At 54.7% G+C, this 114,822-nt stretch carries 105 protein-coding genes, 1 tRNA gene and 1 pseudogene; 44 read left to right on the forward strand and 63 right to left on the reverse strand.

Features of this window, described 5'->3' with window-relative positions; all coding sequences use genetic code 11:
• Positions 1–6: 6 nt before the first annotated feature.
• Complete coding sequence (locus AC2FAP_RS17750; protein ID WP_032679308.1) at positions 7–786, forward strand: MBL fold metallo-hydrolase; 780 nt, start codon at positions 7–9, stop codon at positions 784–786.
• 26 nt (positions 787–812) lie between these two features.
• Positions 813–1,766 (forward strand): GlxA family transcriptional regulator, encoded by a 954-nt coding sequence (locus AC2FAP_RS17755; protein WP_047366254.1) that lies wholly within the window; start codon positions 813–815, stop codon positions 1,764–1,766.
• A 106-nt stretch (positions 1,767–1,872) separates the two neighbouring features.
• On the opposite strand, the gene AC2FAP_RS17760 is transcribed toward AC2FAP_RS17755, so the two are convergent.
• The 4 genes from AC2FAP_RS17760 to AC2FAP_RS17775 form a co-directional block, all read right to left on the reverse strand.
• Entirely contained in the window at positions 1,873–2,961 is a 1,089-nt protein-coding gene (locus AC2FAP_RS17760) for an AAA family ATPase (RefSeq protein WP_044867713.1), read from the reverse strand.
• A 148-nt stretch (positions 2,962–3,109) separates the two neighbouring features.
• A complete protein-coding gene (locus AC2FAP_RS17765; RefSeq protein ID WP_047954867.1) occupies positions 3,110–4,069 on the reverse strand; it encodes a YbgA family protein in 960 nt (319 codons plus the stop codon).
• A gap of 102 nt (positions 4,070–4,171) precedes the next feature.
• Entirely contained in the window at positions 4,172–4,582 is a 411-nt protein-coding gene (gene uraH / locus AC2FAP_RS17770) for a hydroxyisourate hydrolase (protein ID WP_014168029.1), read from the reverse strand.
• 99 nt (positions 4,583–4,681) lie between these two features.
• On the reverse strand, positions 4,682–5,407 hold the full coding sequence (locus tag AC2FAP_RS17775) for a MerR family transcriptional regulator (protein ID WP_014168030.1): 726 nt from the start codon (positions 5,405–5,407) through the stop codon (positions 4,682–4,684).
• Positions 5,408–5,524: 117 nt separating this feature from the next.
• Between AC2FAP_RS17775 and AC2FAP_RS17780 the strand changes: the two genes are divergently transcribed.
• Together AC2FAP_RS17780 and AC2FAP_RS17785 are read left to right on the forward strand one after the other, a co-directional pair.
• Entirely contained in the window at positions 5,525–6,049 is a 525-nt protein-coding gene (locus AC2FAP_RS17780) for a lipocalin family protein (RefSeq protein WP_020882704.1), read from the forward strand.
• A 77-nt stretch (positions 6,050–6,126) separates the two neighbouring features.
• A complete protein-coding gene (locus AC2FAP_RS17785) occupies positions 6,127–7,173 on the forward strand; it encodes a class I SAM-dependent methyltransferase (RefSeq protein ID WP_040018368.1) in 1,047 nt (348 codons plus the stop codon).
• 75 nt (positions 7,174–7,248) lie between these two features.
• Here AC2FAP_RS17785 and AC2FAP_RS17790 read toward each other — a convergent pair whose 3' ends face one another.
• Complete coding sequence (locus AC2FAP_RS17790; RefSeq protein ID WP_154815906.1) at positions 7,249–7,404, reverse strand: hypothetical protein; 156 nt, start codon at positions 7,402–7,404, stop codon at positions 7,249–7,251.
• 62 nt (positions 7,405–7,466) lie between these two features.
• Here AC2FAP_RS17790 and AC2FAP_RS17795 point away from each other — a divergent pair, with 62 nt between their 5' ends.
• Positions 7,467–7,904, forward strand: coding sequence for a GNAT family N-acetyltransferase (locus AC2FAP_RS17795; protein WP_449541930.1), 438 nt, complete (start codon positions 7,467–7,469; stop codon positions 7,902–7,904).
• Positions 7,905–8,226: 322 nt separating this feature from the next.
• On the opposite strand, the gene AC2FAP_RS17800 is transcribed toward AC2FAP_RS17795, so the two are convergent.
• Positions 8,227–8,321 (reverse strand) — tRNA-Sec (locus AC2FAP_RS17800).
• Positions 8,322–8,608: 287 nt separating this feature from the next.
• On the opposite strand from AC2FAP_RS17800, the gene AC2FAP_RS17805 reads away from it, so the two are divergent.
• Entirely contained in the window at positions 8,609–10,000 is a 1,392-nt protein-coding gene (locus AC2FAP_RS17805; RefSeq protein ID WP_449541929.1) for a glycoside-pentoside-hexuronide family transporter, read from the forward strand.
• 12 nt (positions 10,001–10,012) lie between these two features.
• Positions 10,013–12,331, forward strand: coding sequence for an alpha-xylosidase (gene yicI / locus AC2FAP_RS17810; protein ID WP_449541928.1), 2,319 nt, complete (start codon positions 10,013–10,015; stop codon positions 12,329–12,331).
• A 60-nt stretch (positions 12,332–12,391) separates the two neighbouring features.
• Here the strand turns inward: yicI and AC2FAP_RS17815 are convergent, their stop codons facing one another.
• Together AC2FAP_RS17815 and xanP are read right to left on the reverse strand one after the other, a co-directional pair.
• A complete protein-coding gene (locus AC2FAP_RS17815) occupies positions 12,392–14,095 on the reverse strand; it encodes an AsmA family protein (protein ID WP_020882698.1) in 1,704 nt (567 codons plus the stop codon).
• 119 nt (positions 14,096–14,214) lie between these two features.
• On the reverse strand, positions 14,215–15,606 hold the full coding sequence (xanP, locus tag AC2FAP_RS17820) for a xanthine/proton symporter XanP (RefSeq protein WP_032679316.1): 1,392 nt from the start codon (positions 15,604–15,606) through the stop codon (positions 14,215–14,217).
• 225 nt (positions 15,607–15,831) lie between these two features.
• Here xanP and gltS point away from each other — a divergent pair, with 225 nt between their 5' ends.
• The gene (gene gltS, locus AC2FAP_RS17825) at positions 15,832–17,034 is read left to right on the forward strand and encodes a sodium/glutamate symporter (protein WP_014168040.1); all 1,203 of its coding nucleotides are present in this window, start codon (positions 15,832–15,834) and stop codon (positions 17,032–17,034) included.
• A gap of 2 nt (positions 17,035–17,036) precedes the next feature.
• Here gltS and recG read toward each other — a convergent pair whose 3' ends face one another.
• The 5 genes from recG to gmk are packed head-to-tail and all read right to left on the reverse strand — an operon-like array spanning position 17,037 to position 22,903.
• The gene (gene recG, locus AC2FAP_RS17830) at positions 17,037–19,118 is read right to left on the reverse strand and encodes an ATP-dependent DNA helicase RecG (protein ID WP_479435871.1); all 2,082 of its coding nucleotides are present in this window, start codon (positions 19,116–19,118) and stop codon (positions 17,037–17,039) included.
• A 3-nt stretch (positions 19,119–19,121) separates the two neighbouring features.
• Positions 19,122–19,811, reverse strand: coding sequence for a tRNA (guanosine(18)-2'-O)-methyltransferase TrmH (trmH, locus tag AC2FAP_RS17835; protein ID WP_014168042.1), 690 nt, complete (start codon positions 19,809–19,811; stop codon positions 19,122–19,124).
• 4 nt (positions 19,812–19,815) lie between these two features.
• Positions 19,816–21,930, reverse strand: coding sequence for a bifunctional GTP diphosphokinase/guanosine-3',5'-bis pyrophosphate 3'-pyrophosphohydrolase (gene spoT, locus AC2FAP_RS17840; protein WP_014168043.1), 2,115 nt, complete (start codon positions 21,928–21,930; stop codon positions 19,816–19,818).
• A 19-nt stretch (positions 21,931–21,949) separates the two neighbouring features.
• Positions 21,950–22,225, reverse strand: coding sequence for a DNA-directed RNA polymerase subunit omega (gene rpoZ / locus AC2FAP_RS17845; protein ID WP_000135058.1), 276 nt, complete (start codon positions 22,223–22,225; stop codon positions 21,950–21,952).
• 54 nt (positions 22,226–22,279) lie between these two features.
• The gene (gmk, locus tag AC2FAP_RS17850) at positions 22,280–22,903 is read right to left on the reverse strand and encodes a guanylate kinase (RefSeq protein ID WP_014168044.1); all 624 of its coding nucleotides are present in this window, start codon (positions 22,901–22,903) and stop codon (positions 22,280–22,282) included.
• A 251-nt stretch (positions 22,904–23,154) separates the two neighbouring features.
• Between gmk and ligB the strand changes: the two genes are divergently transcribed.
• A complete protein-coding gene (ligB, locus tag AC2FAP_RS17855) occupies positions 23,155–24,825 on the forward strand; it encodes an NAD-dependent DNA ligase LigB (RefSeq protein WP_151887209.1) in 1,671 nt (556 codons plus the stop codon).
• A 68-nt stretch (positions 24,826–24,893) separates the two neighbouring features.
• On the opposite strand, the gene AC2FAP_RS17860 is transcribed toward ligB, so the two are convergent.
• Both AC2FAP_RS17860 and AC2FAP_RS17865 read right to left on the reverse strand, forming a co-directional pair.
• Positions 24,894–25,511 carry a trimeric intracellular cation channel family protein gene (locus tag AC2FAP_RS17860; protein ID WP_020882694.1) on the reverse strand — a complete coding sequence of 206 codons (618 nt, stop codon included), beginning with the start codon at positions 25,509–25,511 and terminating at the stop codon, positions 24,894–24,896.
• Between the two features lie 251 nt (positions 25,512–25,762).
• A complete protein-coding gene (locus tag AC2FAP_RS17865; RefSeq protein ID WP_020882693.1) occupies positions 25,763–26,626 on the reverse strand; it encodes a YicC/YloC family endoribonuclease in 864 nt (287 codons plus the stop codon).
• Between the two features lie 125 nt (positions 26,627–26,751).
• Between AC2FAP_RS17865 and rph the strand changes: the two genes are divergently transcribed.
• Together rph and pyrE are read left to right on the forward strand one after the other, a co-directional pair.
• A complete protein-coding gene (rph, locus tag AC2FAP_RS17870; RefSeq protein WP_013094888.1) occupies positions 26,752–27,468 on the forward strand; it encodes a ribonuclease PH in 717 nt (238 codons plus the stop codon).
• A 68-nt stretch (positions 27,469–27,536) separates the two neighbouring features.
• The gene (pyrE, locus tag AC2FAP_RS17875; RefSeq protein WP_014168048.1) at positions 27,537–28,178 is read left to right on the forward strand and encodes an orotate phosphoribosyltransferase; all 642 of its coding nucleotides are present in this window, start codon (positions 27,537–27,539) and stop codon (positions 28,176–28,178) included.
• Between the two features lie 39 nt (positions 28,179–28,217).
• Here pyrE and slmA read toward each other — a convergent pair whose 3' ends face one another.
• The 3 genes from slmA to coaBC all read right to left on the reverse strand — a co-directional run bounded on the left by slmA (position 28,218) and on the right by coaBC (position 30,582).
• Positions 28,218–28,814 (reverse strand): nucleoid occlusion factor SlmA, encoded by a 597-nt coding sequence (gene slmA, locus AC2FAP_RS17880; protein ID WP_020882692.1) that lies wholly within the window; start codon positions 28,812–28,814, stop codon positions 28,218–28,220.
• 120 nt (positions 28,815–28,934) lie between these two features.
• Positions 28,935–29,393: a dUTP diphosphatase gene (gene dut / locus AC2FAP_RS17885; protein ID WP_014168052.1), complete on the reverse strand. Its 459-nt coding sequence runs from the start codon at positions 29,391–29,393 to the stop codon at positions 28,935–28,937.
• Positions 29,371–30,582, reverse strand: coding sequence for a bifunctional phosphopantothenoylcysteine decarboxylase/phosphopantothenate--cysteine ligase CoaBC (coaBC, locus tag AC2FAP_RS17890; protein WP_025206464.1), 1,212 nt, complete (start codon positions 30,580–30,582; stop codon positions 29,371–29,373). The genes dut and coaBC overlap by 23 nt, the downstream gene beginning before the upstream one ends.
• Positions 30,583–30,754: 172 nt before the next feature.
• Here coaBC and radC point away from each other — a divergent pair.
• The 4 genes and pseudogenes from radC (at position 30,755) to mutM (ending at position 32,947) form a co-directional block, all read left to right on the forward strand.
• Positions 30,755–31,419 (forward strand): annotated as a pseudogene (gene radC, locus AC2FAP_RS17895) (RadC family protein).
• Between the two features lie 217 nt (positions 31,420–31,636).
• Positions 31,637–31,873 (forward strand): 50S ribosomal protein L28, encoded by a 237-nt coding sequence (gene rpmB, locus AC2FAP_RS17900; RefSeq protein WP_002436699.1) that lies wholly within the window; start codon positions 31,637–31,639, stop codon positions 31,871–31,873.
• Between the two features lie 22 nt (positions 31,874–31,895).
• Positions 31,896–32,063 carry a 50S ribosomal protein L33 gene (gene rpmG, locus AC2FAP_RS17905; protein WP_003024094.1) on the forward strand — a complete coding sequence of 56 codons (168 nt, stop codon included), beginning with the start codon at positions 31,896–31,898 and terminating at the stop codon, positions 32,061–32,063.
• 74 nt (positions 32,064–32,137) lie between these two features.
• Complete coding sequence (gene mutM / locus AC2FAP_RS17910; protein WP_032679319.1) at positions 32,138–32,947, forward strand: bifunctional DNA-formamidopyrimidine glycosylase/DNA-(apurinic or apyrimidinic site) lyase; 810 nt, start codon at positions 32,138–32,140, stop codon at positions 32,945–32,947.
• Positions 32,948–32,949: 2 nt separating this feature from the next.
• Here the strand turns inward: mutM and coaD are convergent, their stop codons facing one another.
• The 7 genes from coaD to rfaQ all read right to left on the reverse strand — a co-directional run bounded on the left by coaD (position 32,950) and on the right by rfaQ (position 39,841).
• Positions 32,950–33,429, reverse strand: a complete 480-nt coding sequence (gene coaD, locus AC2FAP_RS17915; RefSeq protein ID WP_014168056.1) for a pantetheine-phosphate adenylyltransferase — start codon at positions 33,427–33,429, stop codon at positions 32,950–32,952.
• 3 nt (positions 33,430–33,432) lie between these two features.
• Entirely contained in the window at positions 33,433–34,203 is a 771-nt protein-coding gene (locus tag AC2FAP_RS17920) for a glycosyltransferase family 2 protein (RefSeq protein ID WP_153852761.1), read from the reverse strand.
• Positions 34,203–35,477 carry a lipid IV(A) 3-deoxy-D-manno-octulosonic acid transferase gene (gene waaA / locus AC2FAP_RS17925; protein WP_014168058.1) on the reverse strand — a complete coding sequence of 425 codons (1,275 nt, stop codon included), beginning with the start codon at positions 35,475–35,477 and terminating at the stop codon, positions 34,203–34,205. The genes AC2FAP_RS17920 and waaA overlap by 1 nt, the downstream gene beginning before the upstream one ends.
• Before the next feature lie 65 nt (positions 35,478–35,542).
• Positions 35,543–36,532 (reverse strand): glycosyltransferase, encoded by a 990-nt coding sequence (locus AC2FAP_RS17930; RefSeq protein ID WP_044858677.1) that lies wholly within the window; start codon positions 36,530–36,532, stop codon positions 35,543–35,545.
• A gap of 14 nt (positions 36,533–36,546) precedes the next feature.
• Positions 36,547–37,644: a glycosyltransferase gene (locus tag AC2FAP_RS17935; RefSeq protein WP_032679322.1), complete on the reverse strand. Its 1,098-nt coding sequence runs from the start codon at positions 37,642–37,644 to the stop codon at positions 36,547–36,549.
• Positions 37,645–37,646: 2 nt separating this feature from the next.
• Complete coding sequence (locus tag AC2FAP_RS17940; protein WP_449541926.1) at positions 37,647–38,774, reverse strand: glycosyltransferase family 4 protein; 1,128 nt, start codon at positions 38,772–38,774, stop codon at positions 37,647–37,649.
• Positions 38,774–39,841: a putative lipopolysaccharide heptosyltransferase III gene (rfaQ, locus tag AC2FAP_RS17945; protein WP_449541925.1), complete on the reverse strand. Its 1,068-nt coding sequence runs from the start codon at positions 39,839–39,841 to the stop codon at positions 38,774–38,776. Before rfaQ ends, AC2FAP_RS17940 begins: the two co-directional genes overlap by 1 nt.
• A 150-nt stretch (positions 39,842–39,991) precedes the next feature.
• Here rfaQ and AC2FAP_RS17950 point away from each other — a divergent pair, with 150 nt between their 5' ends.
• Entirely contained in the window at positions 39,992–40,954 is a 963-nt protein-coding gene (locus tag AC2FAP_RS17950; RefSeq protein ID WP_047742760.1) for a polysaccharide deacetylase family protein, read from the forward strand.
• A 14-nt stretch (positions 40,955–40,968) separates the two neighbouring features.
• Here the strand turns inward: AC2FAP_RS17950 and AC2FAP_RS17955 are convergent, their stop codons facing one another.
• Genes AC2FAP_RS17955 through rfaD form a run of 6 tightly spaced genes read right to left on the reverse strand, consistent with a single transcriptional unit; the run spans position 40,969 to position 47,092 of the window.
• Complete coding sequence (locus AC2FAP_RS17955) at positions 40,969–42,132, reverse strand: O-antigen ligase family protein (protein ID WP_025206457.1); 1,164 nt, start codon at positions 42,130–42,132, stop codon at positions 40,969–40,971.
• On the reverse strand, positions 42,119–43,024 hold the full coding sequence (locus tag AC2FAP_RS17960) for a sugar glycosyltransferase (RefSeq protein WP_449541924.1): 906 nt from the start codon (positions 43,022–43,024) through the stop codon (positions 42,119–42,121). Before AC2FAP_RS17960 ends, AC2FAP_RS17955 begins: the two co-directional genes overlap by 14 nt.
• A 1-nt stretch (position 43,025) precedes the next feature.
• Positions 43,026–44,120 (reverse strand): glycosyltransferase family 9 protein, encoded by a 1,095-nt coding sequence (locus tag AC2FAP_RS17965; RefSeq protein ID WP_047742767.1) that lies wholly within the window; start codon positions 44,118–44,120, stop codon positions 43,026–43,028.
• A 3-nt stretch (positions 44,121–44,123) separates the two neighbouring features.
• Positions 44,124–45,107: a lipopolysaccharide heptosyltransferase RfaC gene (gene rfaC, locus AC2FAP_RS17970; protein WP_032679328.1), complete on the reverse strand. Its 984-nt coding sequence runs from the start codon at positions 45,105–45,107 to the stop codon at positions 44,124–44,126.
• A 3-nt stretch (positions 45,108–45,110) separates the two neighbouring features.
• Complete coding sequence (rfaF, locus tag AC2FAP_RS17975; RefSeq protein WP_014168068.1) at positions 45,111–46,157, reverse strand: ADP-heptose--LPS heptosyltransferase RfaF; 1,047 nt, start codon at positions 46,155–46,157, stop codon at positions 45,111–45,113.
• Between the two features lie 2 nt (positions 46,158–46,159).
• The gene (gene rfaD, locus AC2FAP_RS17980) at positions 46,160–47,092 is read right to left on the reverse strand and encodes an ADP-glyceromanno-heptose 6-epimerase (protein WP_008502707.1); all 933 of its coding nucleotides are present in this window, start codon (positions 47,090–47,092) and stop codon (positions 46,160–46,162) included.
• A 215-nt stretch (positions 47,093–47,307) separates the two neighbouring features.
• On the opposite strand from rfaD, the gene kbl reads away from it, so the two are divergent.
• Both kbl and tdh read left to right on the forward strand, forming a co-directional pair.
• Entirely contained in the window at positions 47,308–48,504 is a 1,197-nt protein-coding gene (kbl, locus tag AC2FAP_RS17985) for a glycine C-acetyltransferase (RefSeq protein WP_020882676.1), read from the forward strand.
• Between the two features lie 9 nt (positions 48,505–48,513).
• Complete coding sequence (gene tdh, locus AC2FAP_RS17990) at positions 48,514–49,539, forward strand: L-threonine 3-dehydrogenase (RefSeq protein WP_020882675.1); 1,026 nt, start codon at positions 48,514–48,516, stop codon at positions 49,537–49,539.
• Positions 49,540–49,578: 39 nt separating this feature from the next.
• Here tdh and AC2FAP_RS17995 read toward each other — a convergent pair whose 3' ends face one another.
• Positions 49,579–50,712, reverse strand: coding sequence for a glycosyltransferase family 9 protein (locus tag AC2FAP_RS17995; RefSeq protein ID WP_249361571.1), 1,134 nt, complete (start codon positions 50,710–50,712; stop codon positions 49,579–49,581).
• 324 nt (positions 50,713–51,036) lie between these two features.
• Here AC2FAP_RS17995 and AC2FAP_RS18000 point away from each other — a divergent pair, with 324 nt between their 5' ends.
• Positions 51,037–51,795 (forward strand): glycosyltransferase family 2 protein, encoded by a 759-nt coding sequence (locus AC2FAP_RS18000; RefSeq protein ID WP_063214984.1) that lies wholly within the window; start codon positions 51,037–51,039, stop codon positions 51,793–51,795.
• 69 nt (positions 51,796–51,864) lie between these two features.
• Here AC2FAP_RS18000 and AC2FAP_RS18005 read toward each other — a convergent pair whose 3' ends face one another.
• Genes AC2FAP_RS18005 through gpmM form a run of 3 tightly spaced genes read right to left on the reverse strand, consistent with a single transcriptional unit; the run spans position 51,865 to position 55,638 of the window.
• Positions 51,865–52,797 carry a divergent polysaccharide deacetylase family protein gene (locus AC2FAP_RS18005; RefSeq protein WP_044866024.1) on the reverse strand — a complete coding sequence of 311 codons (933 nt, stop codon included), beginning with the start codon at positions 52,795–52,797 and terminating at the stop codon, positions 51,865–51,867.
• 3 nt (positions 52,798–52,800) lie between these two features.
• Complete coding sequence (gene envC, locus AC2FAP_RS18010; protein ID WP_410377728.1) at positions 52,801–54,060, reverse strand: murein hydrolase activator EnvC; 1,260 nt, start codon at positions 54,058–54,060, stop codon at positions 52,801–52,803.
• A gap of 33 nt (positions 54,061–54,093) precedes the next feature.
• The gene (gene gpmM / locus AC2FAP_RS18015; RefSeq protein ID WP_020882671.1) at positions 54,094–55,638 is read right to left on the reverse strand and encodes a 2,3-bisphosphoglycerate-independent phosphoglycerate mutase; all 1,545 of its coding nucleotides are present in this window, start codon (positions 55,636–55,638) and stop codon (positions 54,094–54,096) included.
• Between the two features lie 246 nt (positions 55,639–55,884).
• Here gpmM and AC2FAP_RS18020 point away from each other — a divergent pair, with 246 nt between their 5' ends.
• From AC2FAP_RS18020 to cysE, 5 genes are all read left to right on the forward strand, one after another.
• A complete protein-coding gene (locus tag AC2FAP_RS18020) occupies positions 55,885–56,316 on the forward strand; it encodes a rhodanese-like domain-containing protein (RefSeq protein WP_014168077.1) in 432 nt (143 codons plus the stop codon).
• An 11-nt stretch (positions 56,317–56,327) separates the two neighbouring features.
• Positions 56,328–56,579, forward strand: coding sequence for a glutaredoxin 3 (grxC, locus tag AC2FAP_RS18025; RefSeq protein ID WP_014168078.1), 252 nt, complete (start codon positions 56,328–56,330; stop codon positions 56,577–56,579).
• A gap of 32 nt (positions 56,580–56,611) precedes the next feature.
• A complete protein-coding gene (gene secB / locus AC2FAP_RS18030; RefSeq protein ID WP_014168079.1) occupies positions 56,612–57,079 on the forward strand; it encodes a protein-export chaperone SecB in 468 nt (155 codons plus the stop codon).
• Positions 57,079–58,098: an NAD(P)H-dependent glycerol-3-phosphate dehydrogenase gene (gene gpsA, locus AC2FAP_RS18035; RefSeq protein WP_014168080.1), complete on the forward strand. Its 1,020-nt coding sequence runs from the start codon at positions 57,079–57,081 to the stop codon at positions 58,096–58,098. Before secB ends, gpsA begins: the two co-directional genes overlap by 1 nt.
• 78 nt (positions 58,099–58,176) lie before the next feature.
• Entirely contained in the window at positions 58,177–58,998 is an 822-nt protein-coding gene (cysE, locus tag AC2FAP_RS18040) for a serine O-acetyltransferase (RefSeq protein ID WP_008502718.1), read from the forward strand.
• Here cysE and trmL read toward each other — a convergent pair.
• The 9 genes from trmL to AC2FAP_RS18085 form a co-directional block, all read right to left on the reverse strand.
• A complete protein-coding gene (trmL, locus tag AC2FAP_RS18045; RefSeq protein ID WP_014168081.1) occupies positions 58,995–59,468 on the reverse strand; it encodes a tRNA (uridine(34)/cytosine(34)/5-carboxymethylaminomethyluridine(34)-2'-O)-methyltransferase TrmL in 474 nt (157 codons plus the stop codon). The genes cysE and trmL overlap by 4 nt on opposite strands.
• Positions 59,469–59,513: 45 nt before the next feature.
• Positions 59,514–60,854, reverse strand: coding sequence for an MFS transporter (locus tag AC2FAP_RS18050; protein ID WP_047954885.1), 1,341 nt, complete (start codon positions 60,852–60,854; stop codon positions 59,514–59,516).
• 182 nt (positions 60,855–61,036) lie between these two features.
• Positions 61,037–62,224 carry an FMN-dependent L-lactate dehydrogenase LldD gene (gene lldD / locus AC2FAP_RS18055; RefSeq protein WP_025206447.1) on the reverse strand — a complete coding sequence of 396 codons (1,188 nt, stop codon included), beginning with the start codon at positions 62,222–62,224 and terminating at the stop codon, positions 61,037–61,039.
• Positions 62,221–62,994 (reverse strand): transcriptional regulator LldR, encoded by a 774-nt coding sequence (lldR, locus tag AC2FAP_RS18060; RefSeq protein WP_149376833.1) that lies wholly within the window; start codon positions 62,992–62,994, stop codon positions 62,221–62,223. Before lldR ends, lldD begins: the two co-directional genes overlap by 4 nt.
• Entirely contained in the window at positions 62,991–64,646 is a 1,656-nt protein-coding gene (gene lldP, locus AC2FAP_RS18065; RefSeq protein WP_032680001.1) for an L-lactate permease, read from the reverse strand. The genes lldR and lldP overlap by 4 nt, the downstream gene beginning before the upstream one ends.
• A gap of 284 nt (positions 64,647–64,930) precedes the next feature.
• A complete protein-coding gene (locus AC2FAP_RS18070) occupies positions 64,931–65,293 on the reverse strand; it encodes a YibL family ribosome-associated protein (protein ID WP_014168086.1) in 363 nt (120 codons plus the stop codon).
• Positions 65,294–65,351: 58 nt separating this feature from the next.
• Complete coding sequence (mtlR, locus tag AC2FAP_RS18075) at positions 65,352–65,939, reverse strand: mannitol operon repressor MtlR (RefSeq protein ID WP_192879999.1); 588 nt, start codon at positions 65,937–65,939, stop codon at positions 65,352–65,354.
• Positions 65,939–67,087, reverse strand: coding sequence for a mannitol-1-phosphate 5-dehydrogenase (mtlD, locus tag AC2FAP_RS18080; protein WP_025206445.1), 1,149 nt, complete (start codon positions 67,085–67,087; stop codon positions 65,939–65,941). Before mtlD ends, mtlR begins: the two co-directional genes overlap by 1 nt.
• A gap of 99 nt (positions 67,088–67,186) precedes the next feature.
• The gene (locus AC2FAP_RS18085) at positions 67,187–69,094 is read right to left on the reverse strand and encodes a PTS mannitol transporter subunit IICBA (RefSeq protein ID WP_485453001.1); all 1,908 of its coding nucleotides are present in this window, start codon (positions 69,092–69,094) and stop codon (positions 67,187–67,189) included.
• A 655-nt stretch (positions 69,095–69,749) separates the two neighbouring features.
• On the opposite strand from AC2FAP_RS18085, the gene AC2FAP_RS18090 reads away from it, so the two are divergent.
• From AC2FAP_RS18090 to exaC, 6 genes are all read left to right on the forward strand, one after another.
• Positions 69,750–70,106 (forward strand): DUF3302 domain-containing protein, encoded by a 357-nt coding sequence (locus AC2FAP_RS18090; RefSeq protein WP_014168090.1) that lies wholly within the window; start codon positions 69,750–69,752, stop codon positions 70,104–70,106.
• Positions 70,107–70,108: 2 nt separating this feature from the next.
• On the forward strand, positions 70,109–71,245 hold the full coding sequence (locus tag AC2FAP_RS18095; protein WP_014168091.1) for an HlyD family secretion protein: 1,137 nt from the start codon (positions 70,109–70,111) through the stop codon (positions 71,243–71,245).
• Between the two features lie 89 nt (positions 71,246–71,334).
• Positions 71,335–71,943 (forward strand): glutathione S-transferase, encoded by a 609-nt coding sequence (locus AC2FAP_RS18100; RefSeq protein ID WP_485453002.1) that lies wholly within the window; start codon positions 71,335–71,337, stop codon positions 71,941–71,943.
• Positions 71,944–72,046: 103 nt separating this feature from the next.
• Entirely contained in the window at positions 72,047–73,432 is a 1,386-nt protein-coding gene (selA, locus tag AC2FAP_RS18105; RefSeq protein ID WP_032679999.1) for an L-seryl-tRNA(Sec) selenium transferase, read from the forward strand.
• Positions 73,429–75,276: a selenocysteine-specific translation elongation factor gene (selB, locus tag AC2FAP_RS18110; RefSeq protein WP_449541922.1), complete on the forward strand. Its 1,848-nt coding sequence runs from the start codon at positions 73,429–73,431 to the stop codon at positions 75,274–75,276. The genes selA and selB overlap by 4 nt, the downstream gene beginning before the upstream one ends.
• A gap of 86 nt (positions 75,277–75,362) precedes the next feature.
• A complete protein-coding gene (exaC, locus tag AC2FAP_RS18115) occupies positions 75,363–76,901 on the forward strand; it encodes an acetaldehyde dehydrogenase ExaC (protein ID WP_020882663.1) in 1,539 nt (512 codons plus the stop codon).
• On the opposite strand, the gene AC2FAP_RS18120 is transcribed toward exaC, so the two are convergent.
• Entirely contained in the window at positions 76,898–77,863 is a 966-nt protein-coding gene (locus AC2FAP_RS18120; RefSeq protein WP_062777982.1) for a LysR family transcriptional regulator, read from the reverse strand. The genes exaC and AC2FAP_RS18120 overlap by 4 nt on opposite strands.
• Before the next feature lie 117 nt (positions 77,864–77,980).
• On the opposite strand from AC2FAP_RS18120, the gene AC2FAP_RS18125 reads away from it, so the two are divergent.
• A complete protein-coding gene (locus tag AC2FAP_RS18125) occupies positions 77,981–78,721 on the forward strand; it encodes a MipA/OmpV family protein (RefSeq protein ID WP_014168097.1) in 741 nt (246 codons plus the stop codon).
• A gap of 94 nt (positions 78,722–78,815) precedes the next feature.
• Here the strand turns inward: AC2FAP_RS18125 and AC2FAP_RS18130 are convergent, their stop codons facing one another.
• Positions 78,816–80,771: a glycoside hydrolase family 127 protein gene (locus AC2FAP_RS18130; RefSeq protein WP_068795317.1), complete on the reverse strand. Its 1,956-nt coding sequence runs from the start codon at positions 80,769–80,771 to the stop codon at positions 78,816–78,818.
• Between the two features lie 10 nt (positions 80,772–80,781).
• A complete protein-coding gene (locus tag AC2FAP_RS18135; protein WP_020882660.1) occupies positions 80,782–82,182 on the reverse strand; it encodes an MFS transporter in 1,401 nt (466 codons plus the stop codon).
• Between the two features lie 224 nt (positions 82,183–82,406).
• Here AC2FAP_RS18135 and AC2FAP_RS18140 point away from each other — a divergent pair, with 224 nt between their 5' ends.
• Positions 82,407–83,225: a helix-turn-helix domain-containing protein gene (locus AC2FAP_RS18140; protein ID WP_025206441.1), complete on the forward strand. Its 819-nt coding sequence runs from the start codon at positions 82,407–82,409 to the stop codon at positions 83,223–83,225.
• Here the strand turns inward: AC2FAP_RS18140 and araD are convergent, their stop codons facing one another.
• The 8 genes from araD to yiaK are packed head-to-tail and all read right to left on the reverse strand — an operon-like array spanning position 83,226 to position 90,775.
• Positions 83,226–83,921 carry an L-ribulose-5-phosphate 4-epimerase gene (gene araD / locus AC2FAP_RS18145; protein WP_449541921.1) on the reverse strand — a complete coding sequence of 232 codons (696 nt, stop codon included), beginning with the start codon at positions 83,919–83,921 and terminating at the stop codon, positions 83,226–83,228.
• Positions 83,915–84,775 (reverse strand): L-ribulose-5-phosphate 3-epimerase, encoded by an 861-nt coding sequence (locus AC2FAP_RS18150; RefSeq protein WP_014168102.1) that lies wholly within the window; start codon positions 84,773–84,775, stop codon positions 83,915–83,917. The genes araD and AC2FAP_RS18150 overlap by 7 nt, the downstream gene beginning before the upstream one ends.
• Positions 84,757–85,431 (reverse strand): 3-keto-L-gulonate-6-phosphate decarboxylase UlaD, encoded by a 675-nt coding sequence (gene ulaD / locus AC2FAP_RS18155; protein ID WP_279261820.1) that lies wholly within the window; start codon positions 85,429–85,431, stop codon positions 84,757–84,759. The genes AC2FAP_RS18150 and ulaD overlap by 19 nt, the downstream gene beginning before the upstream one ends.
• Positions 85,428–86,933, reverse strand: a complete 1,506-nt coding sequence (locus AC2FAP_RS18160) for an FGGY-family carbohydrate kinase (RefSeq protein ID WP_449541920.1) — start codon at positions 86,931–86,933, stop codon at positions 85,428–85,430. Before AC2FAP_RS18160 ends, ulaD begins: the two co-directional genes overlap by 4 nt.
• A gap of 48 nt (positions 86,934–86,981) precedes the next feature.
• A complete protein-coding gene (locus tag AC2FAP_RS18165; RefSeq protein WP_014168105.1) occupies positions 86,982–88,301 on the reverse strand; it encodes an MFS transporter in 1,320 nt (439 codons plus the stop codon).
• Positions 88,302–88,344: 43 nt separating this feature from the next.
• Positions 88,345–89,271, reverse strand: a complete 927-nt coding sequence (locus AC2FAP_RS18170) for a DUF4862 family protein (protein WP_223398571.1) — start codon at positions 89,269–89,271, stop codon at positions 88,345–88,347.
• A 27-nt stretch (positions 89,272–89,298) separates the two neighbouring features.
• The gene (locus tag AC2FAP_RS18175) at positions 89,299–89,766 is read right to left on the reverse strand and encodes a YhcH/YjgK/YiaL family protein (RefSeq protein ID WP_041162365.1); all 468 of its coding nucleotides are present in this window, start codon (positions 89,764–89,766) and stop codon (positions 89,299–89,301) included.
• 10 nt (positions 89,767–89,776) lie between these two features.
• A complete protein-coding gene (gene yiaK / locus AC2FAP_RS18180) occupies positions 89,777–90,775 on the reverse strand; it encodes a 3-dehydro-L-gulonate 2-dehydrogenase (RefSeq protein ID WP_014168108.1) in 999 nt (332 codons plus the stop codon).
• Between the two features lie 224 nt (positions 90,776–90,999).
• Between yiaK and yiaJ the strand changes: the two genes are divergently transcribed.
• Positions 91,000–91,818 (forward strand): IclR family transcriptional regulator YiaJ, encoded by an 819-nt coding sequence (gene yiaJ, locus AC2FAP_RS18185; protein ID WP_020882654.1) that lies wholly within the window; start codon positions 91,000–91,002, stop codon positions 91,816–91,818.
• 3 nt (positions 91,819–91,821) lie between these two features.
• Positions 91,822–92,277 (forward strand): 4Fe-4S binding protein, encoded by a 456-nt coding sequence (locus AC2FAP_RS18190; protein ID WP_032679988.1) that lies wholly within the window; start codon positions 91,822–91,824, stop codon positions 92,275–92,277.
• A 4-nt stretch (positions 92,278–92,281) separates the two neighbouring features.
• Here the strand turns inward: AC2FAP_RS18190 and avtA are convergent, their stop codons facing one another.
• Entirely contained in the window at positions 92,282–93,538 is a 1,257-nt protein-coding gene (avtA, locus tag AC2FAP_RS18195) for a valine--pyruvate transaminase (RefSeq protein WP_020882652.1), read from the reverse strand.
• Positions 93,539–93,718: 180 nt separating this feature from the next.
• Positions 93,719–95,749, reverse strand: a complete 2,031-nt coding sequence (locus tag AC2FAP_RS18200; protein WP_044866230.1) for an alpha-amylase — start codon at positions 95,747–95,749, stop codon at positions 93,719–93,721.
• Between the two features lie 314 nt (positions 95,750–96,063).
• Here AC2FAP_RS18200 and AC2FAP_RS18205 point away from each other — a divergent pair, with 314 nt between their 5' ends.
• Positions 96,064–96,888 (forward strand): protein bax, encoded by an 825-nt coding sequence (locus AC2FAP_RS18205; RefSeq protein ID WP_020882650.1) that lies wholly within the window; start codon positions 96,064–96,066, stop codon positions 96,886–96,888.
• A gap of 48 nt (positions 96,889–96,936) precedes the next feature.
• On the opposite strand, the gene xylR is transcribed toward AC2FAP_RS18205, so the two are convergent.
• The 4 genes from xylR to xylF form a co-directional block, all read right to left on the reverse strand.
• Positions 96,937–98,115, reverse strand: coding sequence for a D-xylose utilization transcriptional activator XylR (gene xylR / locus AC2FAP_RS18210; RefSeq protein WP_020882649.1), 1,179 nt, complete (start codon positions 98,113–98,115; stop codon positions 96,937–96,939).
• 33 nt (positions 98,116–98,148) lie between these two features.
• On the reverse strand, positions 98,149–99,330 hold the full coding sequence (gene xylH / locus AC2FAP_RS18215; protein ID WP_014168116.1) for a xylose ABC transporter permease XylH: 1,182 nt from the start codon (positions 99,328–99,330) through the stop codon (positions 98,149–98,151).
• A complete protein-coding gene (locus tag AC2FAP_RS18220; protein ID WP_086533114.1) occupies positions 99,308–100,849 on the reverse strand; it encodes a xylose ABC transporter ATP-binding protein in 1,542 nt (513 codons plus the stop codon). The genes xylH and AC2FAP_RS18220 overlap by 23 nt, the downstream gene beginning before the upstream one ends.
• Positions 100,850–100,920: 71 nt before the next feature.
• The gene (xylF, locus tag AC2FAP_RS18225) at positions 100,921–101,913 is read right to left on the reverse strand and encodes a D-xylose ABC transporter substrate-binding protein (protein ID WP_020882647.1); all 993 of its coding nucleotides are present in this window, start codon (positions 101,911–101,913) and stop codon (positions 100,921–100,923) included.
• A 371-nt stretch (positions 101,914–102,284) separates the two neighbouring features.
• Between xylF and xylA the strand changes: the two genes are divergently transcribed.
• The 4 genes from xylA (at position 102,285) to AC2FAP_RS18245 (ending at position 106,696) form a co-directional block, all read left to right on the forward strand.
• Complete coding sequence (gene xylA / locus AC2FAP_RS18230) at positions 102,285–103,607, forward strand: xylose isomerase (RefSeq protein WP_449541948.1); 1,323 nt, start codon at positions 102,285–102,287, stop codon at positions 103,605–103,607.
• A 71-nt stretch (positions 103,608–103,678) separates the two neighbouring features.
• Positions 103,679–105,133, forward strand: a complete 1,455-nt coding sequence (gene xylB, locus AC2FAP_RS18235) for a xylulokinase (protein ID WP_059305623.1) — start codon at positions 103,679–103,681, stop codon at positions 105,131–105,133.
• A 103-nt stretch (positions 105,134–105,236) separates the two neighbouring features.
• Entirely contained in the window at positions 105,237–105,776 is a 540-nt protein-coding gene (locus AC2FAP_RS18240) for an isochorismatase family protein (RefSeq protein WP_020882645.1), read from the forward strand.
• Positions 105,776–106,696, forward strand: a complete 921-nt coding sequence (locus AC2FAP_RS18245) for a GlxA family transcriptional regulator (RefSeq protein ID WP_020882644.1) — start codon at positions 105,776–105,778, stop codon at positions 106,694–106,696. The genes AC2FAP_RS18240 and AC2FAP_RS18245 overlap by 1 nt, the downstream gene beginning before the upstream one ends.
• Here AC2FAP_RS18245 and AC2FAP_RS18250 read toward each other — a convergent pair.
• Positions 106,689–107,684 (reverse strand): acyltransferase, encoded by a 996-nt coding sequence (locus AC2FAP_RS18250; protein WP_014168123.1) that lies wholly within the window; start codon positions 107,682–107,684, stop codon positions 106,689–106,691. The two genes, AC2FAP_RS18245 and AC2FAP_RS18250, sit on opposite strands and share 8 nt — an antisense overlap.
• 184 nt (positions 107,685–107,868) lie before the next feature.
• Between AC2FAP_RS18250 and AC2FAP_RS18255 the strand changes: the two genes are divergently transcribed.
• The 4 genes from AC2FAP_RS18255 to AC2FAP_RS18270 all read left to right on the forward strand — a co-directional run bounded on the left by AC2FAP_RS18255 (position 107,869) and on the right by AC2FAP_RS18270 (position 113,218).
• Positions 107,869–108,174 (forward strand): YsaB family lipoprotein, encoded by a 306-nt coding sequence (locus tag AC2FAP_RS18255; RefSeq protein WP_014168124.1) that lies wholly within the window; start codon positions 107,869–107,871, stop codon positions 108,172–108,174.
• A 161-nt stretch (positions 108,175–108,335) separates the two neighbouring features.
• A complete protein-coding gene (glyQ, locus tag AC2FAP_RS18260) occupies positions 108,336–109,247 on the forward strand; it encodes a glycine--tRNA ligase subunit alpha (RefSeq protein ID WP_014168125.1) in 912 nt (303 codons plus the stop codon).
• 9 nt (positions 109,248–109,256) lie between these two features.
• Positions 109,257–111,326 carry a glycine--tRNA ligase subunit beta gene (glyS, locus tag AC2FAP_RS18265; protein WP_014168126.1) on the forward strand — a complete coding sequence of 690 codons (2,070 nt, stop codon included), beginning with the start codon at positions 109,257–109,259 and terminating at the stop codon, positions 111,324–111,326.
• A 272-nt stretch (positions 111,327–111,598) separates the two neighbouring features.
• A complete protein-coding gene (locus tag AC2FAP_RS18270) occupies positions 111,599–113,218 on the forward strand; it encodes an ABC-F family ATP-binding cassette domain-containing protein (RefSeq protein WP_449541919.1) in 1,620 nt (539 codons plus the stop codon).
• 46 nt (positions 113,219–113,264) lie between these two features.
• Here AC2FAP_RS18270 and AC2FAP_RS18275 read toward each other — a convergent pair whose 3' ends face one another.
• Complete coding sequence (locus AC2FAP_RS18275) at positions 113,265–113,552, reverse strand: HTH-type transcriptional regulator (protein WP_014168128.1); 288 nt, start codon at positions 113,550–113,552, stop codon at positions 113,265–113,267.
• A gap of 331 nt (positions 113,553–113,883) precedes the next feature.
• Here AC2FAP_RS18275 and AC2FAP_RS18280 point away from each other — a divergent pair, with 331 nt between their 5' ends.
• Entirely contained in the window at positions 113,884–114,594 is a 711-nt protein-coding gene (locus AC2FAP_RS18280; protein ID WP_020882641.1) for a DUF3053 domain-containing protein, read from the forward strand.
• Positions 114,595–114,822: the final 228 nt, after the last annotated feature.

Consider the following 114,822-nt stretch of genomic DNA (forward strand, 5'->3'; position numbering starts at 1 on the left):
ATACCCATGAACATCACCCAGATTCGTAATGCCACTCAGCTGATTACCTACGCCGGGAAACGCTTTTTAATCGACCCAATGCTGGCCCCGAAGGGCGCTTATCCGGGCTTCCCCGGCACGGCGCACGCGGAGATCCGCAACCCGATGGTCGAGCTACCCGTTGACGTCAACACGCTGCTGGAGGCGGATGCCGTGATCGTCACCCATACCCATGACGATCACTGGGATCGCGCCGCAGTCGAACTGATCGGCAAAGATAAACCTGTCTTTGTGCAGAACGACAGCGACGCCGCGCTGCTACGCAGCCAGGGATTTACCCACCTGACGGTAATGACCGAGGAGACGGCGTTTGGCGATATCCGGATCGCGAAAACCCGCGGCGGCCAGCACGGTACCGATCGTGCTTACGCCGTGCCGGAGCTGGCGGAACGGCTGGGTGAAGCCTGTGGCGTGGTTTTACGTCATCCTGATGAGAAGACGCTCTACATTGTCGGGGATACCATCTGGCGTGATGAAGTGGCAGCCGATCTGCAAAAGCATCAGCCGGATGTGGTGGTGCTTAACGCGGGCTATGCGCACGTCATCGGGTTTGGGCCGATTATCATGGGCCAGGAAGATGTGCTCAACGTCCACTTCCTGCTGCCGCAGGCGAAAATTGTGGCGACCCATATGGAGGCCATCAACCACTGCCTGTTGACCCGCCATGCGCTGCGTGAGTACGTTGACGCGAACCTGATTGGAGATGCGGTGAGCATTCCCGAGGATGGTGAAACCGTTATATTCTGAGCATCACCAGGGGAAAGGAGAGATACATGGCGCTAATCAATGTCGCGATTGTTGCGGTAGACGGGTTCAGCCCGTTCCACTACTCCGTTCCCTGCATTTTGTTTGGTGATACGGTATCCGGCGAAAAGCGCTTTAGTGTGTTGATCTGCGCCGAAAAACCCGGATTACTGACATCCAAAGACGGGTTTGCGCTTAACGCGACTCACGATTTCTCCGCCATCGGCCAGGCAGATATCGTCGTGGTGCCTTACTGGCAGCATGTCCAGCAACGCCCGCCCCAGACGCTTCTCGACAGCCTGGTCCAGGCCAGAGACAACGGGGCGGAGATCGTCGGGCTTTGTCTGGGGTCGTTTGTGCTGGGTTATGCGGGCATTCTCGACGGTAAACGCGCGGCCACGCACTGGGAGTTTGAACATCAGTTTCAGACGCTTTTCCCGGATGTAAAGCTGGATATCAATGCGCTCTACGTCGATGACGGCAATATTATCACCTCTGCGGGTACTGCTGCCGCGCTTGACTGCTGCCTGTACATCATCCGCCAGCGCTTTGGCAGCGTGGTCGCTAACCAGATTGCCCGCCGTATGATCGTGCCGCCACACCGCGAGGGGGGGCAGGCACAGTTTATTGCCCAGCCGGTACCGAAAGATACCCGTGACGGACGAATCAACTCCCTGATTGACTATCTCCAGCAGCACATTGCCGAACCGCATAATCTGGACTCGCTGGCAGAGGTGGTATCGATGAGCCGCCGCACGCTTACCCGCCATTTTGTAAAAGCCACCGGGATGAGCGTGGCCGACTGGCTGACCACCGAGCGCCTGCGGCGCAGCCAGATATTGTTAGAAGCCGGGAATATGCCCATTGAAAGCGTGGCAGAGCTGGTAGGGTTTAACTCTGCGGTGACCTGGCGCCAGCAATTTAAGGCGCGTTTTGGCGTGAGTCCGGCTGAGTGGCGTAAGACTTTTCGGCTTCGTCATTAATTTATTACGGCTAACTCAAGAGTTAAGAGGCAAATAAAGGCCTTTATATTTTATCTTAACGGAAGGTATCACGCAGGCGGTGGCAGCGCATGCTTTCGCACCGGGCTTACCCCAGCCTCTCCACCCTCGTCTCTCCCTCCGCCATCGACAGCTCATACAATGAAAACGACCGCTGCTTCTCAATCAACTTCGCCAGCTCCGGCGAGTGGCTGGTGAGCCAGATCTGGGAGTAGCGGCTGGCCTCGGCGATTAAGCTCGCCAGCGCGGGCAGCATCTGCGGGTGCAGGCTGTTTTCCGGTTCGTTCAACGCGATAAAGGCCGGTGGGCGCGGGCTTAACAGCGCTACCGCCAGGCACAGGAAGCGCAGGGTGCCGTCGGAAAACTCCGCCGGTTCTAGCGGCCTGCTCAGCCCCTCGCGCTGCATCATCATGCGAAAGCGGCCGCCGGTGTTGTCGCTGTAAAACTCGCAGCCGGGGAAGGCCTGGTCGAGAATGCGCATCAGCAACATTTCATCGCCAATCTCGACAATGGTCTGAAATGCGGCCGCCAGGTTGGCGCCGTCGCTGGCCAGTACCGGGGAGCGGAAACCGACCTGCGGGGCACGCATCGCCGAGCCGGACGAGACGGAAAATTCATGATAAAAGCGCCAGTTACGCAGGGACTCGCGCATTTGCGACACTTCCGGGTAGAGATGCGGTTCACCGAGCTGCCCGAACACCGATTCGTTTTCATACAGCGTGCCGCTGTGAGTCACTTTTTCGTGGTGCACGTTGTTGAGAAATACCGCCTGATTCCTGCGCTTCATCAGCTGTGATGAAGGGCGACGGCGCTGACCGGTAAGCCAGATGGACTCTTCTTTAATGACCGGATCGAGCTGAAACTGGGAGGGATAGGGCAGTTGCTCGACAAAGCCCACCTGCAGCTCGTACTCGTAAGTGTCCGTTTCCACCGCGAGGTTCATCCGCCGGAGCTGGTCGCTACGGGTCTTACCTGCCCAGAACACCTTCAGAATACCGCCTTCATTTGCCAGCGCCTGGGAGAACTGCCCCTGCGCCGCGCTGTGCATCAGGTGTATCGCCTTGTAGATATTCGATTTCCCGGTACCGTTCGGGCCGAAGACGATATTGAGCGCTTCCAGCTCCAGCGACATGTCGCGAATTGAGCGGTAGTTTTGGATATGCAGGCTTTTGATCACAGGCAGGCTCCTTTTTTGCACTGTAGGCCTGTATATAATTACAGTCTTTAAGGTTAAATGCAAAAAAAGAGACGACAGTGAGGGTGTCGTCTAAACGGGGTACTGCTTTGGGCCTCTGAGGGTCAATGGGGCCTTCGCATTTTTATGATCACTTGACTGCCAGACGCAGACCCAAATCATCAGGATAGGGATCAAAGTAGTTTTGCGTCATCAGATACCGGTCAGGGTATTCGGCCAGGTAGTGCTTCAGCAGCGTGATCGGCGCGAGGATGGGCAACTGCCCGTTACGGTAGTGCAGGATCACGTCGCGAAGTTCGCCGCGCTGGCGGCTGTTTAGCTGGTTACGGAAATACCCCTGAATATGCATCAACACGTTGGTGTGATTTTTCCGCGAGGCAGGTTTCTTCAGGATGGTCATCAGCTTTTCGCGGTACGCCACAAAGAAGGCGTCCAAATCTTCCCACTCGTGCAGCGTGGCAACGAACGGGCCGATTTCACGATAACCCGCCTGATGGTGCGCCAGCAGCTGAAGTTTGTAGCGGCTGTGGAAATCTAATAGCGCACGGCGCGTCAGACCCTGGGCGCGCAGTGTGTTCAGTTCATGAAGCGCGAAAACACGCTCAACAAAGTTTTCCCGCAACACCGGATCGTGCAGGCGGCCATCTTCTTCCACGGGTAACCATGGCAGGGTTTCAAGGAGGGTGGCAGTGAACAGCCCGACACCCTCCTTGCGGCCCCGGTTGCCGTTTTCATCATACAGCCGCACGCGTTCCATGCCGCAGCTGGGGGATTTTGCACAGACGATAAAACCTGCCAGATCGCCGATTTTAGGCAGATAATTTGCCGTAAAGTCAGCCATCTTTTGCGTAACGTCTTCGTGCGGGGCGTGGCTAAAACGCATCTGGGTTTCACCGCTGTCCGTCACGATAAGACGCAGTGCAGGGCGTGGCGTTGGCAAGCCGATGGCCATCTCAGGACAGACGGGCCTGAAATTCACCCACTGGGCCAGTTCGTCCATGACAAAGCCCATACGCTTATGTCCGCCGTCGAAGCGAACGGCGGAACCGGTCAAACATCCGCTAATACCGATTACAGGTTTCATTGTCATGGTGTGTGTCTCCAGTTCGTATATCTAAAACTTACACAACATGAGTAATTTGTCCAAGTATTGGCGGAGTTATTTTTTATTATCCTTTAAAATCAATGCGGCTTAACTGCCCTTGTAGGTCGAGTAGCCGTACTGGCTCAGCAGAAGCGGGATGTGAAGTTTCTCGTTGGTTCGGGTCACGGTAAATAGCACTGGGATCTCCGGGAAGAAGGTGTCCAGCTTTTTGCCGTGGAAGTAATCAGCGGTTTTAAAGGTCACTTTATACACGCCTGGCTGCATGTCCTGATCCTGCGGATAAAGTGATTTGATACGTCCGTCGTGGTCGGTTTTGCCGCTGGCAATCTGGGTCCATGTGTTCTGCTGCTGCTTCTCCAGCGTGACGGTAACGTCAGATGGCGGCATCCCGGTTTGCTGGTCGAGAATATGTACGCTCAGGGTGCCGGCAGGGGCGCTAAACGCGGCAGGGGTAAAGGCCATGGCGGCCAGCATCAGCAGAGGGGTTGTTTTTTTCATTGTGTTTTCCTGTGGGGTTGTCAGTCACAGGAAAACGTTAGCATTTGCGGGACGGAAAAATATTCAACTTTTCGTGAAGTTTACCGCAGGAGAAAATAATCAGAGGATAATCACTTCAAGGGATACCTGCTGCTGCCACTGTGCCACCTGCTTTTTCCGTGCGGCGGTCAGTTTACCGCTGGTCACCAGAAGCCATTTGCGCTCGGGGAAAATTTCAGGCGCCAGTGACGTGGAGGGGGTAGGCAAAATATCGATACGGTGTCCTTGTCCGGTACGCGTCAGGGCCTCGAGCCAGATTTCACATGGGTCATTCAGGTACCAGCCACTAAGCAGGATGTTATCACCCGGCGCTTTTTTGTCGCCTTCAAGGCAGAACGAGGCGTAGGCGATGATAATACCGTCGAGGATCTCGCGCAGGGTCATGGCGGCAGGGATGTTGGCTGACATCTGGCTGCGCAACGGACGCAGCACATTTGCAACCAGCTCTGGCCTGGGGTATTCGCGGCCAGCGTCGTAAATCATCTGGCGCAGGGACTCAATTTTCCCGTCCTGCAGGCGTTGCAGCATGGTCTCAAGCAACGTTTGCCAGTTGTTGGTCCGGCGCGGGACGGGGCGTTCCAGTAGCGGTTTGACCTGGCCGATGGGCACGCCTTTTTTCACCCAGTCGAGGATTTTAAGTGCCTGCTGGACGTCCTCATCACTGTACTGGCGATGGCCGCCCTCCGTGCGCTGTGGCTTGAGTAAACCATAGCGACGCTGCCATGCCCGCAGCGTCGTGGCGGTGATCCCGCTGAGTCTGGCGAATTCGCCGATGGAGTAAGCCATGTCCGTGTCCAGAGTGGAGGAATACTCTCAATATACTACGAATTTTCCCTCACGGGATGAAGCGCCGTAACGGTGCACTACACTTTACTTCCAACCGTGCAAATGAAAGGAATTCTCATGAAACTATGGCCTGTTGTGACGGGTGTCGCCATTGCCCTGACTCTGGTGGCCTGCAAATCCCCTACGCCACCGAAAGGCGTAAAGCCCATTTCAAATTTTGAAGCCAGCCGCTATCTCGGCAAGTGGTATGAAGTTGCCCGCCTGGAAAACCGCTTTGAACGCGGGCTGGAGCAGGTGACCGCCACCTACGGCGAGCGCAGCGACGGTGGCATCAGCGTGCTTAACCGGGGTTTCGACCCGGTCAAAAACAAGTGGAATGAGAGTGAAGGCAAAGCGTACTTTACCGGCGAACCGACGACGGCAGCGCTGAAGGTGTCGTTCTTCGGCCCCTTCTACGGCGGCTATAACGTGATCAAGCTGGACGATAAGTACCAGTATGCGCTGGTGAGCGGCCCGAACCGGGATTATCTGTGGATTTTGTCACGCACACCGACCATCCCAGATGCGGTGAAGCAGGATTACCTGAACACCGCGCGCAGTCTGGGCTTCAAGGTTGATCAGCTGGTGTGGGTTAAGCAGTAAAGATCGTGCTTTCTTCGTAGGGTTTTACTGGCTCGCCTGGATAGACTTCCGTTAAAAGCTCAACGGGAGACGACGACATGAACTGGCAGCCTTTTCGCGGCGACGCACCGGAAAATATGACCATTTTCAGTGCGTCATTTCCGGATATTAGCGACCAGTGGCCGATGAAGGACGACACTGCCCGTGAGATCAATTCGATTAACCGGGCGCTGAAAGCCGACCCGGCGCTTCGTCCTCCGCTGATTGAATACGAAGAGGGGGGACAGGCCGTGCTTGTCCCACAGAACCGTTATTCCGGGCAAGCCTACCGCAATCGTCCGGCGCTCACCGCGTGGCGTACCCGGCTGGTTCCCTCTGCGCTGGCGCTTTTTGTGGTGCAAAACCCGCTGGAGGAGCGCCTACCAGACGGAACCCGAATGGACAGCGACAGCCGCCAGTGGTTTATCCATGCGAACGATGCCATTGGTGTGCGCTCCCGTGCAAAAGTACTGGCTGCGATGGTGGATAAATACATCCGCAACGGGAACGATAACAATTGGGTGAGCCTGGCGAGCGGTGCTGCAATCCCCGTGCTGGAGGCGCTGCGCGAGGCGAAGCTCGACGGCCAGCAGGTGTATCTGACGCTGGTGGATAAAGACCCTGTGGCGCTCAGTTGGGCCGAAACCATGGCGGCGCAGGAAGGCATTATCGTGGGTGAACAGCTGACCCTGCTCAGGCGCAACTTGCTCCATACGCTGGTGCGTAACGAAGATTTATTGCATGAGCTGGGCGAGCATCAGGCCGAACTGGTGGATGCGCTGGGGATTTTCGACTATTTCAACGATGCCGATGCGGTGATTTTTCTCCAGCGTGCGCTGCGGCTGATAAAGCCCGGCGGGGCGGTGATTGTCTCGAATATGCTGGCCAGCAGCCCACAAATCGATTTTATTTTGCGCTGTATCGGCTGGGAGGATATTTACCCGCGGACGCTCCGGCAGCTGCAGGATATTCATATCGCGGCAGGCGTGCCGGTGGAAAATGTCACCGTGGTGGTCCCGAAAGACGGGGTATATGCGGTGATGGAGATTAAGGTGGGGGATGACAAACCGCACGGTCAGTTCCCCCTCCCTGAAGGAGAGGGCTAGGTGAGGGGGGACAGGGCGCTAGAATATTTACCGTTCCTCAGTTGTTCGGTTTACCCGAACAACTACCATGAAGGATTAGCTGGTTTCTTTATTCTCAATGTCTGTTGGGGATTCTTGCTTTTCATGCTCTATCTGCTGACCAGTCTCCTGCACCAACTTCCGGGCCATTTCCTTGATACGCTCTCGACTTTCACAGTTTCGAGAGTTTATTACTTCATTTAAGGTCTTCATTTTATTGCCTCTATGCTTCTGGATACTTGATTTAATCGCTGCGCTCTATAATGATCCCCCTCATGAAAATCGAAACCGCACACCCCTCACACTTCGAACGCCTCGTCACAGTCTGGGAGTCTTCCGTTCGTGCCACCCACCACTTTTTGCAGGAAAGTGATATTGCGGCGCTGCGCCCGTTATTGCTCAACGCGTATCTGCCCAATCTCAAGGTTATGATTGCCCGCGATGAAGCGGGTGTTATTCATGGCTTTTTAGGCGTCGATGAAAACCGCATTGAAATGCTGTTTGTGGATGATGCGAGCCGGGGAAAAGGCGTAGGGAAATTGCTGCTGAACTATGCCATTACGCATTTTGGTGCGAATGAAGTGGATGTAAACGAGCAAAACCCGCAGGGCGTTGCGTTTTATCAGCATATGGGGTTTGTGCAGGTGGGGCGCTCAGAACGGGACGGACAAGGGAATGCGTTTCCGTTGTTGCATATGCGGTTGGGTGAGTGAATGCTAACTTAACGCAGATATCCTACTCGTTAGATATGAAATGAAACGCGTTTTGCCGTTCAGGAATTATACCTTACGATTAAAGTTTGGCTATTATGATATCCGTAATATAACCGAACAAATCAATATCAACGTAATTAATTAGTTAAAACACATGGGTAAAGTTTAATGCCTGAATATTTGTGGGTGAGAAAACTAAAAAGGATGACTTAAGAATTACTGAAAAGCAGAAGAGTCACATAAAAAATTTTAGTGAATAGATTTGATTATTATTTGGGTTTAATGGTGGAACAAATATGAGAATAATCTCTTCAAAGAATTTTGGCGGAAGATCACAGGAGTCGAACCTGCCCGGGAACGCTGGCGTCCCCAACTGGATTTGAAGTCCAGCCACCTCACCGGAGATGACGATCTTCCGCGCCTGCATTGCTACATGGAGGCGGGGCGCATTATAGCTACTTTCAGGCATTTACCACATACCCCGGCACACTTTTTTCACCTCTCTTTTGACCTTAACACCCCTGTTTCAGTTAATTCCTAAGAAAATCCTCAGGTTAGCATTTCGTGCTCGTCAATATTTACCGCGATCACAAAAAACAAGAAACGTAACCAGCTAACCAGAAAACGCAATACCCGCTCCTGAAACAATGGTTTAAAAATCTGTAACCGGTCTCAGCGCCCCCTACAGCGTGAAGGATAAAAAAATGAGCGACGTATTGTCAGTAAAAGAGAAGATTGGCTACGGTATGGGTGACGCCGCCAGCCACATCATCTTCGATAACGTTATGTTGTACATGATGTTTTTCTATACCGATATCTTCGGTATTCCTGCCGGGTTTGTCGGCACGATGTTCCTGCTGGCACGTGCGCTGGATGCGATTTCGGACCCGTGCATGGGCCTGATCGCTGACCGTACCCGCAGCCGCTGGGGTAAATTCCGGCCGTGGATATTGTTCGGTGCTATCCCGTTCGGCATTGTCTGCGTGCTGGCCTACACCACGCCGGACCTCAGCCTCAACGGCAAAATGATCTATGCCGTCATTACCTACACGCTGCTGACGCTGCTCTATACCGTGGTTAACATCCCTTATTGCGCGCTGGGCGGTGTGATCACCAACGACCCGACGCAGCGTATCTCCCTGCAGTCCTGGCGCTTTGTGCTGGCGACCGCGGGCGGCATGCTCTCGACGGTACTGATGATGCCGCTGGTTAACCTGATTGGTGGCGATGACAAAGCGTTCGGTTTCCAGGGCGGGATCGCCGTGCTGTCGGTGGTCGCGTTCCTGATGCTGGCGTTCTGCTTCTTCACCACCAAAGAGCGCATCCAGGTGCCGCCCAGCACCACTTCCATGCGCGAAGACCTGCGAGATATCTGGCACAACGACCAGTGGCGTATTGTTGGTGTGCTGACCATTCTTAATATCCTCGCCGTCTGCGTGCGTGGCGGCGCGATGATGTACTACTGCACCTGGATCATGGGCTCGCCGGAAATCTTTGTCGCGTTCCTCACCACCTACTGTGTCGGCAACCTGATTGGCTCTGCGCTGGCGAAACCGCTCACCGACTGGAAATGCAAGGTCAGCATCTTCTGGTGGACCAACGCCGCCCTGGCGGTGGTCAGCGTGGCGATGTTCTTCGTTCCCATGCATGCCACGGTGGTGATGTTCACCTTCATCTTTGTGATTGGGGTGCTGCATCAGCTGGTGACGCCGATCCAGTGGGTCATGATGTCCGATACCGTCGACTACGGCGAATGGACCAACGGCAAACGTCTTACCGGCATCAGCTTCGCGGGCACGCTGTTTGTGCTGAAACTTGGCCTGGCGCTGGGCGGGGCAATGATCGGCTGGATGCTGGCAGGGGGGGGTTATGACGCCGCAGCTAAAACCCAGAACAGCGCGACCATCAGCATCATTATCGGCCTGTTCACCCTGGCCCCGGCGGTCTGCTACGTGCTGAGCGCCATCATCGCCAAACGCTACTACACCCTGAAAACGCCTTTCCTGACAAAAATCATGAGCGAACTGGCACACGGCGCGCGCCGCAATCAGCAGGAGTTTGACAACCTGCCGGTGAGTAAAGAATTACAGAACTAAGAGGACGAGAGTATGAAAATCAGTGATGGAAACTGGCTCATTCAACCGGGTCTGAACGTGACGTATCCGGTACAGGTGTTCGACGTGGAGCAGCAGGGCAATGACCTGGTGGTGTACGTGGCACCGCGTGATGTACGAGAACGTACCTGGCAGCTTGATACCCTGATGTTCACCGTCCGTCTTTTCTCCCCGCAGGAAGGGATTGTCGGCGTGCGTATCGAGCACTTCCAGGGCGCGCTGAACAACGGTCCGCACTATCCTCTGAATGTCATCAAAGAGATGAACGTTGAGATTGAAAACAATGCCGAATTTGCTGAGCTGAAAAGCGGTCACCTCAGCGTGCGCGTCACCAAAGGCGAGTGCTGGGCGCTGGATTTTCTGCGCAACGGACAGCGTATTACCGGCAGTCAGCTGAAAAACAACGGTTACGTGCAGGATACCCGTACCGATCGTCATTATGTTTTTGAGCGTCTGGATCTGGGCGTAGGTGAAACGGTCTACGGCCTCGGCGAGCGCTTTACCGCGCTGGTGCGTAACGGCCAGACGGTCGAGACCTGGAACCGCGACGGCGGCACCAGTACCGAGCAGTCATACAAAAATATCCCGTTCTATCTGACCAACCGCGGCTACGGGGTACTGGTGAACCATCCGGAAAACGTGTCGTTTGAAATTGGCTCCGAGAAGGTCTCCAAAGTGCAGTTCAGCGTGGAAGGTGAATATCTCGAGTACTTTGTGATAGACGGCCCGACGCCAAAAGAGGTCCTGAACCGTTATACGCGCTTCACCGGGCGTCCGGCACTGCCCCCGGCGTGGTCCTTCGGCCTGTGGCTCACCACTTCGTTTACCACTAACTACGATGAAGCCACGGTGAACAGCTTTATCGACGGCATGGCCGAGCGCGATCTGCCGCTGCATGTATTCCACTTCGACTGCTTCTGGATGAAGGCCTTCCAGTGGTGTGATTTTGAGTGGGACCCGGTGACCTTCCCGGATCCGGAGGGGATGATCCGCCGCCTGAAGGAGAAAGGGCTGAAGGTTTGCGTGTGGATTAACCCGTACATCGGCCAGAAGTCGCCGGTATTTCGCGAACTGAAAGAGAAGGGCTACCTGCTCAAGCGCCCGGACGGTTCCCTGTGGCAGTGGGACAAATGGCAGCCCGGCCTGGCGATTTATGACTTCACTAACCCGGACGCGTGCCGGTGGTATGCCGACAAGCTGAAGGGCCTGGTGGATATTGGCGTCGACTGCTTTAAGACCGACTTTGGCGAGCGTATCCCGACGGACGTCCAGTGGTTTGACGGTTCCGATCCGCAGAAGATGCACAACCACTACGCATACCTATATAACGAACTGGTGTGGAACGTACTGAAAGAAACGGTGGGCGCGGATGAGGCGGTGCTGTTTGCCCGCTCGGCGTCGGTAGGTGCACAACAGTTCCCGGTGCACTGGGGTGGCGACTGTTACGCCAACTACGAATCGATGGCGGAAAGCCTGCGCGGCGGGCTGTCGATTGGTCTGTCCGGCTTTGGCTTCTGGAGCCATGACATCGGTGGATTTGAGAACACCGCGCCGGCACACGTCTACAAACGCTGGTGCGCGTTTGGGCTGTTATCCAGCCACAGCCGCCTGCATGGCAGCAAATCTTACCGCGTACCGTGGGCATACGATGATGAGTCCTGTGATGTGGTGCGTCACTTCACTCAGCTGAAATGTCAGATGATGCCGTATCTCTATCGCCAGGCTGCCCTGGCTCGCGAGTATGGCACACCGATGCTGCGGGCGATGATGCTGGAGTTCCCGGACGATCCGGCATGCGATTACCTCGACCGTCAGTACATGCTGGGGGAGTCGGTGATGGTAGCCCCGGTGTTTTCTGAGGCCGGTGACGTGCAGTTTTACCTGCCGGAAGGGCGCTGGACCCATCTCTGGCATAACGATGAAATCGAGGGCAGTCGCTGGCATAAACAGCAGCATGATTTCCGTAGCCTGCCGGTCTATGTGCGCGATAACACCCTGCTGGCGTTGGGCAACAATCAACAGAAACCGGACTACGCCTGGAACGAGGGGACAGCTTTCCAGCTGTTTAACCTGGGCGATGGCGCGATGGCGGTGAGCGAAGTGCCTGCGGCGGACGGTTCTGTGGCATTTACGCTGAAAGCCACCCGCAGTGGCGACACCGTGACCATTACCGGCACAGGTGACGCGCGAAACTGGTCGGTCTGCTTGCGCAACGTGCGGAAACTGAGTGGCGTAAAAGGCGGCTCAGAGGCCGGGAGTGAGTGGGGCGTGGTGGTGAAAGCGGAGGGTAATGAGGTGGTGGTACACCTTTAATTTTCCTCACCCTAACCCTCTCCCCAACGGGGGGAGGGAAGGGTTTGCTTCTTCTTCCTTTCAGGGAGAGGGCTGGGGCGAGGATAGTGTCGACACCTCTCCCCCCGTCATCGTCTGTTGCACCTGCTGTTTATCCATATTTACCGCATTCAGTTTACCGTTAACCGTCGGCTTCAGCGGTGCGTTGGCCTGCACGCTGCCGCTGGCGGTTAGCTGGATATTGCCATCACCGCCAATGGGCAGCGCCGGCCAGCCCCACGCCTGCAGCACGTTGAGCGGCACGCCGCGTCCGTTCAGGCTGATTGTGGTCTGCCGTGGCGGAAGCTGTGATACCGTCGCCGTGGCTTCCAGAATGCCTTTTTCGGTGAAAGCGCTCAGGTCGGTAATGTTTACCGTTGAGGCGTTAGCGTTCAGCGCCAGCGACGGACGACGCACGTCCACGCGGTTAAAGGTCGCCGCCGCGCCGTTCAGCGTTGCGCTGCCACCCCATACGCCCCACTGGCGATCTTTCGCCAGCTGCAGGTTCGCACCATAGCCATCAAGAGAGGTGATTTGCCACGGGAAGGCCGGGTCGATATCGATAACCAGGTTGCGGCTCAGGCCGAATTTTTTCAGCGTCAGGCTGTTCAGCCATTCCGGTAACGGCTCCATCCACAGCGTTTTCCAGTTCTGCGGCAGGGTGTATTCCAGCCCGGCGATAGCGACATCGTCCAGCACCAGCGCGTTACCTTCGCGCAGCCAGTTGCCGGAAGCGCGAACCATGCCGCCTTCCCAGCGGGAGGTAAACTGGCGCAGCGCCACGCCTTGCGGGGAGAACTCCGCATTCATGATCGGGTCGAACAGATGCAGAGAGCCATAAATAAACTCGCTGGCGTTCATGGACAAACGCCCCTCCTGACTTTGCCAGTCGCCTTTGCTGAGTGTCAGGTTGCGCAGGCTTAAATCGAGATCGGTCACCGCCCAGTCCGGCCCCTGCAGGCGTGCGTCAGTCACTTCCAGACGGCCAATCTGCAGCGAGGGAATGGTGGTCAGAGGCGCGAAGAAATCCACCAGTGACTTATCGCTTTGCAGGCGGATCTCATTCAGACGCATGGTGTCGATAATCCAGCTGCCGTCAGCGTTGCGCAGGGCGGACCCGGTGAGCGAACCGCGCGCCATATCGGCACCAATGGTGTTCAGCACCACCTCTTTGCCGTTGAGTTGTCCCTGGATCAGCACGTTGGTGGCCGGCACGCCGTTCAGGGTAAGCGAGCCTGCGCTCACCTGGATCTGTGCGTTTTTACCCAACACATTGCCTGCTTCTGGCTGCCACGGGCTGACGCCGCCCGTCACTTTCTGTGCGCTGAGATCCCATTCCGTATTGGGGCTGTTAAAGGCCATGTTGTTCAACTGCAAACGGTCCGCCTGGAACGGGAGCGGTGCCGTCTGAGGAGAAAGATTAAGCGTGCCATCGAACAGGGTAATGGTGTCCATGTGCAGCGGATCGGTGACCTGTCGGCTACTCAGACCAATATCGACTTTCCTGGCTACCAGCGTGGCGGGTTTACCGTCGCGGCCAAACGTGACGTTTTCCAGAATGATGTGGGAAGGTGACGAAAAGCGGTGATCCATCAGGTCGAAATTGAGTTCGTAATCGGTATTCACCGTTATCCAGTTGCTGGCCTGAGATGCTCCCCAGCGGGTCTGGAGCAGAATATAGAGCGCCAGCACCACAATGAGCAGGGCCACCAGAAGATAGACGAGTACCTTTCCAATAAATTTCATGGTCTTCCATCCCGCGAAACGCACATAAGGGAGTTATGCACGATTTATGCGCAATGCTCAAGGCGGGAATGGTGTAAAGAGATGTCACGGCAGGCGTTGACAGCCTGCCGTGAGGGCGATCAATTTTTCTCAGGCGGGAAAACGAGGTTCAGAACAATCGCAGTGATACCGCCTGCCGCAATGCCGGAAGAGAGCAGGTTTTTCACCCAGTCCGGGGCAAACTGCAGGATCAGCGGTTGCTGTGAAACACCCAGACCCACGGCCAGCGACAGGGCAATGATCATGATGGCGCGGCGGTTCAGCGGTTCGCGGGAGACGATACGTACACCGGAAGCCGCGATGGTCCCGAACATCACCAGCGTTGCGCCGCCCAGCACCGGTTCAGGTATATGCTGCACAAAACCGCTTACCGCCGGGAACAGGCCGAGGACGATCAGCATCAGCGCCACCACAAAACCGACGTAGCGGCTGGCAACGCCAGTCAGCTGGATCACGCCGTTGTTCTGGCCGAAGCAGGAGTTCGGGAAGGTGTTGAAGACCGCAGAGACAAACGAGTTCAGGCCGTTCGCCAGCACGCCGCCTTTCAGGCGTTTCATATACAGCGGGCCGGAGACCGGCTGCTCGGAGACATCAGACGTGGCGGTGATATCGCCAATCGTCTCCAGCGAGGTGATCATAAAGACCAGCATCAGCGGCAGCAGCAGACCCCAGTCAATGCCCAGGCCGTAGTACAGCGGTGTTGGAATGGTGATCAGCGCACTGTTGGTCTGCGGGGTATTCTCCGGTAGCATACCCAGCGCCCAGGCCAGCAGATAACCGGCCGCCATGGCGATCACCAGCGATGCCACACGCAGATACGGGTTACGCTGACGGTTAAGCAGAATAATGATTGCCAGTACCACGCCGGCCAGCAGCAGGTTTTTCGGTGCACCAAAAGTGTGGTCGCTCATTGCCGCATAACCGCCACCGATGGAGGTCAGGCCAACCTGAATCAGCGACAGGCCAATGATCATCACCACCACGCCGGATACCAGCGGCGTGATCACGCGACGCGCCAGGTGCAGTACCCGGGAGATCACCATCTCGGTGCAACTGGCCAGCATCAGCGTGCCAAACAGCGCCGCCATCATGGTCGGAACATCCGCGCCGCCGGTTTTGAGGGCTGTACCGCCCATGATCAGCGGTGCGACGAAGTTAAAACTGGTGCCCTGGATCGACAACAATCCAGACCCCACCGGGCCCCACGCTTTAATTTGAATAATGGACGCCACGCCGGAGGCAAAGAGGGACATACTGATGATGTGCTGTGTATCCTGAGCCGGTAAACCAAGCGCCTGGCAGATCAGCAGCGCCGGGGTGATCACCGCAACGAACATAGCCAGCAGGTGTTGGCAGGCGGCAAAGAGCGTCTGAGGAAGAGGCGGACGGTCTTCAAGGCGGTAAATCAGTTCGCTATTTTGCTTCTGCGCAATCGGTTGCGCATCGGGAGACTCAAGGGTGTTAACGGACATCGGCGGCAATCCCACGGTGGAAAAGCGGGCATTTTATCTGACCACCTGGTAAAAGCAAACGATTGCCAACAAAAAAAGACAAGAAAATCTGCCGCTGTGAGCAGGTTTTCTACAACCCATGGGGAAAAAAAATTACACTTTTTGCGCCGGCGGCTCATGACGAGCGCAAGCCGGCCCAGGATAACGCCGCGTGTGTATGGAACACGCGCATAACAGGAGCCTTTTATGATTCATCTCGATACGTTGTCGACCCTTGTTGCCGCAACGCTGGTCTTACTGCTTGGCCGTAAGCTCGTACACAGCGTTTCCCTTCTGAAGAAATACACCATTCCTGAACCTGTTGCCGGCGGACTGCTGGTGGCGCTGGCCCTGCTGGTGCTGAAGAAAAGCATGGGCTGGGAAATTGATTTTGATATGTCCCTGAAAGATCCGCTGATGCTGGCCTTCTTTGCCACCATTGGCCTGAATGCCAACCTGGCGAGCCTACGGACGGGTGGCAAAGTGCTCGGCGTATTTCTGATCGTGGTGGTAGGGCTGCTAGTGATGCAAAACGCCATTGGTATCGGGATGGCTACGCTGCTGGGGCTGGATCCGCTGATGGGGCTGCTGGCCGGATCAATCACCCTCTCTGGTGGCCACGGTACCGGGGCGGCGTGGAGCAAGCTGTTTACTGAGCGCTACGGCTTTGAAAACGCCACCGAAGTGGCGATGGCCTGCGCCACCTTCGGTCTGGTGCTGGGCGGCCTGATCGGCGGGCCGGTGGCGCGGTATCTGGTGAAGCACTCTGGTACGCCAGACGGAAGACCGGACGATGAGCTGGTACCCACTGCCTTTGAAAAACCCGACGTCGGGCGCACCATCACTTCGCTGGTGTTGATTGAAACTATCGCGATGATTGCCATCTGCCTGACGGTGGGCAAAGTGGTTGCGCAATGGCTGGCAGGTTCAGCGTTCGAGCTCCCGACGTTTGTGTGCGTGCTGTTTGTTGGGGTGCTGCTGAGTAACGGTCTGGCGCTGATGGGCTTCTACCGCGTATTTGAACGTGCCGTATCGGTGCTTGGCAACGTCTGCCTGTCGCTGTTCCTGGCGATGGCCCTGATGAGCCTCAAGCTCTGGGAGCTGGCCTCACTGGCGCTGCCGATGGTGGCTATTCTGGCCGTTCAGGCACTGTTTATGGCGTTCTATGCCATGTTTGTAACCTGGCGCATGATGGGTAAAAACTACGATGCAGCAGTGCTGGCGGCCGGGCATTGTGGGTTTGGTCTGGGGGCAACGCCGACGGCTATCGCCAACATGCAGGCGATCACCGAACGTTTTGGGCCTTCGCATATGGCGTTTCTGGTGGTCCCGATGGTCGGGGCGTTCTTCATTGATATCGTCAACGCGCTGGTGATCAAGCTTTACCTGATGCTGCCGATGTTTGCCTGAGATCAGGCGTTGGAATAGCGTTCAGTTTCCGGCATCCAGCGCTCAATTAACGCTGCCGCCTGTTCGGGGTAGCGCTCATGAATATGGCGTGCGAGGCGCTGAACTTCGGGGATCATGGCCTGATCGCGCAGTAAATCTGCCACTTTGAATTCGGCATTACCCGTCTGACGCGTGCCCAGCAGTTCGCCTGGGCCGCGGATCTCCAGGTCTTTTTGTGCAATCACAAAACCGTCGTTACTGTCGCGCAGCACCTGCAAACGCATCTGTGCGGTTTTCGAGAGCGGTGCTTTGTAGAGCAGCACGCAGTGAGAGGCGACAGCACCGCGGCCAACGCGGCCGCGCAGCTGATGGAGTTGCGCAAGGCCAAGACGTTCCGGGTTTTCGATGATCATCAGGCTGGAATTGGGCACGTCTACGCCGACTTCAATCACCGTTGTGGCAACCAGCAAATGCAGTTCACCCTGTTTGAACGACTGCATCACCGCCTGTTTCTCAGTAGGCTTCATCCGCCCGTGAACCAGACCCACGTTCAGCTCGGGCAGCGCCAGCTTCAGCTCTTCCCACGTCGCTTCCGCGGCCTGCGCTTCAAGCAGTTCAGACTCTTCAATTAACGTGCAGACCCAGTAGGCCTGACGGCCTTCGTGAGTGCAGGCGTTGCGCACGCGGTCGATGATATCGCTCCGGCGTGTGTCCGGAATGGCGACCGTGGTGACCGGTGTACGGCCCGGCGGCAGTTCGTCGATGGTCGATGTATCGAGATCGGCGTAGGCGGTCATTGCCAGGGTGCGCGGGATAGGTGTGGCAGTCATGATCAGCTGATGCGGGTGGAAGCCCTGCTGCAGCCCTTTCTCCCACAGCGCCAGACGCTGGTGTACACCGAAGCGGTGTTGTTCGTCGATAATCACCAGGGCAAGACCATTAAACTGTACCTGCTCCTGGAAAATCGCGTGCGTGCCGACAATCATCTGTACCTGACCGCTGGCAATGGCGTCCTGTTGTGCCTGACGCGCTTTACCTTTTTGCTTCCCGGCAAGCCAGCCCACTTCAATCCCAAGCGGGGCAAACCACGCGCGGAAGTTATTAGCGTGCTGTTCAGCCAGCAGTTCGGTGGGGGCCATTAGCGCCACCTGCCTGCCGTGGGCAATTGCGCGCAGGGCAGCCAGGGCTGCAACCAGCGTTTTACCGGAACCCACATCCCCCTGAACCAGGCGCATCATGGGCACATCGAGCGCCATATCGCGTTCGATCTCGGCCGTGACGCGTGCCTGTGCACCGGTGGGTTTAAACGGCAGGGAGGCCAGCAGCTTATCTTTGAGTTCATCTCGCGGGCTTAAGGGCTGGGCATGAAAACGCTGCGCGCCCGCCCTTACCGCCAGCATGCTCAGGTTATGAGCCAGTAATTCCTCAAGGATAAGACGCCGTTGAGCGGGGTGTTTGCCGCTTTCCAGGTCGCTAAGCTGCAGGGTTGGCGGCGGGCGGTGCAGGGTGCGCAGCGCCTCGGGCAGACTCATCATGCCCTGAGCCAGCTCAGGCGGCAGTAGCTCGGTAATGGCGCAGGTATCCAGCAGTTCCAGCACCTGTTCAGTGAGCTTACGCAGCGTTGCCTGCTTGATGCCTTCGGTCGTCGGATAAACCGGGGTCAGAGTCTCCTGCAGCTCCGGCGTGCTCAGATCTCCCTGGACGCGATACTCCGGGTGGATCATCTCTGCGCCGTATTTCCCGCGTTTGGCTTCACCATAGGCCAGCACCCTGCGACCGGTCGCAAGGCTGTTTTTCATGGCCGCATTGAAGTTGAAAAAGCGCAGGGTGAGAATGCCGGTGCCGTCGCTGATCTGACAGGTCATCATCCGGCGTCCGCCAAAGGTGATATTGCAGTTCAGTACTTCGCCTTCAACGGTGGCGTAAATGGCAGGCAGCAGATCGCCAATCTTATAGAGTTGGGTGCGGTCTTCATAACGCAGGGGGAGATGGAGCAGGAGATCCTGCACGGTATGCAGGCCAATTTTTGCCAGTTTACTGCTTTGCGCCGCACCTACGCCCGTCAGGCTATTGAGCGGTATGGCATCCAGCAGACGGCCTTTCATCGGTTATCCTGCGTACTGCATGGTGGCCCACCACTCGGCATCGGCTTCAATTTCGCCCTGCGCGTTGACGTGGGGGTAAGGCAGTTTTTTCTGTTTCGCGACGCGAGCCAGCACCGGGTAACCACCTTCGAACAGCAGGCGCTGCTGCTCCTCTTCCGGCAGCATGCTGTTGCTGCGCTTGTACATGCCCGCGTTCTGACGCTGGCGCTGCGCTTCATAGAGAATGAGCGCAGAGGCCACGGAGACATTGAGAGACTGCACCATGCCGATCATGGGGATGATGATATCCTGATCCGCCAGATCCAGCGCTTCCTGGGTGATCCCGGTTTTCTCCTGACCCATCAAAATACAGGTCGGGCGGGTGTAGTCGATCTCACGAAAATCGACGGCTTTTGCGGACAGGTTAGTGGCCAGGACCTGCATACCGCGACCTTTCAGGTGCGATACGGCTTCGCCAATAGTCTGGTGGGTTTTGACGGACACCCAGCTGTTACTGCCTGCGGCAGTTGAAGCCATGGTTCGCATGCGGGCACCCGGCCAGACGGCGTGCACTTCATGCACGCCTACGGCGTCTGCGGTACGGACAATTGCAGAGACGTTATGAGGTTTGTGGACCTGCTCCATGCAGACCGTCAGGTCAGGCTGACGCCTGGCGAGCATTTCGCAGATACGCTCGTAACGTTTTGAATTCATAAGTCTAGTTTCGGTTACGGGTGACTTTAATCACGTCCGGCATCACGCGGATCTTGCGCATAATGTTCGCCAGATGCACGCGGTCACGGGCGGTCAGACGAATAAAGGCGCTGTAGACGCGGCCATCTTTCTCTTCCGTGTTCAGGCTCTGAATGTTGGAAGAGGCCGTATTGATTGCTGCCGTCAGGTTCGCCAGGGCACCCTGGTGGTTGAACATATCCACCTTAATTTCGGTGATAAATTCCTGTGCCGTCTCTTTATCCCACTCGACTGCCATGAACTTCTCCGCCTCTTTTTGATAGCCGCGGATGTTACGACAGGATTCGTGGTGGATAACCAGACCTTTACCCGGACTGACGTGCGCAATAATCGGGTCACCCGGGATAGGACGGCAACATTTCGCGAAGGTGATAAGTACGCCGTCCGCGCCTTTGATCGGCAGATGACCGTGGCTTTGCGTCGTCGTCGGGATCGCCGTGGTATCACCCTGCTGCAGGTTCTTCGCCACGACCACGCTCATGGCGTTGCCGAGGCCGATTTCTGCCAGCAGGTCATCAAGCGAGGCGAGCTTCATGCGCTCCAGCTCACGCTGAATGTTCTCTTTCGGGATCTCAGCCAGCTTACGGCTACCACCCAACGCATGGTTGAGCAGACGACGCCCCAGGCTGACAGAATCATCGCGCTTGAGGTTTTTCAGCAACTGGCGGATTTTGGCGCGAGCTTTGGAACTCACGACAAAGTTCAGCCAGGCCGCGTTCGGGCGTGCGCCCGGTGCGGTAATAATTTCCACCGTCTGGCCGCTGGAAAGCGGCTGAGAGAGCGGATAAGGCTGCCTGTCGACGCGCGCGCCCACGCAGGCGTGGCCGATATCGGTATGCACGGCGTAAGCAAAGTCGACCGGCGTAGCGCCTGCAGGTAGTTCGACAATGCGGCCTTCTGGGGTGAAAACGTAAATCTCATCCGGGAAGAGATCGGATTTAACGCTCTCGATAAATTCAAACGAGCTACCCGCACTCTGCTGCAGCTCCAGCAGGCTTTGCATCCAGCGCTGGGCGCGGATTTGTGCGGTTGTACTGCTTTCACCACCGTGCTCTTTATAAGCCCAGTGTGCAGCCACACCCATCTCCGCCATCTGGTCCATGTCTTCGGTGCGGATCTGCACTTCAACAGGCACGCCGTGTGGACCGATCATCGAGGTGTGCAAAGATTGATAGCCGTTCGCTTTTGGAATGGCGATGTAATCTTTCATGCGCCCTGGACGCGGTTTGTACAGGCTGTGCATCTGGCCCAGCACGCGATAGCAGGTATCAGAGTCGTGGACGATCACGCGGAACGCGTAGATATCCATGATCGAATGAAAACGCTGCTCTTTGAGCACCATTTTGCAGTAGATGGAGTACAGATGTTTTTCGCGACCGCTGACGCGGCACGGAATTCCCGCTTCCTGTAAACGACCTTCAATTTCAGAGAGGATCTTTTGAATCATCTCTTTACGGTTGCCGCGTGCGGCTTTCACCACCTCTTTAATCACGCGATAGCGGTTCGGGTACAACGCTTCAAAACCCAGCTCTTCCAGCTCGGTTTTAATGTGGTGGATACCTAAACGGTGCGCCAGCGGACTGTAGATTTCGAGGGTTTCACGGGCAATGCGGCGACGTTTGTCCGGGCGAAGTGAGCCCAGCGTGCGCATATTGTGGGTACGGTCAGCAAGTTTGATAAGAATGACGCGGATATCCTGCACCATCGCCATAATCATCTTGCGAAAGTTTTCGGCTTGCGCCTCTTTCTTGTCGCGGAATTTCAGCTTATCAAGCTTAGAGACCCCTTCCACCAGCTCGGCAACGCTTTTGCCAAACAGCTGTTCCATATCCTGGTAGGTGGCAGGGGTATCTTCGATCACATCATGCAGCAGGGCGGCCATCAGCGTTTCGTAGTCGAGTTTCATCTCGGCCAGAATACAGGCCACCGCTACCGGGTGCGTGATATAGGGTTCACCGCTTGAACGTGCCTGGCCCTCGTGAGCGTCACGTGCAACGAGATACGCCTGCTGAAGACGCTTAATCTGGTCTTCAGGCAGGTAAGTTTGAATCAGTTGATTCAGGCTTTCAAACAGATACAAGGGCGACCCGCAGGTTTAATTAACGACGACCTTCAGCAATGGCGGTTACGGCCTGCAGTTCTGCGGCTTCCTGCTCTTGCTGCTCCTGGCGCTCACGTACGTCGAGGATCTGATTGTTGATCAGACCTTCTTCGATTTCGCGAAGTGCAATAACGGTAGTTTTATCGTTTTCTTCCGGTACCAGCGGATCTTTACCGCCTACCTGCATCTGACGAGCGCGACGCGCGGCGACCAGCACCAGGTCAAAACGGTTACCAATTTTCTCTACAGCGTCCTGAACAGTTACGCGTGCCATACTTAAAATGCTCCACAGGTGAAGAAATGACTGGGCATGATACTGAAAGTGGGTTCAGTCTGCCAACAGTTTGGTGATTAATGCGTCATGTCGCTGCTTCTGGCGGCTCATACGCAAGCGTTCTGCGCGAAGAATGGTTTTGAGATCGCTCAGCGCGGCATCAAAATCATCATTCACAATAAGGTAATCATATTCCGCGTAATGGCTCATTTCTGCAACTGCCTGCTCCATACGCCGGGCGATCACTTCCTCGCTGTCCTGACCGCGGCCACGCAGTCGGCGATCCAGCTCATCTTTCGATGGCGGTAAAATAAAGATACTGCGTGAATCAGGCATTTTCTTGCGAATCTGCTGTGCGCCCTGCCAGTCGATATCCAGGAACACATTTACGCCCGTGGCCAGAACCTGCTCAATGGTTTCACGCGAAGTGCCGTAGTAGTTACCGAAAACTTCTGCGTGTTCAAGAAACGCGTCTCTGCCAATCATCGCTCTGAATTCATCGTGATCAACAAAGAAATAGTGTTCACCGTGCACTTCACCCGGACGCGGTTTACGCGTGGTGTGAGAAACAGAAACCTGTGTGTCGTACAACGGTTGGGTTTTTAACAGTGCCTGAATAAGGCTGGATTTACCCGCGCCACTAGGGGCAGAAACAATATAAAGCGTGCCTTGAGCCATGAGAGTCTTTTGTATGTGTTAACGAAGAAGTCCTACATACGGGCTTATTATACACGTCGCCGCTGTGTGACGTAGCCTTTGTCACACTTTTTCCCCTGCATTATTGAATTTTGCGCGCCGTTTTCAGGTTTTACAGCTGTTTTGCAGCAATAAAAATAAACGTCTGACAACGCCTCGCAGAGTGAAAGATGGCCATTAGCACGGTTTTCCGTGTCGGGTTATACCTCCACCAAAGTAAAGGAGGGGTGGCGATGTGGCGATGGATGAGCGGATTAATGCTGTTGTGGTGCGGCTACGGTGCGGCGGTGTGTCCCGTGTGGTCTCAGGCAAAAGCAGAGAAAGAGATTGCGACATTGAGTGCGCAAGTCAAACGCTGGGATGATGCCTACTGGAAGCAGGGCGTGAGCGAGGTGAATGACGACGTCTATGACCAGCTTAATGGCCGTTTAAAGCAGTGGCAGCGCTGCTTCGGCGATATACCTTCTGAGGAGGCCTTACCGGTTCTAACGGGGAGCGTAAGACATCCTGTTGCCCATACGGGAGTGCATAAAGCGGCCAGTAAAGAAGAGCTACGCCAGTGGATGCGTGGTCGTGACACTCTCTGGATGCAGCCAAAAGTCGACGGGGTGGCAGTGACGCTGGTGTATCGCGACGGAAAGTTAACCCAGGCTATCAGTCGTGGTGATGGGCTTAAAGGTGAAGACTGGACTGCACAAGTGTATTTAATTCCCGCAGTGCCCAAAAAAGTGACCGGAGCGCTGGCCAACAGCGTCTTACAGGGAGAGCTTTTTTGGTTACGCGACAACCATCTTCAGCGACAGATGGGGGGAATGAACGCACGGGCAAAAGTGGCGGGCGCGATGATGCGGCAAAAGGACAGTCCACTTCTGAGCCAGACAGGGATATTTATCTGGGCCTGGCCGGATGGGCCGAAAGTGATGTCGAATGCGCTGTCTGAGTTATCTAAAGCCGGCTTTTCCCTGACGGCGCGTTATACCCTGCCTGTACAGACTGTTGATGCTGTCGAGAAACAGCGCTCGACGTGGCACAACACGGCATTACCCTTTGCCACGGACGGCATTGTGGTGCGGTCCGCGGATGCTCCTCCCGGCGAAAACTGGTTGCCCGGAGAAGGCAGCTGGGTCGTCGCATGGAAATACCCCCCAGTCGCACAGATCGCCGAAGTAAGAGATATTCATTTTGCCGTGGGGCGCACGGGAAAAATCTCGGTCGTGGCGGCGCTGGTCCCTGTCCTGCTGGATGATAAGCAGGTACAGCGGGTCAGTCTTGGGTCCGTTGAACGCTGGCAAAGGCTGGATATTGCGACGGGTGATCAGATACAGGTCAGTCTGGCCGGGCAGGGTATCCCGCGGTTCGATAAGGTGGTCTGGCGGGGGGAAGAGAGACAAAAGCCCACACCTCCGGCCTCGCATTATCATGCGCAGAGCTGTTTTTACGCCTCGCCGGTGTGTATGGAGCAGTTCTTTGCCCGCCTGACGTGGCTTGGTTCAAAGCACGTGCTGGATATTGAAGGAGTCGGTGAGTCAGGCTGGCGGGCGCTGTATCAGGCGCATCATTTTGAACATATCTTCTCATGGCTGACATTAACGCAGGCGCAGCTGGAGTCTACCCCGGGGTTTTCCGCAGCACGCGGGCTGGCGCTCTGGCATCGCTTTAATCTGGTACGTGAGCGACCCTTTATTCGTTGGATCATGGCATTGGGTGTTCCGCTGACGCAGGCCTCGCTAAACGCTATGGGAGACCTGACGTGGCAGAAAATGCGTGAGCGTAACGCAGCAGACTGGCAGGCACTTCCCGGCACAGGAAAGGAGAAAGCCCGGCAGCTCGTTGCGTTTATTCATGATCCTGGCATTGCCGGCCTGGTTGCCTGGCTCGGCAAGCAGGGAGTGCAAGGATTCTGACATGAGCTTGCTGTCGCTTATCGCGAATAAACGCCGCTATCTTATCGGGGAGAATAGATAGCGGCCAGTCAGTGGGTGTCCTGAGTGTAATGAAACACGGGCAGTCCCAGTTTCAAGCGCAGCGCAAGCAAGCGAGCCGTGAAGCCGAATAACAAGGTGGCGATGACCACGACGTCATGGCTGGAAACATAATGCTGTAAAGCGATATACAGAACGGCTGATGCAAAGGATATCCCAGCGTAGAGCTCTTTTTGAAAGACCAGAGGAATGCGTTTGCAGAACATATCGCGCAGTACGCCGCCAAATACGCCCGTCACGACTGCGGCAATAGTGGCAATCACCGGGCTTTCGCCCATATCCAGCGCAATTTGTGCCCCGATGATGGAGAACACGACCAGGCCCAGAGCATCAAGCACTAAAAACAGACGTCGAAGATGGGGCATTACAGGAGCAAGGATAGTGGTCAGCACTGCGGCGACAGCCACAATGATGATGTACTCGGGGTGCTTAACCCAGCCGAGAGGGTAATGCCCCAGCAGGATATCACGTACCGATCCGCCTCCTAGCGCGGTGGCGGTAGCAATAATGATGACCCCAAACGTATCCATACGACGGCGTCCGGCAGCGAGTGCACCGGTCATGGCTTCGGCAGTGATCCCGACGAGATAAAGGATATGTAGCAGCATGTGTTCCCCCGATAGTGAGGGCAACAGGGTAGCGTTTTGTGCGGTCTGTCACGATTTAGTTTTTCTTGTGTGAGGGCGTTAGCCTTATTTTTGATAATGACTGAACGTTGTTTGGCTGGGTGTAATGGCGTTAAACGGTAATTTTCACATTACAATTATTCATGTTATAGGCGTTTGCCGCCGATAGCCTGTTCCGATAAAAAAATGGCCCCTGAACGGGGCCATGATGAGAAAGCGGCTTGAATAAAGCGTTACTCGATATTCTGGATCTGCTCGCGCATCTGCTCAATCAGCACTTTCAGTTCAATGGCGGAGTTGGTCACTTCAGCATTGATCGATTTCGAGGCCAGGGTGTTCGACTCGCGGTTGAACTCCTGCATCATAAAGTCGAGACGACGCCCTACGGCTTCTTTCTTCTTCAGGATGTTGTAAGTCTCTTTAACGTGCGCTTCCAGACGATCCAGCTCTTCGGCGACGTCAATGCGCTGTGCCATCAGCACCAGTTCTTGTTCCAGACGGGTATTTTCCAGCTGAACTTCCGCTTCTTCCAGTTTGGCCACCAGGCGCTCACGCTGCCATTGCAGGACCGCAGGCATATGGGTACGGACTTTAGCCACTTCGGTGGTCACGCCTTCCAGACGCTGCTCAATCATCGCTTTGAGGGCCTGGCCTTCAGTTTCGCGGGCAATGATAAAGTCATCCAGCGTGCTGTCGAGGGCACTGAGAATTTCTGCGGCAATCGTGTCCAGATCCTGCTCACCGGCGGCCATGACGCCAGGCCAGCGCAGAATATCGACCGGGTTGATTTCCCCTTCATCGCTTTGCATCTTGACCCAGTTCGCTGCAGTGACGAGCTGTTTCGCCAGTTTTTCGTTGAGGATCAGCTCACCCTGGGCGCTGGCATCAGGCTCAAAACGCAGGTTACATTCCACTTTACCGCGCGTCAGACGAGCACGGATACGCTCGCGCACAACAGGTTCAAGGCTGCGGAACTGCTCCGGCATACGGAAATACGTTTCCAGGTAGCGCTGGTTTACCGAGCGCATTTCCCATGTAGCGCTACCCCAGCTACCCTTGATTTCACGCCGGGCGTAGGCGGTCATACTGCGGATCATAGACATTCCCGTTTTTAAAGGAGAGATGGGGGGATTATAGCTTTCGGGGGCTTCTCAGGATAGGAATAAGCGTCCTTTATCCGTATAATGCGCAGCCACATTCGTTTCAAGCCGGAGATTTCATTATGCGTCCAGCAGGTCGTAGCGCCAATCAGGTGCGTCCCGTCACCCTGACCCGTAACTATACAAAACACGCAGAAGGCTCCGTACTGGTTGAGTTTGGTGACACCAAAGTGCTGTGCACCGCGTCCATCGAAGAGGGCGTTCCACGCTTCCTGAAAGGTCAGGGCCAGGGCTGGATCACTGCGGAATATGGCATGTTGCCGCGTGCAACCCATACCCGTAACGCCCGCGAAGCGGCAAAAGGCAAGCAGGGCGGTCGTACCATGGAAATCCAGCGTCTGATCGCACGTGCGCTGCGCGCCGCCGTTGATCTGAAAACACTGGGTGAATTTACCATTACTCTGGACTGCGACGTCATTCAGGCAGACGGTGGTACGCGTACGGCGTCGATTACCGGTGCATGTGTGGCGCTGGCTGATGCCCTGAATAAGCTGGTTGCAGCCGGTAAGCTGAAAACGAATCCGATGAAAGGGATGGTCGCGGCTGTTTCCGTGGGTATCGTTAACGGTGAAGCGCTTTGCGATCTGGAATACGTCGAAGATTCCGCTGCCGAGACTGACATGAACGTGGTGATGACTGAAGACGGTCGCATCATTGAGGTGCAGGGCACGGCAGAAGGTGAGCCGTTCACCCATGAAGAACTTCTTACCTTGCTGGCGTTGGCCCGAGGGGGAATTGAATCTATCGTAACGACGCAGAAGGCGGCGTTAGAAAATTGATTTTAAAGGCGACTGATGAGTCGCCTTTTTTTTGTTCGTACAAAAGCAAAAGTCGGAGGAGTAAGCCCATGAAATCCTGGCAGCGTGAGTTTATTGAGTTTGCGCTTAACAAGCAGGTCCTGAAATTTGGCGAGTTTACGCTGAAATCCGGGCGTAAGAGCCCCTATTTCTTCAACGCCGGACTGTTTAATACCGGGCGCGATCTGGCATTGTTAGGCCGTTTCTATGCCGAAGCGCTGGTGGACTCCGGCATTGATTTTGACCTGCTGTTTGGCCCAGCCTATAAAGGCATTCCGATTGCCACTACCACTGCGGTTGCGCTGGCGGAACACCACGACCGCGACGTACCGTACTGCTTTAACCGTAAAGAGGCTAAAACCCACGGTGAAGGCGGTAATCTGGTAGGCAGCGCGCTGCAGGGTCGCGTTATGCTGGTGGATGATGTGATCACCGCTGGTACCGCTATTCGCGAATCGATGGAGATTATTCAGGCCAACGGCGCTACGCTTGCTGGCGTGCTGATCTCTTTGGATCGTCAGGAACGCGGGCGTGGCGAAATCTCTGCGATTCAGGAAGTTGAGCGCGATTACGGCTGTAAAGTGACCTCGATCATCACCCTGAAAGACCTGATTGCGTATCTGGAAGAGAAGCCTGAGATGGCGGATCATCTGGCTGCGGTACGTGGGTATCGCGAAGCTTTCGGCGTGTAATATCAAGCCCGGTGGCGTTCTGCTTACCGGGCCTGAAGATTATTGCAGTTGTGCCGCCACTAACGGCCAACGGGCGTCAAAATCGTCCGTTGGACGGTATTTAAACTCGCTGCGTACAAAGCGGGAGAGCATGCCTTCGCAAAACGACAGGATTTGACTTGCCAGCAGCGTTTCATCGGTGCTGTAACCTTCACCCTCACGCATTTTTTTCTCGCGCAGTACCTGGCGCAGTTGTGCTTCAATACGTTCGAAGAGCTGGTTAATACGGCCCTGCAATCGGTCCTGCTCGAACATCAGCGCGTGGCCAGTCAGGATACGGGTTAAGCCCGGATTGCGCTCACCAAAGCCCAGAATGAGCTGCACAATCAGACGCAAACGCGCAGTCGTGTCTTTTTCGTCTTTCAGAATCAGGTTGATGCGAGTGATCAGACTGTCTTCGATAAATTCGATCAGACTGTCAAACATCCGGGTTTTGCTCGGAAAATGACGATACAACGCCGCTTCAGACACGCCCACGGAGGCGGCCAGTTTTGCGGTGGTGATGCGTTGACTACCATCGCTGGATTCAAGCATCAGCGCCAGAGATTGAAGTATTTCTTCGCGACGGTTCCTTTTCGCGGTTTGTTTTTCTGCCATGTTACAAAATACCCCTGAAAATAAGCACTTGCCAGGCTGGCATCCACACAGCGACCGCAAACTGACGTTTGCGGTTTGTTATTGCATTATGGCGCTGTGAGATACGTGTCGGTCGGGCGGTTATTTGCGCCCGGAATGGCCGAAGCCGCCTTCGCCACGGTCGGTGGCGTCAAAGTCTTCCACCAGATTAAATTCTGCCTGAACCACCGGTACAAAGACCATCTGTGCGATACGCTCGCCCGGTTCAATGGTGAAGCTGTCCTGACCACGGTTCCAGACGGAAACCATCAGTTGACCCTGGTAGTCAGAGTCGATCAGGCCGACCAGGTTACCCAGTACCACTCCATGCTTATGACCCAGACCAGAACGCGGCAGGATCACCGCTGCCAGCGACGGGTCAGCAATGTGGATTGCCAGGCCGGTTGGGATCAGGGTGGTTGCACCCGGAGCCAGCTCTACGGCGTCATCGAGACAGGCGCGCAGGTCAAGACCGGCAGAGCCGGAGGTGGCATAGGTTGGCAGCGCAAATTGCTTACCAACACGCGGGTCCAGAATCTTAACGTCGATTTTTTTCATCATAACGGGTAACGATCTCGTCCAGTAATTGTTGGCCCAGGAGTTCCTTGCGCTCAAGCGGTAAGACTTTATCTCCATCCTGCCAGAAAAGGTGCAGTGCGTTGCTGTCGCTGTTAAATCCTTGCGTGGCCAGCGATACGTCGTTCGCGCAAATCAAATCGAGGTTTTTGCGGGTACGTTTTTGCCGGGCATATTCTTCCACATTATTTGTTTCTGCGGCAAACCCAACAACGTAAGGACGATGGCTTTTCAGTGCGGCGACACCCGCAACAATGTCCGGATTTTTCACCATTTTTAGTGTTAATTCATCGCCTTGCTTTTTAATTTTTGACCCGGAAATGGTTTCGGCACGGTAATCTGCAACAGCCGCACAGCCGATAAAAATCTGCTGGTTCTGCGCATGCGCCTGTACGGCGGCGTCCATCTCCAGGGCGGTGGTGACATCAATACGCTGCACAAATGGCGGTGTCGGTAACGAGACCGGGCCGCTCACCAGCGTGACCTTTGCACCGCGTTTTGCCGCCGCGGCAGCAATGGCAAAGCCCATTTTACCGGAGCTATGGTTGGTAATGTAACGCACCGGGTCCAGCGGCTCGCGCGTTGGACCCGCGGTAATCATGATGTTGAGATGTTGCAGATCGTTGACAGGCGAAAAATGGCCGGCGGCCAGCTCAACGATGGTCAGCGGGTCAAGCATACGACCAGGACCCACATCACCACACGCCTGGCTACCGCTGTCCGGCCCCCAGATGAGCAGGCCGCGTGAGGCCAGCGTCGTCAGATTATGCTGGGTGGCGGCGTTGCGGTACATCTGCTGGTTCATCGCGGGGACGACGGCAACAGGTGCGGGCGTGGCCAGGCAAATGGTCGAGACCAGATCGTTTGCCATGCCGGCTGCTACGCGGGCAATTAAATCTGCTGTGGCGGGGGCAAGGATAACCAGGTCTGCCCATTTTCCCAGCTCAATATGGCCCATCGCGGCTTCGGCGGCCGGATCAAGGAGGCTGTCAGAGACGGGGTACCCTGAAACGGCCTGCAGGCTCAGAGGCGTGATAAAGGCTTTGCCGCCTTCCGTTATCGCGACCCGCACATCCGCCCCGCGCTCGCGCAAACGACGCACCAGCTCCGGCGCTTTATAGGCAGCGATACCGCCGCTCACGCCAAGAACGATTTTTTTACCGGCCAGGCTCATCATGATTCTTTCCTGTTGGGTTTCACCAGAGAGCGGGCATTTTATCACAATCCCAAAAAGGGGGTGATTTTGTCCTTCGGCCAGTTTGCGAGGCGTTACGCAGGAATGAAAAGTGGGCGTCGAGCGCCGGGGGTGGCTGTGGCAGCATGATGGCAAATCGAAGGAGACAGGCATGGAAGAGACTGAACTGCTGCTACCGCGTGAAAAAATGCTGCGCTATGGCGTCACGTTGTTAAAGGACGACGAGTTGCTGGCACTCTTTTTACGCACCGGAACGCCCGGCAAAACGGTATTTACGCTGGCAAAAGAGCTCATCGACCATTTTGGTTCGCTGTATGGCTTATTGACGGCGGATCTGACGGAATTCAGGCATGTCGAAGGAATTGGCGTGGCGAAGTTCGCCCAACTGAGGGGGATTGCTGAGCTGGCCCGCCGTTTTTACGACGTCCGTATGGAAGAGGAAGATCCCATACTCACCCCGGATATGACACGCGTATTTCTCCAGAGCCAGCTATCAGATTTGGAGCGCGAGATCTTTATGGTGATCTTTCTTGATAACAGGAACCGGGTACTAAAACATAGCCGCCTTTTTCCGGAACCCTGAGCCACGTTGAGGTTCATCCGCGAGAAATTGTGCGGGAAGCGATAAAAGTGAATGCAGCCGGCGTGATACTCGCGCATAATCACCCTTCTGGCTGTGCAGAACCAAGCAGAGCTGACAAAGAGATGACCGAACGCATTATCAAATGCTGTCAATTCATGGACATTCGTGTGCTCGACCATCTGATAATTGGTCGCGGCGAGTACATTTCTTTTGCAGAACATGGCTGGATTTAGGCTATTTCTCGCGATCCATCGGGATCTTTGTCTGTTCGGGACTTGAGCACACCGCCGAGTCAGCGTATACTACGCCACCTTTGAGAATCTCGGGTTTGGCATTTGGGCCTGGCAATCGAGAGTTCAATAGAACTATGCGATGACCGGGCTGTAAAGCCTGACGAGGCGCCGATACCCCATACGAAGCTCGAGCTAATTTGATTTTTGGAGAATAGACATGTCCCGAGTCTGCCAAGTTACTGGCAAGCGTCCGGTGACCGGTAACAACCGTTCCCACGCACTGAACGCGACTAAACGCCGTTTCCTGCCGAACCTGCACTCTCACCGTTTCTGGGTTGAGAGCGAGAAGCGTTTTGTCACCCTGCGCGTATCTGCTAAAGGTATGCGTGTAATCGATAAGAAAGGCATTGATACAGTTCTGTCCGAACTGCGTGCCCGTGGCGAAAAGTACTAAGTACTTAAAGAGGAAATAAATCATGGCTAAAGGTATTCGCGAGAAAATCAAGCTGGTTTCTTCTGCTGGTACAGGTCACTTCTACACCACCACGAAGAACAAACGTACTAAGCCGGAAAAACTGGAACTGAAAAAATTCGATCCAGTTGTACGCCAGCACGTACTGTACAAAGAAGCTAAAATCAAATAATTTTAGCCTCCTTGTATTGAAAAACCCCGCAACTGCGGGGTTTTTTGCATTCTGCATCTTACTCCGGAGGAACCATGCCTGAATTACCTGAGGTAGAGACCAGCCGCCGCGGTATTGAGCCGCATCTGGTCGGCGCGACTATTCTTCATGCTATCGTTCGCAACGGTCGCCTGCGTTGGCCGGTGTCCGATGAAATCCATGCGTTAAGCGATAAACCGATTCTCAGCGTCCAGCGTCGCGCCAAATATCTGCTGCTGGAGCTGCCCGACGGCTGGATTATCATCCATCTCGGTATGTCTGGTAGTCTGCGCATCCTTACCGAAGAACTGCCCGCGGAAAAGCATGACCATGTCGATCTGGTGATGAGCAACGGTAAAGTGCTGCGTTACACCGACCCACGACGCTTTGGCGCATGGCTGTGGACCAAAGAGCTTGAAGGACACAGCGTTCTGGCGCATCTGGGGCCAGAGCCGCTCTCAGAGGCATTTAACGCGGAATACCTGAAAGCGAAGTGTGCAAAGAAGAAAACCCCGATCAAACCGTGGCTGATGGACAATAAGCTGGTGGTGGGAGTAGGGAATATTTATGCCAGCGAATCGCTGTTTGCCGCCGGGATCCATCCCGATCGGCTGGCCTCATCGCTGTCATCCCAGGAGTGTGAACTGCTGGTCCGGGTGATTAAAGCGGTGCTGCTGCGTTCGATTGAGCAAGGGGGGACCACCCTGAAGGACTTCCTGCAGAGCGACGGTAAACCCGGCTATTTTGCTCAGGAGCTGCAGGTATATGGCCGTAAGGGTGAGCCGTGCAGAGTCTGTGGGACACCGATTATTGCAACGAAGCACGCCCAGCGCGCCACGTTCTATTGCCGTCAGTGCCAGAAATAGGGCTACTTTAATTTTTCCATCAACGCCTGATGGACGTTAGCCGGCAGGAAATGGGTCACGTCACCGTGATGACGCGCCACCTCTTTGACCAGCGAGGAAGAGATAAACGACCACTCTTTTGAGGGCATCAGGAACACGCTCTCCAGCTCTGGCATCAGGTGGCGGTTCATGTGCGCCAGCTGCATTTCGTATTCGAAGTCAGCCACCGCGCGTAACCCGCGGATCAAAATGTTAGCCTGCCGGGCACGGGCGAAGTTGGCCATCAGATCGCTGAAGCCCACCACCTCAACGTTTGGCAGATGTGAGATAGCGTCAGTGGCAAGTGCAACGCGCTCATTGAGATCGAACATGGGTTTCTTACTGGGGCTGGCGGCGATCGCCAGAATCACCTTATCAAACATGCATGCCGCACGGGTGATGATGTCAAGATGACCGTTGGTGATGGGATCAAAGGTACCCGGATAAATCGCTTTTGTGCTCATGGCTCACGTTTTCTCTGAGTAGCCGCGGCAAAGCGCCCACAGCTCGGTGTATTTGTTGAAAGTATACTGGGCATTCACCACCGCCAGTAACCACCCCTGTTTACCGTCCAGCACGCCGCCTCGCAGCAGCAGTGTTTTCAGAAATGCCCCCAGCGTGTGGGTGAAAATACCGGTCAGCGTGGCCTTCTTGCCGCGCAGGTGACGCTCATGCGCCCATGCGGTGGCATAGTTAAGCTGTTTGCGCTGGAAGCTGGCGAAATCCCGGCAGGTCAGATGCAGCAGATCGCCCGTCAGAGGAATGACGGGGGCACTGTCGCATGCCAGGGATTCATGGACCAGATTATCGTTGTACTGATATCGCTCACGCTCGTAGAGGCGCATTACGCGGTCTGGATACCAGCCGCTGTGGCGCATAAAACGGCCAAGGAAATAGTTGCGACGTGCAATGCTGTATACCGCGCCAGGCTGAGGTGCTGCCAGCACCGCCTGAATGGCCTGGCGGAGCTCTGGTGTAATGCGCTCGTCAGTGTCCAGCATCAGCACGTAATCGCCAGTAGCATAGCGCTGCGCGCGCTGGCGCTGGATGCCGTAGCCTTGCCAGTCGGTATCGATAAAGATCTTTGCACCCGCGGCACGGGCGACATCCACCGTGTTGTCCTCGCTGCCGGAGTCGAGAAGGACAATTTCGTCAGCCCAGGCGACGGAGGCCAGGCAGTCCGGAAGCAGGTCGGCGGCGTTTTTGGCGATCATCACGACCGACAGACGCGTTGACATTAGTGGCTCCGCTGAGGCAGATAAGGTTGCAGAAGTTGCAGCAGACGAGTGAGTGCGCCCTGGTTCTGATGCAGCACTTCGACAGCATGGCGACCATACCAGAGGCGGTAGTCTTCGTCGGTCAGAAGGGTTGAGACCTCTTTGACCACCGAGTCCGCGTCGGTCACGGTAATTAACCCGTCGGCTTGCTGCAATTTAGCGCAGATATCTTTGAAGTTAAACGTGTGTGGACCCATCAGCACCGGAATGGCGTGTGCGGCCGGCTCAAGCGGATTATGGCCGCCGCGCTCCACAAGGCTGCCGCCGACAAAAGCCAGATCGGCAATGCCGTAAAGCAGCATCAGCTCGCCCATTGTATCGCCAATCACCACCTGAGTGCTGCCGGAGGGGATCTCACCGCTGCTGCGCAGGGTAAAGCTGAAGCCGCCTTTCTGCACCATCTCACGCGCATCTTTAAAACGTTCGGGGTGACGGGGGACCAGAATCAGCAGCAAATCGGGGAATTTTTCCAGCAGCTTACGATGGGCCTGCAGGATAATGGCTTCTTCGCCGTCATGGGTACTGGTTGCAATCCACACCTGGCGACGCGGTGCCCACTGGCGACGTAGCGTAATCGCACGGGCGGCGAGTTCAGGCGTGACGGAGATATCGAACTTCAGGCTACCCGTCACCGCAAGCTGGTTGCGCTTCAGGCCCAGAGCGAGAAAGCGCGCCGCGTCTTCTTCATTCTGTGCGGCAATCAGCGTAATTCGGCTGAGCAGGCGGCGCATAAATTTACCTAGCTTGCCGTAACCTTTCGCCGAGCGCTCTGAAAGGCGCGCGTTGGCAATCACCAGCGGAATTTTACGGGCATGCAGGGCGGAAATCATATTTGGCCACAGCTCGGTTTCCATGACGATCACCAGTTTCGGGCGAACGGTATTCAGGAAGCGATTCATGGCGCAAGGCAGGTCATAAGGCAAATAGACGTGTTGAACGTCTTTACCGAACGCCGATAATGCGCGTTCAGACCCCGTCGGCGTCATGGTCGTGACCGTGATCGGCAGTGACGGATAGCGGTGACGAAGGGCGCGAACCAGCGGGATCGCCGCCAGCGTTTCGCCCACAGAAACGGAATGCAGCAAAATACCGTCCGGCACGACTTTATTGCGGCAGTAACCATAGCGTTCAGCCCAGCGTTTACGATACGCAGGCGCTTTACGGCTACGAAGCAACAGTCGCAGCCACACCAGTGGCTGGATGATGTAGAGCAGGGCGGTATACAACAATTCCAAGCGATTATCCGTTTTTTAGTTTCGGCGGGGAAATTCTAAGCATTTAAGCCGGGTAAAGCTATCTCTTATGCCAGATACCGTTTTAAACGGAAGTAGCGTCGGCCCAGGCGCCAGCGCAAACGGGGGCTTTTGGCACTTTTCCAGATAAGCCTCCAGATACCCGTGTCGAAGAACTCTTTTATTATCATCGACTTCTTCTGCACATCCTTCATATTGTCGAAGGTATGAATGATCCCAAGCCCCTCTTTGGCGATTTGCCAGTGGCAGGCGGGGATATCTTTCACTTTTTCCGGGTAACGCTGGTTGATGGCATCCAGCATCTGCAGAATTTTCATGTAATGGCGCGCCGAGCGAATCAGCGTGTCATCATTGTCCGGCATATGGGAAACCGATGCGGAGTGAATGTAATAGTCGTAAAAACGTTCACTGGTGTATTGCACGCGGTCAGCTGCGAGCAAGACTTCGGTAGTCCACGGGATATCCTGATGGCGCAGGCCGGGCTCAAAACGAAAACCGTTCTGACGAATAAAGTCGTGGCGATAGATATTCAGCCAGGTCACATGCAGAAACTTGCGTGAGTCGAGCGCTTTTTTTAACCAGGCCGCACCGGTCATGACGTCTGTCGAGGCCAGCTTGTCTTCCGGGAAAATCGGCCGTGAAGGCTTCTTATTGTTTTCCCAGACGTAGTTTCCGTTGCAGGTGGCGACATCCAGATTCTGCGTGACGGCCATATCAAGCAAGCGCTGATACATGCCCGGCTTAAAGACATCATCAATATCCGGGAAAGAGAGATATTGACCGGTAGCGACGGCCAGACCGGTATTGCGCGCAATGGATACACCCTGATTTTCCTGTTCGATAACCTGCATTTGCGGCAGTTTTTCACGCCAGGTTTCGACTATCTGCATCGAACTGTCCGTGGAGCCATCATTGACGATGATGACTTCCATACTGTCGATCTGTTGATTCGCAAGGCAGGTAAAGAACTGATCCAGGAAAGCTTCGCCGTTATAAACGGCAACCACTACGCTTAATAATGGCGCTGAATTTTGCATAAGAAACCTGATTATTATTGATTGTCTACCAACGCAACATATTGCTGGCAAATGGCATTTATCCCGAACGACGCGATCGTTGCGCTATCAACGACAGGCGGGGAGGTATAGAGATCGGCCAGTGTTTTCGCCAGTGATTCGTCATTCATCTCCGACAGCCCGCGCGCCAGCGTACCCGTGAGGATTTCAGCGGGCCCGCCAGGACAGTTCGTACTGACAGGCGGCGTCTGGCAGATGATGGATTCTACCAGTACGTTACCAAAACCTTCACAGTCAGAACTTAACACTAAAAGCCGTGCGCCTTTAATCCACGGATAAGGGTTGGACTCGAAGGGGCGGAAAATAACCTTGTCTTCGATCCCGAGTTCTTTCGCTAACTGTTTAAGCTGTTGAATTTTGGTGTCAGAACCGTTGCCCATCATCACCAGCGATGCGTCTATTTTGCTCTGCGCATAGGCACGCAGAAGGCGGTCGTGGCGTTTATGTTCATGAAAACGACCCACGTGAATAATATAATCCTGCCCCTGCATCTCAAAAGGCGCATCCGCCAGACGCTGGATTTCAGGAATATCAAAGGGATTATGGATAACCGCTTTGCGACGAAGGTCGATGGACAGCGTCTCTGAGAGATCTTTCAGCACGGCGGCGGAGACGGCGACAACGTTTCGGTTTTCGTAGGTATGACGAATTTTGTAATGCTTAAACCAGCGTGAAAGGCCGTGGCGATGACGCAGGTAGGAGAATGAGAACATGCCATGCACGCAGAACCAGACCTTATCGCGATCCAGCGCACGACTGTGCGCCACAATACGATCGGTTTTATGCAGGTGCGAGAATATGACGTCGAACTTCCCGCTGCGCTCAGCCTGTTCAATGGCATTGTCCAGCAGCTGCGCCCGGCGCGGGATCTCGGTGAGCTTTCTCCAGGGCTTTTTACACGTATCCTGAATGACCTGATAATCAATGCCTGCCGGGATGGCGTAGTCGCACACCTTTCGCAGGGAGAAAAGGGAGACCTGATGCCCCATTTCTATCAATCCGCTGGAGAGGGTGAGAACCGTTTTTTCGGCTCCTCCACCGGGCAAACCATCAATAATCATTAGGATGCGCATTTTTAATCCAGTAATTTTTGATAAAGCGAAATAAGCTGACTTGATAATTTTTCTGGGGTCGCTTCTTTTACGCGCTCACGCGCTGCCCGCCCCATATCGTTATTCTTATCCAAAGATGGAAGGGTCATGACTGCCTCCTTCAATCTGCTGATATCAAGTGCATCACAGTAAAAGCCATTCTGACCTTGCTCAATAAATTCTGCACCACCGCAACTCACTGAAGTAATGACGGGCAAACCGCAGGCCATCGCTTCAAGAATGACGTTTGGAAAAGGATCATACAGCGTTGGCAGCAGTAATCCATCGGATACCTGGTAAAATGGCAGTGTCTCTTTTTGCATCCCCAGGAAGCGAATTTGCCCCTCACAGCCCAATGAACGGGCGAGGTCACGGTAACGACTTTCTGCTTTATCCTGTCCAACCACAATCAGCCACGCGGGTGTGCCCGTAATAGCGCGGATAGCGCTGGCGAGTCCTTTACGTTCAAAACCTGACCCGACGAAACACAACACCACGGCATCGACAGGCAATCCGAGCTGCTGACGCAGTACAGCGCGCTGTCCTTCGGTTGCCGGAACGAAGCGGCTGGAATCAATTGAATTATAAATCACATGTATCTTTTTTGCGTCAATATCAAAGTCTTCGATGATTTCGCGTTTGATCATCTCCGCATTGCAGATAACGGCTTTCAATTCAGGAGCCTGATACATTTCACGTTCGGCGTGCATGACGTAGCGATGGTAGCGATCGTGCATCAGAAGTTGTGCACGCCAGGCAGGCAGAATGCGCGCACGCTGCAGCAGCCAACGCCGATGCACGCCATCCCCTGCGCGGTAAATATCGCAGCCAGGAATACGCTCGTGGCTCTGCACAATGTCAAACTGCTGCTGTTCCCACAGTGCACGCGCAGCATGTGCAAACCCACGTTCGCGACTGATTCGGCCCCATTTACGTGGGTCGCAAATATGGATATGCCAGTCGTCCTGCTTCTCCCCCTGCCACTCACGCGTGATGACGTTGAGCTCAAGGTTTTGGTTGCTCAGTGCAGTAAGTGCCCGGGAAACGAAGCGTTCCGCCCCGCCATCAGGACGGTATTTTTGGCGAACAATCGCCAGACGATGGTGTTTCATTACAGGTATCTCCTGGCGGCGGAGACCACGACATTAACGGGAATGGCGTCGAGATAGCGTTCAGTTGTTTTGGTATCAATGGCGTCCGGGTCGGGGAGTGGGCCAAAATCGCCAGCCCAGATGACTTCACCGTTGACCTGCCATGGCGACCAGAACACCCGTTTTGACGGGCCGAAGAGAGCAATGCACGGCGTCTGAAGCGCGGCGGCCATGTGCATCGGAACGGAATCGACGCCAATAAAGAGGCGCGCATGATCGATAAGTGATGCCAGCTGGCGCAACGTGAGTTGGCCAGCCAGTGAGACTACGCCCGTTTTTGGCGCCGCGGCGAGAATGCGGTCTATCATCGCCAGCTCTTTTTTATCCGGGCCTGCGGTGAGAACCACAGTGTGGCCATCCTGCTGGAGTGCCGTGATGGTTTGCGCCATCTTGCCTTCGTCCCAGCACTTAAAGAACCAGCGTGACGTTGGCTGGATCACCACGTAGTTATCAGCCACACCCTGTTGTGTCAGTAGCTGGCGCGCGCGATCCCAGTCCTCTGCGCGATAGGCCATAGTGACGGCTGGCTGAGCCGGGACGGGCAACGGTGAAAGAATAGAAAGATTTTGCTCAACGGTATGGAGAGACGGGTGATTGGCGACGGAAACCAAATCGGTATGACAAAAACGCCAGAACGCGTTTTTTCGCTTGTTAAACGCGAACCCGAGGCGTACTGGCGCGCCGGTGAAACGGGTGACAATGGCGCTGCGCCACTGATCGGCAAGGTTTATCACCAGATGATAACGCTGCGCTCTTAAGGCACAGAGTAACTGCCACTCTTTTTGCAGATGTTTCAGGGTGCCGAGCTGCTTCCATTTACGATCTATACCGTAGATGGTGCCGATCGCCGGATGCGCGGCGAGCATATCGCGTGTCTCTTCATAAAGAAGAACATCGATTTGCGCCGTGGGCCATTTTTGACGTAACGAATTAATGACCGGAGTTGTGAGTAACATGTCGCCATGATGTCGAAGTTTGATAAGTAAAATACGTAAATCAGGCGTGTCGAGTAGGTTAATCATCATCATCTTATCAGCGGTATACTGTCAGCAATTCTAATAGACCTGATGGCGACTTGCACTCTTTCTCCATAATGTCAGGAATTTCCCTGGAAGGGTTTACTCCTGCTTCGCAGAGTGCGTAACATAGCCCTCACTCTTACGTCTTACGGACTCATTATGAAAAAACCAGCGTTTATCATCACCATTGATACAGAAGGCGATAATCTCTGGCAAAACCACCGTGTTATCAAAACGGAAAACGCACGTTACCTGGCACGATTTCAGGCGCTATGCGAGCGTTTTGGTTTTAAGCCGGTCTGGCTGACCAACTATGAGATGGCGATCGAACCGGTTTTCATTGAGTTCGCAAAAGATGTGATTGCCCGCGGCCAGGGCGAGGTTGGCATGCATCTTCATGCGTGGAACAGCCCACCTGAACATGACCTCACCGGTGATGACTGGCGTTGGCAACCTTATCTGATTGAGTTTTCAGATGAAATTATGCGCGAGAAAGTGCTTTTTATGACGCACTTACTGGAAGAGACCTTCCAGACCAAAATGCTGAGCCACCGTGCCGGGCGTTGGGCGTTTGATCGTCGCTACGCAAACTTGCTGATAGAGCTGGGTTATCAGGTTGACTGTTCCGTCACCCCACGGGTGAACTGGCGAAATGCCAAAGGGGCACCGCAGGGTCACGGAGGAACGAATTATCAGCATTTCCCTGACCATGCCTACTTTATTGATACAGAGGATATTTCCCGCCCGGGAAAGAGCCCTTTACTCGAAGTGCCGATGAGTATTCAGTATAAACACCCGGCCTGGCTGAACACCGTTAAACAGGGCTACGATCGGCTGCGTGGGAAATACCGTTCCCCGTCAGTTAACTGGCTGCGTCCGTCCGGTGGAAACGCGTCTGAGATGATTAAGGTCGCACAACAGTGCTTGTCGCAGGGCAATGATTATGTGGAGTTTATGCTCCATTCTTCAGAATTTATGCCCGGCGGAAGTCCTACGTTCAAAGATGATGCGGCCATTGAAGGGTTGTACCAGGATTTGGACCAGTTGTTTACATGGCTGTCGGACAAGACGGTGGGGATGACGCTGGCGGAGTTTTATCGGAGTAAAAGAAGCGCCGGTTAACCGGCGCCTAAAGATTATCTCTGAACGGTTTTTTTCACGGGTGTACTAAATATGATGGCTAATGGTATCCAGAATAACACCCAGTATTCTCGAGGATTACTGATAACGAACATCCCCTGAGTGGAATAAAATACGAGCGCGAAAATCAGTACCGCAACCTCGGCTTTGTGGTCTACAGCAAGGTGTCTCAGGCATTGCCTGAATGCGTAGGCAATCATCGCTAAAAACAGCGTTAGCCCTACAATTCCGCCCTTAAGAAAGGCACCGAAGTAGAGGCTGTGTGTAGTCGTCACATGCTGTTCATAACCATTAATGAATGACAGTTCTTTATTAAATCCCCAGCCAAATACTAATCTTTCTTTTGTTACTTCAAAAGCATGCTGCCAGATGCCAAAACGAACGGAGCCAGCCTGGTTAGAATCTTCAAACCGCTTTATTAGCAGGTCGTAAAAACCGCTGTAATAAAGTGTAATGCCCAGTATAAGCAGAGAGGCCAGGGACAAGAACACAAATTTGTTGTTCCATTTTGGTTTAATACAGAATATGACAGCTGTTGCTATTATTAACGCCAATAATGGTCCGCGGCTTTGCGTCAGTAATAAGCCACTCAACAACAACGGAACCGGAACATAATACCAAAGGCTGCGGGTTTCTCGAACGAGAATTGCACTTAAAATAATCCCCAATGCCATATAGCCACCCAGATCAATGACGTTGTCGGGTGCATAAGGAAAAGCGTTCATTAAACGCCCAACGAACAGGTGAGGCTTGTTAACATAAATAAATGTCATCAACGTGAGTACGATAATGCCAAAATAGGCCGCGCCAACAAGATATGTCTTCTTGTTTTCAAGCTCACATTGCCGGTACAGGCAGAAGAAAATAAGGATGTAAAATGAATGGGTAAGAGCAGAACTTAAGTGTGATGTCTCGGCCCAAAGGTTCGAGAGGGAAAAATAAAGGACAAAGAGAGTTAGCAGCCCAAGTGCAGGAAGAAATTCTTTATCATGTATAAACCGCTCTCTGGCGCTTTTTACCAGCATTATAGTGATAAGAAAAAGGGCCAGGGAAACGTGGAAAAGAATATTTACCTTAGATACCCCACAGAATATCATGCTTAAAAACATAAATGCTACAAAAGGGTAAAATGTAATACGCGGCAGTCTATTTAAATACATCCGTAAAATCCTTTCTGACAAAAACAGAAGAAGGTATAGCACTTTGAGGGGAAAGATTAATCACCTCTTTGTTTGCAGAAGCAAAAATCTTACTTGCAAGAGAGAGTGCAGGAAGAACAATATCCTGTACTTTATCTTCCAGAAACGAAGGCAGCATGGTTTCGGCTTTCTCATAAAATCGCGGTTGAGAGAAGTGTGTCATATCCAGTCCAGCAATATAGATTTTTGAGAACCCCATGTAATATGAGACCTGCAATGCCCAGTAAACCACTGTACCGGCATCAACGATACCCTGACAAATATCGAGGCTAAAAGCGCTATTTGGTGTATTTTCAGAAAAAACGATCCCAGGACGATCCTTGAGGGTATCAAAAAGCGCTTCGCGTTTGATTGAGGGTTTATACGTTTCGTAGCAAATATCTTCGATTATGGCTATCTGGCAGTGGATATTTTCGTATGAAAAACGGTCAATAAGCTTAACCACCCCCATAGCCGTTGTAAACAGAAGCAAATTTTTATTGGCCACGATACGCTTTAGCAACGCTGTTTGCCGGTCAATAAAAGTCATGTCGACGATAAAGTAATGGCTAAAACTAAGCTGGTTATGAAGGTGCCATGCCCCATTTACCCCCGTACGAATGACATCTACGGGTAATGTTGAAAAATCTATTTTTTTGACTGAGGGGCCAGTGGCGGTAATTAACACTTCTCCGCTGAATGCATTTTTGAGAGAAGTGAGGGAGGTAAGTAGAACGGGCTGACCACGATAGACAAAATCAGAAATCTCGCCGCTTTCATTACGCGCAATCTTCACATACGGCCACAAATTTTCATTGTGACGCATGTTTCGTTTATGAGTATAACGATAAAACTGCTTAGTCAGAGAGCCCATCTTAAGCCTTCTCGATTTCACTATTTTTATGCGCAACAGTAGACAACAAATGACTGATTTTTGCCAAATCTTCGTCTGTTACCTCAAAGAGCTCTTCTTTCGACTGACTGAAGTAGTAACGCGTTTCAAAGACGTAAGAGTTTATATTTTCATCATTCCCAATCAGCAATACCTTACCAAGCGGACGTTGTTCATAATGGCAGCATGGACCAAACAGCAACACCACCGGGACGCCCACCGCATCGGCAATGTAGATATTCCCTGAATCTGACGCAATATAACAATCCATTTTGGATATCGCCCACGGCAGTTCTTCGAGCGATATTTTGCCAATGAGGTTGATAAAATTGGGAATTTCACCGTAAGCGCGGGTGATGTCATCCATCCACGGCTGTTCGTTCGGTGCGCCAAAAACATAAAACTCGCAGGGCAGGTCGGCAAGATGATCGACAATACGTTTCCAGATTGCCGGGGGAACCGTCTTTGCTTTGTTACCGGCAGAAATGCTGATACCAATTCGGATAACCCCGGGTTTATCGAGAATTTGCGGGTAAACCGCAGGCTTGAACAGGGGCTTTGTGGCGTGCTTGGGTGAATCCTGCCAGGTGAGCGCGCGATCGGCGAGCTTGAGATAGTTAGTGACGGACAGCGTCTTTTTGCCATGCTCAACGGTACCATCAGCCGTGGCATAAAAAATTCCGTGATACCACCTGCGCGTATAAGTGCTTAAAAATTGTTTGTTTTTTGCATTACAGGCTGAGGCGAAAAAGAGATTCACACTGTTGGGCTGCAGCAGATAGACATTGTCGTAGCGATTCATGATCCGGCAGGCGAAGCAGAGCTTACGCCACAGGTTACGCTTTTGCTGCTCCACAAAAAAGATCTCTTCGATACTGTCGTCATGCTGAGCCAATGCGTTAACGCTGCGGCTGATCAGCACATCGCTTTTTTGCAGATACGCCAGTAGAGGCGTTGCATTGATAAAGTCACCGATTTTGGCTGTCTGAATGACAAGGTTTCTGCCCGTGTCTTTGCGAAACAGCTTCCGGATGAGTTTCACCGGAAAAAGTAAAATCAGCAGAAATACATAACTCATGGGTTAAATATCCCTGTTAGAAAGCCGATGGCTGCCCTGTAAAAACGAAAAAATCGCATCTGCGGTAATGTCTCTCATCTGCTGCGTCGGACTCACCATTTGATGCTGGTTTTTACCGTACCCACCGATCAGTCCCGGGTCGGTCGGACCGAAAAGGGTGATATTGGGGCGGTCCAGCGCTGCGGTTAAATGGCTTAATCCGGTATCCACGGATACGACGGCGTTGGCGCCTGCCAGTTGCGCGGCAACCTGAGCCAGCGTGAGTTTAGGTAACACTTCCACATTTGAAAAACCCGCGGCCAAACGCTCTGCGCGTTGCCTTTCGTGTTCTGCGCCCCACGGGAGTTTAATATGGATGCCGGTCGGTTGCATTAGCTCAATGAGTCTTCGCCAGTGTGATTCCGGCCAGTGCTTATCATCGCGCGTTGTGGCATGCAGAAAGACCAGATAGGGCGGCGTGTGCGTCTTGGCATCGCGCAAAAAATGCTGCGCAATAGCGTAATCACCCTGCGTGTCTGGTTTTGCATAGCCGAGGCTTTTCGCAAACAGCTCACGGGTGCGCTCCACGGCGTGCTGCTGTTTCGCGATATGGTGGCGGCGATTATAGAACAGGCTCGCCAGCGGCTCGCGGGCGGTTTGCCAGTCCATACCGTGCTTTACGCCGTGCGCCAGACGCGTGACCAGCGCGGCGCTTTTGACCAGACCCTGTGCGTCAATGATGGCATCGTAACGCTGCGCTTGCACCGCATCACGGAAGGCTTGACGTTCAGCCTTAATCGGTGCTGAGAACCACGCTTTACGCCAGCGGCGGATAGCAACCGGGATCACGCGGTCTACTGCTTCATGCCAGGTGGGGATCTGTGCGAAGCCCTCCTCCACCACCCAGTCAAAACGAATGCCGGGAATGGCCTGCATGGCGTCGGTGAGCGACGGCAGAGTATGCAGGACATCGCCCATGGAAGAGGTTTTAACGATCAATACCCGCATCCGTTATCCTTCTTCACTCAACAGCAGCTCGTTGAGCTCTTCAAGGACACACTCGGGCGTGATGTCGATCAGGCTCTGGTGATAGCCTTCAGCCGCATCGCCTTTTCGCACCTTGTGATAACCGCTGATCAGACGTATGACGCGCGCTTTATGAGAAAGCGGTGGCGTAAAGTCAGGGCTGCTGGGGCCATACAGAGCAACCAGCGGCCGGTTGAGCGCAGCGGCGACGTGCATCAGGCCTGAGTCGTTGGTGACGACGGCTTTACAGGCGGCAAGTAAAACTACCGCCTGTTCCAGCTGGGTTTCCCCTGCCAGATTACGGCACCATGCCTGCTGTTCTGTATTCAGCGAAGCCAGAATTTCGTTACCCGCCTCGTGGTCTTTCGCCGAGCCAAACAACACGACCTGATTACCTTCATCGATCAGCTGTTTTGCCAGCTCAGCGTAATGATAATGCGGCCAGCGTTTTGCCGGGCCGAACTCTGCTCCCGGGCAGAAACCGATCATAGGGCGTTCTGATGAAATTCCAAACGCGTTGCAGGTGTGGGATTTCTCACCGTCGTTGACCTGGAGCTGGGGCCAGAGCAGCGGTTGCGGCAGATCTTTTGCGCTGCGCATCACGCCTTTGTCATAGGCCAGCGCGACGTAGCGCTCGACCATGAGTGGCCAGGCGTCTTTATCAAGCACGCGCGCGTCGTTCAGCAGACCGTAGCGCATTTCTCCACGCCAGCCGGTGCGATGGGGGACGCCCGCAAAGAAGGGTACCAGGGCGGATTTAAAGGAGTTAGGCAGGACATAGGCGCGGTCATAGCGCTTTTCGCGCAGGCTATGGCCGAGCTTGCGACGCTCACCAATTTCCAGCGCGCCGTGGCCGAGCGGCATTGGGATCGCCTCGTTAACTTCCGGCATACGCGATAACAACGGACGGCACCAGGCAGGTGCCATCACATCAATTATCGCCTGGGGATAACGCGCCTTGAGCGTGCGATAGAGACTTTGCGACATCATCATGTCGCCCACCCATGACGGGCCGATCACCAGAATTTTCATACTTACGCGTCGCGGTTCAGCCAGGCCATGTATTCCGTTACGCCTTCGGCAACGGTCTTGAACGGTTTGTCGTAACCCGCCGCACGCAGGTTGGTCAAATCCGCCTGCGTGAAGGCCTGGTAACGACCTTTCAGTTTGTCCGGGAACGGAATGTATTCAATGCTGCCTTTTTTGTGGTACGCCAGGGTGGCGTCCGCCACGGCCTGGAAGGATTCCGCACGGCCTGTCCCCAGGTTAAAGATACCGGAGACGCCGTTTTCCCAGAACCACAGGTTCACTGCCGCCACGTCGCCTACGTAGACGAAGTCACGCTTGAAGCCGTCACTGCCTTCAAACAGTTTCGGGCTTTCGCCATTGTTCAGCTGCGTGTTCAGGTGGAACGCGACGCTCGCCATGCTCCCTTTGTGGCCTTCGCGCGGTCCGTACACGTTGAAGTAACGGAAACCCACAATCTGGGAATTGGCTTCAGGCAGAACCTGACGCACGTATTCGTCGAACAGGAATTTGGAGTAGCCATAGACGTTCAGCGGCTGCTCATATTCGCGGGATTCGATGAAGTCTGACGTACGGCCACCGTAGGTTGCTGCAGAAGAGGCGTACAGGAACGGAATTTCACGCTCCAGGCAGTAATGCAGGATCTCTTTGGAGTACTGATAGTTATTGTCCATCATGTACTTGCCATCCCACTCGGTGGTGGAAGAGCATGCGCCTTCGTGGAAGATGGCTTCGATCTCGCCGAACTCTTCACCTGCCATAATCTGGATAAGGAAGTCTTCTTTATCCATATAGTCAGCGATGTTCAGATCCACCAGGTTTACAAACTTGGTGCCGTCTTTCAGGTTGTCCACCACCAGAATGTCGGTGATGCCTTTGTCATTGAGGGCCTTAACAATGTTGCTGCCGATAAAGCCCGCGCCGCCGGTAACGATGATCATAACTGTAACCTTTGAAGTGTGGAGTCCGGGGACAATCCCGGACGCTAATGTTCTTATCATATCATTAGTATGGCTGCCCTTCAGCCATTCACCGACATAGCGCAAGGGTACACGTGATTTATGCTGCAAAAACGAGAAGAGATAATGTGTCATCTCGTCATGGCGGCCAGGGTTGGGTAATATGTGCCAAAATTTGCCGAGTCTGGAGAATTGCAATGCGTGGTGATTTTTACAAACAGTTAAACAGCGACCTCGACACCGCACGTGCGGAAGGGTTGTTCAAAGAAGAGCGTATTATCACGTCTGCTCAGCAGGCGGACATCACCGTTGCCGATGGCAGCCATGTGATCAACTTTTGTGCGAACAACTACTTAGGTCTTGCGAATCACCCTGAGCTGATTGCCGCGGCAAAACAAGGCATGGACACCCACGGTTTCGGTATGGCCTCCGTACGCTTTATCTGCGGTACGCAGGACAGCCATAAGCAGCTTGAGAAAAAGCTGGCGGACTTCCTGGGGATGGAAGATGCGATCCTGTACTCCTCGTGCTTCGACGCCAACGGTGGTCTGTTTGAGACGCTGCTCGGCGCAGAAGATGCCATTATCTCCGACGCCCTGAACCACGCTTCTATCATTGACGGTGTGCGCCTGTGTAAAGCGAAGCGCTTCCGCTACGCCAACAACGACATGGTGGAACTGGAAGCGCGCCTGAAAGAAGCGCGTGAAGCAGGTGCCCGCCATGTGCTGATCGCCACCGACGGCGTGTTCTCTATGGATGGCGTGATTGCCAACCTGAAGGGCGTGTGCGACCTGGCAGACAAATACGATGCGCTGGTGATGGTTGATGATTCACACGCCGTCGGTTTTGTTGGTGAGAACGGCCGTGGATCTCACGAATACTGTGACGTAATGGGTCGCGTGGACATTATCACCGGTACGCTGGGTAAAGCGCTCGGCGGCGCGTCAGGGGGTTATACTGCTGCGCGTAAAGAGGTGGTTGAGTGGCTGCGCCAGCGTTCCCGTCCATACCTGTTCTCCAACTCGCTGGCACCGGCGATCGTTGCCGCATCCATTAAAGTCCTGGAAATGGTGGAGTCTGGCGCTGAGCTGCGCGACCGTCTGTGGTCAAACGCCCGCCTGTTCCGTGAAAAAATGGGTGCCGCAGGGTTTACGCTCGCCGGTGCCGATCACGCCATTATCCCGGTGATGCTGGGCGATGCGGTTGTGGCGCAGAATTTTGCCCGTGAGCTGCAGAAAGAAGGAATTTACGTTACCGGGTTCTTCTTCCCGGTGGTACCAAAAGGCCAGGCGCGTATCCGCACCCAGATGTCTGCGGCGCATTCGCCTGAACAAATTGAACGTGCGGTGGAAGCCTTTACCCGCATCGGCAAACAGCTGGGCGTAATTGCCTGAGGACGTGTGATGAAAGCGTTATCCAAACTGAAAGCGGAAGAAGGGATTTGGATGACCGACGTGCCGGAGCCGGAAGTCGGTCATAACGATCTGCTGATCAAAATTCGTAAAACCGCCATTTGCGGCACTGACGTTCATATCTACAACTGGGACCAGTGGTCGCAGAAAACCATTCCGGTACCGATGGTCGTGGGCCACGAATATGTCGGCGAAGTGGTGGGCATGGGTCAGGAAGTAAAAGGCTTCAACATTGGCGACCGCGTCTCGGGTGAAGGCCATATTACCTGTGGTCACTGCCGTAACTGCCGCGGTGGACGCACGCACCTGTGCCGTAACACAATCGGCGTGGGCGTGAACCGTCCGGGCTGCTTCGCAGAATACCTGGTGATCCCGGCATTTAACGCGTTCAAAATCCCGGACAACATTTCTGACGATCTGGCCTCTATCTTTGATCCCTTCGGCAACGCGGTACACACGGCGCTCTCTTTCGACCTGGTCGGCGAAGATGTGCTGGTTTCCGGCGCGGGTCCCATCGGGATTATGGCGGCCGCGGTGGCGAAGCACGTTGGTGCCCGCAATGTGGTGATTACCGATGTGAACGAGTATCGCCTGTCGCTGGCGCGCAAAATGGGCGTGACCCGCGCGGTGGATGTCTCTAAAGAGAGCCTGAGCGACGTGATGGAAGAGCTGGGCATGACCGAAGGTTTTGACGTGGGTCTTGAGATGTCCGGCGCACCACCGGCGTTTCGCACCATGCTGGACACCATGAACCACGGCGGGCGTATTGCGATGCTGGGCATTCCACCGTCTGATATGTCTATCGACTGGAACAAGGTTATCTTCAAGGGGCTGTTCATCAAAGGTATCTACGGCCGCGAGATGTTCGAAACCTGGTACAAGATGGCGGCACTGATCCAGTCTGGTCTGGACCTGTCTCCGATTATCACCCATCGCTTCTCCATCGATGAGTTCCAGGAAGGCTTTGACGCGATGCGCTCTGGCCAGTCCGGAAAGGTTATCCTGAGCTGGGATTGAGAGTAAAAGCCGGCCGGATTTAAATCCGGCCGGCTTTCATCACAGGTATTTATCTTTTTCTTCTATAACGCATTTACCATCTAAAATATTCTTGGCTTCAGTGGCAATTAAATTTATGTCGATTTTTCTATCGTATTTATTGAAAATAAGTTGTTTTGCATTTTCGCCTATCGGGCCGAATATTTTATTGCCTTCGTAATTCTTATTATGATCAAGAAGCATTGAGTAATATATAGCTACGAGCTTTTTATCTAAAGCGCAGGCAATATGGACAATAGCGGTATCCACTGAAATGACAAGGTCTGCCTGCTTGATTAGCGCAACGGTGTCCCATAATGACGGGAAAATAGATACGGAAACTGCAGGATCCTGAATGTTTAATTTTTCAGTCTTTTTTCTTTCACCAACAATGAAAATATGATTATCTTTTGGTTCTGAAATTTTTGAAATCAGGCTTACTAATTGCTCGCGACTAAGACTTCGCTCATCTACACTGGCAAAGGGGTTGATTACGATCCACTTTTTTCCTTTAAAAGGAAGAAGATACTCATTAATAGTCTCTTCGTGGCTCGGTAAAGCTGGTAAAGAGTAAGATAAGTGTTTCGTTTGAATATTTAATGCAGTAAGCATCTTTTTCTGTGGATCAGTAATGTGAAAGTCTCCCTCCGCTGGCAGTTGTAAATTGTAGGGCTTATTAAGCCAGCCACCAAAACTCATCGCATATTTATATTGCGTTTTCTGCAGCAGTTGTACACTAAAGAGCTCTTTTCTTTTCATCCATGCATAAGGATTAATGATCAGGTCAGTCTCTATTTGTGGGGTGGAGTTTAACTCATTGATATTAATGATAAAAATCTCATCAATATCAACGATTTTTTCAAATAAAGCCCTGTTTCTTTCTTCTGCCGCGATCTGGACAATATACCCAGCCTTTTTCAGTTCTCTCCACATTCCGGTATGACAAACGGCATCACCAATCCCTAAATCTAAAAAAGGAAAGAGGATCCGCTTTACTGAGGAACTATCGAAAGGTTTGCCTCTTTTATCGGGAATGTTTTTAGATAATTTATAGAGTTTAAGCCGACGTTTTAATTCATGAGTCTTATGATTTCGTTGACGATTAAGTGCTTTAAAATAAAGGATGATTTTTTTCATTTGTTTGACAAACCACATTTTAAACATTCTGCTAACAGTATAAGCATAATGATAAGTAATGTGAACATCTATTTTAATGAGGAATTAATTTTTTGTTTAATAATTTCAACGGGTTAGAATGCTTGGCGCGCTGTGCAGGTCACTCTCTACTGGTCAAACAGTACTTTTTAGTGCCTGGATAAAGGCAAAAGTATGTTTACAGGCCTACTTTAAGGAATGAAGAGTATGGAATGGATGTCACAAAAGACGATTTTATTTATTATTTGCTGATTGTTTCGAGATTCACTTAAATACACTTTCCCTGCTACAATTGTGTAGGTCATTTTCGAAAAGAGTAAGGGAATGTTCAAGTTAACTGTTTGTTTACTCACCTGCAATTCAGCCAGGGTTCTTAACCATGTTCTGCCTCCTCTTCTTAAAATTGCAGATGAAATGATTGTTGTTGATTCCGGAAGTAAAGATAACACGCTATCCATTTGTGAAAGTTATAATTTAAGCCCTATCTATAGACAATATACGATGCATGGGGACCAAATGAACTATGCGGTGAGTCTTGCATCTCATGATTGGGTGTTATGCATGGATAGCGATGAAATCCTGGATGACCTGACTGTATCCTTTATTCTGAATCTGAAGAGTGGGGCTGAGCCTCCACCGGATCATGCCTGGCGTATTGCTCGACACTGGTACGTACTCGGAAAAGAAGTTCGTACTATCTATCCAGTATCGTCGCCAGATTTCCCTGTACGTCTTTTTAATCGCACCTGTGCAAAATTTAATCTCCGACCAGTAGATGACAAGGTGGAAGGTGAACTTAATGCTTTCATCATGGCTGGGCATGTACGCCATGATACCTTTTATGACCTGAATGAAGTGTTTAATAAGCTCAATAGCTATACAACAAGGCTGGTCAAATATCAGAAGATCCGCCCTTCAATTGGACGAGGCCTTATTAGTGCCATTGGGGCGTTTTTTAAATGGTATCTTTTCAGTGGTGCCTGGCGGCAGGGGAAAGTGGGCGTCGTGACGGGACTCTATGCAACGCTATACAGTTTTCTCAAATATTTCAAAGCCTGGTATCAGTTTGAGGATAAAAAATAGCCCGCATGCAGGAAGTATACGGGCGCTCATCTCGTTGCCATGCTCTGCCCGCCTGCGTTGACGGGCCAATTATGCTTTTTTACCCCAGCCTTGCCATTGATGCTGCATATATTTCACTAAGGAACTTTGGCTGATACTTTCCCCTATCACGGTAAAGAATCGAGTAGCATATACAGGCTCTGGTGACTGCTTAGGCTTGCAAATTTTCACACCCCTGAATGGATTGCGTGGCTGCGTTACCGGTGGCTGTGCATTGCCAGGACGCGACGTATCAACCTGTGGCTCATTCAGCAGATCGCCTGGACGAACCAGCGTAATATCAGAGGGCAATGTCGGCAGCATCTGCTGCAGAACGCGAACGGTAGACGGGTGCGGATGGCCGATAGCAATAGCCGAGCCATTGCGTCGGGCTAGCTGTACGGCGCGATTGAACTGCCCGCGGATATCCGCGTCGTTCTGGGTGTCATCGAGGAACACCTTGCGCTTTATTACCTTCACGCCTGTACCCTGCGCGGCACGCATCGCCTGGCTGTTGCCGATGGTCATGCTGTCGAGGAAATAGAGGTTATAGCGCTCCAGCGACTGCATCACTTTGAGCATCCCGTACAGGCTGGAGGTCATCGCGCTGCCCATGTGGTTGTTCAGCCCGACGGCGTACGGCACTTTATTGTAAGCATCGCGAATGATGCGATCGATCTCATCGCTGCTCATATCAGGACGCAAAGTATCTTTTTCCAGCGGCTGCTTGCTGAGCGGTGCCATCGGCAGATGGATGAGAACCTGATGGCCGCTGTTATGCGCTTTGATCGCCATTTCACGCGCGTGCGGCGCATTCGGGAGGACGGCGACAGAGATGGCGGCCGGCATCGCCAGTACCTGATTCTCGGTGTGCGGACGATAACCGAAGTCATCAATCACTATCGCGAGTTTGCCAGCGTAGACCGGTGCTGCCAGCGCCAGTGCACTGGCGAAGGAGAGAACAATTCGACGAAATTGAAGCAAAACTTATCTTCCCAACCACGGCTGTGGATTGACCGCCTGACCCTGGCGACGAATTTCGAAATAGAGTGACGGGCGGCCCTGACCGCCACTGCTGCCCACGAGGGCGATGGGTTGGCCGGCGCGCACCTGAGTACCAACGCTGACCAGTGCGCTCTGGTTGTAGCCGTAAAGGCTCATATCGCCTTTACCGTGTTCCACCACTACCACAAGCCCGTAACCCTGCAGCCAGTCGGCCAGAATCACACGGCCATCGGCGATGGCTTTTACTTCGCTACCTTCAGACGCACCGATAACTATCCCTTTCCAACGTAGTTCACCCTGCAGCTGTTCGCCATAGCGATGCAGAATTGTACCGCGCACGGGCCAGTAAGCCTGACCACGAGGGGAGCCTAAACCGCCGGTACGTGACATCAGGGAGCGTTCGCTTTCGCTTGGCTTGTAGGTCGTACCTTTGCGTGAGGCTTCCTGCTGCTTGTCGCGTACGGCCTGCGCTTCGCGGGCCTCTTTTTCGGCGCGCGCTTTCGCCGCCGCTTCCGCGCGGGCGATACTGTTACGCAGTTTCGATTCGTTGGCGCGCATTTCGCTCAGCTGGCTTTGGCCTTGCTGAATAGAGGACTCGAGACCGGAAAGGGTTTTCTTGCGCTCGTTGCGGGCCTGCTCGAGCTTCGCTTGTTGCGCCTGCTGTTCGTAGAGCAGCGTCTGTTGCTGGCTCTGCTTCTCTTCGAGCTCGGCTTTTTGCGTGGTGACCTCTTCGCGCGTCTGTTTCAGCTGCGCGATAGTCTCCTGACGCGCCTCGTTCAGATAACCAAAGTAGGCCTGCAGACGCTGACCACGCTGGCTCTCTTCACCGCTGAGGATCAACTGAAGGCCCGTGTGCTCACCCTGGCGGAAAGCAGCATCAAGCTGTGCGGCAAGGTTGCGTTCCTGGGCATCACGCTGGCGTTCCAGTTTGGCAATCGACGCGTTCATTTCGTCGATCTGTTTATTCAACTGGGCGAGGGTGTTTTGCGTTTCACGTAATTTACGTGCGGCAGCGGAGATGGCTTCTTCCTGCTGCTTAAGCTGAGCGAGCAGAGCAGAGCGTTGCTGCTGTTGCTGGCGTACCGCACGCTCTTTCGCGGCGATATCGGCCTGAATGGATTTCAGCTGGTCACGGTCATCCGCGTGGGCGGATGCGGCGCACAGCAATACGCCAGCGCTGAGTGCGCTGGCGCAAAGCAGAGGTCTGACTGATAACCTAAGCGGCTTCACGACCCATGTGATTGAAAAAATCGCCTTTCCCCTCATGGGGAGCGATTATTCCACGATGAACAGCGGCTTACCAGTCATCTCTTCAGGGATCTCCATGCCCATCAGCGACAACATGGTTGGCGCGATGTCGGAAAGCTTGCCGCCTTCCACCGCTTTCAGTGATTTATCACCCACATAAATCAGCGGAACAGGCAGGTTGGTGTGAGCGGTGTGCGCCTGGCCGGTTGCCGGGTCGCGCATCTGTTCTGCGTTACCGTGGTCAGCGGTGATGAGCAGCTGGCCTCCAACGGATTCAACCGCTTTCGCGACCTGCTCAACACAGTGATCAAGCGCTTCAACCGCTTTTACGGCGGCTTCCATCACGCCGGTATGACCCACCATGTCGCCGTTCGGGTAGTTACAGATGATGGTGTCGTATTTGCCGCTTTCGATTGCCGCAACCAGTTTTTCAGTCAGCTCGGCAGAGCTCATTTCTGGCTGCAGATCGTAGGTAGCCACTTTGGGTGAGTTAATCAGAATACGATCTTCGCCTTTGAACGGCTCTTCAACACCGCCGTTAAAGAAGAAGGTGACGTGGGCATATTTCTCGGTTTCGGAGATACGCAGCTGTGTCTTGTCGTTCTTCGCCATCCACTCACCGAAGGTATTGGCCAGTGATGCGGGTGGATAAGCGCATGGCGCATTGATGTCAGCGGCGTATTCGGTCAGCTGAATAAAGTCGATCTTCACCACTTTCTTACGGGTGAAACCGTCGAAATCACTGTTCACGAACGCACGGGTGATTTCACGCGCGCGGTCAGCACGGAAGTTCATGAAGATCAGCGCATCGCCGTCTTCCATGGCGGCATCAGCCTGGCCTTCAGCACGAATGACGGTTGCTTTCACAAATTCATCGTTTTCATCACGCGCGTAAGCGGCTTCCAGACCTTCCACCGCGGTCGCGAACTGGAATTCACCTTTTGCCAGCGTCATCAGGTCATAGGCCTGTTCAACGCGATCCCAACGGTTGTCGCGGTCCATTGCGTAGTAGCGCCCGATGATAGAGGCCACACGTCCTTTGCCAAGCGCGGCGAATTTGTTTTCGAAGGAGGCCAGTGAACCTTTTGCGCTGCGTGGTGGCGTATCACGACCGTCCAGGAAAGCGTGCAGATAGATTTTTTCTGCGCCGCGCTCAGCCGCCAGTTCAACCATCGCCATGATGTGATCTTCGTGGCTGTGTACGCCACCGGCGGAGAGCAGACCCATGATATGAACTGCTTTACCGGCCGCCACGGCTCTGTCCACCGCGCCGCAAAGTACTGGGTTGTTGAAGAAGGTACGTTCTTTGATTTCAACGTCCAGACGCGTCAGGTCCTGATACACGATACGACCTGCACCCAGGTTTACGTGTCCAACTTCGGAGTTGCCCATCTGACGATCTGGCAGACCCACTTCCAGCCCGGACGCATCAATCAGGGTGTGGGGACGTTTTGCCCACAGCGCGTCCATCACTGGCGTTTTGGCGTTGAAAATGGCGTTATCCTGTTGATCTTCACGGTAGCCATAGCCATCCAGAATCACCAGTACCATAGGTTTTTTAGAAACCGACATTGCGACAACCTCATGCTCAAGAGTCAAAATTTGCGTAATTTTACTACAGCTGAATCGATCAAATAGCCGCAGAAGATCAAAGAAAGCGCAGGGGCAAGGTGCTTAGCGGACGCTTTTGAGGCAATTTTTTAGGTGGCAGGCCTCAGAAAATGGATTAGGTTATGGTCGCTGGCTGTATTTGCCACAACGCACAGGTATACTCCTGTCCTGGTTTTTTTAATCACTAAGTCGGAGTAGTTACCCTCCATGCAAGAAATTATGCAATTCGTTAGCCGCCATCCGGTTCTGAGCATCGCGTGGATTGGCCTGCTGGCTGCTGTGCTGTTCACCACATTTAAAGGCCTGACGTCTAAGATTAAGGTTATCACCCGTGGTGAAGCGACGCGTCTGATTAACAAAGAAGATGCCGTCGTGGTCGATCTGCGTCAGCGTGACGATTTCCGTAAAGGTCACATTGCTGGTGCTATCAACCTGTTACCTGCTGAAATCAAAGCAAACAACGTTGGTGAGCTTGAGAAACATAAAGCCCAGCCGATTATCGTTGTTGACGCGACCGGTATGCAGGCGCAGGAATCTGCCAGCGCGCTGCATAAAGCAGGCTTCGAAAACGTAACGGTTCTGAAAGAAGGTATTTCCGGCTGGAGCGGGGAAAATCTTCCTTTGGTTCGCGGTAAATAAGGAGTTCAGTAATGGCCAATATCGAGATCTACACCAAAGCAACGTGCCCGTTCTGCCACCGTGCAAAAGCGCTTCTGAACAGCAAAGGCGTAGCGTTCAAAGAACTGCCGATTGACGGTGACGCGATTAAACGCGAAGAGATGATCCAACGTAGTGGTCGTACGACAGTTCCGCAGATTTTTATTGATGCGCAGCACATTGGCGGCTGTGATGACTTGTATGCGCTCGATGCCCGTGGTGGACTCGATCCGCTGCTGAGCTAAGAGACTTTAGGACAATTAAAAAGGGTTTTTCCATGTCAGAACAAAACAACACCGAAATGACTTTCCAGATCCAGCGTATCTACACCAAGGATGTCTCTTTCGAAGCGCCAAATGCGCCACACGTTTTTCAGAAAGATTGGCAGCCAGAGGTTAAACTTGATCTCGATACCGCATCTACCCAACTGGCGGATGACGTGTATGAAGTCGTACTGCGTGTGACTGTTACTGCCTCTCTGGGCGAAGAGACTGCATTCCTGTGTGAAGTTCAGCAGGGCGGCATCTTCTCCATCGGCGGCATCGAAGGCAACCAGATGGCGCACTGCCTGGGTGCATACTGCCCGAACATTCTGTTCCCGTATGCTCGCGAATGCATCACCAGCCTGGTTTCTCGCGGTACATTCCCGCAACTGAACCTTGCGCCAGTTAACTTTGATGCGCTGTTCATGAACTATCTGCAGCAGCAAGCTGGCGAAGGTACTGAACAACATCAGGATGCCTGATGAGCACTCTTAATGCGTCAATGACTGTGATCGGTGCCGGTTCATACGGCACCGCTCTTGCCATCACGCTGGCAAGAAATGGTCACGAAGTGGTTCTCTGGGGCCACGACCCAAAACATATCGCGACGCTGCAACGCGACCGTTGCAACGTGGCGTTCCTCCCGGACGTTCCGTTCCCAGACTCCCTGCACCTTGAAAGTGACCTTGCGACCGCGCTGGCGGCCAGCCGCAACATTCTGATTGTGGTGCCGAGCCATGTGTTTGGCGAAGTGCTGCGTCAGATCAAGCCGCTGATGCGCCCTGATGCGCGCATTGTATGGGCCACCAAAGGGCTGGAAGCCGAAACCGGACGCCTGTTGCAGGATGTCGCCCGCGAAGCGCTGGGTGATGACATCCCGCTGGCGGTTATCTCGGGGCCGACGTTTGCTAAAGAGCTGGCCGCTGGCCTGCCGACGGCGATCTCGCTGGCATCAACCGATCAGGCCTTCTCCGACGATCTTCAGCATTTGCTGCACTGCGGCAAAAGCTTCCGCGTTTACAGCAACCCCGATTTTATCGGCGTACAGCTGGGCGGTGCGGTGAAGAACGTGATTGCGATCGGCGCCGGAATGTCCGACGGGATTGGTTTTGGTGCCAACGCACGTACCGCACTGATTACGCGCGGCTTAACCGAGATGTCCCGCCTTGGCGCAGCACTGGGTGCCGATCCGACCACCTTCATGGGCATGGCGGGCCTGGGCGATCTGGTGCTGACCTGTACCGACAACCAGTCCCGTAACCGCCGCTTTGGCATGATGCTCGGTGAGGGCATGGATGTGAAAGGCGCGCAGGAGAAGATTGGTCAGGTGGTTGAAGGCTATCGCAATACCAAAGAAGTTCGCGAATTGGCGCACCGTTTTGGTGTCGAAATGCCAATAACCGAGGAAATTTATCAGGTATTGTATTGCGGAAAAAATGCGCGCGAGGCAGCATTGACCTTATTAGGTCGTTCGCGCAAGGATGAGCGCAGCAGTAACTAGTCGCAGGGATTCTTGTTAGCACTATGACCCGGCCAGCACAGAACTGGCCGGTCATTAACATGTCGTCTGGAGTAAGCAATGCCGTGTGAAGAACTGGATATCGTCTGGAACAATATTAAAGCTGAAGCCCGGGCTTTGGCTGACTGCGAGCCAATGCTGGCCAGTTTCTATCATGCGACGCTACTCAAGCACGAAAACCTCGGCAGCGCCCTGAGCTATATGCTCGCCAATAAACTGGCTTCCTCGATTATGCCCGCCATCGCCATTCGTGAAGTGGTGGAAGAGGCCTATGCCGCTGACCCTGAAATGATCGCTTCTGCCGCCTGTGATATCCAGGCCGTGCGCACGCGTGACCCGGCGGTGGACAAATACTCTACGCCGTTGCTGTATCTGAAGGGCTTTCATGCCTTGCAGGCTTATCGCATCGGCCACTGGCTGTGGAATGAAGGCCGCCGCGCGCTGGCTATCTTCCTGCAAAACCAGGTTTCCGTGACCTTCCAGGTGGATATTCACCCGGCCGCGAAAATTGGCCGCGGGATCATGCTTGACCACGCCACCGGCATTGTCGTCGGTGAAACCGCGGTGATTGAAGATGACGTTTCGATTCTGCAGTCGGTCACGTTAGGCGGTACCGGTAAAACCAGCGGCGATCGCCATCCGAAAATCCGTGAAGGGGTGATGATTGGCGCGGGCGCCAAGATCCTCGGCAACATCGAAGTGGGTCGTGGTGCGAAGATTGGCGCCGGCTCGGTTGTTCTGCAGCCTGTTCCGCCGCACACGACCGCCGCTGGCGTACCGGCTCGTATTGTCGGTAAACCAGACAGCGACAAACCGTCGATGGATATGGATCAGCACTTCAACGGTATTCACCATACGTTTGAGTATGGTGACGGTATTTAACTCCTGAGAATGGCGCCCGGGTATCCCAGCTGGCGCCATGCTTCATACACCACCACCGACACCGCATTTGACAGGTTCATGCTGCGGCTGTCCGGCATCATCGGAATACGAATCTTCTGCTCAGCGGGCAGGGCATCAAGAATGGTGGCCGGCAGGCCGCGCGTTTCCGGGCCAAACATCAGATAATCACCGTCCTGATAGCGCACGGCGCTATGTGCCGGCGTGCCTTTGGTGGTCAGGGCGAACATGCGCTGTGGGTTTTCGCTTTCCAGAAACGCGGCGTAATCATGATGGCGAACCACGGCCGTAAATTCATGATAATCCAGCCCCGCGCGGCGCAGACGTTTGTCGTCCCACGTAAAACCCATCGGCTCGATGATATGCAGACGAAAACCGGTGTTGGCGCACAGGCGGATAATATTGCCGGTATTCGGCGGAATTTCTGGTTCGAATAAAACGATGTTAAGCATGCTGCCCCCTTAATTGCGGGGGCAGAATAGCAGAAACCGGGCCGCTTATGCGACGCCGAGATCCTGCGAGCGGCAACGGAGCATTTTGTAGAAGGTTGCCGCGGCCGCCAGCAGGGCGGGCAGGCTAAGGATCATCAAAATGCTGTCTGCCTGCCACTGCATGGAGAGAAGCTGCGCGCTGGTCATGGTGCCCGCCACGCCACCAAAGCGGCCAATGCCCTGCATCCAGGCAATGCCCGTTGCGCGACACTCGGTAGGATAAAAGGTGGCTGCCAGCGTCTGCATTCCCGATTGCGCGCCGTTCATCGCGATCCCCATCAGGAAAATCAAGCCGCCAAACAGGGCGATATGGTTATGTTCAATGCCGAGCGCCAGAATGAGCAGCATGGTCAGGACAAAGCCACCTGCGACCACTTTGTGTGCCTCCCAGCGATCCATCATCCAGCCCGCGAGAAGGATGCCTGCGGTACCGCCGAAGGTGAACAGCGAGGTGAGCCATGCGGATTCCGCGAGGGGATAGCCCATCCCCAGCATCAGCGTCGGCATCCAGCTAAGCAGGACGTAATAAATCACCAGCCCCATAAAATAGGTTACCCATAGCATCAGGGTGCCGGGCAGCCAGGGCTGTGAAAACAGCTGTGCTACGCTCCCTTTTTTGGCGGCGACCCGATCCTCTGCGAGGAAGAAACCGGTGACGCCATCGAGGGTCGTGCGGGCGAAACGGCTGGCGATACGGCGGATCTGCATCACATCTTTCCCGCGCTGCACCAGGTACTTCACCGATTCCGGTAAAAACAGCATCAGCAGCAGCGTTAATATCAGCGGTGCTATCGCGCCGGTCAGCAGTACGCTTCGCCAGCCATGATGCGGGATAAGCCAGGACGATATCGCCCCACCGCCGGCCGCGCCCAGCGGGAAGCCGCAGTACATGGTATTAATCGCCATGGCGCGACAGCGCTGAGGGGCAAACTCTGAGATGAGGGTGATGGCGTTCGGCATGGCGGCACCCAGCCCCAGGCCTGTCAGAAACCGCCATAGCGTCAGGGTGTTAAGGCTTTGTGCCCAGGCCGTCCCCAGGCTTGAAAGGCCGAAGAACAGACAAGAAAAGACCAGTACGCGCTTGCGGCCTATCCGGTCCGATACCGGGCCTGCGACCAGCGCTCCCAGGGACAGCCCGAGCAGTGCTGCGCTCAGTACCGGTCCCAGATCCTGTTTGTGTATGCCCCATTCTGCCGACAGCGTGGGCGCAATGTAGCCCATTGCTGCGGTATCGAAACCATCGATCGCCAGCACCAGAAAGCCCAGCACGATGAGCACCCAGTGAAACCCCGAAAAGGGACTGTCGTCGATCACCTGCTGAATATCCACCTGACCTGAATATCTCATACGCTCCCCTCTGATGTGATGGTGTTTTTGTGTTCTTGTATTTGCTTGTCTATACAATTGCGTGCGGCACAGGTATGTCAAATTTTCTTATCTAATATGTTACCTGGATGTTATTTTTGACAAAAAAAAGCGCCCGAGGGGAGTTCGGACGCGTGGAGAGGGGAAGGGGAATCAGACGGGCGTCAGGCTGCGTCACCCTGGGCAAGCGGTGCCAGTGCTGCGGGTAATTTACCCAACTCCTGCACCAGGGAATCCTTGCTGATTTCGCGAATCGTTTTTGCGCCGGTCAACGTCATCGCCACTTTCATCTCTTTTTCGATCAGGTTGAGCAGATTCGCCACCCCTGCCTGACCAGCCGTAGCCAGTGCATAAAGATATGCGCGTCCGAGCAATACGCTGTCTGCGCCAAGGGCAATCATACGCACCACGTCAAGCCCGTTGCGGATACCGCTGTCGGCGAGGATAGCGATATCACCTTTCACCGCATCGGCAATCGCCGGCAGTGCGCGTGCGGAAGAGAGTACCCCGTCAAGCTGACGTCCGCCGTGGTTAGAGACCACAATACCGTCAGCGCCAAAGCGCACGGCATCGCGGGCATCTTCCGGGTCGAGGATCCCTTTGATCACCATCGGGCCGTCCCAGAATTCGCGGATCCACTCCAGGTCTTTCCACGAGATGGACGGATCGAAATTATTCGCCAGCCAGCCGATGTAATCTTCCAGCCCGGTGGGTTTACCAAGATAGGCCGAGATATTCCCCAGATCGTGCGGGCGACCATTCACACCGACATCCCAGGCCCATTGCGGGTGCGTTACCGCCTGCCAGTAGCGACGCAGGGCAGCATTTGGGCCGCTCATCCCGGAGTGGGCATCACGGTAACGGGCGCCAGGCGTCGGCATATCAACGGTAAAGACCAGCGTTGAACAGCCCGCGGCTTTGGCACGCTCCAGCGCATTGCGCATAAAGCCGCGATCGCGCAGGACGTACAGCTGGAACCACATCGGACGCTGGAGGGTCGGGGCCACTTCTTCAATCGGGCAGACGGAGACGGTGGAGAGGGTAAACGGAATACCTTTGGCATCCGCCGCTGCTGCCGCCTGGACTTCACCCCGGCGGGCGTACATGCCGCACAAACCGACTGGTGCAAGGGCCACCGGCATGGAAAGCGTTTCGTTAAACAGCGTTGTCTCAAGGCTCAGCTCAGACATATCTTTCAGCACGCGCTGGCGCAGCGCCACTTCCGACAGATCTTCCACGTTGCGGCGCAGGGTGTATTCGGCATATGCCCCACCGTCAATATAGTGGAACAGGAACGGCGGCAAAATGCGCTGCGCCGCGGCGCGATAGTCACTGGCTGCTGAAATAATCATGCTTTGTTCTCCCTGGAAATATCACTGTCGCCAGGCAGACGGGTAATACGCGCCTGTCGGGCCTGATCTTCATCGAATCGTTTTATGGTGGTGTGCACGAACCCCAGATGCGCCATCATCGCTTTGCGCGCGGCCTCAGCATCCCCGGCCAGAATGGCGTTGAGTACCGCCTCGTGCTGTTCGGTCAGTTGGGCAAATACCGGCGGGACCAGATACATACGCTGGCGGCTCTGCTTCACGGAGGATTGCAACAGGTCGAAGAAACCGCGCATGGTCTGGAGCAGAACGACGTTGTGCGATGCTTCGGCAATCGCCAGATGAAACCGCACGTCCGCCTGCGAGGCGATGTCCGGGTCGCTGCTTTGGGTGGCGTCAAAGCAGGCTTTGAGCTTCTCTTTGTCGGCTTCAGTGGCCCGCATGGCCGCATGCCAGGCGGTACTGGTTTCGATGGCGTGCCGCGCTTCAATGATGTCGAAGCTGTAGTCCGGGTCGTTTTCCATCAGTGTTTTAAGCGGCAGCACGATGTTTTGCTCGGACCAGTCATCGTGCTGCCAGCGGACAAAGGTGCCGCCGCCCCGACGGCTTACCAGTACCCCTTCGCTGACCAGCGTCGCCAGCGCCTCACGCAGGGAGTTACGAGATACACCCAGTTGGGCGGCGAGCTGGCGCTCGGCGGGCAATTTCATGCCCGCTTCCAGCTGTTGTTCTTCAATCAGCGCCCGTACGCGAGAGGCAATCTCGTCGGACAGGCGTCTGGGCATGACTATCATGGGATCATCCAGGTTAAGACATAGGCCTGCAGGGTCGTGATCACCCCGACCATACAGGTGAATATCAGGCTGTGTTTCACGGTAAAGCGGAACAGGTCCGACTCTTTACCGACCAGTCCCACCGCCGCACAGGCAATGGCGATGGATTGCGGTGAGATCATCTTGCCGGTCACGCCGCCGGTAGTATTGGCGGCCACCAGAAGGATGTCCGACACGCCAATCTGCTGGGCTGCCGTCGCCTGCAGGGCCGCAAACAGGGCGTTAGATGAGGTATCTGAACCGGTCAGGAACACCCCCAGCCAGCCGAGGAACGGCGAGAAGAACGTGAAGGCGTGGCCGGTATGCGCCAGCGCAAGCGCCAGTGTCGATGACAGGCCGGAATAGTTCGAGATAAACGCGAACGCCAGCACCATGCCGATGGAGTAGATCGGCAGCATCAGCTCCTTAATGGTAGCCGCAAAAGTCTGTACTGCAGCCGCTGGCTTCATGCGTAACCACACCACAGACAGGATAGCGGCAAACAGTATTGCGGTGCCGGTTGCTGAGAACCAGTCAAATTTATACACCGCGGCATACGGCGTGGCGGCGTGCACCACGGGCGGCATACGGGCGACCATCTTGTCGAGGAACGGCACGGAGATGTTAATGACCATCTCATACAGTGCGCCACCCGGTGCGAACAGGGCCTTAAACGGTGGAATACTCCAGAGCGTAACCGTGGCGGTCAGGAACAGGAACGGAGACCATGCGCGAATGATTTGTCCCGCGGTATAACCGGTACGTGCCAGGGTTTGATCGACGTGTGAAGCACCCATATCGGCGAAACGGAAGATGCGTACCGGCTGCCAGCGTTTCAGGAACAGCGTCAGGCAGACCAGCGACACCAGTGAAGAGATAATGTCCGGCAATTCGGGGCCGAGGAAATTCGAGCTGAGATACTGGGCAATGGCAAACGAGCCGCCAGCGACGACCACCGCAGGCCATGTCTCTTTCACGCCGCGCCAGCCATCCATAATCGCCATGATCCAGAACAGCACGATGATGGTCAGGAACGGCAGCTGACGGCCAACCATCTGGCCAATTTCAAAGCTGTCCAGACCGGTGACCTGCCCGGCGACCAGAATCGGGATCCCCATCGCACCAAACGCCACCGGCGCGGTGTTAACGATCAGACAAAGACCTGCAGCGTAAAGCGGGTTGAACCCCAGCCCGACTAACAGCGCCGCGGTGATGGCAACCGGTGCGCCAAACCCGGCCGCCCCTTCCAGAAAGGCCCCGAAGGAGAAACCGACAATCAGCATCTGCAGACGCTGGTCCGGGGTAATGGAAAGTATCGATGAGCGGATAATGTCGAACTGCCCGGTTTTCACCGAGATTTTGTAGACAAAGACCGCCGCGATGATGATCCACGCAATCGGCCACAGGCCGTAGAAGAAACCATAGACGACGGAGGCCAGCGCGCGATCGACCGGCATTTTATAGAAGAACAGTGCCACCATCAGCGCAATGGCAACGGTGTACGTCGCGGCCAGGTATCCCTTCAGCTTGAGCTTAATCAGCGCAAAGAAGAAGAACAGGATCGGAAGCGATGCGATCAGGCTCGACAGCCAGATATTGCCAGCCGGATCGTAGTTTTGTTGCCAGAGGCTCATGCAGGTCTCCTGAGGACCAGACAGTCTGCGTAGCGGGTGAGTCTCCGCTCATCTCTGCGTCACAAACTGTGTAAAAGTGGTCCTGCCAATATTGTGTTGTAGGGTGAATGACAATAAATGGTTAACCAGTTGTTATGAGTCGGCAATGATTTTGTGAGGGGAATTAGTGGAATTGTGAACCAGGAAAGTGATTACCGGGAGATTGGTTGGGCCAATTTTAAGCGGTGAGGGGGCGACGCGGTATGGTTTTCGCCCTCTCGCCTGGGAGAGAGGGCGGGGGACGATCAAAACGCGGTCTTACAAAAACCCGTCATCTCTTTCAGACCCATTTCGCGACCAAGCTCGGTCATGGGATGAACCACCACCAGGCCACGGACGCTTTTCTTCAGCTTGCCCATGTCGGCCTGCTCTTTTTTAGTGATGGCGCGACGGTGCGGCATGCTCAACAGCTTTTGGGCTTCGTTGCTCAGCTTCTGGCCTTTGACTTCGCGCAGACGCTCGATTTCCGCTTCAAGCTTCTCACTCTCTTTCTCCAGCTCGGCATACTTCTCGGCGGACTCAACCAGTGAGAGACCAGCCATCTGGTGGCGGATCAGATCCAGGCGGTCGCTCAGGCGTTTAATTTCGTTCTTTTCGACTTCTTTCATGACAAATAACTCTGAAAACGGGGAATTTACAGGGAAGGATACACCAATGTGAGCAGGCTTACTTCTGAAACGCTTTTTTTAAGCTGATTCGGGAAATCAGCTCAGTCAGGGAAAGGACCATTGTGGAACGGACAACCTGTTGATAACGCAGCTTTTGCATCGCGTACAGCTCAGGGTCACTGTTATCAAAATGGGGAGCAGGGGGAAGCGCGGAGACGCAGTGTAGCTCGCCGAAGGGGCCAAGGATCTCATCATCGGTAAAGGTGTACTCATTACCGTCATGATTTAACTCTTCGCGCAGTGCCATCAGCAGCTCGGCATCTTCATACTCTTGTCGGTTCAACACGCCAAGACCATAAATCAGCTTCAGACGTACCGATAAATCGCCCAGCGGTCCGTCTCCGTCCAGTAACGGTTCTACAGCATATTTTACCGCGTAGTCGTCTTTGCGAAACACCTGAAGTACCAGAATATTCACCGCCTCGGTTAGCAACTCGACGGCGGCAATCAGGAAACTTCGTACGGTTTTGCCAGCATTCAGACGCTCAAGCACACGATTTTCAAAGGCCTGGGTTTGTTCCATTATTGCCTGCATATCTGACAATCTGTTATTTGGGCGCAGGCTATCCTGCGCCGCACTCTGCATCATTTGATTGCGTTGTAAGCGTTCACCGCCTCCACAACCACGTCGCTGTTGGCATCCAGACCAGAGATCTGCGCCAGCGCACCCTGCGGGCCTTTATCGTTAATCAGCTGAGCCAGCTCCTGCGCCTGTGGATCCTGTTCGCTGCGGTAATGCATCGCGGCGGCAATCCCTTTCACCAGGTTGGCGTGCGCAAGACCATACTCCAGCGTGCCCAGCAGCGGTTTAATCAGGCGATCGCCCGCGCTCAGTTTACGCAGTGGCTGACGGCCTACGCGCTCAACGTCATCTTTCAGATACGGGTTTTCAAAACGACCGAGGATTTTCTGGATGTATGCTGCATGTTTCTCAGCATCAAAACCGTAGCGTTTGATCAGCACCGCGCCGCTCTCTTCCATTGCCCCTTTAACCACCGCACGGATGCTCTCATCGAGGATCGCGTCACGAATGGTCTGATGACCGGCCAATTTTCCGAGGTACGCGGTTATAGCATGCCCGGTGTTCAGCGTGAAGAGTTTACGTTCGACAAAGGCCATCAGGTTATCGGTTAATTCCATCCCCGGAATGGTTGGCAGCGCGCCTTTAAACTGGGTTTTATCGACGATCCACTCGCTGAAGGTTTCCACGGTCACTTCCAGCGGATCGTGGGTGGCGGATTCTGACGGCGGAACGATACGGTCAACGGCGGAATCCACAAAGCCGATGTGCGCTTCCACCCAGGCTTTATCTTCGTCCGCGACGGCGGCGAGCACATGGCCTTTCAGCTGCGTGGTGCCGCGCACCATGTTTTCACAGGCGATGATGTTCAGCGGTGTGTCGATGCCCTGCGCTTTACGTTTTGCCAGGCCTTTCGCCACCGCAGGGGCAATGCGCTCAAGCACCACCGGACCAACGGCCGTGGTCACCAGATCGACACTGGCGATGAGGTCGATAACGTCTTCGCCAATGCTGCTTACCGCATTAACGCCAGACACCGTCTCAACCTGCTCGTTTTCGCCTACCACGTGTACCTGATAGCTATGACGGGCATTCAGGGCATCCAGGACTACCTGATTCACATCGGCGAATGTCAGCGTAATGCCTGCGTCTGCCAGCAGTTTACCGATAAAGCCACGACCGATATTACCTGCGCCAAAATGTAATGCTTTCATAGTATTAACCTTAATCAATGTTTTTACCCGAGAGGGCTGGGGTGAGGCTTTGCCCTCACCCTAACCCTCTCCCCACAGGGGGAGAGGGAAGAGGTTCCGTTACTTGTTCAACAGCGCCAGCACTTCTTCCACGCTGGTGGTGTTGGCCAGACGTTCAATGACAGAGTCGTCATCCAGCGCGTTGGTCAGGCTGGTAATCACCTGGATGTGCTCGTTGTTGCGAGCGGCGATACCAATCACCAGGCGGGCGATGTCGTCTTCTTCTTCACCGAAGCGTACACCATCCGGATACTGGCAGAACACCACGCCGGTTTTCAGTACGCGATCTTTCGCTTCAACCGTACCGTGTGGAACCGCAATGGATTCACCCAGATAGGTTGGGGTCAGCTTTTCACGCTCCAGCATCGCGTCAACGTATTCAGGCTGCACGTAGCCGCCTTTCACCAGCTGTTCACCGGCAAAGCGAATCGCCTCTTCCTTGTGGGACGCCGTGTGGCCCAGGAAGATGTTTTCTGCGCCCAGGCGGAACAGGTGGCTGTCGTTCGCGTCAAAGCTGTCTTTCAGGCTGTCGCGGACTTTGACTTCGTTATCTTCATGACGCTGTGCCGCCACCAGACGTTCGGTCAGGTTGGTGTACAGGCCGCTGTCCAGGAAGTTGGTCAGCGAAATGTGCTGTGCCTGAGGAACCTGACGCATCGCACGTTCGGTCAGATCGCGGTGCGTAATCACCAGGTCAACATCTGCAGGCAGGCTATTGATGGCGCTGTTGGTGACGGAGATGTTGGTCAGACCCGCATCCTGTACTTTCTTACGCAGCACGCCGGCACCCATGGCGCTGGAACCCATACCCGCGTCACAGGCCACGATGATTTTACGTACGTGGCTCAGGTCGTTAGAGACATCGCCCGCCGCCAGCGGCGTTGCGCCTTTTGATTCGGCTTTCATGTCATGCATACGACGGGTTGCCGCTTCGATATCGTCATCTTCTTTCACTTTGCTGGTTTTCAGCAGGATAGAAGAGACCACGAAGGAGACGGCCATTGCCGCACAGATGGCTGCGATGTTAGCGAAATAGGCACCTTTCGGGGTCATCGCCAGCACCGCCAGGATGGAGCCTGGAGAGGCCGGAGAAACCAGACCACCGCCCAGCACGCTCAGGGTGAACACGCCCGTCATACCGCCGAGGATAACGGCCAGGATCAGACGTGGGTTCATCAGCACATAAGGGAAGTAAATTTCGTGGATACCGCCCAGGAAGTGGATGATAGCCGCACCGCCCGCAGACTGTTTCGCACTGCCGCGACCAAAGAACATGTACGCCAGCAGAACACCCATGCCCGGGCCCGGGTTGGCTTCAATCAGGAAGAAGATGGACTTGCCGAGGTCATGAGACTGCTGAATGCCCAGCGGTGAGAAGATACCGTGGTTAATGGCGTTGTTGAGGAACAGGATTTTCGCCGGTTCAACAAAGATAGACGCCAGCGGCAGCATGTCGTGCGCAACCATGAAGTTAACGCCTGCCGCCAGAACTTTGGACAGCACTTCAACCGCAGGGCCAATGCCGAGGAACGCCAGAATCGCGAGGATCATACCGATGATGCCCGCAGAGAAGTTGTTCACCAGCATTTCGAAGCCGGATTTGATCTTGCCATCAACCCAGACGTCGAATTTCTTAATTGCCCAGCCGCCCAGAGGGCCCGCAATCATTGCACCGAGGAACATCGGCATATCCGCACCGACGATAACCCCCATCGTCGTGATGGCACCCACAACGCCACCACGATCTCCACCCACCAGACGACCCCCGGTAAACCCGATAAGCAGCGGCAGCAGATAGGTAATCATTGGGCCAACAAGTTTCGCCAGCGTTTCGTTAGGCAACCACCCTGTCGGGATGAACAACGCAGTGATGATACCCCACGCGATAAACGCGCCGATATTTGGCATCACCATATTGCTGAGAAAACGACCAAAGCTTTGAACTTTGATCTTGAAATCGGATGACATAAAACACCCCTTCTTCTGTTTACGCTTAGGCTTGCGGCCCGAGGTTTATTGTTAATGAGGCGGCAGAGGTAGCCGGGCCCTGTTCTGATGCTGTGAAATCTGGCACTGAATCGTTCAACTGTCCAGACGACGGAAATTTGTGTGATATGAATCACGTAAATGTAGGGGGTGCAGACATGAATGAAGTGATCTTCGTCACAAAAATGGTGGATAAAAAAAATACGATGGCGATAAATAACGCAAAAACCACCCACTTCTGTGATGTGAATCACACTTGATTGTCGTGAGTTTGTTTCTGGATTGTGATTAATTTCACAAAAAATTTTTATGCAGAATTCTCCGGATGTGATCGGCGACAAATTCTGCCTGGCGATTCAACGCCAGGATGTCATGAAGTCACACATAAAGCTAAAAAATGACTTTTCATGTGTGGTATGGCGAAAAGCAATAAGGTACGTTACGCTCATATTGTAAGGTTAAGTCTATTATTATTCAGGATATATTTTGACACGCTTATAAACTTGCATGGAGATATTATAAAAAACGATACTCCCCGGCTCTGAAATATAAGTACACCTCGTATTTATAAAAAATTAATTAGGTTGCGTACCGTTTTATTAATTTAATGAGTTGACGTTGTTTAAGTGAGGAGAATATGTTTCTCAACTATTTTGCGCTGGGCGTATTGATTTTTGTATTTCTGGTTCTTTTTTACGGAATCATCGCCATCCATGATATTCCTTATAATATGGCCAAAAAACGGAATCATCCCCATGCGGATGCCATTCATACGGCGGGATGGATTAGCCTGTTTACGCTCCATGCGATTTGGCCGTTCCTGTGGATTTGGGCCACGTTGTACCGCGAAGATCGCGGCTGGGGGATGCAGAACCACATCTCAAAACCTGATGAGGTCCCGGGTATGGATGCTCTGACTAAACGTGTGGCCGAATTAGAACAAAAACTGGCAGCGGTACCTCCCACGGCTGACAAGAACACGCTGGAGCACTAATCATGGATCTGCTGATTATTTTGACCTATGTGGCCTTTGCCTGGGCCATTTTTAAAATATTCCGTATCCCGGTAAACCAGTGGACCCTCGCGACCGCAACATTAGGCGGGGTGTTTATTGTCGCCGGGCTTATCCTGTTGATGAACTATAACCATCCCTATACCTTTACGGCGCAAAAAGCGGTTATTTCCATTCCGATTACGCCGCAGGTTACTGGGGTAGTGAGTGAAGTTACCGATAAAAATAACCAGCTAATTAAAAAAGGCGAAGTGTTATTTAAACTTGATCCGGGCCGCTATCAGGCGCGCGTTGACAGACTGCAGGCCGACCTGGTCACCGCCACGCACAATATCGACAATCTCAAAGCGCAGCTTGCGGAAGCGGTCGCCAATACCACGCGCGTGTCCGCTGAACGTGACCGCCTGTATAAAGATTACCAGCGCTACCTGAAAGGCAGCCGCGCAAAGGTTAACCCGTTCTCTGAAAGCGATATCGACAACGCACGGCAAAACTATCTGGCGCAGGATGCGCTGGTAAAAGGCTCGGTGGCTGAACAGACGCAAATACAAAGTCAGTTAGACAGTATGGTCAACGGTGAGCAATCCCAGGTTGCTTCCCTGCGTGCTCAGCTTGCTGAAGCGAAATACAACCTGGATCAGACCGTGGTGCGTGCGCCGAGCAATGGCTATATCACGCAGGTACTGATTCGTCCGGGGACCTATGCTGCCGCGCTGCCGCTGCGCCCGGTCATGGTCTTTATTCCTGAACAGAAACGCCAGATTGTGGCCCAGTTCCGTCAGAACTCGCTGCTGCGTCTGAAGCCGGGCGACGAAGCGGAAGTGGTCTTCAACGCGCTGCCGGGCCAGGTCTTCTCCGGCAAGCTCACCAGTATTCTGCCGGTGGTGCCGGGGGGATCATACCAGGCGCAGGGTGCGCTGCAGTCGCTGACCGTGATCCCTGGCACCGATGGCGTATTAGGCACTATCGAGCTGGAGCCGAATGCTGATGTCGATGCGCTGCCCGACGGCATTTATGCTCAGGTGGCGGTCTATTCGGATCACTTTGCTCACGTCTCGGTAATGCGTAAGGTGCTGCTGCGTATGACCAGCTGGATGCACTACCTCTATCTCGATCACTAACCCCTTCAGGGCAGGAATGCGACACGCATACCTGCCCTTTTTTCATCGCTTGATCCATACTGACTTTTTTCGGCATCAAGGATCAGGCAATGAAACTTATCGGCAGCTACACCAGTCCCTTCGTGCGAAAAATCTCGATTCTCCTGCTGGAGAAAGGGATTGAATTCGAGTTCGTCAATGAACAGCCTTATCACGCTGAAAACGGTGTGGCGAAGTACAACCCGCTGGGAAAAGTGCCGGCGCTGGTAACAGACGAAGGCCAGTACTGGTTTGATTCCCCCATTATTGCGGAGTACATCGAGCTGCTCGGCGTGGCCCCGGCGATGTTACCGGCCGATCCAAACGCGGCGCTGGCAATGAAGCAAATTGAAGCGCTGGCCGACGGTATTATGGATGCGGCGTTAACGTCCGTACGCGAGCAGGCAAGACCCGCCGCCCAGCAGTCTGAAACGGAACTGTTACGCCAGCGTGAAAAAATCAGCCGCAGCCTGGACTGGTGCGAACAGCTTATCCGGGAGGGAAAAATTCAACCCGATAGCCTGAACCTGGCAACGATAGCCATTGCCTGCGCCATCGGTTATCTCAATTTCCGCCACGTTTCCCCCGGCTGGTGCGTCGACCGTCCATTGCTGGTGAAGCTTGCAGAAACGCTCTTTCAGCGCGAGAGCTTTGCCCGTACCGAACCGCCAAAGGCTTGATGCGGGTTATAACACTTCGCAGCAGGAGGCGGTACAATCCCTTCTTATGTTGACTCCCTCTCCCGTCGGGAGGGGGGATGATATTTACTCGCCAGGCGCTTTCATGACAACTCATCACTCCCTGTACAGCCAGATCCCTGCAACCGACCGTCTTCTTCGCGAGCCGCGCGTGCATGCTGCCGTTGCGCGGTTCGGCCATACCGCGACGGTTGAAATATTACGTCTGCTTCAGGACGAAGCCCGCAGCCATATTCAGACAGAAAATGCATTGCCGGACTGGTGTGCGGCGTGGGGGCAGGAAGTGGAGCTGAGGCTCGAGGAGAAAGCACAAAGCGCGTTACGCCCGGTCATCAACCTGACGGGAACCGTGCTGCACACCAACCTTGGTCGCGCTCAACAGGCAGAAGAGGCCGTCGCTGCGGTCGTGCAGGCCATGCGTTCCCCCGTGACGCTTGAGTACGATCTGGACGGCGCAGGGCGCGGACATCGCGATCGGGCGCTGGCGGACCTGCTCTGCGAGCTGACCGGCGCAGAAGATGCCTGCATCGTGAATAACAACGCGGCGGCGGTACTGTTAATGCTGGCAGCGACCGCCAGCGGTAAAGAGGTGGTGGTTTCCCGTGGCGAGCTGGTCGAGATTGGCGGTGCGTTTCGCATTCCGGATGTTATGCGCCAGGCGGGCTGTACCCTGCATGAAGTGGGCACCACCAACCGCACGCATGCAAAAGATTATCGCGCGGCAGTGAATGAAAATACCGGGCTGCTGATGAAGGTCCACACCAGTAATTATCAGATAGCCGGATTCACCAAAACCGTTGAAGAGGCGGAGCTGGCGGAGCTGGGCCGTGAGCTGGGTGTGCCGGTGGTGGCCGACCTCGGTAGCGGTTCGCTGGTCGATCTGAGCCAGTACGGTCTGCCAAAAGAGCCCATGCCGCAGGAGATGATTGCGGCGGGCGTCAGTCTCGTGAGTTTCTCCGGCGACAAACTGCTTGGCGGCCCGCAGGCGGGGATTATCGTGGGTAAACGTGCGCTTATTGCGAAGCTGCAGCAGCACCCGCTCAAGCGTGCACTGCGAGCCGATAAAATGACGCTTGCTGCGCTGGAAGCGACGCTGCGCCTTTATCTCCACCCGGAAAAACTGGCTGAACGTCTGCCTACGCTGCGCCTGCTGGCCCGTGATGCCGCCTCAATTCGCGCCCAGGGTGAGCTGCTCTTGCCACACGTTGCGCCGCACTACCCCGATTTTGACGTGCGCCTTGAAGCTTGTCAGTCGCAGATCGGCAGCGGTTCACTGCCGGTGGACAGGCTGCCCAGCGCGGCGCTCACGTTTACACCCCGTGACGGGCGCGGCAGCCAGCTTGACGCTTTGTCGGCGCGCTGGCGTGCCTTGCCAGCACCGGTTATCGGGCGCATTTACGATGGCCGAATGTGGCTGGATCTACGCTGTCTTGAAGATGAAGCGCGATTTCTGGAGATGCTGTTGAAATGATTATTGCCACCGCCGGTCACGTCGACCACGGAAAAACCACCTTATTACAGGCCCTGACCGGGGTGAATGCCGATCGTCTGCCGGAAGAGAAAAAACGCGGCATGACCATCGATCTGGGCTATGCCTACTGGCCTCAGCCTGATGGCCGGGTGCTGGGTTTTATTGATGTACCGGGACACGAGAAGTTTCTTTCTAACATGCTGGCGGGCGTCGGTGGCATCGATCATGCTCTGCTGGTGGTGGCCTGTGATGACGGCGTGATGGCGCAAACGCGTGAACATCTGGCAATTTTACAGCTGACGGGCAACCCGCAGCTGACCGTTGCGCTGACCAAAGCTGACCGCGTCGATGAGTCGCGACTCAACGCGGTGCGTGAAACCGTGCAGGCGACCTTGCGGGAGTATGGATTTGCCGATGCGCCATTATTCGTCACCGTGGCGACAGAAGGGCGCGGTATTGACGAACTTTGCCACCATTTGCAGCAGCTTACTTCACGCGAGCATGCCAGCCATCATCGTTTCCGTCTGGCGATCGACCGGGCCTTTACCGTTAAAGGCGCGGGGCTGGTGGTCACCGGTACCGCGCTGAGCGGTGAAGTGAACGTGGGCGATACCTTATGGCTCACGGGTGCCAACGCCCCGATGCGTGTGCGCGGTTTGCATGCGCAGAACCAGCCCGTAGAGCATGCCCATGCCGGGCAGCGCATCGCGCTCAATATTGCGGGCGATGCGGAAAAAGAGAAGCTTAACCGTGGCGACTGGCTGCTGGCCGGTGTACCGCCAGAGCCTTCTGAGCGGGCGATCGTCGCCCTGCAGACGCATGTGCCGCTGACCCAATGGCAGCCGCTGCATATCCACCACGCGGCCAGCCATATCACCGGGCGCGTGTCACTGCTGGAAAACGACCTTGCCGAACTGGTTTTCGATTCGCCACTGTGGCTCGCGGATAATGACCGTCTGGTACTGCGTGACATTTCGGCCCGGGAGACGCTGGCCGGGGCGCGGGTGGTCACGCTCAACCCGCCGCGTCGCGGCAAGCGCAAGCCGGAGTATCTGCAATGGCTGGGAGCGCTGGCGCAGGCCGCGGATGATAAAGCCGCGTTGCTTGTTCATCTTGAGCGTGGTGCCGTCAATCTGAGCGATTTCGCATGGGCTCGTCAGCTCAGCGCGGAAGGATTACGCCTGCTGACCCAAGAGCCCGGTTTTATTCAGGCGGGTAACAATTTACTGAATGCCCCGGTCGCAGCATGCTGGCAGCGCAAGGTACTGACCACGCTCGCCACTTACCATGAACAGCATCAGGATGAACCCGGCCCGGGACGTGAACGCCTGCGACGCATGGCGTTGCCGATGGAAAACGATGCGCTGGTGCTGCTGCTGATTGAAAACATGCGCGAAAGTGGGCTGATAAAAAGCCACCACGGCTGGCTGCATCTGCCGGATCACAAAGCCGGGTTTAACGCCGGGCAAGAGGCGATATGGCAGAAAGTGGCCCCGCTTTTTGGCGACGAGCCGTGGTGGGTTCGCGATCTCGCACGTGAAACGAATACTGACGAACAGGTGATGCGCCAGGTATTGCGCCATGCGGCGCAGCAGGGATTAATCGTCGCGATCGTGAAAGATCGTTATTACCGTAACGATCGCATTGTGGCGTTTGCAAACCTGATCCGCGAGCTGGATCAGGCGCGAGGCACGACCTGCGCAGCAGATTTCCGCGATCGGCTGAACGTCGGGCGCAAGCTGGCGATCCAGATCCTGGAATATTTCAACCGCATCGGCTTTACCCGTCGTCGTGGCAACGATCATTTATTGCGGGATTCGTTATTATTTCCTGAAACTCCGTGACCCCCGTCGTAAACACCGTTACCGGCTGGCGAGAAAATCGCCAGCCGGAACTACCCTTGTTGTACACCAACAGCAAGGAGACGGTCATGACAAACAATCCTCCCTCATCGCGTATCCAGCCTGGCGAGTATGGTTTTCCCCTCAAGCTGAAGCCCCGTTATGAAAACTTTATCGGCGGCGACTGGGTTGCACCCGTCGGCGGCGAATACTATTCCAATCTGACGCCCGTTACCGGCCAGCCGCTGTGTGAGATAGCCAGCTCCGGCAAGGGGGATATCGATCTGGCGCTGGACGCCGCGCACAAAGCCAAAGACAAATGGGGGCATACCTCTGTTCAGGACAGAGCGGCGATATTGTTCAAAATCGCTGACCGGATGGAACAGAATCTGGAGCTGCTGGCAACGGCGGAAACCTGGGATAACGGTAAGCCAATCCGTGAAACGATGGCGGCAGACGTGCCGCTGGCCATTGACCACTTCCGCTATTTTGCCTCCTGTATTCGCGCTCAGGAGGGCGGAATTAGCGAGGTAGACAGCGACACCGTGGCGTACCACTTCCACGAACCGCTGGGCGTGGTGGGGCAGATCATTCCGTGGAACTTCCCGTTGCTGATGGCGAGCTGGAAAATGGCGCCCGCGCTGGCGGCGGGTAACTGCATTGTGCTCAAACCGGCCCGCCTGACCCCGCTGTCAGTCCTGCTGCTGATGGAAGTCATTGGCGACCTTCTCCCGCCAGGCGTGATTAACGTGGTGAACGGGGCGGGGGGTGAGATAGGGGAATATCTGGCGACATCAAAACGGATCGCCAAAGTCGCGTTTACCGGGTCGACGGAAGTGGGTCAGCAGATCATGCAGTACGCGACCCAGAACATCATTCCAGTGACCCTGGAGCTGGGCGGTAAATCGCCGAACATTTTCTTCGCCGACGTCATGGAGGAAGAGGATGCCTTCTTCGATAAAGCCCTGGAAGGCTTTGCGCTGTTTGCTTTTAACCAGGGTGAAGTCTGTACCTGCCCAAGCCGCGCGCTGGTGCAGGAGTCTATCTATGAGCGCTTTATGGAGCGAGCCATTCGCCGCGTCGAGTCTATCCGCAGTGGTAACCCGCTTGATAACGTGACCCAGATGGGCGCGCAGGTCTCGCACGGGCAGATGGACACTATCCTCAACTACATTGATATCGGCAAGAAAGAAGGGGCGGATGTCCTGACCGGCGGTCGGCGTAAAATGCTGGGCGGCGATCTGCAGGACGGGTATTACCTGGAGCCGACGATCCTGTTCGGCAAAAACAACATGCGCGTTTTCCAGGAGGAAATTTTCGGACCGGTGCTGGCCGTCACCACCTTCAAAACGATGGAAGAGGCGCTGGAGATTGCTAACGATACGCCGTATGGCCTCGGGGCTGGCGTCTGGAGCCGCAACGGTAATCTGGCTTATAAAATGGGGCGGGGCATTCAGGCCGGGCGCGTGTGGACCAACTGCTACCACGCTTATCCGGCGCACGCGGCTTTTGGGGGCTATAAGCAGTCGGGCATCGGGCGTGAAACCCACAAGATGATGCTGGAGCATTACCAGCAGACGAAATGCCTGCTGGTGAGTTATTCCGATAAACCACTGGGGCTGTTCTAACCCTCCAGCTCAGGCTGCCCCTGGGCAGCCTGAGCAATTTGCTGACGCAGGCAGTTCAGTACGCCGTCCAGAATGTACTGCACGCGCCAGGGCTGGTATTCACGTTTGCGGAATATCGCCGTCAGGTCGAGCCACCACTCTTCCTGATGGGGGAAGCAGGGAACCAGAGAACCACTCTTAAGCTCTTTTTTCAGGCTTTCTTTCGGCGCAAAAACAATACCGAGATTATTTCGTGCCAGTTCCAGCGCCGTCTGTGTATTGTCGCAAATATAATTTCCGGTCACTCTGTAATCATATACGGTCTCACTGCCGTGGACGCGAAAACGCCAGATGTTCGCCTCATCCACCAGCATCGAGTCTATTAAAATACAGGAGTGATTAATTAAATCTTCAGGTCCGGTTAAGGGGTGGTTTTTCAAATATTCTTCTGTGGCAAATGCCGTGACGGAATATTTCGTTAACACACTGGCGACCAGACTTTCATCTTTCGGCTGAGCATAGGTAATGAGAATATCGCAATCATCGGGGAACGAGACCCCTTCGGAATATTCATTACGATCCAGGTTGTACGTTTTTAACGAGATGCGGATATCACCGATGTCCTCAATCTGATGGATCACGTGTCGCGCTAGATACATCACGATACCCGTTGGGGCGTAAATGGTCACTTTTCCGCGCTTCTCATGCTTATAATCAGCAATGAAATTAATGAGCTGGCTATTTTTATCCAGCGTGGCGTCAATGTAGGGGAGTAACGCTTCGCCAAACTGGGTTAGCGCCAGTTGACGGGTCGTGCGCTCAAATACCTTAAGACCGACACGCGTTTCAAAATCAGAAAGGTATTTACTGACGTTAGCCTGTGCCATGCCCAGCAGGGCTGCGGCATCGCCAATACTGTGGGTGGCTGCGATGACGGAAATAATTTTTAACTCGCGTGGTTTTAGCTGGAACTTATTCATCATGCGCACCCATCTATATGTTTTTATATATAATATTATATAAACTGTAGCGTTGCATTGGCAAATTTGTAACCATTATTATTCGCCTCGCTTGTTTGGCGTCTAAATGGATTACATGTAATGACTATTAAATACAATTTACTCATCGCAGCCACGTTATTTGCAACATCATCTGCAATGGCTGGTGACTTTTCACTTGGGGCGGGGGCTGTATTTAATGAGTCGCCTTATAAAGGTTATAACGAAAATACCACGGCGGTACCGTTAATTAGCTATGAAGGCGACCGGTTTTATATTCGCCAGACCACCGGCGGATGGATCCTGTGGAAAGACGAAAAAAATGAATTCAGCATGACCGCATCGTGGATGCCACTGCGATTTGATCCTGAAGATAACGACGACGCTCAGATGAAACACCTCGATGAGCGTAAAGCATCAGCGTTTCTCGGCGGGGCGTACTACCGCCATGAACACTGGGGCTCGCTGAAAGTGGCGGTCTCGGGTGATGCGATGGATGAGAGCGGCGGCGTGATCGGTGAAATCTCATACTTCCGTCCGGTTCGGATGGAACGTCTGACGCTGACGCCATCGGTAGGTATTTTCTACAGCGACGAAAGCTATAACGATTACTACTACGGTGTATCCGGCAATGAGTCTCGCCGCTCAGGCCTCAATGAATACACCGCAGGTGATAGCTGGACGCCGTATGTGGGTCTCGCGGCTAAATATCAGTTAACCCAGAATCTGTTTATCAACGCCAGCGCGGTCTATACCGTGTTACCTGACGACGTGAAGAACAGTCCGATGATCGATCGCGAAGACAGTTTCGCGCTGATGACCGGCATGTCCTGGCGTTTCTGATCTAAAGCCGGGTGGCGATTGCCTACCCGGCCTCGGTTTTTATCTCCCGCGCCTGTGGGAGTGGGTTGGGGTGAGGCTGACAGGACAGATGCCTTCAGGCCTCATCCACCCAAATCCGCATTTCGCCTTCTCCCCGGTTTGCCCAGCTGAACCACGGAATAAAGGTCAACGTCCGGGGCTGGCGCTGCACCGGGGCGCGATCGTACTGCCACAGTGCCTGCGTGCCTTCCTCATCAGCGTGACGCGCGATACCCTCCGCCTGAATCAGTATCTTGTGCGCAAAGATCCCTTTTCCTTCAAAGACCCGAAATTCGCTCTGCTCAGGCAGGGAGAGGTTATGCAGGTTCGCGCCATTGTCGGCCTCTTCCAGGCAGTAGACCAGCGGGCCACGCTGCAGCGCGACTTTACCGGCCTGCTGGCGTACCAGCGGGTTACCGTACACGCGGCGGACCGGCATGGGTAAGGTCAGCGTAAGGGTATCTCCCTCCTGCCAGCGGCGGGTGAGGTACAGATACCCCCGGGAGACATCACCCGTGACCCTTTCGCCGTTCAGTGACACGGCCGGGCTTGCGCACCAGTCCGGTAAACGTAGTGCCAGCGTGTGGGTCACCGGGACAGGTGAGGTGATCTCGATGTTGACCTCTTCCTGCCATGGATAATTACCGCTAATCCGTAGCTGTAAGGTGCCCTCATCTACCGGTATGGCGACGTCGTTCCCCACATAGAGGTTGATAAAGAGCGCGTTCTGACGAACGGTATAGAGATAGTGGCCCAGCGAAGTGAGCACGCGGGCGATATTGGGCGGGCAACAGGCGCAGCCGAACCAGCGCTGGCGAACCGGCTTAACGTGGTCGTAGACATGATTAAATGCCAGCGTTTTAGGGTGTACCTCCAGCGGGTTCACATAGAAGAAATGTTTACCGTCCAGCGCCATGCCGCCCAGTACCGTGTTGTATAAGGCACGCTCCATCACGTCGGCGTACTGGCTGTCCGCTTCCATCTCCAACATCCGGCGGGCAAACATCATCAGGCCAATGGAGGCGCAGCTTTCGGCATATACCGTATCGTTAGGCAAATCGTAATCGCTGCTGAAGGCTTCGCCACTGCTTTGCGAGCCGATCCCGCCGGTAATATAGAGCTGTCGCTGGGCCATGTTATTCCACAGCCGCAGGCAGTCCTGGCGTTTACCCTCGTCATGACTCAGGCGAGCAAGATGCGCCATACCCGCCATCAGATAGACAAATCGAACCGCGTGGCCGATGGCGGTGTGTTGTTCGGCAAGCGGTTGATGCGCCTGGCTATAGGCTTTGTCCTTGACCATCCACGCCGGGCCGTACGTGTTCCAGTACGATGTCCGGCCCCGTTTCTCATATTCGATATCGTAGAAATGAGGCTGCGTGCCGCGCGTGTCGATAAAATATTTCACAAGGGCCAGGTAACGCGGTTCCTGAGTGACGTCGTAAAGCCGCATAAGCGCCAGCTCAATTTCCGGATGGCCCGGATAACCGTGAAGCTGCTCCTCGCCGGGGCCAAAGACCCGGTCGATATGGTCCGCCAGTTTGCATACCACCTCCAGCAGACGGCGTTTTCCGGTCCCCTGAAAATAGGCCACGCCAGCTTCAATCATATGTCCGGCGCAGTACAGCTCGTGGCATTCGGCGAGATTCGTCCAGCGCTCACCGGGTGCTTTCACCGTGAAGTAGGTGTTGAGATAGCCATCGTCACACTGCGCCGCCGCAATCAGCTCAATCACCTCATCGGCGGTTTTTTCACGTTCCGGGTCGGGCTTCTGGCACAACGACCACGCGACGGCTTCCAGCCATTTCGCCACGTCGCTGTCCTGAAACACCATTCCATAGAACTCCCCCTGTTCCAGCCCTGCCGCAATGCGGAAGTTGGTGATGGCGTGACTCGGTTCGGCTTCGGTAACGCGATCGTTTAGCGCATCCCACTGGTAGGGGATCACCACATCACGCACCAGCCGCTGATACTGACCGAGAAACGGGTCGTTGATGTTCAGTGTGTGCAGGTCGGCTTCCATTATGGACATGTCATTCTCCTCAGGACGATACGTGACGCTGGCGCAGATCGGTGGCAATGCGCGACATCATGGGATTGTTGAGTCTGCACCAGCGAATTGAGACCGCCAGCAGCAGGTGGAAAAGGGCGGGGAGCAGCGTCTCCATCGCAGTAATTCCCTGTAACGAGGCTGGTGTCTGGTTGCCCGCGCCCGGCTGGTAGGCGACGGCGATAAACACCAGGCTGATGATCCCGGCGCTGGACGCCCAGGCGAGCTTGATGAAAAACAGATTGAAAGCGAAGTTCATGCCAGATGAACGTACCCCGTTTTTCCACTCACCATAGTCATCTGCAAATGCCATCAGCGAGAAGTGCAGGGGCAGGGTAAAACCGAGAATGACACCGTTACTCAGAATAACGATCAGCCAGAGCATCTGATGAGCCGGACCGCCTGGCAGAAACCACATACCCGCCGCGAGCGCGGCCAGCACGAGGTTGGTGTAGTAATAGAGTTTGACGGTATCAATCCGGCGAGAAAGGGGATTCACGATCACCGCGCCGAGAATGGCCGCAAAGGTCACCATTGTGAAGAACAGCGAGGTATAAGCGGTACTGCCCTGGAGCACGTAGGTGATGAAGTACATGTAGCCGCCGCCACGAATGTTGAAGACGTTGATCAGCAGGAATGACATCACCAGCATCAGCAGGAGCTGATCGTTGTTGCGCAGGCCGGCCAGGTGCTCGCGTAAGGTGAATTTGCCCATCAGCGCCAGCGGGACGCGCTCACGCACCCAGAAGAAGCAGCAGAGGAACATCACCACGGCGATGGCGCACAACACCCCAACGCCGAGCTGATAGCCTCGCGCAGCGTTGCCCTCGCCCAGCGCTGCGACCAGCCACGGCAGGCCAACAGAGACCAAAAAGCCCGCCACACCGCACAGCACAAAGCGCCATGACTGACAGGAGATGACCTCGCTGTGGCGGGTGGTCATGGTGTTGATCAGCGCGCAGTAGGGCACGTTGATGGCGGTATAGCCCACTGACAACAGCAGATAGGTACCAAACGCCCAGGCGATTTTCACCCCCATGCTGGCGTCAGGCACGGTGAAGGTCAGTACACCGATAACCCCGACAGGAAGCGCCACCCACAGCTGCCACGGGCGAAAACGCCCCCAACGGCTTTGTGTTCGGTCGGCAATCACCCCCATCACCGGATCGGAAATGGCGTCAAACACGCGCAGGGCAATAAACAGCGTGCCAACGAGCGCAGGCGTCAGACCAAAAACGTCGGTGTAGAAGAAGGTAAGAAAATTCATGATCAGGCAGGTAATGACCGTGCCACCCGCGTCACCCAGGCCGTAGCCAATTTTTTCGCGGACTGACAGGCGGTCATCCATTGCCCCTTGTACGACCTGTGATTCTGTAATCGGTGTGGAAGTCATGAGGTAACTCCTCGGTAATCGATTTTTATCGTATTTATGCAAGGTACCCCATTCATTCTGCACCGAACGCTCAGGCCAACAAGGGAAGGGAAAAGTATAAAAAGGTGACGATTCCGACCTGATGATAAATTTGTGATTTCGATCGGGAAGGCAGGAAGATATTCATTAATAATCAAAGCATAAGATGAATATTAATGGCAATCAGAGCGGAATGGTGAATATCCATGCTTGAATTATCCATAGCGCTTCCGATTAAAGTGCAAAATGGTGGGCTCTTTATTTCCCGGGGCGTGGGCCGGCATCCGGCGCGCAAATTAACCTCGTGGGAGATTATCTTCGTTGAAAAAGGGACATTAACGATCCAGGAAGAAAACACGCTCTTTGAGGTGAAAGCGGGAGAGAGCTTGCTGCTCTGGCCGGCGCGTCGACACGTGGGGACAGAAGATTTCCCGGCGGACCTGCGGTTCTACTGGCTGCATTTTGAGGTCGAAGCGCAATCGTCGCCTTTGCCACATGCTTTTCCGGTGGCCATTGAACAACATTGCTGCGTGCGCGATGCTCAATATGTGATTGCGCTATTCCGGCAATTCCTGAGTGAGCAGGAAAAATTACAGCGAAGCGTGGCGCTGGAAATGATTTTGCTGCTGATTTTACAGCAAGTGTCGATCTCCTCAGGTTATGAAGACAGAGCCGATGAAGCCGGCGCGGCCATGGCATGGAAGGCAAAACAGCTTATTCGCACGCAGTTTCATCTGCCGCTTTCCACATCGCAACTGGCAAAAGCCTTGCACTGCAATGCCGATTATCTGGGACGCGTATTTCGCCGGACCTTTCACTTAACCCTGACGGAGGCGATCCATCGCCAGCGCGTCAGGGCGGCAGAAAAGCTGTTGCTGAACGACTCCGCGTCCCTGACCGAAGTGGCAACCCGCTGCGGTTTTAATGATGTCGGGTATTTCCGGCAGATATTTTCAAAGCATACCGGCTTAACGCCCGCCGTCTGGAAACGGCGGTACTGTAAGGAGCATATTAATTCCGGGTGATCACTGCCCGTAGTAGGCATTTGCTCCATGCTTGCGCAGGTAATGTTTATCGAGCAGTTCCTGCTGCATCGTCGGTAGTTGTGGCGCAAGCTGGCGTGAAAACAGCCCCATAAAGGCGCACTCTTCCAGCACCACAGCGTTATGTACCGCATCGGCCGCATTTTTTCCCCAGGTGAACGGGCCGTGAGAATGCACCAGCACCGCCGGGATTTGCATCGGGTTTACGTCGCGCTCCTCAAAGGTTTTGATGATCACTTCACCGGTCTGGTATTCGTATTCACCCGCAATTTCAGCCGGGGTCATCAACCGCGTGCAGGGGATTGCACCATAAAAATAGTCAGCGTGCGTGGTACCCCATGCCGGTAAATCCTGCCCTGCCTGCGCCCAGACAGTGGCATGACGGGAATGGGTATGCACAATGCCGCCAATTTCAGGGTAACGGCGATACAGCGCCAGGTGGGTTGGCGTGTCGGAAGAGGGGTTTTTAACCCCCTCGACCACCTGGCCCGTGGCAATGTCCACCACCACCATATCCTCTGCGGACATCACGTCATATTCCACGCCGGAGGGTTTAATCACCATCAGGCCGCGTTCACGATCCACCGCACTGACGTTGCCCCAGGTTAAAGTCACCAGCTGGTGGGCGGGCAGCGCCAGGTTTGCCGCCAGGACCTCGGCTTTGAGTTGTTCTAACATGTCATCCCTCCTTCCTGCATCCGGGCTTCAATCCAGCGGCGTGCCTGGATGATTTCCAGTACCGGCTCTTTGGCTTTTTCAGTCCACATTTCAATCAAAAATGCACCGCGATAATTGAGCTGATTCAGCGTGTTAAATATGCCCACGAAATCGACGCACCCCTCACCGAACGGTACGTCACGAAACTGTCCGGGGCTTTGTTCAGTCACGGGCTGGGTATCTTTCAGGTGGATGGCGGCGATGCGATCGATGCCCAGCGTCAGCTCGGCGGCCACATCGTTACCCCACGCGCTCAGGTTGCCGACGTCCGGATAAACGCTGAACCATGGCGAAGCGAGCATTTCGTCCCACTTTTTCCATTTGCTGATGGAGTTCATAAACGCGGTATCCATGATCTCCACTGCCAGCATGACCTGCGCGGCGGCGGCCTGCTCCACGGCCCATGCCAGCCCTTCGGCAAAGCGTTGCCGGGTACCTTCGTCATGTTCTTCGTAATAGACGTCATACCCGGCAAGCTGGATGGTGCGAATACCGAGATCGCGCGCCAGACGGATGGCTTTGGTCATGATGGCGCGTGCGCGCTCGCGGACGGTCTCGTCCCGGCTACCAAACGGGAAACGGCGGTGGGCAGACAGACACATCGACGGGATCGCGACCCCGGTTTCCAGCATCGCCTCAACCAGAGAGGCGCGCTGCGCGGTGTTCCATTCAAGGCGGGACAAACGCTCATCGGTTTCATCGATCGACATCTCGACAAAATCAAATCCGCAGCTTTTTGCCAGCACCAGGCGCTCTGGCCAGGTGAGCGCTTTCGGCAGCGCTTTTTCGTAGATACCTAACGGATGCTGACGCATGGTGACTCCCCCCAGATGTCGCGGATGTGTGAATGGAATGCATGGGCCACCTGCGGTGGGTTGGCAGCGCCTGTCAGTGCCCGTCCGGCAATAAACGCTTTCACATTGATCTGCTTAAACAGCGGCAGGTCGGCGGGGGTAATGCCGCCGGTGATCGAGAGCTGCAGGCCGATATCCGAGAGGGCTTTCATGCTGGCGAGATCTACTTCGCCCCACTGCTGGCCGCTGGCCTGTGCGTCGCGCCCACGGTGATAAATGGCCTGTGTGACCCCGATACGGTGCCATTCACGCGCATCATCCAGCGTCCAGTGACCAAACAGCTCCATCTGAATTTCCCCGCCGCAGCGCAGAGCCACCTCGTGACCCTTCTCGACGGTTGCCAGCGGCGCGGCGCAGATGATGGTCATCCAGTTCGCGCCTGCGCCAAACGCCTGTTCAGCCAGCGTTTCTCCGGCATCGGCCACTTTCCAGTCAGCCACGATCGTTTTTTTCGGACACTGCTGGCGCAGTGCGCGCACGGCATTAAGCCCTTCAGTGAGACACAAAATGGTGCCTGCTTCGATAATATCGACGTGATCCGCAAGCCGCTCGACGTCGCGCTGTGCGGCCTGAAGTGAGGTATGGTCGAGCGCCAGCTGCAGTAATGGTCGGCTCATAGGTCGTGCTCCTTAACATGGGCGTGATAGCCCTGTAGTGCTGAAATCAGTAGCTGGTAGCGCTGATACTTGCGCTGGTAGGCCGCATGGACATGCTTGTCGGGTGTGATGACGCGAATGTGATGTCTGACAGCCTGCTGCGCGGTGCGGAAATCGGGATAAACGCCGGTACCCACCAGCGCGGCCAGCGCCGCGCCGGAACAGCCGGTCTCTTCGACCTGCGGCAGTTCTATTGCCAGACCGCTGACGTCCGCGAGCATTTGCATCCACACATCCGAATGGGCAGGGCCGCCGGTTACGCGCAATGCCTGCACGTGCGTGAAGCGCGCTAGCATGCGGTTAAGATGGGTCATGTGGCTGAAGACCACACCTTCATAGACCGCCTGCAACAGATGCGCGCGGGTGTGCAGGGCCTGCATGCCGTAAAACCCACAGGTCATCTCCAGCCCGGCGTTGCTGCCATAGAGGAACGGCAGGAAGAGCAGATCGCTTCCGGCTTTCGGCAGGCTGGCCACGGCCTGGTTGATCGCATCGAATGACATGTCGCCCCACTGTGTGGTCAGCCATTCGAGGTTACCGGACGAGGTGGGGCTGGCTTCGTGAACGATGTAGTGCTGCGGATGAACGTAGCGCCCATACACATAGGGATACGGCTCGTTATGGCCTATACCGTTGGCGATCCCGCTGGTGACAGCCCAGGTGCCCATCACGGCGTTGAGCGTGCTGTCGTCATGTAACCCGGCGCAGATCGCGGTGGAAACCACATCAAACAGCCCCCCCACAACGGGTGTACCCGCTGCGAGACCGGTCAGGGCGGCGGCCTGAGCGGTGATTTCCCCGCAAATTTCTGCTGAACCGACGATCGGCGGTAGTGTGCCGTCAATTTCATCGATGCCGAGCCAGCGTGTGAGCTGCGGGTCGTACTGCCCGGTGTTCATGTTGTAGAGATTGGATTCAGAGATGTTGCTCTCTTCACACCCTTTAACGCCGGTGAGGCACCAGCGCAGGTAGTCGTGCGCCATCATCACACAGCCAATCTGCTGATAACGGTGCGGTTCATTCTCTTTCACCCAGCGCAGGAGGGAGGCGGGATGCCCCGTCCATAGCGTCTGGCGCGTATGCGGATAAAGCTTTTCAGGAATACCGTCCTGCTGCCAGCGCTGTACAATCTCCAGCGCCCGGCGGTCAGAGGAGAGCATGGCGTTGCCGAGCGGCTGGTCATACTTGTCCAGTAAAAACAGTCCTTTACCCTGAGCTGATATCCCGACGCCTTTGATTTGTGCGCCGCCGATGCCGGCCTTCTTAAGCAGCAGGGCGACGGTGGCGTGGCACTGCTGCCAGAGTTGGTGCATATCCCGCTCAGCGTGGCCAGCGTGTGGGCTGAGTGTGGCAACCGCGCGGCGCTCAATACAGACTTCCTGGCCCTGGCGGGTGTACAGACCGGCTTTCAGATACGTTCCGCCACAATCGATACCCAGCCAGAAGGGCTCTTTTTCACTCATCGTTGACTCTCTTGTCTTACGCCCTCTCTTCAGGAGAGGGCGGGGGGATCAGGCTGCGTGCTTATGCGGGTTCACGCCGGGGTTGGGTTCCGCTCCGGCATCGCATTTCGCCGGTAGCATCAGGGCGAGCAGCGAGGCCAGCGCCAGCGAAACCGCGAGGCAGTACACCCCAGCATCTTTGCTGTAGAGGGTGATCAGCACGCCCACCGCGTAAGGGCCGCAGAACCCACCGAGGTTACCCAGGGCGTTAATCACGCCGCGAGCGCCACCGGCCATCTCTGCGCTGAACAGGCGCGCCGGAATCGTCCAGAACACACCCGCAGCGGACTGCAGGAAGAAGCCACAGCCCACCAGCGCGGCATAGGCCAGCCAGATGTTCTCTTTCAACGCCACGGAGAGGAACATGCAGAGCGCGAAGCCAATCAGCGGCAGGGAGACGAACAGCTTGCGCTTGCCGGTACGGTCAGACAGTGAGGAGAACAGGAACATGCCCGCAATGGCGCCGACATAAGGCAGGATGGCGAGCATTCCCACCTGGCCGATGCTGGTATGCGTCAGCTCTTTGAGAATGGTCGGCAGCCAGAGGGTGTAACCGTAAATCCCGGTCTGGTAGAAGAAGTTCAGGGCAATCAGCTGCCACATGGTTTTGTCGGACAGAACCGCACTCAGCGAGGCATTTTTCACCGCTTTTCCGGCAATAGCCTGCTGTTCTGCGGCCAGCGTTTGTATCAGATAATTTTTCTCGGCCTCGGAGATCCAGCGAGCCTCCTGAGGGCGGTCGTAGACGGTGAACACCCAGAGCACCAGCACCACAATGGACATCAGCCCTTCAATGATGAACAGCCAGCGCCAGTCAAGTGCGGTGATAATCCAGCCCGACAGGGGCGCGGTGATGATCCCCGCAATGGGAACAAACATGATGACAATCGCATTGGCGCGGCCGCGTTCGGCGTCCGGGAACCAGTTACTGATCATCGTGAGCACCACAGGCAGCATCCCGCCTTCTGCCACACCGAGTAAGAAGCGCAGTGCCAGCAGTTGATACTGGTTGGTCACAACGCCGGTCAGGACCGAAATCACCGCCCAGGCAACCAGTGACCAGCCAATAAACTTCTTACCGCTGCCATGCACGGCAATCTTGCCGCCGGGCACCTGCAGGAACAGATAACCGATAAAGAAGATCCCACCCGCCAGGCCTGCCATGGTGGCAGAGATACCTAACTCTTCATCCATACCGCCTGGCATCGCAAATGCAATATTCACGCGGTCCATATATGAAATAATACAGGCGATAAGAATAGGCGGAATGATTCTTAACCAGCGCTGGCGCGGAATATCCGCTTGTAGAGCATGAGTAGAAATATTCATATTTAATATCTCAGTGAATGTAACCGGAATAAGATTTTTATTGTTATTGCGTTGCTTTTTTCATTTCACTAATGCCGTCGCGCAAAATAGCGATACGATGGCTGACGTTAGCATTAGCATTTATTTCCAGTAATTTAATACCGGAGAATTTCAATGTTGCGGCGCTCGCCGCAGTAAAAAGTGCTTTTACCTGTTCGGTGGTCATTAAACTGTCGGCACAGAACGGGGAAAATGGCGCGTGCAGATCCTGCCATTCGCCGTACGCTCCGCGGACGGAGGTCCCGGAGAACATCAGTGCGCCCAGCTTCCCGGCCTCAAGTGCGGCTTTAACATGTTCAGGTGGCAGCGCGATATTGCGTCCTTCGATAGCCGACCGCGCCCAGTTGATGCATACGCTGATATCCGTTTCTTTCACCACCTCAAGCACCTGCGCTAAGGGCAAAAACCCCTTGCGTGGCGCGGGGCCGGTCATGGCATCGCAGTGTTCAAGCACCAGGTCGCATGACCAGTCCCATGAGGTGATTTCACGTACAGAACGGGAAAACGCAGCGGTAGCTTGTTCAACAGACGGGTTTCCCGCCTGCGGCGCGGCTTGCATCTCCAGGGCAATAATTTTGCCTGGAAAGCGAGTATTGATGGCATCAATCTTTCGCAGCAGATGGCGGTAATAGTCAACGCAGGCTTTGCGCTGTTCTTCATCGGCAGAGGCCAGGCCAAACGCGCCATTTGTGCCGCGGCGGCGCATGGTTTCCATCACCGCGGTAACCACCATTTGCCAGTCTCCCGGCGTATGGCGGAACAGCCATTCGTCACCCAACGGATGGAGATCCTCAAGACACGGTTGCTCCAGCCCGCGAATATCTGGCGTATCGGAAAGCGCTCGCCAGAAGTCCTGCTCTTCTTGTTCCCCTTGCTGGTGAAACGAGGGTGCGCAGGGGTACGCACCAATTATAAAACCGGTGTTAGTCATTTCGCATTCCCAATAGAGTTCAGAAAATTAATCTATTTCGCTGATTGCTACTTTCACCACAATTTTACGAATTGCCGATACCTTATTTTTAATGCAGGCAGGACGGTGAACATCCTGCGGGAAAAATATGGCGTACGTGCCGGGCGTCATTTCTATAAATGATTCATTTTCGCTGCCGTGATAAAAAATAATATCCCGCTGTTCCAGCAGCGATTCGCTTATTTCGTTATTGCCGGTATCAATGGCGACACCGATTTTCTCTTCACCCCATGCCAGAAACTGAATGTCCAGATAGCGACGGTGCACTTCGGGACGGTTCTCATCCCACGTTTGAGTGGTGAGGTCGAGCACCTGAGCAAAGATGTTACGTCCGTCAATGTCCACCACGCCAGGTGCCAGCGCCGTGAAATCCGTGGTGCGCAGAAAATCGAGCGCTTTCTCTATCGCCCGCGGCAGGCGACACGGATTTGGCTGCGAAATATGTCCTAAAATCATGGCCCACTCCTTACAGAGACTGGATTTTCGCCCACACGCTGTCGTCAATGGTGATGCCGTTGCGGCGGTTCTCTTCGAGCAGACGTGTGAATTCATGACCCGGCAGTCGAACCGCGACGTTGTCATCAGCCCGCTCGGCGTTGATGATAAAGTCCATGATGCGCTGCAGTTTGGCATCGCGGGTGGGTCCGTCGATCAAACGATCGACCTCGATGGCGATAAAGATTTGTGACACGCCATATTCGTCGCTGTTGTCCTGGGTCACTTCCGCAACGGAGGATCCGTTGGAGAGCAGGGTTGCGATCATGTCGAGGACGATGGATAAGCCCGATCCTTTCCAGTAGCCCATCGGCAGAATGCGGCGGTTTTTCTCGATCACACCAGGTTCTCTGGTGAGGTGCCCTTCATCGTCAAACCCCCCATCCACCGGCAACGTGCGTCCGGCCAGGCGATTCACTTCCAGCATGCCGTAGGAGAACATTGACATCGACATATCGACCATTGTGATCGGCGTAGACGGAATCGCCACGATCAGAGGGTTAGTGCCGATGCAGCACGCTTTTGAGCCCCAGGCTGGCATGACGGCAATGGAGTTAGTCCAGCAGATCCCGATGTACCCCTTCTCTGCGGCCTGCCAGCCGTAGCTGCCGCCGCGCATCCAGTGGTTGGCGTTTCGCAGAGCCACCAGGCCGATACCGTGGTCGGCGGCCAGTTCGGTGGCGCGATCCATCATCTTTTTCGCCGTCAGGTTGCCAATCGAACGTCGGGCATCCCACTGTTCGATGGCACCTAGCGAGGTCACCCGTGTTGGCTGGGCATCAGGAATGATGTCGCCGGCATCAAGCTGCTGAATGAAACGAGGGAAGCGGTTAACCCCGTGTGAATAGACGCCCGATTCCGTGGTGCGGGCAAACATCTCCGCGCAGGCGTCGGCGGTGTCCGCTTTTACGCCGCGATCGACCAGGACCCGCCTGAACGCCGCTTTTAACTCTTCAAAGGTCACTTTCATCCCTGTTCTCCTGTTTTTGTCGGGGCAAGTGCGAGTGCTTTTTTATCGCTAAATTTCACTATGCGAAATCTGATTTCAAATATAGCGATCAAATTTTGCCAGATCAACGACATTCATGATTTTCAAAATCGATTAAAATCAACTGGTTGTGTTTTTTCTGTTGAGATCGTGAACTGAACCACACTTTGCGCTACCATCAGGACGCGATAAAAAGGAGCCATTGGATGAGCACGAAAGAGAGCGAAATGACGCAAGAAAAAGAGAGGCCAGCAGGTAGCCAGAGCTTGTTTCGCGGCCTGATGCTGATTGAGATCCTCAGCAACTACCCGAACGGGTGTCCGTTGGCCCATTTATCGGAACTGGCAGGGCTGAATAAAAGCACCGTGCACCGCTTACTGCAGGGATTACAGTCGTGCGGGTACGTTACCCCGGCGCCTGCGGCGGGCAGCTACCGCCTGACCACCAAATTTATCGCCGTCGGGCAAAAGGCGCTGTCGTCGCTGAATATCATTCACGTGGCGGCTCCGCACCTTGAGACGCTGAATATCGCCACCGGTGAGACGGTGAACTTCTCAAGCCGCGAGGACGATCACGCCATTCTGATTTATAAGCTGGAGCCCACAACCGGTATGCTGCGCACGCGCGCTTACATCGGTCAGCATATGCCGCTTTATTGTTCGGCGATGGGCAAAATCTACATGGCGTTTGGTCATCAGGACTATGTGGCGAGCTACTGGCAGAGCCATCAGGAGCAGATCCAGCCGCTCACCCGCAACACGATTACCGAGCTGAGCGCGATGTATGACGAGCTGGCGGAAATCCGCGAGCACAGCATGGCGATGGATAAAGAAGAGAACGAGCTGGGCGTCTCCTGTCTTGCCGTACCGGTGTTTGATATTCATGGCCGCGTGCCGTACGCGATCTCCATTTCGCTCTCGACGTCCCGCATGAAGCAAATTGGTGAAAAAAACCTGCTGAAACCGCTGCGGGAAACAGCAGAGGCTATCTCAAAAGAGTTGGGTTTTAACGTGCGCGGAGCGTGACAGATGAACCGATTTATCCTGGCTGATACGGAAAAATGCATTGGCTGTCGTACCTGCGAAGTAGCCTGCGTGGTGTCGCATCAGGGAATGCTTTCTGCAGGCGCGTTTACGCCCCGCATTCGGGTGGTCAAAGGCGGCGCATTCACTACGGCTGTGGGCTGCCATCAGTGTGAAGATGCCCCTTGTGCCACTGTTTGTCCGACACAGGCTATTCGCCACACCGCGGGTGCCTGGCGGGTGGAGCCGGCGCGCTGTATTGGCTGTAAAAGTTGTGTGGTAGCGTGCCCGTTTGGGGCGATGCAGGTTCAGCGAGTGGGGAACCGCGTTCAGGCGGTGAAATGTGATTTGTGCGCAGATCGCGAGGCTGGACCCGCCTGTGTGGAGGCGTGCCCAACCCACGCGCTGCGCTGCGTTGACCCCGCCAGATTACGCACCGAACGGCTGCATAATCTGGCGTAACGCGTTACTGGCTATCTTCGCGCCAGGCGTACTCAATCTCTTCGGCGAGAATTTTCACGCCCGCTTCGATTTTCTCCGGATCGGGCACGTAGTTCATGCGCATGCACTGATGCGTATGCGGCCACGGCTTATCCAGACCCGGGAAGAAGTAATCACCCGGCACCATCAACACGCCGCGCTTTTTCAGGCGCTGGTAGAGAAGCTCGGTGGTGATCGGCAGATCCTTAAACCACAGCCACAGGAAAATTGCCCCTTCAGGTTTGTGGATCAGGCAGCGTTCTTCCGGTAAGTAGCGGCGAAGAATGGCGATCGTTTCCTGTACCCGCTGGTAATAGAACGGCTTGATAACCTCGTTCGACAGGCGCAGCAGGTCATTACGTTTGATCATTTCGCACATCATCGCCGGGCCGATTCCCCCCGGGGAAAGGCTGATAATGCCGTTCATGTTGGTAATGGCGGTGATGATTTTTTCATTGGCGATGATGATCCCGCAACGGCTGCCCGGCAGACCCAGCTTGGAAAGGCTCATACACAGGACGATGTTCGGGTTCCACAGCGGACGTGCTTCGCTGAAGATGATCCCCGGGAACGGCACGCCATAAGCGTTATCAATCACCAGCGGGATGTCGTGCTGATTCGCCAGCGCATCCAGCTTCATCAGTTCGTCGTCGGTGATGACGTTGCCCGTTGGGTTGGTTGGACGTGATACGCAGATCATGCCCGTCTCTTCACCAATATGCAGATGTTCAAAGTCGACATGATATTTGAACTGGCCTTCTGGCAGCAGCTCAATATTCGGGCGCGCCGAGACGAACAGATCCTCTTCGAGGCCGGAATCGGCATAGCCGATGTACTCTGGCGCCAGCGGGAACAGCACTTTTTTGGTGGTGCCGTCGGCGCGACGGCCTGCGAACAGATTAAACAAGTAGAAAAATGCGCTCTGACTGCCGTTTGTCAGTGCAATATTCTGTGGTTCGATATCCCAACCCAGCTCTTTGCGCAGCATTTCAGCAAGCAGTGTCAGCAGTTCGGTTTTACCCTGCGGGCCATCGTAGTTGCAAAGCGCATCGGTTGCTTTCCCGCTTTCCAGCATCTGAGCCAGCAGCGTCTGAAAATAGGTGTTCATCTCCGGGATTTGAGCCGGGTTTCCGCCGCCGAGCATGATGGCGCCTGGTGTGCGCAGCCCGTCGTTGAGGTCCTCCATCAGGCGAGTAATGCCTGAATGGCGGGTGAATTTGTCGCCGAAAAGTGAAAACGTCATAGCAGGTGATCTGTCGAGCTTATTTTGAAAGTGGGTAACCATAACGCTAGCACCGTGCTGGTGCAAATCGAGAGATGCGGTCGGGATTGTTGTTTTATGTGGCGGGAAGGTATTTAGGTAGTGGATTGTTCTGGTGAAATATCCCTCTCCCGGAGGGGGAGAGGGAACCGGTTTGCGTCGTTATTGATTACCCGCCCACACCACCATGACCTTATCGCCATTGTGCTCGCGAACGAAGCCGTAGCCTTCTTTCAGCGACAGCGTGGTTTGTTTGCCTTCACCTATTGCGGGATGACGGGCGCGGAACTGGCCCAGAACCTGCCAGTGGGCGACGGTTAAGGCCTGCTTGCCCGTCACGTCCTGCCAGTTCATATCCGAGCGGGTGCCCTGTAATGGATCGGACCCTGTCGGTCCGAATGGCCGCTCGGATTCATCGCCGTAGTAAATTTGTACGCTGCCCGGGGCGAGCAGGAGCAGCTCTGCGGCACGCTGGCCGCCTTCACGGAAAAGGCGTGTGTCATGCGACGAGAGATAGCTCAGGACATTGAAGCTTTGCAGTTTTTCCGCCATCTGCTGCCAGGTCAGGTCGATGTCCGCCAGACAACCGACCGCTTTTGCTGCCTGCTCCTGATAATCAAAGTTGATCATCGCGTCAAACCCGTGGCGGTAATAATCGCTTTGCATCACGCCATGGCCCCATGACTCGCCGGTCATCCAGAACGGGGTATTGTCGAGTTTTTTGTCGGGGTTCGCGCCTTTCCAGGCTGCCAGCGCCTGGCTTGCCTGATCTTTCAACTGCTGCCAGGCCTCGAGTTCCACGTGTTTTGCCGTATCCACACGGAAACCGTCAATGCCATAGTCACGTACCCACTGGCTGAGCCAGTGGGTCAGGTAATCACGAGGGGTGTAGCCCGAAATGGCCTTCGCGTGGGTATCAGGTTTATGTTGGTAGAAGTTGGGTAAACCGGAAGGGGTCGTCGACTCCGTTTTCAGGTCCGGCAGGAACGCCAGCGACAGGGTTAAATCGTCGAAGCCGGGATTGTCATAATCGCCAATGTCGGTGCGGATCCACTTTTTACCCCACCATTTTTCCCAGGCGGCTTTGTCGCTGAAGTTGATGTAATCGTTGAAGCTGTGCCAGCTTTGGCCTGCTCCCGGCTTCCAGTCCGTCCAGTGCTCGCCCAGCGTTTTTTTCAGTTCATCACCCTGCAGATAAAGGGCCCCAAACTGGAACGCCTGCATGTCTGCGAGCGTCGCGTAACCCGTGTGGTTCATGACGATATCAAACAGGATGCGGATCCCGCGTTTATGCGCTTCATCGACAAGGTGGCGTAAGTCATCTTCGGTGCCCATGTTGGCATCAAGCGTGGTCCAGTCCTGGGTGTAGTAGCCATGATAGGCGTAGTGGGGGAAGTCACCTTTGGTACCACCGCCAACCCAGCCGTGGATCTGCTCCAGCGGGGAGCTTATCCAGAGCGCATTCACGCCCAGCTGCTGTAAATAATCGAGCCGGGTTGTAAGCCCCTTGAGATCGCCACCGTGGAAGGTGCCGATCTCCTGCATGCCATCTTTGTGGCGTCCATAGCTGTTATCGTTAGAGGGATCGCCGTTGACAAAGCGGTCAGTCAGCACGAAATAGACGGTGGCGTTTTGCCAGCTAAACGGCGCAGGTTTGTCGGTTTCGGCGCGTTCAAGCAGCAGCAGGCCGTTGCTGTTGGCGGCGGGTTGCAGGGTGATTTTTCCATTCTGCACTGTTGCAGTCTGTTTGCTGTAGAAATCACGGACCACCGATCCTTCCGGGAAATCGTTGCCAACTTCAAGCGTCAGGGGCTTACCGTCCCACTTCGGACACTGGCGGGTAACGTTTGCAACCGACGGTTCCGCTGCGCTCTGAATAGTCAGCATCAGTGTGGGCGTGCCGGAGCGGGTATCGACACGCATCTGATACTCGCCGTCGCGGAACAGTCGCCACTGCGGCGGCGTGCCGTCACATTTTTTAAGCGACAGCATCTCATTGAGTTTTATTGCATCCGTTGGCTGCCAGCACGTGTTGTCAAAACTCAGCGTAAGAGGGCGAGTACCCTTCGCAAGCTTTGCCTGGCTGGTGAATATCCCGGTACCTTCGGCGCTAAAGGCGTTGAAACCCGGTGATGACCAGTCAGCATGAGCCAGTGCGGGTAACATCAGAAAAGCTAATGCGGTGCGTTTCATTCCATTTTCCTGTCGCGGCATTTTTGACCAGTGTGCCATCAGGTGTGGGGTAAAAACTCATCCCCCAGGGCTTTCTGCAAGGATGACGCGTGAGGATGAGTGATCCCGCGCAAAATTAGGAAGTTATCTGCGAGTTCGCGCACAATTTTTCAGAATTGATGCTTATGTGAGCAGGTTTCAGGTGACATAGTTTCGGAATTGGACTATTTCTATACGTGCTCTTGCAGTCTATTTTTGTTATGATTTGAGATTCCGCTCTCAAATTTGTGAAAAAAATAAGGTGTTGGAATGTTTATATCCGACCAGGAGACCTAATGATATCGACTCCCATTCGACGATATGGGGCCGCGATACTCATGTTACTCACCATGGCATTTTCGGGTGAGGTGCTTGCGAAGACGCACACGGATACAACGAGTAAGAAAGCCCACGTAATAAAGACGACAAGTAGTAAGGTTAGCAGTAAACAAGAGTATTCTCGCAATAGTGCAAAGAGTAGTTCACTTCCTGATTTGCGAAAATACCCTTCCGGAACACCAAGGAAAAAAGCGTTTCTCCGGACGGTAATGCCTTACATCACAAGTCAAAACGCCGCGATTACTGCGGATCGTAACTGGTTGATTGCCAAACAGTACGACAGCCGTTGGTCGCCATCAGAACGCGCGCGTCTGAAAGATATCACCAAACGCTACAAGGTGAGCTGGAACGGTAACACGCGCCGTGTGCCGTGGAACTCTCTCTTAGAGCGTGTCGACATTATCCCGGGGAGCATGGTTGCGACCATGGCTGCAGCCGAAAGTGGCTGGGGTACCTCGAAACTGGCGCGTAATAACAACAACCTGTTTGGTATGAAATGTATCAAGGGGCGTTGTAACAATGCACCAGGTAAGGTGAAAGGCTATTCTCAGTTTGAATCGGTGAAAGATTCCGTGAATGCCTACGTGGTGAATCTGAACACGCATCCGGCCTACTCATCGTTCCGTAAATCGCGCGCTCAGCTGCGTAAAGCGGATCAGGAAGTGACGGCCAGCACGATGATCCACAAGCTGAAAGGTTATTCGACCAAGGGACAGAGCTATAACAACTATCTGTTCGCGATGTACCAGGATAACCAGCGCTTAATCGCCGCACATATGTAATTCAAAAAAAACGCCTTCCATCGGAAGGCGTTTTCTTTTCTCTTTTTTCTACATCATCACTTCGCTGTGACGCTCCCGGTACTCTTTTGGTGTACTTTCATACTCCTTTCGGAACACCGAATAAAAATATTGCAGCGACGGGTAACCGCACATCTGTGAGATTTCGTTGATCGACAATGAGGTGGAGATCAGCAGGCTGCGTGCTTTCTCCAGTTTCTCGGCGTGGATGACCGCATGAATGGTTTCGCCCACTTCCTCTTTAAACCGCTTCTCCAGATTCGAACGGGAAATGCCCACCGAGTCCAGCACCTGATCGACCTTAATCCCTTTGCAGGCGTTGTTGCGAATGTAGTGCATGGCCTGAATAACTGCCGGGTCGCTTAAGGAGCGGTAATCCGTTGAACGGCGTTCGACTACACGGACAGGGGGAACCAGTAAGCGCTGAAGCGGCAACGCTTCTTTATCCAGCAGACGATGCAGTAACTTCGCCGCCTGATAGCCCATCTGACGCGTACCCTGTGCCACGGACGAGAGCGCCACGCGAGAGAGGTAACGCGTCAGCTCCTCGTTATCGATGCCAATGACGCACAGTTTTTCCGGCACCGGAATGTGTAAATGTTCGCAGACCTGCAAGACGTGGCGGGCACGAGCATCCGTAACGGCAATGATGCCGGTTTGCGGCGGCAGGGTTTGCAGCCAGTCCGCCAGTCGGTTTTGCGCGTGCTGCCAGTTTTCCGGCGCGGTCTCCAGCCCCTGATAAACCACGCCGCGGTACTTCTCCTGCGCGACAAGCTGGCAGAAAGCATGTTCGCGCTCAACTGCCCAGCGCTTGCCGCTGGTTGACGGTAAACCATAAAACGCGAAGCGATGGACGCCTTTCTCTTTCAAATGCAGGAAGGCGGTCTCAACCAGCGCATGGTTATCGGTGGCGATATAGTGGACCGGCGGATAGTGTTCGGGCGCATGGTAAGACCCGCCGACGCCAACAATCGGAACGTCGACGTCAGTCAGCAATTGCTCAATGACGGGGTCGTCGTAGTCAGCGATGACCCCATCGCCCAGCCACTCTTTGATGTTTTCGAGACGGGTTCGGAAATCTTCTTCGATAAAAATATCCCACTCGGATTGCGACGCCTGCAAATATTCACCAACGCCCTCCACCACCTGACGGTCGTAGGCTTTGTTGGCATTGAATAACAACGTGATGCGGTGACGCTTTTCAAACATGGCTAACTTCCCAAATAAGTCACAATATTGTTATCAGGCTCGTCGCTTGGTTGCAGAGTCCATCCAGACTGCCAGCAAAAGAATGGCCCCCTTGACGATATACTGCCAAAACGTCGGGACGTCCATCATACTCATCCCGTTATCCAACGAAGCCATGATAAATGCCCCCATCACCGCGCCAGCCACGCTGCCGACACCGCCTGCGAGGCTGGTGCCGCCAATGACGCAGGCGGCGATAGCATCCAGCTCGGCGATGTTCCCGGCCGAGGGAGAACCCGCCCCCAGACGCGAGCTGAGGATCAACCCGGCGATAGCAACCATCAGGCCGTTAATGGCGAAGACGGCGAGTTTGGTGCGCTCGACGTTGATCCCTGAAAGGCGAGCAGCCTCAAGGTTGCCGCCGATGGCATAAATACGGCGACCAAACGCGGTACGCGTGGCCATAAACATCCCGGCCAGCAGCAACAGTGCCAACAGCAATACCGGAGTCGGGACACCGCGATAGTCGTTCAGAAGCCAGATTGCGCCCAGTACAATGACCGCAGTGAGTGCCTGACGACCGACTGTGGACGTTGACGCTGGCGATGCCAGACCCAACGCCTGACGGCGCATTCGCCCACGCCACTGCCAGGCCACAAACGCCAGCAACCCAATCACACCGAACGTAAAGCCGACGCTATCGGCGAGGTAGCTCTGACCAATTTGTGACATGGCTGCGCTGGTAGGGGAGACGGTGGTGCCGTTGGTGATGCCAATTAAGATCCCGCGGAAGGCCAGCATCCCCGCCAGCGTGACAATGAACGACGGGACTTTACGGTAGGCAACCCACCAGCCGTTCCAGGCACCCAGCAGCAGACCCAGCACCAGCGTAACCGCAATGGTCAGCGGCAGTGGCCAGCCAAGCCAGACGTCAAAAATGGCCGCCACGCCACCAAGCAGACCCATCATCGACCCCACCGACAGGTCGATTTCCGCCGAGATAATCACGAATACCATGCCCACCGCGAGGATGCCGGTAATGGCAGTCTGACGCAGCAGGTTAGAGACGTTACGCGCGCTTAAGTACGAGCCATCGGTCATCCAGGTAAAGAACAACATGATGGCAATAATCGCCGCAATCATCACGAAAACCTGCAGGTTCAACGCTTTTAGACCGGCAAACGCGCCGGGCGTCGGAACAGCGACTTTAATATCAGACGGATTGCTTTTCGACATGACGTTCGCTCCTTAAAGCGGCTTCCATCACCTGCTCCTGCGTCAGGTTCTGGTTAATCAGATTGGCTTTCAGTTTTCCCTCGTGCATGACCAGCACGCGATCGCTCAGGCCGAGCACTTCGGGTAACTCAGACGAGATGACAATGACGGCAATCCCTTGCTGTACAAGCTGATTAATCAGTTTGTAGATTTCGTACTTGGCGCCGATATCGATCCCACGCGTCGGCTCGTCCAGGATCAATATGCGTGGGTTGAGAAGCAGGCAGCGCGCCAGGATTGCCTTCTGCTGGTTGCCCCCGCTCAGACGTCCAATGGCCAGTTCCGGGGAGGATGTTTTGACCTTGAGTCTGGCGAGCGACTGGAGAATGCACTGCTGCTCAGCAGCATCATCGAGGCTGCTCAGCGCACCGGAGAACCTATCGAGCGCGGCAAGCGTGATGTTTTTACCCACCGCCATGACCGGGACGATGCCATCTTTCTTGCGATCTTCCGGTACCATGGCGATACCGTGGGCAATCGCCTGCTGGCAGTTCTCGATTTTTACCGGCTGTCCGTCGATAAAAATACGGCCTTCCCAGCGACCCGGCCATACGCCAAACAGGCACTGGACGGCTTCAGTTCGCCCGGCCCCGACTAACCCCGCAATACCGAGGATTTCGCCGCTGTGAAGGGAAAACGAGACGTTATTCACGCGCTTGATGTGGCGGTTAACGGGATGCCACGCGGTGAGGTTTTCCACCCGTAACACTTCGTCACCCGTGGTGTGCGGTTCGTTTGGATAGAGCGCCGTGAGCTCGCGCCCCACCATCATGGTGATAATGTCATCTTCACTCATGCCGGCAGCTTCACGTGTGCCGATGTGCTGACCGTCGCGGATCACACAGATGGTGTCCGAAATGGCTTTTACCTCATTGAGCTTGTGTGAAATGTAGATGCACGCAATGCCGTGGTTTTGCAGATCGCGAATGATATTGAGCAGGACGGCCGTTTCCTGCTCGGTGAGGGAGGCCGTTGGCTCATCGAGGATCAGCAGCCTTACCTGTTTGTTCAGCGCCTTGGCGATTTCAACCAGCTGTTGTTGCCCGAGGCCAAGATCACCGACGCGCGTATCCGGGGAAATCGCGAGACTTACCTGGGCCAGCAGTTTTTCACAGCGTAGCGTCATGGTGTCGTAATCCAGTACGCCATGACGTGAAATTTCGGCCCCCAGAAAAATGTTCTCCAGCACGGTGAGGTGCTTCACCAGCGCCAGCTCCTGGTGGATGATGGCGATGCCTTTGCGTTCGGTATCGCGAATGTGTGTCGCCTGAATCACTTCACCGGCAAAGACAATTTCGCCTTCGTAACTGCCGTGCGGGTAGATCCCACACAACACTTTCATCAACGTCGATTTGCCCGATCCGTTTTCGCCACACAGCGAGACCACTTCGCCGGGATTGAGCCGCAGACTGACGTTGTCGACCGCTTTCACCGCGCCAAAGCGCTTGGTGATGCTTTTCATTTCAAGTAAATAAGGCATAACTGCTCCACATGACCCGAGGGAAGAACAGTACAACTCGATGCGCCCCCGCAGAGCAGGGGCGCGCTGGATTACAGTTCACTCTTCTTGTGGAAACCGTCTTTAATGACGGTGGCGTCAATGTTCTCTTTATTGACTTCAATGGGGGTGAGCAGACGAGCCGGAACATCTTTAAGCCCGTTATTCAGCGTCGCGTCTGCCTTAGGTTGCTTACCATTTCCCAGCTCCACGGCAATTTCCGCCGCCGTATTCGCAAGCTGGGTAATCGGTTTGTAGACGGTCATGGTTTGTGTGCCTGCCATGATGCGTTTGACGCCCGCGAGGTCGGCATCCTGACCCGAAATAGCCACTTTTCCTGCCAGCCCCTGGGCGCTGAGTGCCTGGATTGCGCCCCCTGCGGTGGCATCGTTGGATGCGACGACAGCATCGATTTTGTTGTTGTTGGCGGTTAAGGCGTTTTCCATGATTTTCAGCGCGTTTTCTGGCAGCCAGCCATCCGCCCACTGATCGCCGACCACTTTAATCTTACCGCTGTCGATATACGGCTTCAGGACTTTCATTTGCCCTTCGCGGAACAGCTTGGCGTTGTTATCAACCGGCGAGCCGCCCATCAGGAAATAATTGCCCTGAGGTACTTTGTCGATCAGGCTTTTAGCCTGTAATTCACCCACTTTTTCATTGTCGAACGAAATATAATAATCGATATCCGCATTATTAATCATGCGGTCATAGGCTAAGACTTTTATGCCTTCTTGTTTGGCTTCTTTAACGACGTTACTTAATACCTGGCCGTTATAAGGGATAATGACCAGCACATCGACGCCGCGGTTGATCATATTCTCAATTTGCGACATTTGCGTTTCTTCGTTGCCGTTCGCGGATTGCACAAACACATTCGCGCCAAGTGATTCCGCTTTTTTCACAAAAATATCACGATCTTTCTGCCAGCGTTCAAGACGCAGATCGTCAATCGCCATGCCAATTTTGACTTCCTTGGCATGTCCGGCAAAGCTTGCAAGGAGGAGCGTAGTGCAGAGAGTAAGGGACAGGTTCTTTATCTTCATAATTATAGGGCCTTTTTGTAGGGGTATGTGTTGCTGAGATAAAAGAAACATTCACTGCTGGGACGCAGCAAATTTTTAACGGGGAAAGGCGGGCTGGCAATTACAGATTTTTATCTTCGCATTATGATATTTGGTTTATTTCTGAATTTATGACCGCGATCGAATTTTAAAATACGTAACGTCTTAATTACATTTGATTATGGAAGAGGGACCGAAAAATAGTTTGCCTGCACATTATTTTGCGAGCCAGCGCACAGTTGTGCATTCTCTCAATAGCAGTGTGAAATAACGTAATTGAGCAAGCCAAAATGTCTATTCACTATTACTCCTGTATCAACGACTCGCCGCATACCCTGATTATGGAGCTCAATATGCAAGCTTATTTCGACCAACTCGATCGTGTTCGTTACGAAGGCCCGAAAACAACCAATCCTTTAGCATTTCGTCACTACAACCCGGATGAGCTGGTGCTGGGTAAGCGCATGGAAGATCATTTGCGCTTTGCCGCCTGTTACTGGCATACCTTCTGCTGGAACGGAGCCGATATGTTCGGCGTGGGTTCCTTTGACCGTCCATGGCAGCAGCCGGGTGAGGCCATCGAGCTGGCGAAGCGTAAAGCCGATGTCGCCTTTGAATTCTTCCACAAGCTGAACGTGCCGTACTACTGCTTCCATGACGTGGATGTGTCGCCGGAAGGCGCCTCACTGAAAGAGTATCTGAACAATTTCGCGCAGATGGTGGATGTGCTGGCGGCTAAACAGCAGCAAAGCGGCGTGAAGCTGCTGTGGGGCACGGCCAACTGCTTTACCAACCCACGCTATGGCGCGGGTGCGGCAACCAATCCGGATCCGGAAGTGTTTAGCTGGGCGGCAACGCAGGTGGTTACCGCAATGAACGCCACGCATCAGCTGGGCGGCGAAAACTATGTGCTGTGGGGCGGTCGTGAAGGCTATGAAACCCTGCTCAACACCGACCTGCGTCAGGAGCGCGAGCAGATTGGCCGCTTTATGCAGATGGTGGTCGACCATAAACACAAAATCGGTTTCCGCGGTACGCTGCTGATCGAACCGAAGCCTCAGGAACCTACGAAGCACCAGTACGACTACGACGTTGCTACCGTGTACGGCTTCCTGAAACAGTTCGGCCTGGAAAAAGAGATCAAAGTTAACATTGAAGCCAACCATGCCACGCTGGCCGGCCACTCTTTCCATCACGAGATCGCGTCTGCTATCGCGCTGGGTATCTTCGGTTCTGTTGATGCTAACCGCGGCGATGCGCAACTGGGTTGGGATACCGACCAGTTCCCGAACAGCGTGGAAGATAATGCGCTGGTGATGTATGAAATTATCAAAGCGGGTGGTTTCACCACCGGCGGGCTGAACTTCGATGCCAAAGTGCGCCGTCAGAGCACCGACAAATACGACCTGTTCTACGGCCATATTGGCGCAATGGATACCATGGCGCTGGCGCTTAAAGTCGCCGCCCGTATGATTGAAGACGGTGAACTGGATAAACGTGTCGCGAAGCGTTATAGCGGCTGGAACAGTGAGCTGGGTCAGCAAATTTTGAAAGGCCAGTTATCGCTTGCGGACGTCGCGAAGTACGCTGAACAACATCAACTGGCACCGCAGCATCAGAGCGGGCATCAGGAGCTGCTGGAAAACCTGGTTAATCACTACCTGTTCGATAAATAACAGTGAGTAGATAATCACGTAAGCCCGGTAAGCGTCACGCCACCGGGCATTTCTGTTAAAGGAGTCACCGAATGTATATCGGGATTGATCTTGGCACATCGGGTGTGAAAGCCATCCTGTTAAGCGAGCAGGGCGACGTGTTAGCAACGCAGACAGAAAAGCTGCAGGTCTCACGTCCGCATCCGCTATGGTCGGAACAGGATCCGGAGCAGTGGTGGCTGGCAACGGATCGTGCAATCAAAGCGCTAGGTGAACAGCACAGTCTGCGTGACGTCAAAGCCCTCGGCATTGCCGGGCAAATGCACGGCGCGACGTTACTGGACAGTCAACATCACGTTCTGCGGCCGGCCATTCTCTGGAACGATGGTCGCTGTGCAGAAGAGTGCGCACTCCTTGAAGAGCGAGTACCCACCTCCCGCAGTATTACCGGCAACCTGATGATGCCCGGTTTTACCGCACCAAAGTTACTGTGGGTACACCGCCATGAGCCGGAAATTTTCCGTCAGGTGGCGAAAGTTTTACTGCCAAAAGATTATCTGCGTTTTCGCATGACGGGTGCTTTCGCCAGCGACATGTCTGACGCTGCCGGCACGATGTGGCTCGACGTGGCCAAGCGTGACTGGAGTGAGGCCATGCTCGATGCCTGCCACCTGACTCGCGAACATATGCCAGCGCTCTATGAGGGCAGTGAGATAACGGGTACCTTACAGCCTGCCGTCGCAGAACGCTGGAATATGCCCGCTGTCCCGGTGGTGGCTGGTGGCGGTGACAACGCGGCGGGTGCCGTGGGGGTCGGGATGGTGGAAGCCGGGCAGGCGATGCTTTCGCTGGGAACGTCTGGCGTCTATTTTGCGGTCAGCGAGGGTTATCGCAGTAATCCTGAAAGTGCCGTTCACAGTTTCTGCCATGCGCTGCCGGGAAAATGGCATCTGATGTCGGTTATGTTGAGCGCCGCCTCTTGCCTTGACTGGGCCGCGAAACTGACCGGGATGGCTGATGTTCCGGCACTGATTGCTGCTGCACAGCAGGCGGATGAAAGTGCGGGTACCGTCTGGTTTTTACCCTATCTTTCCGGCGAGCGCACGCCGCATAACAACCCGGAAGCGAAAGGGGTATTCTTTGGGTTAACCCATCAGCATGGCCCGGCGGAACTGGCTCGTGCCGTTCTGGAAGGCGTGGGATATGCCCTGGCGGACGGAATGGACGTGGTACATGACTGCGGTGTGACGCCGGCGAGTATCACCCTGATTGGTGGCGGTGCGCGTAGCAGTTACTGGCGCCAGATGCTGTCTGATATCAGCGGACTGCAGCTCGATTTTCGTACCGGTGGTGATGTGGGGCCTGCGCTCGGTGCAGCGCGACTGGCACAGATTGCCATGAACCCGGAAACGCCGCTTTCTCAGCTGTTACCGCAGCTTCAACTGGAACAGGCGCATCTGCCTGATGCGGCACGTCATGCGCGTTATGCGCAAAGACGCGAGGTCTTTCGCAAAATCTACCAACAGCTGCTGCCGCTGATGTCGTAAATACGGTTGTCTGTCAGAGGCACGAGGTTGTCCTTTTTTGGTCTGTGCGGGCCTTCATTTCCTTGCCAGTATGGTGTCATACCCACTGGCGAGGAGATTCAACATGTCACGTACTGCATTAATCAACATCGATACTCAGCAGTCTTTTCATCATCGTCATTACTGGCAGGAGGACGAAATTCCTGCCTTTCAGCAGGCGATGCTGGGGCTGATTGAGGGCTGCCAGGCGCGTGGCATTCCTGTCGTTGATATTTTCCATGTAGATGAAGACGGTCCGTTCACACTGCAAAGCGGCTATGTCAAACCGATGGCCTTTTTACGTCATCAGCCGGACGTGGTCTTCCAGAAACACGTCCATAATGCGTTCACGGATACCGGGCTTGACCGCTGGCTGCGTGAGCGAGACATTAATCAGCTCATCGTGTGCGGCATTCGCACGGAACAATGCTGTGAAACCACTGCGCGGGTGGCATCCGATCTGGGCTATGCTGTGACCTTTGTTAGCGAGGCAACGCTCACGTTTCCAATGACGCACAAGGGGATAACCCTGAGCGCAGAGGAACTGCGCCATCGTACCGAGACGGTACTGGCCGGGCGGTTTGCCGACATTAAAACGGTTGCGGAGACGCTGGAGTCACTGTAATGAGCATCGACGTCTGGTTTGTGATGTTGCCCGGGGTGCTGTCATTAGACATGACGGGCCCGGCAGAGACCTTTGTGCTGGCAGGGGACGCGTTTCGCCTGCATTACATTGGTCCGCAGGCAGAGGTTCCGACGTCGATTGGTCTGATGATGGGCGGTATTCAGCCGCTGCCGGAAAGCTTGCCTGAGGGCAGTTTGCTGGTGCTGCCGGGGGTAAGCGACTCCCGCTTTCAGTTTTCAACGCCCCAGGCGCAGCTGATCCAGCACTGGTTAATGCGCCTGCAGCCAAAAATTCACCGTCAGGATATCACCGTCATGTGTGTCTGTTCAGGGGCGTTGCTGGCGGCAAAATCGGGCTTGCTGAACCACCGGCAGTGCACAACGCATCATGACGTTATAAGCCGTTTGCGTACGGCGGCTCCGACGGCAATCATCAAAGAAAACCGGATCTTCGTGCAGGATGAGAATATCTGGACCAGCGCCGGCATCACCTCGGGCATCGACCTGGCGCTGCATATGATTAACCGTCTGTGTGGCGCAGAAAAAGCGCTGGCCGTGGCGCGCGAAATGGTGGTCTGGTTTCGTCGCTCCGGGGACGATCCCCAGCTGTCGCCATGGTTACGCTACCGCAATCATCTTCACCCGGCCATTCATCGTGCGCAGGATGCGCTTACCACCGAGCCGCACAAAGCCTGGGTTTTACCCGAGATTGCCGCTCTGGCGCATGTCAGCCCGCGCCATTTAACGCGGCTTTTTCAGACGCATTTAGGGATAAGCGTTCGCGACTATCTGGAGCAGTTGCGTCTGGCGGTGGCTGAACAGTGGCTGTTGCAAGGGCGTGGCGTGGAACAGGCCTCACTGGCCGCGGGGTTTTCCTCCCCGCGCCAGTATCATCGTGCCCGACAGCGCAGCGTTAACTGACGAAGCGGCGGGTGTCGACCTTCTGCAGCAGCATTGACAGCAGCAGGCTCGCCATCAGCGTGACGGTGAAAATCCAGAGGATATCCAGCACCGGCCAGCTTTTGAACTCGACCCCTCTCGTTCTCAGGGCGTGGATCACCAGCGCGTGAAAACCGTATATTCCGAGCGAGTGTCGGGAGATAACGCTCAGCACCGGAAGGGGGCGTGCGTTCAGGGTGTTTTTGGCGAGTGTAAGCAGGGATACGGCACAGATGAAGACCATCGGGCCGCAATACAGGTACCAGGTATCGGCAAAATTGCCGCGCCATTGCAGTTCATGCAGCGTTCCACGCGAAATCACGATCACGCCGATGATAAACAACGCTGCACATAGCCCGTTCATGCCGCGTTTTTGGGTGTCCATCATCCCGATAGCTCGCCCCAGCATGCCGTAGAGCACGTAGTAAAAGGTATCGCCGTTGATATAGAGATTGACCGGTAACCATTCAAAACCATCAATTTTCTGCGAGACCGTATTCGGGTTGGCTATGATGCCAATGACCACCATCAGCGCCAGCAGCATTTTCCCGCTCACGGTTTTCACCTGAATCAGTGGGGAAACCAGATAGATAACGATAATGGCGAAGAAAAACCACAGATGGTAGAAGACGGGTTTTTGCAGAAGGTATTTGAGTGATAGCCCGGCGTTAATCGAGGTGAACAGGGTGATATAGAGCAAGGCCACGGCGCTGTAGAAGCCCAGGCAGGCGGCGATGCGGATAAAATGACGCGGTTGCGCGCTACGCTCGCCAAAAAAGAGAAAGCCGGAAATCATAAAGAACAACGGCACACTGACCCGCGACGCGGAGTTAAGAATATTGGCTATATCCCAGTTAACAGGGCTGATACTGTGCGCATTGGTAACATACCAGGTCGTCGTGTGGATCATGACCACCATCAGACACGCTATTCCTCGCAGATTATCAATCCAGCTAATTTTTGACGACATCAGTTCCTCATCATCCCTTGTAAATTCAGTGTGACTGCGATTGTATTGAAGCCTCTCTCTGGAAAATTCTGAGTTTTATTGAGCAGCCTTGTTTGAAAGCCGCGAGGTTCGCAGAATGCCAGGGCATAATCTATAAAAGCTTTGCTACTAAAAATAACAGCCACTGAACAGGGCGGTAATAAAAATGATGATGAAGCGTGCGGCGTCACTCTTTCTGCTGTTTATCCTGGCAGGATGCAGTACGCCACCCTCTGCACCCGTGCAAAAAGCACAGCAGGGAAAAATCAGCCCGGAACGCTCCCTGAATATGGAGCAGTTCTGTAAGGATCAGGCTGCGCGCCGCTATAACTCGGATGCGCAGAACATTGATGTCACCGGATTTGAGCGATTCCAGGGGAGTTATGAGCTGAAAGGCCATACGTCCCGTAAAGAGGGCTTTGTCTGTTCGTTTGACGCAGACGGTCAGTTTTTACATCTCTCCATGCGCTAAGCCGCTCGCATAATCAACAGCCAGACGCCGGCAACTGCCTGGCGTGGTGGCTTATTTCCCCAATTTTCCCTAAACAAACCCGTTTCGTACTGTATATCTTGCAGGCAGCGGGTATACTGGTCCCTTCCATTTAAAACCACACGTATCCAGCACGACATACTATGCAAAAGTTTGATACCAAGACCTTCCAGGGCCTGATCCTGACCTTACAGGATTACTGGGCTCGTCAGGGCTGTACCATTGTTCAACCTTTGGACATGGAAGTAGGCGCAGGCACTTCACACCCAATGACCAGCTTACGCGCGTTGGGGCCGGAGCCAATGGCGACTGCTTATGTGCAACCTTCACGTCGTCCGACCGATGGCCGTTACGGCGAAAACCCGAACCGTCTGCAGCATTACTATCAGTTCCAGGTGGTGATTAAGCCATCGCCAGACAACATTCAGGAACTGTACCTCGGGTCACTGAAAGAGCTGGGTATGGATCCAACCATTCACGATATCCGTTTCGTGGAAGATAACTGGGAGAACCCAACGCTGGGTGCCTGGGGTCTGGGTTGGGAAGTGTGGCTGAACGGTATGGAAGTGACGCAGTTCACTTACTTCCAGCAGGTTGGCGGTCTGGAATGTAAACCGATTACCGGCGAAATCACCTACGGTCTGGAACGTCTGGCCATGTATATTCAGGGCGTAGACAGCGTTTACGACCTGGTCTGGAGCGACGGCCCGCTGGGTAAAACCACCTACGGCGACGTGTTCCATCAGAACGAAGTGGAGCAATCCACTTATAACTTCGAATACGCGGATGTGGACTTCCTGTTCACCTGCTTCGAGCAGTACGAGAAAGAAGCGCAGCAGTTGCTGGCGCTGGAGTCTCCGCTGCCGCTGCCTGCTTACGAGCGTATTCTGAAGGCCGCCCACAGCTTCAACCTGCTGGACGCCCGCAAAGCCATCTCCGTGACTGAACGTCAGCGCTACATTCTGCGTATTCGTACCCTGACCAAAGCCGTTGCAGAAGCGTACTATGCGTCCCGTGAAGCCCTTGGCTTCCCGATGTGCAACCGAAACAAATAAGAGGCGGCCATGTCTGAGAAAACTTTCCTGGTGGAAATTGGCACCGAAGAGCTGCCACCAAAAGCCCTGCGCAGCCTGGCTGAATCTTTTGCTGCGAACGTGACTGCTGAGCTGGATAACGCTGGCCTGGCACACGGTAAAATTGAATGGTTTGCTGCTCCGCGTCGTCTGGCGCTGAAAGTGGCGAACCTGGCGGCGTCTCAGCCGGATCGTGAAGTTGAAAAACGTGGCCCGGCGATTGCTCAGGCGTTTGATGCTGAAGGCAAGCCAAGCAAAGCGGCTGAAGGCTGGGCGCGTGGTTGTGGTATCACCGTCGATCAGGCTGAGCGTCTGACCACCGATAAAGGCGAGTGGCTGCTGTACCGTGCACATGTGAAAGGTGAAAGTGCGCAAGCGCTGCTGCCTGACATGATTGCCACGTCGCTGGCCAGGCTGCCGATTCCAAAACTGATGCGCTGGGGCGCAAGCGACGTGCACTTCGTGCGTCCTGTGCACACCGTGACGCTGCTGCTGGGCGATACCGTTATTCCGGCCACCATCCTGGGTGTGGCGTCCGATCGCGTGATCCGTGGGCACCGCTTCATGGGCGAGCCTGAGTTCACCATCGACAATGCTGACCAGTATCCGCAGATCCTGCTGGAGCGCGGTAAAGTTATTGCTGACTACGAACAGCGTAAAGCCAAAATCAAGGCGGATGCGGAAGACGCGGCGCGTAAGATTGGCGGTAAAGCGGATCTGAGCGACAGCCTGCTGGAAGAAGTAACCTCTCTGGTTGAATGGCCAGTGGTACTGACCGCGAAGTTCGAAGAGAAATTCCTGGCCGTGCCGGCTGAAGCGCTGGTGTACACCATGAAGGGTGACCAGAAGTACTTCCCGGTTTACGCCAACGACGGCAAGCTGCTGCCAAACTTCATCTTCGTGGCGAACATTGAATCAAAAGATCCGATCCAGATTATCTCCGGTAACGAGAAAGTGGTGCGTCCACGTCTGGCGGATGCCGAGTTCTTCTTCAACACCGACCGTAAAAAGCGTCTTGAAGATCACCTGCCACGTCTGCAGACCGTGCTGTTCCAGCAACAGCTGGGTACGCTGCGCGACAAGACTGACCGTATTGCGGAGCTGTCTGGCTGGATCGCACGTGAAATCGGTGCGGATGTGAACCACGCAACGCGCGCGGGTTTACTGTCCAAGTGTGACCTGATGACCAATATGGTGTTCGAATTTACCGACACCCAGGGTGTGATGGGGATGCACTACGCGCGTCACGACGGTGAAGCGGAAGATGTGGCCGTGGCCCTGAACGAGCAGTATCAGCCGCGCTTCGCGGGTGACGCGCTGCCGTCTAATCCGGTGGCCTGTGCGGTCGCGATTGCCGATAAGATGGACACCCTTGCAGGTATCTTTGGCATCGGTCAGCATCCAAAAGGCGACAAAGACCCGTTTGCGCTGCGTCGTGCTGCCCTGGGCGTGCTGCGTATCATCGTTGAAAAGAACCTGAACCTGGATCTGCAGACCCTGACTGAAGAAGCGGTACGTCTGTACGGTGATAAGCTGACCAACGCCAACGTGGTCGATGATGTGATCGACTTTATGCTTGGTCGCTTCCGTGCGTGGTATCAGGACGAAGGTTACACCGTCGATACCATTCAGGCGGTACTGGCACGTCGTCCAACCCGTCCGGCAGATTTCGATGCGCGTATGAAGGCGGTTTCCCACTTCCGTACGCTGGAAGCGGCATCTGCACTGGCCGCGGCTAACAAGCGTGTCTCTAACATTCTGGCGAAATCCGACGAAACGCTGAACGAGCGTGTGAACGCTGCGACTCTGAAAGAGCCAGAAGAGATCGCCCTGGCGATGCAGGTTGTGGTACTGCGTGACAAGCTGGAGCCGTATTTCGCCGAAGGCCGCTACCAGGAAGCCCTGGTGGAGCTGGCGGAACTGCGTGATGTCATCGATGCCTTCTTCGAGAAAGTGATGGTGAACGTGGAAGATAAAGAGCTGCGTATCAACCGTCTCTCTATGCTCGAAAAACTGCGTGAGCTGTTCCTGCGCGTGGCGGATATTTCGCTGCTGCAGTAACGTGCATGTGCCCGGTGACGGGCCAGCAGATGAGAAAAACCCGCTTCGGCGGGTTTTTTTATGTCTCGTTTTTTTGTGGACCAGCTAAGCGCAGTGCAATCGCCTAAAAATTCACCTTGAAATGGTCAGCAAATTACCGTTATCCTGTTTCTCGTTATATTTCTCCCTCAGGAGCGCATCCCGAAAATGAACAAACACGACTGATGAATTTCGATCCTTGCTAAACGCGACCGCGTCGGCAGGGGATGTTTTGATTTCATTCAGGAGTGCTTATGGCTCATTTTGCGCAATCCCCTTCTTTTATTTTGCATCAGGTGACCTGTCAGTTTGCGACGGGCGATACCCTTTTTGGTCCGCTGAATCTTTCTCTGGCGCCGTCACTGTGCGCGCTGGTTGGCCGCAACGGCAGCGGTAAAACACGTCTGCTACGTTTGCTGGCAGGGTGTGATGAACCTGCCAGCGGTCATATCGAACGTTTTGCAACGCACGCTTATGTGGCACAACAGCCCGATATCTCCCCGCGAACCACGCTTGCTGAGCTGCTGGGGTATGAGGCGATTTTTGCTGCGCGTAAGCGCATCGACAGCGGTGACTACCAGCCAGATGATTTGGCGCTACTCGACGGACACTGGGATGTAGCAGAACGTCTGAGCGAGGCGTTTTTCCACGCAAAACTTCCACCATTTGACCCGGATAAATCAGCCATGGAACTCAGCGGCGGCGAGCGCATTCGCGCGTTGCTCTGTGGCGCGTTTACGTCTGATGCGGATTATTTGCTGCTGGACGAACCCACCAACCATCTCGACCGGCAGGGACGTGAGTGGTTCTACGACCAGCTCGCCCGTTATCAGGGGGGCGTGCTGGTGGCCTCCCACGACCGTGAACTGCTGGCGAAGGTACCGCGTATTCTTGAACTGAGCGCCTCGGGTCTTCGCCACTACGGTGGCAGTTACGACGACTATACGCATCAGCGGGACGCCGAACAGCAGGCAGCCCGTGCGGCACTGGAACATGCGGCAACAGAACGCAAACGCACCCGCGCGCGGATGCAAAAAGAGCATGACGAAAGCCAGCGGCGTTCGGCGAAGACGTTACGTACGGTCGATAACCTTAATATCGCCTCGTTCGAGCGGGTCAAATACAAAATGGCCGCCAAAGAGCGCATTGGCGCCTGGAAAAAACAGCATGGCGATCAACATGAAGCGCTGAATGCCGCGGTGAACAAGGCCCGGGAGCGAGTTGAAGAGGAGAATCCGGTGATGTTCACGTTGCCTGGAAGCCAGATTGCTGAGGGGAAACAGGTGTTGGTGATGGAGGGGCTGGTGCTGCCACACGTCACTCTCCCGCCGACCAACTGGCGGATGGACGGACCGATGCGCGTGGCGCTAAAAGGACCAAACGGCTGCGGTAAATCGACGCTTTTAAAAGCCATTCTCGGCGAAGTGGCTCCGCTCTCAGGAACGTGTAAGGTATCGGTAAACTGCGCTTATCTCGATCAACATCTGTCGCAGCTCGATCTTTCGCAGTCGGTGATGGCGCATCTCAATCTGAGTCATACACCTCTGGAAGAGGGTGTGCTGCGAACCCGTTTAGCGCAGCTTCAGCTGGGCGCCGACAAAGTGGCGCTTCCGCTGGCTGAGCTGAGCGGCGGGGAACGTCTCAAGGCTGCACTGGCCTGTGTTTTGTGGCGCGAAGACGCTACGCAGCTTTTACTGCTGGATGAACCGACCAACCATCTGGATCTGGCCTCGGTCGAGGCGATTGAAGCCGCACTGGCCGGTTTCCCCGGGGCATTGCTGGTGGTTTCTCACGATGAGGCTTTTTTGCGGGGGTTAGCATTGACGCATGAACTGGTCTGGGAAGAGGCGGGTTGGCGGTGTGCCCCCCTTTAAAACACAAGCCCCCGCAAAGGCGGGGGCGGTAACTCACTTTACTGCATCATGCTATATGCTTGCTGAGTGCAGGGTTGGCCTGAATCAGGCGCATCAGCTTTAGCTCGGTTGGAGTGGGTTTTTCGCGTTTTGACTCCCACTCCTGCACCATAGCCACGCTGACACCCATCGCTCTGGCGAATTCTTCAGTTTTTAATCCAGTCCCTTTGCGCAATTGCTCATATTCTTTAAAGGGATTGGATCTTTGTTGCAGGGTTAACGTCTGCGGTACATCTTTAAAAATAATCTGTTCCAGGCTGCTCAGCAGCTCAAGCTCAGGATCTTTATATTCCATTGAGGACTCCTCTTAAATCACATACCGGGATCAAGAACATCAGAGAGCCTGTTAAGAATAGTCCCTAATACAAACGACGGATCGTCACGGATGTGATTAATCGTGCGGTAACGATCGCTTTATGCGTTTCAGCCGTTGCCAGGGTGAGACTAATTACCTGATTACGCTTATGTCGGCTTCGCCAGGTATTTTTTTGTAAATAGTAAGAAATAAAACGGCAATAGCCGTTTTGCATGAAAAGAGTATCTTGCAGGGCTGACCTGGACTATCCTTGTCAGCGTCGGGCACGCATGTGCCGGTGTGCGCTTTTTTGGGTGAAAGGAGTAATGAAATGGCGACAGGAAAGTCCTGCTCTCGCTGGTTTGCGCCTATTGCGGCGTTGTTGATGGTTGTTAGCCTGAGTGGGTGTTTTGATAAAGAAGGCGATCAGCGCAAAGCGTTTATCGATTTTCTACAGAATACGGTGATGCGCAGCGGTGAACGGTTGCCGACGCTGACTGCGGATCAGAAAAAACAGTTTGGCCCCTTCGTGTCTGATTACGCCATTCTTTATGGTTATTCACAGCAGGTGAGCCAGGCGATGGATTCCGGTATCCGTCCGGTTGTGGATAGCGTGAACGCTATTCGCGTCCCGCAGGATTACATGACGCAACGTGAACCGCTGCGCCAGTCCAACGGTGCGCTCGGCGTGCTGAGCCAACAGCTGCAGAATGCGAAAATGCAGGCGGACGCGTCACGTTCCGCGCTGAAGCAGGGCGACGATCTCAAACCGGTCTTCGACAAAGTGTATGAGAAAGTGGTGTCGAAACCTTCTGAAGCGATGCAACCGCTGATCCCGGCCGCGCAAATTTTCACGCAGCAGCTGGTTCAGGTGGGGGACTTCATCTCCCAGCAGGGCACTCAGGTGAGCTTTGTGGCCAACGGTATTCAGTTCCCGACCTCGCAGCAGGCAAGCCAGTATAATGCGCTGATTGGGCCACTGGCCTCCCAGCACCAGGCCTTTAGTCAGGCGTGGAGTGCAGCGGTCGCTGCCACAGAATAAATCGGAAAACCCCGCCTCAGGCGGGGTTTTTTATTCCGGGCGAAAATAACGCTTGTTATTCTTCTACCACATCGGTATAACTATACAGGTCGGTTTGTTACACAGACCTAAAGCAGTTTAGTAAAGCAGTCCAGATTGTTATCCATAGATACCCTTCGTAGTGACCCTTCCTTCATCGCTTAAAAATCTGTAACACAATCCATCAAGCCGGAAGGCACAATATATTTG

The organism is Enterobacter cloacae complex sp. 394I7, from assembly GCF_057320345.1.

What these genes read in the sequence shown, in the direction of transcription:
- rfaQ (WP_449541925.1), bottom strand. Translation starts at nt 39,841, where the DNA reads ATGATGATGATTAACCTACTCGACACGCCTGATTTACGTATTTTACTT.
- AC2FAP_RS18160 (WP_449541920.1), bottom strand. Translation starts at nt 86,933, where the DNA reads ATGAGTGAAAAAGAGCCCTTCTGGCTGGGTATCGATTGTGGCGGAACG.
- coaD (WP_014168056.1), bottom strand. Translation starts at nt 33,429, where the DNA reads ATGAGCACAAAAGCGATTTATCCGGGTACCTTTGATCCCATCACCAAC.
- AC2FAP_RS17775 (WP_014168030.1), bottom strand. Translation starts at nt 5,407, where the DNA reads ATGGCTTACTCCATCGGCGAATTCGCCAGACTCAGCGGGATCACCGCC.
- rfaC (WP_032679328.1), bottom strand. Translation starts at nt 45,107, where the DNA reads ATGCGGGTATTGATCGTTAAAACCTCTTCCATGGGCGATGTCCTGCAT.
- AC2FAP_RS18135 (WP_020882660.1), bottom strand. Translation starts at nt 82,182, where the DNA reads ATGACTTCCACACCGATTACAGAATCACAGGTCGTACAAGGGGCAATG.
- AC2FAP_RS18220 (WP_086533114.1), bottom strand. Translation starts at nt 100,849, where the DNA reads ATGCCTTATTTACTTGAAATGAAAAGCATCACCAAGCGCTTTGGCGCG.
- trmL (WP_014168081.1), bottom strand. Translation starts at nt 59,468, where the DNA reads ATGCTTAACATCGTTTTATTCGAACCAGAAATTCCGCCGAATACCGGC.
- kbl (WP_020882676.1), top strand. Translation starts at nt 47,308, where the DNA reads ATGCGTGGTGATTTTTACAAACAGTTAAACAGCGACCTCGACACCGCA.
- uraH (WP_014168029.1), bottom strand. Translation starts at nt 4,582, where the DNA reads ATGAAAAAAACAACCCCTCTGCTGATGCTGGCCGCCATGGCCTTTACC.
- recG (WP_479435871.1), bottom strand. Translation starts at nt 19,118, where the DNA reads ATGAAAGGCCGTCTGCTGGATGCCATACCGCTCAATAGCCTGACGGGC.
- AC2FAP_RS17755 (WP_047366254.1), top strand. Translation starts at nt 813, where the DNA reads ATGGCGCTAATCAATGTCGCGATTGTTGCGGTAGACGGGTTCAGCCCG.
- glyS (WP_014168126.1), top strand. Translation starts at nt 109,257, where the DNA reads ATGTCTGAGAAAACTTTCCTGGTGGAAATTGGCACCGAAGAGCTGCCA.
- xanP (WP_032679316.1), bottom strand. Translation starts at nt 15,606, where the DNA reads ATGTCCGTTAACACCCTTGAGTCTCCCGATGCGCAACCGATTGCGCAG.
- AC2FAP_RS18165 (WP_014168105.1), bottom strand. Translation starts at nt 88,301, where the DNA reads ATGAATATTTCTACTCATGCTCTACAAGCGGATATTCCGCGCCAGCGC.
- gpmM (WP_020882671.1), bottom strand. Translation starts at nt 55,638, where the DNA reads ATGTCGGTTTCTAAAAAACCTATGGTACTGGTGATTCTGGATGGCTAT.
- gltS (WP_014168040.1), top strand. Translation starts at nt 15,832, where the DNA reads ATGATTCATCTCGATACGTTGTCGACCCTTGTTGCCGCAACGCTGGTC.
- AC2FAP_RS18240 (WP_020882645.1), top strand. Translation starts at nt 105,237, where the DNA reads ATGTCACGTACTGCATTAATCAACATCGATACTCAGCAGTCTTTTCAT.
- lldR (WP_149376833.1), bottom strand. Translation starts at nt 62,994, where the DNA reads ATGATAGTCATGCCCAGACGCCTGTCCGACGAGATTGCCTCTCGCGTA.
- secB (WP_014168079.1), top strand. Translation starts at nt 56,612, where the DNA reads ATGTCAGAACAAAACAACACCGAAATGACTTTCCAGATCCAGCGTATC.
- AC2FAP_RS18270 (WP_449541919.1), top strand. Translation starts at nt 111,599, where the DNA reads ATGGCTCATTTTGCGCAATCCCCTTCTTTTATTTTGCATCAGGTGACC.
- AC2FAP_RS18020 (WP_014168077.1), top strand. Translation starts at nt 55,885, where the DNA reads ATGCAAGAAATTATGCAATTCGTTAGCCGCCATCCGGTTCTGAGCATC.
- AC2FAP_RS17750 (WP_032679308.1), top strand. Translation starts at nt 7, where the DNA reads ATGAACATCACCCAGATTCGTAATGCCACTCAGCTGATTACCTACGCC.
- rpmG (WP_003024094.1), top strand. Translation starts at nt 31,896, where the DNA reads ATGGCTAAAGGTATTCGCGAGAAAATCAAGCTGGTTTCTTCTGCTGGT.
- AC2FAP_RS17940 (WP_449541926.1), bottom strand. Translation starts at nt 38,774, where the DNA reads ATGAAACACCATCGTCTGGCGATTGTTCGCCAAAAATACCGTCCTGAT.
- AC2FAP_RS17950 (WP_047742760.1), top strand. Translation starts at nt 39,992, where the DNA reads ATGAAAAAACCAGCGTTTATCATCACCATTGATACAGAAGGCGATAAT.
- AC2FAP_RS18125 (WP_014168097.1), top strand. Translation starts at nt 77,981, where the DNA reads ATGACTATTAAATACAATTTACTCATCGCAGCCACGTTATTTGCAACA.
- xylF (WP_020882647.1), bottom strand. Translation starts at nt 101,913, where the DNA reads ATGAAGATAAAGAACCTGTCCCTTACTCTCTGCACTACGCTCCTCCTT.
- AC2FAP_RS17955 (WP_025206457.1), bottom strand. Translation starts at nt 42,132, where the DNA reads ATGTATTTAAATAGACTGCCGCGTATTACATTTTACCCTTTTGTAGCA.
- selA (WP_032679999.1), top strand. Translation starts at nt 72,047, where the DNA reads ATGACAACTCATCACTCCCTGTACAGCCAGATCCCTGCAACCGACCGT.
- AC2FAP_RS17790 (WP_154815906.1), bottom strand. Translation starts at nt 7,404, where the DNA reads ATGAAGACCTTAAATGAAGTAATAAACTCTCGAAACTGTGAAAGTCGA.
- AC2FAP_RS18245 (WP_020882644.1), top strand. Translation starts at nt 105,776, where the DNA reads ATGAGCATCGACGTCTGGTTTGTGATGTTGCCCGGGGTGCTGTCATTA.
- lldD (WP_025206447.1), bottom strand. Translation starts at nt 62,224, where the DNA reads ATGATTATTTCAGCAGCCAGTGACTATCGCGCCGCGGCGCAGCGCATT.
- rpoZ (WP_000135058.1), bottom strand. Translation starts at nt 22,225, where the DNA reads ATGGCACGCGTAACTGTTCAGGACGCTGTAGAGAAAATTGGTAACCGT.
- AC2FAP_RS17860 (WP_020882694.1), bottom strand. Translation starts at nt 25,511, where the DNA reads ATGCTGCTACATATCCTTTATCTCGTCGGGATCACTGCCGAAGCCATG.
- tdh (WP_020882675.1), top strand. Translation starts at nt 48,514, where the DNA reads ATGAAAGCGTTATCCAAACTGAAAGCGGAAGAAGGGATTTGGATGACC.
- gpsA (WP_014168080.1), top strand. Translation starts at nt 57,079, where the DNA reads ATGAGCACTCTTAATGCGTCAATGACTGTGATCGGTGCCGGTTCATAC.
- slmA (WP_020882692.1), bottom strand. Translation starts at nt 28,814, where the DNA reads ATGGCAGAAAAACAAACCGCGAAAAGGAACCGTCGCGAAGAAATACTT.
- AC2FAP_RS18150 (WP_014168102.1), bottom strand. Translation starts at nt 84,775, where the DNA reads ATGCGTCAGCATCCGTTAGGTATCTACGAAAAAGCGCTGCCGAAAGCG.
- yiaK (WP_014168108.1), bottom strand. Translation starts at nt 90,775, where the DNA reads ATGAAAGTGACCTTTGAAGAGTTAAAAGCGGCGTTCAGGCGGGTCCTG.
- AC2FAP_RS18140 (WP_025206441.1), top strand. Translation starts at nt 82,407, where the DNA reads ATGCTTGAATTATCCATAGCGCTTCCGATTAAAGTGCAAAATGGTGGG.
- pyrE (WP_014168048.1), top strand. Translation starts at nt 27,537, where the DNA reads ATGAAATCCTGGCAGCGTGAGTTTATTGAGTTTGCGCTTAACAAGCAG.
- AC2FAP_RS17930 (WP_044858677.1), bottom strand. Translation starts at nt 36,532, where the DNA reads ATGCAAAATTCAGCGCCATTATTAAGCGTAGTGGTTGCCGTTTATAAC.
- AC2FAP_RS18190 (WP_032679988.1), top strand. Translation starts at nt 91,822, where the DNA reads ATGAACCGATTTATCCTGGCTGATACGGAAAAATGCATTGGCTGTCGT.
- AC2FAP_RS17780 (WP_020882704.1), top strand. Translation starts at nt 5,525, where the DNA reads ATGAAACTATGGCCTGTTGTGACGGGTGTCGCCATTGCCCTGACTCTG.
- AC2FAP_RS18175 (WP_041162365.1), bottom strand. Translation starts at nt 89,766, where the DNA reads ATGATTTTAGGACATATTTCGCAGCCAAATCCGTGTCGCCTGCCGCGG.
- exaC (WP_020882663.1), top strand. Translation starts at nt 75,363, where the DNA reads ATGACAAACAATCCTCCCTCATCGCGTATCCAGCCTGGCGAGTATGGT.
- AC2FAP_RS18170 (WP_223398571.1), bottom strand. Translation starts at nt 89,271, where the DNA reads ATGACTAACACCGGTTTTATAATTGGTGCGTACCCCTGCGCACCCTCG.
- AC2FAP_RS18280 (WP_020882641.1), top strand. Translation starts at nt 113,884, where the DNA reads ATGGCGACAGGAAAGTCCTGCTCTCGCTGGTTTGCGCCTATTGCGGCG.
- AC2FAP_RS18095 (WP_014168091.1), top strand. Translation starts at nt 70,109, where the DNA reads ATGGATCTGCTGATTATTTTGACCTATGTGGCCTTTGCCTGGGCCATT.
- yiaJ (WP_020882654.1), top strand. Translation starts at nt 91,000, where the DNA reads ATGAGCACGAAAGAGAGCGAAATGACGCAAGAAAAAGAGAGGCCAGCA.
- AC2FAP_RS18205 (WP_020882650.1), top strand. Translation starts at nt 96,064, where the DNA reads ATGATATCGACTCCCATTCGACGATATGGGGCCGCGATACTCATGTTA.
- AC2FAP_RS18070 (WP_014168086.1), bottom strand. Translation starts at nt 65,293, where the DNA reads ATGAAAGAAGTCGAAAAGAACGAAATTAAACGCCTGAGCGACCGCCTG.
- AC2FAP_RS17785 (WP_040018368.1), top strand. Translation starts at nt 6,127, where the DNA reads ATGAACTGGCAGCCTTTTCGCGGCGACGCACCGGAAAATATGACCATT.
- rfaF (WP_014168068.1), bottom strand. Translation starts at nt 46,157, where the DNA reads ATGAAAATTCTGGTGATCGGCCCGTCATGGGTGGGCGACATGATGATG.
- AC2FAP_RS17960 (WP_449541924.1), bottom strand. Translation starts at nt 43,024, where the DNA reads ATGGGCTCTCTGACTAAGCAGTTTTATCGTTATACTCATAAACGAAAC.
- araD (WP_449541921.1), bottom strand. Translation starts at nt 83,921, where the DNA reads ATGTTAGAACAACTCAAAGCCGAGGTCCTGGCGGCAAACCTGGCGCTG.
- AC2FAP_RS18255 (WP_014168124.1), top strand. Translation starts at nt 107,869, where the DNA reads ATGATGATGAAGCGTGCGGCGTCACTCTTTCTGCTGTTTATCCTGGCA.
- mutM (WP_032679319.1), top strand. Translation starts at nt 32,138, where the DNA reads ATGCCTGAATTACCTGAGGTAGAGACCAGCCGCCGCGGTATTGAGCCG.
- AC2FAP_RS17865 (WP_020882693.1), bottom strand. Translation starts at nt 26,626, where the DNA reads ATGATCCGCAGTATGACCGCCTACGCCCGGCGTGAAATCAAGGGTAGC.
- xylR (WP_020882649.1), bottom strand. Translation starts at nt 98,115, where the DNA reads ATGTTTGAAAAGCGTCACCGCATCACGTTGTTATTCAATGCCAACAAA.
- AC2FAP_RS17805 (WP_449541929.1), top strand. Translation starts at nt 8,609, where the DNA reads ATGAGCGACGTATTGTCAGTAAAAGAGAAGATTGGCTACGGTATGGGT.
- AC2FAP_RS17995 (WP_249361571.1), bottom strand. Translation starts at nt 50,712, where the DNA reads ATGTGGTTTGTCAAACAAATGAAAAAAATCATCCTTTATTTTAAAGCA.
- avtA (WP_020882652.1), bottom strand. Translation starts at nt 93,538, where the DNA reads ATGACGTTTTCACTTTTCGGCGACAAATTCACCCGCCATTCAGGCATT.
- xylA (WP_449541948.1), top strand. Translation starts at nt 102,285, where the DNA reads ATGCAAGCTTATTTCGACCAACTCGATCGTGTTCGTTACGAAGGCCCG.
- dut (WP_014168052.1), bottom strand. Translation starts at nt 29,393, where the DNA reads ATGATGAAAAAAATCGACGTTAAGATTCTGGACCCGCGTGTTGGTAAG.
- coaBC (WP_025206464.1), bottom strand. Translation starts at nt 30,582, where the DNA reads ATGAGCCTGGCCGGTAAAAAAATCGTTCTTGGCGTGAGCGGCGGTATC.
- AC2FAP_RS17765 (WP_047954867.1), bottom strand. Translation starts at nt 4,069, where the DNA reads ATGACAATGAAACCTGTAATCGGTATTAGCGGATGTTTGACCGGTTCC.
- rph (WP_013094888.1), top strand. Translation starts at nt 26,752, where the DNA reads ATGCGTCCAGCAGGTCGTAGCGCCAATCAGGTGCGTCCCGTCACCCTG.
- AC2FAP_RS18120 (WP_062777982.1), bottom strand. Translation starts at nt 77,863, where the DNA reads ATGATGAATAAGTTCCAGCTAAAACCACGCGAGTTAAAAATTATTTCC.
- rpmB (WP_002436699.1), top strand. Translation starts at nt 31,637, where the DNA reads ATGTCCCGAGTCTGCCAAGTTACTGGCAAGCGTCCGGTGACCGGTAAC.
- AC2FAP_RS18090 (WP_014168090.1), top strand. Translation starts at nt 69,750, where the DNA reads ATGTTTCTCAACTATTTTGCGCTGGGCGTATTGATTTTTGTATTTCTG.
- AC2FAP_RS18275 (WP_014168128.1), bottom strand. Translation starts at nt 113,552, where the DNA reads ATGGAATATAAAGATCCTGAGCTTGAGCTGCTGAGCAGCCTGGAACAG.
- AC2FAP_RS17795 (WP_449541930.1), top strand. Translation starts at nt 7,467, where the DNA reads ATGAAAATCGAAACCGCACACCCCTCACACTTCGAACGCCTCGTCACA.
- rfaD (WP_008502707.1), bottom strand. Translation starts at nt 47,092, where the DNA reads ATGATCATCGTTACCGGCGGCGCGGGCTTTATCGGCAGCAACATTGTT.
- AC2FAP_RS17920 (WP_153852761.1), bottom strand. Translation starts at nt 34,203, where the DNA reads ATGTCAACGCGTCTGTCGGTCGTGATGATCGCCAAAAACGCCGCCGAC.
- gmk (WP_014168044.1), bottom strand. Translation starts at nt 22,903, where the DNA reads ATGGCTCAAGGCACGCTTTATATTGTTTCTGCCCCTAGTGGCGCGGGT.
- AC2FAP_RS17815 (WP_020882698.1), bottom strand. Translation starts at nt 14,095, where the DNA reads ATGAAATTTATTGGAAAGGTACTCGTCTATCTTCTGGTGGCCCTGCTC.
- AC2FAP_RS18100 (WP_485453002.1), top strand. Translation starts at nt 71,335, where the DNA reads ATGAAACTTATCGGCAGCTACACCAGTCCCTTCGTGCGAAAAATCTCG.
- AC2FAP_RS18085 (WP_485453001.1), bottom strand. Translation starts at nt 69,094, where the DNA reads ATGTCATCCGATTTCAAGATCAAAGTTCAAAGCTTTGGTCGTTTTCTC.
- lldP (WP_032680001.1), bottom strand. Translation starts at nt 64,646, where the DNA reads ATGAGCCTCTGGCAACAAAACTACGATCCGGCTGGCAATATCTGGCTG.
- AC2FAP_RS17935 (WP_032679322.1), bottom strand. Translation starts at nt 37,644, where the DNA reads ATGCGCATCCTAATGATTATTGATGGTTTGCCCGGTGGAGGAGCCGAA.
- yicI (WP_449541928.1), top strand. Translation starts at nt 10,013, where the DNA reads ATGAAAATCAGTGATGGAAACTGGCTCATTCAACCGGGTCTGAACGTG.
- cysE (WP_008502718.1), top strand. Translation starts at nt 58,177, where the DNA reads ATGCCGTGTGAAGAACTGGATATCGTCTGGAACAATATTAAAGCTGAA.
- AC2FAP_RS18000 (WP_063214984.1), top strand. Translation starts at nt 51,037, where the DNA reads ATGTTCAAGTTAACTGTTTGTTTACTCACCTGCAATTCAGCCAGGGTT.
- selB (WP_449541922.1), top strand. Translation starts at nt 73,429, where the DNA reads ATGATTATTGCCACCGCCGGTCACGTCGACCACGGAAAAACCACCTTA.
- trmH (WP_014168042.1), bottom strand. Translation starts at nt 19,811, where the DNA reads ATGAATTCAAAACGTTACGAGCGTATCTGCGAAATGCTCGCCAGGCGT.
- xylH (WP_014168116.1), bottom strand. Translation starts at nt 99,330, where the DNA reads ATGTCGAAAAGCAATCCGTCTGATATTAAAGTCGCTGTTCCGACGCCC.
- mtlD (WP_025206445.1), bottom strand. Translation starts at nt 67,087, where the DNA reads ATGAAAGCATTACATTTTGGCGCAGGTAATATCGGTCGTGGCTTTATC.
- AC2FAP_RS18250 (WP_014168123.1), bottom strand. Translation starts at nt 107,684, where the DNA reads ATGTCGTCAAAAATTAGCTGGATTGATAATCTGCGAGGAATAGCGTGT.
- mtlR (WP_192879999.1), bottom strand. Translation starts at nt 65,939, where the DNA reads ATGCAGAGTGCGGCGCAGGATAGCCTGCGCCCAAATAACAGATTGTCA.
- xylB (WP_059305623.1), top strand. Translation starts at nt 103,679, where the DNA reads ATGTATATCGGGATTGATCTTGGCACATCGGGTGTGAAAGCCATCCTG.
- AC2FAP_RS17965 (WP_047742767.1), bottom strand. Translation starts at nt 44,120, where the DNA reads ATGAGTTATGTATTTCTGCTGATTTTACTTTTTCCGGTGAAACTCATC.
- ulaD (WP_279261820.1), bottom strand. Translation starts at nt 85,431, where the DNA reads ATGAGCCGACCATTACTGCAGCTGGCGCTCGACCATACCTCACTTCAG.
- AC2FAP_RS18200 (WP_044866230.1), bottom strand. Translation starts at nt 95,749, where the DNA reads ATGAAACGCACCGCATTAGCTTTTCTGATGTTACCCGCACTGGCTCAT.
- AC2FAP_RS18130 (WP_068795317.1), bottom strand. Translation starts at nt 80,771, where the DNA reads ATGTCCATAATGGAAGCCGACCTGCACACACTGAACATCAACGACCCG.
- AC2FAP_RS18050 (WP_047954885.1), bottom strand. Translation starts at nt 60,854, where the DNA reads ATGAGATATTCAGGTCAGGTGGATATTCAGCAGGTGATCGACGACAGT.
- ligB (WP_151887209.1), top strand. Translation starts at nt 23,155, where the DNA reads ATGTGGCGATGGATGAGCGGATTAATGCTGTTGTGGTGCGGCTACGGT.
- grxC (WP_014168078.1), top strand. Translation starts at nt 56,328, where the DNA reads ATGGCCAATATCGAGATCTACACCAAAGCAACGTGCCCGTTCTGCCAC.
- glyQ (WP_014168125.1), top strand. Translation starts at nt 108,336, where the DNA reads ATGCAAAAGTTTGATACCAAGACCTTCCAGGGCCTGATCCTGACCTTA.